The sequence below is a fragment of the Mycobacterium sp. genome, from assembly GCF_032159775.1.
Classification (GTDB): Bacteria; Actinomycetota; Actinomycetes; order Mycobacteriales; family Mycobacteriaceae; genus Mycobacterium.
Genome location: NZ_JAVHWK010000201.1, coordinates 1 through 84,001, shown reverse-complemented (window position 1 = coordinate 84,001; position 84,001 = coordinate 1). Strand labels below are relative to the sequence as shown.

The following is an 84,001-nucleotide window of genomic DNA, read 5'->3' as shown; positions in this document are numbered from 1 at the left end:
ACCATCAACGAGGGCCCGCTATCAGGTGGTGCTCGACACCGTGGTCGCCGACCGTGCGGGTATTGCTCTCGGAGACATCAGCCGTCAGCTGGTCCGCGAGTGGGTTGCCGATCTCAGTGTTGATTTGGCGCCCGCGTCGGTGCATAAGGCAATCGGGGTGCTGCGCCAGGTGCTCGCGATGGCCGTCCGGGAGAACCGGCTGGTCGTGAACCCGGTCGACGGAGTCGAGTTGCCCGCAGTTACCGCGGCGGAGCAGAGGTTCCTGACGCTGGAGCAGCTGCGGACGCTCGCCGACGCCGCCGGGAGTCATCGCCCGTTGGTGTACCTGCTCGGTACGTGCGGCCTTCGATTCGGTGAAGCCGCGGAGCTGCGGTGGCGCGACGTCGACACCGACGGGCTGAAGATCCGGGTCGTCCGGTCGGTGACCCTCGTCGAGGGCCGCTTCGAGATCGGGTCTCCCAAGAGTGCGAAGGGGCGCACGGTCAGTCTCCCCCAGTTCGTCGCCGACCTCCTGACACCTGGTGACCCGGAGTGCCTGGTGTTCCCCGACTCGGAGGGCGGGTACATGCGAGGCACGAATGTGCGGCGGCGCTGGTGGTCGCAGGCCGTCGCGGCCGCCCAGGTCTGCCCCCGCACCGTCGGCGATTCGGTGGTGTACGACTTCAAGCTGCACGAGTTGCGGCACACCGCCGCGAGCCTGGCGATTCAGGCAGGCGCCAACATCAAGGCGCTGCAGAACATGCTCGGACACGAGTCCGCCGGGCTGACGCTGGACCGCTACGGACACCTCTACGGGTCCGACGTCGAGGCCGTTGGGGTCGCGATCAACGCCCTGCTAACTAGCGATTAACTCGCGATTGTGGGCAAAGTGTGGGCACACACGCCGCCCGCATGCAGAACAGGCCAGACGAGATACCGTCCGACCTGCTTGTTTGTATGTGGAGCCTAGGGGATTCGAACCCCTGACTTCTGCCTTGCAAAGGCAGCGCTCTACCAACTGAGCTAAGGCCCCGTTCAGGACGGTTGATCGGCGGCTGCGTGCCACACCTCGACGCCACGTCGCGACCGCACCACGAATACCGCCAACGCCACCGCGACGACCAGTAGAACCAGTCTCATGGTGACCCTTTCCGTGGGCCTAGGAGGACTCGAACCTCCGACCTCTTCGTTATCAGCGAAGCGCTCTAACCGCCTGAGCTATAGGCCCGTATCGCACATGGCCGAGCGACGAGATTACCGCAGTTGCGACGCTCGACCCAAACCGGATTAATCGCGGTCGGCCAGCGTCACCTCGATACCGCCGACAAGGTCGGTGGTCAGGTTGTAGATGAACACGCCGACGGTGGCCATCGCCGTCAACAGCACGATGTTGACCAGCCCGATCAGCGCCGCGCCGCCGAAGATCGTCCCGCTGGAAACCAGTTCGCCGCCGGCCTGACCACTCGCGCTGGTCAGCAGGTCGCCGACATTGCTGTTGAGCTTGGCCCACACGCCCATACCGCCGAGCACGAGGTACAGGAACGCTACGGCGATCATCCAGACGAAGAACAGCGTCACCGACAGCACCAGCGAGACCTTCAGGGCGCTCCACGGGTCGATCCGGCGGATCTGCATGGCCGCCCGCACGGGACCGGTGTGCGTGCGACCAGCGACCTGGACCCGATTGGGCGTCGCGGTGCGCGCCTGTGGTTCGGTGCGCTCGGGTACCGGCTTGCGCTGCGGCGGCCGTGCCGGTCCGCCAGACAGGTCGGGCAGTTCGCTCGCGTATGCCTCGGTGGCGACCGGCTCGTTGCGTGCCGGTGCCGGTTCAGCTTCGGCTGCCGGGGCCGACGACCCGCCGGAGATGAACCGGTTCAGGCGCGCGTCCGCCCCCGGGGCATGGCCGGATGCGCCCCGGTGGGGTTCTGGGCGGGTGGGCTCCCGCGGCGTGCGGGGCGGCTGGTTCGGTGTCGCGCGCGCACCGGGACCGCGCTGCCATGGCGGCACGTCGCGGCCCATCGCATTGCCCAGCGAGCCTGTTTCGGGGTCCTCGGGCACGGAACCGTTGCCACTACCTTCTCCCGAGTGCGGATAGCCCGCCTCGTTCGGTGAAGTCACTCCGGCTCCTTACCGTCTGTCGCTCCGCCGGCCTTACTCAGCCGCCTCGGCCTCCGCGTCGCTTTCCTCTGCGTTGCGAGCGATCGCAATCAGTGTCGCGCCCTCGCCCAGGTTCATCAACCGAACGCCCTTAGTCTGCCGTCCAGCCTTGCGAACCTGGCGAGCAGTGGTGCGGATAACGCCCCCTCCCGACGTGATCGCGTAGAGCTCCGTCGCGTCATCGACCACCAGCGCTCCAACCAGACTGCCACGTCGCTTGTCGAACTGGATCGTCAACACCCCTTTGCCACCGCGGCCCTGCACGGGGTATTCGTCGATCGCCGTCCGCTTCGCGTAGCCGCCGGCGGTCGCAACCAGCAGGAACGTATCCGGTTGCACGACGTTCAGCGAGAGCAACTGGTCGTCGGTGTTGAACCGCATGCCCTGAACACCGGAGGTCGCCCGGCCCATCGGCCGCAGCGCCTCTTCGGTTGCCGAGAAGCGGATGGACTGTCCCTTGGCCGACACCAGCAGCAGGTCGTCCTCGGCCGAGCAGAGCACCGCCCCGACCAACTCATCGCCGTCGCGCAGGTTCACAGCGACGATCCCGCCAGAGCGGTTGGAGTCGAAGTCGGTGAGCTTGCTCTTCTTCACCAGCCCCTTGCGGGTAGCCAGCACCAGGTACGGCGCGTCCTCATAGGTCTTGATTTGGATGACCTGGGCGATCCGCTCCTCGGGCTGGAAAGCCAGCAGGTTCGCGACGTGCTGGCCCCGCGCCGTGCGCGATGCCTCAGGCAAGTCGTACGCCTTGGCGCGGTAGACCCTGCCCTGGGTGGTGAAGAACAGGATCCAGTCGTGGGTCGAGCAGACGAAGAAGTGGTTGACGATGTCGTCCTGCTTCAGCCCCGCGCCCTGCACGCCCTTGCCGCCGCGCTTCTGACTGCGGTACAGGTCGGACTTGGTGCGCTTGGCATACCCGGTCTCGGTGATCGTCACGACCACTTCTTCTCGGGCGATCAGATCTTCGTCGGCGACGTCCCCGTCGGCAGGGATGATGCGGGTGCGACGGTCGTCGCCGTACTTCTCGACGAGTTCGGCGAGCTCATCGTGCACGATGGCGCGCTGGCGTTCCGGCTTGGCCAGAATGTCCTCGAGGTCGGCGATCTCGGCCTCGATTTTGGCGAGATCGTCGACGATCCGCTGCCGTTCCAGGGCTGCCAGGCGACGCAGCTGCATGTCGAGGATGGCCTGGGCCTGGATCTCGTCGATGTCGAGTAGCTCGATCAGGCCCTGGCGGGCGACGTCGACGGTCTCCGACGCGCGAATGAGCGCGATCACCTCGTCGAGCGCGTCGAGTGCCTTGACCAGACCGCGCAGGATGTGGGCCCGCTCGTTGGCCTTGCGCAGCCGATAGGTGGTGCGCCGCACGATGACATCGAGCTGATGGACCACATACAGGCGGATGAGCTGGTCGATCCGCAGGGTTCGGGGGACGCCGTCGACGATCGACAGCATGTTCGCGCCGAAGCTGGTCTGCAGCTGGGTGTGCTTGTAGAGGTTGTTCAGCACCACCTTGGCGACGGCGTCGCGCTTGATCTCGACCACGATGCGCATGCCGACCCGGTCGCTGCCCTGGTCCTCGATGTTCGCGATGCCGGCCAGCTTGCCGTCGCGGACCTGGTCGGCGATCGACGTGATGAAGTTGTCGTGGTTGACCTGATAGGGGAGTTCGGTGATGACCAGCAACGTGCGGCCCCTGGAGTCCTCTTCGATGACCACCACACCACGCATGCGAATGGATCCGCGGCCGGTCGTGTACGCGTCGTGAATGCCCTGCGACCCGACGATCAGCCCATAGGTGGGGAAGTCAGGCCCCTTCACGCGTTCGGTGACGGCCGCCAGCGTCGCCTCTTCGTCTGCCTCGTAGTTGTCGAGGCACCAGAAGACGGCCTCCGAGAGCTCCCGGAGGTTGTGTGGCGGCATGTTGGTGGCCATGCCGACCGCGATGCCACCGGAACCATTGGCGAGCAGGTTTGGGAACCGGCTGGGCAGGACAGTCGGCTCCTGCACCCGGCCGTCGTAGTTCGGGATGAAATCGACTGTCTCCTCGTCGATTTCACGCAGCATCTCCATCGCCAGCGGCGTGAGGCGCGCCTCCGTGTTGTGGCTGACGAACCCGTTTGTGATGAAGGCGTGGTCGTCCGTGTCGACCCGCAGGCTGTACACGGGCTGCACGCCAGCATCGGTTACCGCAGCGACGCGCGCGTAGTAGAAGCGCCCATCTGTGAGCTCTTCGGCGATTGCACGCACATCAGGATCGGCGATGTGGCTGCGGATCTCCGCGCCATCACGCCGCCAACGCTCGACGCCGTCGATATTGTGCTTGCGCAGCCATTCCTTATCGACCCATCGGCCGCCGCTATGCGCACGAATGAATGCGGCCAGTCCTGGGACAACGTCGTGGTCTCGTCCTGCACCACGTTCGGGCAGGGCGCTCAGAAGCGTCTGCAATTTGATCTGTTTCGCACCGCCGAAGCCGATCTGTTGAGCAAACAGCTCGGCTTGGCCTCGATTTGTGAGAACCACCTTGTGCTCGCCGGTCGCGTGTCGATATCGGCTTGACACGACACCGAATTCCAGCAACATCTGCTGGACATCAGCCGCCAGACGATCACTCCGAGTGGAATACGAGACTTGAATCGTGTTGCGCGGCAGCGCAGAGCAGGAGCCATCGCCTTCGAACAGCGCCTGCAGAAAGATGCGCTTCACAGCGGCAGGAGCATGCCAAAGCCATTCGGGTACAGACTTATCGGCGGATCGCTGGCCCACCAGATCCCGCAGCCGCGTCTTCCTCAGCGCCGTCAAGTTGTGGACATCGAGCTCGTGAAGCGAGGAGCCCGAGGCGATGGTGCGGGCGGACGTATAGCGCGCGCCACCAACGATCGCGTCGTACGCCGACACAACCATATTGAAGAAGTCGCGGTCGAGGTTGTTGAAGCCGGCTCTCTTCTCAGAGACAAACCCTTCGCTGACTAGCGCGCCCAGAAGCAGCGCCTCCAGGGCGTCGTGCCAGTCCGCCGCACCCAGTTCGGTCGGTAGCGTCCGTTGGACTACAACATGGTCATCCGGCCGAATCTCCTCGATCAGCTTCCATAGCAGTGTCGGGACACCCCCGACCTCGACCAGGCACAGCAGCGGATGGTTCGCGGTCCCCGTGATCGCATACCCCTGCGCCGTGGTGACGGTGAAGGTCTGGTGGCTACCGGAATGGAAGAGCCGATCAGCGGTGACGGGGTCGCCGTGCCGATCGAGAACCTTGAGGTCGATCTCGTTGTCGGTGTTCGGGCTTGCGCCCTTGACGACATCGGCGATTCGCACTGACTGTCCGAGTGGCAACCGAATGAGCGCGTCGCCGGTGATGCAGTACCTCATGGCGGCCGGTGGGTCGTTGCCGGGTGAGCCGAAGTTGCCCTGGCCGTCGACCAATGGATAACGCAGCGACCACGGCTGGGCCATCCGCACCAGGGTGTCGTAGATAGACGAGTCGCCGTGCGGGTGGTAGTTGCCCATCGTCTCGGCGACCGAACGGGCGGACTTGGCGTGCCCGCGGTCGGGCCGGAAGCCGGAGTCGAACATCGCGTAGAGCACGCGGCGGTGCACCGGCTTGAGACCGTCCCGGACCTCCGGCAGCGCGCGGCCGACGATCACGCTCATCGCGTAATCGATGTAGCTCCGCTGCATCTCCTGCTGGATGTCAACAGGCTCGATGCGATCTCCTGCTTCGTCGCCGGGCGGCAACGTGGTGTCAGTCATGTGGTTTCAGTCCTATTTAGTGGCGTGAGTTCGCTAGACATCAAGGAAGCGGACGTCTTTGGCATTACGGGTGATGAAGCTGCGGCGCGCCTCGACGTCCTCGCCCATCAGGATCGAGAACAGTTCGTCGGCGGCCGCGGCGTCATCGAGGGTGATCTGGCGCAGCACCCGCACCGACGGGTCCATCGTGGTCTCCCACAGTTCCTTGGCGTCCATCTCACCGAGGCCCTTGTAGCGCTGGATGCCGTCTTCGGTGTTGATCCTGCGACCTGCTGCCCGACCGGCCTCCAGCAGCCCGTCGCGTTCGCGATCGGAGTAGGCGAACTCCGGTTCACTGCGTTGCCACTTGAGCTTGTACAACGGCGGCTGCGCCAGGAAGATGTGCCCGTGCTCGACCAGCGGCTTCATGAACCGGAAGAGCAGGGTCAGCAGCAGCGTCGAGATGTGCTGGCCGTCGACGTCGGCATCGGCCATCAGCACGATCTTGTGATACCGCAGTTTGGCGAGGTCGAATTCGTCGTGGATGCCGGTGCCGAGCGCGGTGATGATCGCCTGGACTTCGGTGTTCTTCAGCACGCGGTCGATGCGCGCCTTCTCCACGTTGATGATCTTGCCGCGCAGCGGAAGGATCGCCTGGAACATCGAGTCGCGGCCGCTCTTGGCCGAGCCGCCCGCGGAGTCACCCTCCACCACATACAGCTCGGATTTGCGCGGGTCGGTGGACCGGCAGTCGGCCAGCTTGCCGGGCAGCCCGCCGATGTCGGTGGCGCTCTTGCGCCGCACCAGCTCACGGGCCTTGCGCGCCGCCAGCCGCGCCTGTGCCGACGAGACCGCCTTGTTCACAACGGTTTTCGCTTCAGCCGGATTGGCCTCGAACCAATGGCTCAACTGCTCGTTGCAGATCTTCTGCACGAACGACTTCACCTCGGTGTTGCCGAGCTTGGTCTTGGTCTGGCCCTCGAACTGTGGTTCGGACACCTTCACCGAGAGGACCGCGGCCAGGCCCTCACGAATATCGTCGCCGGTCAGGTTGGGGTCTTTTTCCTTGAGCAGCTTCTTGTCCTTGGCGTACTTGTTGACGACGCTCGTCAACGCTGCCCGGAACCCTTCTTCGTGGGTGCCGCCCTCATGGGTGTTGATGGTGTTGGCGAAGGTATGCACCGACTCCGAATAGCCAGCGTTCCACTGCATCGCGACCTCGACCTCGTGGCCTACGCCCTTACCGTCGAAGTCGATGATGCTCTGCTGAATCGGCGTCTTGGTGCGGTTGATGTGCTTGACGTAGTCGACAAGCCCGCCCGGGTAATGAAAGGTGCGGTACTTCACCTTGTGCGGCGCCTTGGCCTCGGCCTCCTTCTCCTCCGCGGACTTCGGCGCTTCCGCGGTATCGCTGACGACGTCGTCGACCACTTCCTCGGGTGTGACTCTCTCGTCGGCGAGGGTGATGGTCAGACCCTTGTTGAGGAAGGCCATCTCCTGCAGTCGCCGGGCCACGGTCTCGAAGTCGTAGTTGGTGGTTTCGAAGACATCCGGATCCGCCCAATACCGGACCGTCGTGCCGGTCTTCTTGGTGGCATCGCCCTGTTTGACGGTGCCGGGCATCGCACGGTCGTAGGACTGGAACCACTCGTAACCGTCGCGGCAGATGTCCACCTCGAGCCTGGTGGACAGGGCGTTCACCACGGATACGCCGACGCCGTGGAGGCCGCCACTGACGTTGTAGCCGCTGTTCTCGCCGCCGAACTTGCCGCCCGCGTGCAGCTGCGTCATCACGACGTCGACGGTGGGGGCGCCGCTGGAGTGCATTTCGACCGGGATACCGCGGCCGTCGTCCGCGACCTCGACACCACCGTCCTCGAGGATCCGGACGTCGACCTTGGATGCGTATCCGGCCATCGCCTCGTCGACAGCGTTGTCGACGACCTCCCAAACCAGGTGGTGCAGACCACGCTCGCCGGTGGACCCGATGTACATGCCGGGGCGTTTGCGGACAGCCTCCAAACCTTCCAGCACCGTGATGGCGCTGGCGCCGTATTCCTTCTTTTTTGAGCTCTTTGCAGCAGGCGCAGTCTTCTTAGCGGCAGGCACGATCGCCAGCATCTCCTCGGGGGTCGCTGCGGCGGTGGTGGTACCGCCGGCAAGTCATTCGACCAGTCTACCGGGAACTGGCCACGGGACCGATTCTGAGGGCGCGTTTCTGCACACCTATTTGCGCCGCCTGTGGAATTTCTCGATCCGAGGTGCGTCAAGACGCTTGGGAAGTATGCTTGCGGCGTTCTGGCGGCTCTCAGCCAACTGGATTCGAAGGCGATCAGCCGTATGTGTCGCGTGGTCCGCGCCCGGCGATGTGGTATCGGCCCTTGCGCCACGACGGCGCCACCGGACCGACGATTTTCAGCGAGGTCACCACGCCGTCGCCGACTGCTGCCGCGATTTTAGCCAGAAGTTGCGCTTGAACCATCCGTAATTGGGTGGCCCACGCCGTGGATTCGGCGGAAACACTCAACACTCCTTCGCGCAGCGCTGTCGGAGTCGCGTGTGCCGCGATCTGCTCGCCGACGACCGTCTGCCACTGCCCCAACACGGTGCCCTCGGCGACCCGCCCGGACCAGCCGCGCGTGCGCGCCAGATCCTGTGTCGCCGCCGCGAACGTCTGCGGATCCCTCACATCGGGCCCCGGCCCCGACCACGCGCGCCGGCGACCGGCGACGCGTCGGGCGGTGGGCGAGGTGCGGCCGCGGCCGACGTTCTTGCCCTGGCTACGCGCCGCGCCCCGCGCCTCCTCCAGCGTGCGGCGCACCAGGTCCATGCCCGTCAGCCCGGCGAGATGCTCCGGAGGTGCCACACCGTCGTCTTCGTTATCCGTCATTTGCCTCGACTCACGCTCCTACCACCGAAACTCGGCCGCTGTCGTCATCGCGCATGGTGATCTCGATCCTGCGCGCATCCCAATCGCGTGGGATGTCGTCGCCAACGGCCGCGGTCACCAACACCTGTTCTGCAGACGCCGCCACACCGGCCAGCGCCCGCCGGCGGGCGGAATCCAGTTCGGCGAAGACATCGTCGAGCAGCAGCACCGGATCGCCGCCTTCTGCCCGCATCAGTTCATAGGCGGCCAGTCGCAGCGCCAGCGCCATCGACCACGATTCACCATGGCTCGCATAGCCTTTCGCTATGTGATCGCCGAGCCGAAGCTCGAGGTCGTCGCGATGTGGCCCGACCAGGCAGACGCCCCGCTCGATCTCGGCGTCGCGGCGACGGGCCAGCGCATCGAGCAGTGCCGCCTCGAAGAATTCGACGGTCTCGTTCTGCCCGTCGATCTCCTCGACCTTGCTGCGGTACTGGATCGCCGCGGGCCGCGACGCGGGAGCAAGCAACTGATAGGCCTTCTCAACCTCCGGGTTGAGTTCGTTGACGAGCTCTATCCGGGCCGCCACCAGCTGCGCCCCGTGTTCAGCGAGGTGGCCGTCCCACACGTCGAGGGTGTCAGCCACGCTGCGGTCGCCCCGGTGACGCGCCCCCGCAGCCGTTTTGAGCAACGCCGTCCGCTGCCGCAACACCTTGTCGTAGTCGGCGCGTACCGCCGCGATCCGCGGGCGGCGCGTTGTCGCGAGCTCGTCGAGGTAACGCCTGCGCTCGGCGGGATCCCCGCGTACCAGCGCCAGGTCTTCCGGCGCGAACATCACCGCGCGCAGCACGCCGAGCACCTCGCGTGCCGACCGGACGGGGGACCGGTTCAGCCGCGCCTTGTTGGCACGCCCCGCCAACACCTCCAGGTCGATGGCGAGCTCTCGGCCGTCATTCACCACGATCGTCGAGATGATCGCCCGGTCAGCCCCGGCTCGAAGCAACGGCGCGTCCGACGCGACCCGGTGAGACCCGAGTGTCGCCGAATACCACAGTGCCTCAACAAGATTAGTCTTGCCGTAGCCGTTCGGTGCGACGAATACGGTGCGGCCCGGCTCGAGGTCCAGGTCGACCTGTGCCCATGACCGGAAGTCCTGCAGCCCCAGGTGGCGGACGTACAACCGACTATCCGGACTCGCTGATCCGCTTGACCGCGTGGCCGCCGAACTGATTGCGCAGCGCCGCCACCGCCTTCATCGTGGGGGAGTCGTCCTGGCGCGAGAGGAACCGGGCGAACAGCGCTGCCGCGATGCTCGGGACGGGCACCCGCAGCCGGATCGCCTCCTCCACCGTCCACCTGCCTTCGCCGGAGTCTTCGGTGTACCCGGAGATCTCCTTGAGGTCGGGATCCTCCTTGAGCGCCTTGGCCAGCAGCTGCTGCAGCCACGACCGCACCACGGTGCCGTTGGTCCACGCCTGGTAGACGGCCTGCGGATCCTTGATCAGGTCTTCGGCGGCCAGCACCTCGTACCCCTCGGCGTATGCCGTCATCAGGGCGTACTCGATCCCGTTGTGCACCATCTTGGCGAAATGGCCTGCCCCCACGGGGCCGGCGTGCACGAACCCGTCTTCTCTCGGTCCTGGCGGGCGCAGCGTGTCGAAGATCGGCATCGCCCGTTCGACGTCGGCTTCGCTGCCGCCGACCATCAGGCCATACCCTTCCTTGCCACCCCAGATACCACCCGATACCCCTGCGTCGATGAAGGCGATTCCCTTCTCGGCCAATAGTTTTGCGTGCTCTTCGTCGCCGGTGTACCGCGAGTTACCCCCGTCGATCACCAGGTCGCCCTCCGACAGCTCCTTGGCGAGGTCGGTGATCGTACCGTCGGTGATCGGGCCGGACGGCACCATGACCCACACCACGCGGGGAGCTTCCAACGCTTCGGCGAGGGCCGCGAGCGTCGGGACGTCCGACACTTCAGGGCGCGGGTCGTAGCCGACCACCTCGTGCCCACCTTCGCGCAGCCGTTCACGCATGTTGAAGCCCATCTTGCCCAGGCCGATCAAACCCAATTGCATGTAGCGCCTCTCTCTTCGCGGGTTGAACCCCTAGCCCGGGAGCCGCACCGGCATCAACAGGTAGACATAGTCGGTCTGCGCCGCTGGAAACGGGCCGGCCCCCCCGACATTGTCGTCCCCATCGTCACCCGCCGGACGCAGCACCGCAGGACGGCTCGGTGTCGTGAAACCAAACGTCACACGTTCTGAATGCAACGAACCCAACCCGTCCGTCAGATACGTCGGGTTGAAAGCGATGGTCAACGGATCGCCCGCGAATTCGACGGGCAGGTCTTCCTCTGCACGACCGACGTCGTCGGCCCCCGCCGACAACTTGAGCACCCCGTCGGCGAACTCCATCCGAACCTGTGCACCACGGTCCGCGACCAGCGCGACGCGCTTGATCGCCTCGGTCAGCTGCGCGACGGCGATCGTGGCGACGGCCGTGTGTTCAGCCGGAAGCAACTGACGAAATTTCGGAAACTCGGCATCGAGCAGTCTCGTCGTGCTGCGCTTGCCATCGCTGCGGATTCCGAGCAATCCTTCCTTGCCGACGGCCGCGCCTGCGCCCAACGACAGGTGCACATCGCCGGCGCCCGTACCGGCCTTCGCGGCTTCGGCCAGCGTCTTGGCAGGCACCAGTACGGCCGCTTCGACATCCGCCGCGTTCGTCGACCAGGTCAGCTCCCGGACTGCAAGCCTGAACCTGTCGGTCGCGGCCAAAACCACGCTCTCGCCGGAGATTTCGACGCGGATGCCAGTCAGCATCGGCAGAGTGTCATCGCGGCCGGCAGCCACCGCCACCTGGCCGATCGCTTCGGAGAACAGGTCAGCGGAAACGACACCCGTCTCGTCGGGGAGGGATGGCAACGTCGGGTAGTCCTCGACAGCCATCGTCGGCAGGGAGAATTTCGCACTACCGCAGTTGAGCAGGACCCTTGTGCCCTCGACGCTGACGTCCACAGGTTTGGCCGGCAGCGCCCTGGTGATATCCGACAACAGTCGACCAGAAACCAAAACGCTTCCAGGAGAAGCTATCTCGGCGGCAACGTGCACTTCTGCCGACACCTCGTAGTCGAAACCTGAGACTGTCAGTCCGTCGTCGGTACCTGTCAGCAGGACACCGGCCAACACCGGAACCGTCGGCCTGGTCGGCAGGTTGCGGGCCACCCAGGCCACCGCGTCGGCGAAGTCTTCTCGCACCAGCCGGAACTTCAAATCGGAGAGACCTGCCGTCGTTGTCGCCACGCCCATGGTGTCCCTTCGATCAACTCACAACTTATGCCCTAACCAGCGGTTTCGGGATGCTTTCGCGTCGGTACCCCAATGTCGCTGCGACGACCGTAACGGCTGTCGAAGAACCACCGTAGAGCTTTCGGCCCCATCTTGAAAGCTAATCGATCGCGGTGACAACGGCGCTCGGCGACGCGTCGCGAACGGGTCAAGATCAGGTGTCCCCAGGCCCTCTTTTCTGAGAGGAAACTACAGAGATAGAGAAGTAACAGTATTAGGGCCTGTGGAAGTTGTGGATGAAGCACAGTTGGTGCTGGACGAAGCTGATATCGGGTTGTGAGTTACTTGTGCACGGCCGCAGCTCCTGCGTTGGGAGGCTGGGGAGACAATCGTCACTGTGGAGAAATCGGCGCGGGCACGGACGAGTACTCGGCGATTCTCCACATGGGTGTGCACAGCCATGTGATGTGACGGCTGGTGCGCCGGTGGCAGAAGTTTTTCGAAAGATTTTTTGGTTCGACGGCTCAGCGCTTGGCGCGTTGACGGATCCGAGTCGTCAATTCCTTGACCTGATCGAAGATTTCCCGGCGTTCGGCCATCTCGCCGCGGATCTTCTTCTCGGCATACATGACCGTGGTGTGGTCACGGCCGAAGGCCTGCCCGATCTTTGGTAGCGAGAGATCAGTGAGTTCGCGGCACAGGTACATCGCAATCTGCCGTGACTGGGCCAGCGCCCTGGTCTTGCCGGGTCCGCGAAGTTCTTCGACGGTGGTTTCGAAGTATTCGGCGGTGGCGGCCATGATGCCGGCCGCGCCGATCTGGATGCTGTTCACGTCGGCGATCAGGTCGCGCAGGACGATCTCGGCGAGCGGTTTGTCGATCGGGGTCTTGTTCAGCGATGCGAAGGCCGTGACGCGGATCAGTGCGCCCTCGAGCTCGCGGATGTTGCGCTCGATGCTGCTGGCGATCAGCTCGAGGACGTCAGCCGGGACGTCGAGCCGGTCCATCTGAGCCTTCTTGCGGAGGATCGCGATGCGCGTTTCCAATTCCGGCGGCTGGACGTCGGTGATCAGTCCCCACTCGAACCGGGTTCGCAACCGGTCCTCGAGTGTGGCCAGCTGCTTGGGCGGACGGTCCGACGAGATGACGATCTGCTTGTTCGCGTTGTGCAGCGTGTTGAACGTGTGGAAGAACTCTTCCTGAATGCCTTCTTTGCCCTCGATGAACTGGATGTCATCGACCAGCAGCACGTCGATGTCGCGGTAGCTGCGTTTGAACGAGGCTTTGCGGTCATCGCGCAAGGAGTTGATGAAGTCGTTGGTGAATTCCTCGGTCGAGACGTACTTGACCCGCATGCCGGGAAACAGTCGCTGGGCGTAGTTGCCCGCCGCGTGCAAAAGGTGCGTCTTGCCGAGGCCGGATTCGCCCCAGATGAAGAGCGGGTTGTAGGCACGCGCGGGCGCCTCAGCAATCGCGAGGCTCGCGGCGTGAGCGAACCGATTGGATGCGCCGATGACGAAGGTGTCGAAGGTGTAGCGCCGGTTGAGGCTGATCGAGTTGTCGTCGCTTGTGTCCGAGTTGCGCGGCCCGCGGGAGAAGTAGGTGGGCCAACTCTCCTCGGCGCTGGCGAGTGCCTCGCTGACTTCGTCGATCTCGTCGGAGTCGGATTCTCCGTAAACGTCGGTGACGACGGCGTGTCCCTCGTCGGGATCCTCGGGGCCTGGGCTGGCGATTCGCACACCGAGTTCGACGCGCTGTCCCAGCTGTCGGCTCAATGCCGAGATGATCGGCTCGCGAAGGTGCCGCTCGATCTCGTTCTGCACAAAACTGGTCGGAACTGAAAGCAGAGCAAAGCCTTCGGTAATGACGAGCGGCTTGACCAGCTTCAACCAGGCCCTTTGCTGCGGAGTCAGGTTGGGCGGTGGTGGTTCGCCGTTGACCGAGTTGCCTGCGGTGGTGTCGCCGTTCAGCTCGGCGAGCACGGTGTTCCACACGGCGACGAAGGGAGGGTCGGGGTCAGCGGTCAATGACAGGTACCCCCTCAAGCTGGTCCAAGGGACCACCAAGAGAACGCAGACGAACTGTCCACATAGTTATCCACAGCCTGTGGAGAGACACTCGTCGTCGCTCTGTTGTCTACCGGCGGGGACGCCGCGGGGTCTGGGCTCGTCACAGCGGTTCCGTCCACTGTGGGCTCGCGACCTGTTCGGGCGTCCTCGCTTCGTTGTCTGGTCGCCGTCCCGGTGTGGGAACGGCATTGGCAGAAGCTAACAGTTTTCCGCCTGAGTGCCAACCGTTCTGCAACATTGCCCGGGGCAGAGTTTTCGGCAACGTAAGTGCGGTGACTGGTGTGACTGATGTCAACATGTCGAGGGCCGCCGGCGGAGGTTTGACCTAGGTAAATCTCGTCAGTACCCTCGAACAGTCGCCCGAACGCGGCGGCACGGCTGCGATCTGAGATCCCTCGGAGACCGCGCCGGCTAGCGAGCGACACGACGAGCTTACCAACGGCGAGCGCATCCAGACCTGTGCGTCTGATGTGGTTGCCAAACGCAATGAGGAGTGACAGCCGTGGCCAAGGGCAAGCGGACCTTTCAGCCCAACAACCGGCGCCGTGCGCGGGTGCATGGGTTTCGGCTACGGATGAGGACCCGCGCGGGTCGGGCGATCGTGTCCGGCCGGCGTCGCAAGGGCCGCCGCTCGCTGACTGCGTAATCAGACGCAGGATCTAGCGCGGTGCTTCCGGCGCAGAACCGGATGACGCGGTCTACGGAATTCGGTGCGACAGTCAACCAAGGGGTGCGCGCAGTGCAGCCCGACATCGTTGTGCACGCACGGCGATGCGGCGGGGCGGGTGAGGCCGGCCCGAAGGTGGGACTGGTAGTCGCCAAGAAGGTCGGCAATTCTGTGCAACGACACCGGGTGGCCCGACGTCTGCGGCACGTCGCGCGGGCGGTCATAACGGAGCTGCACCCGGCCGACCGAGTCGTGATACGGGCGCTTCCGAGTAGCAGGTACGCCATTTCGGCCCGGCTCGAACAGCAGCTGAGGGTGGCGCTCAAGCGCGCACAGTTGCTCGACGGGACTCGGCGATGATGTCGCGTGCCCTGATCTTTCTCATCCAGCTGTATCGCAACACCGTCTCCCCGCTGCGCTTGCCCACGTGCCGGTTCAGCCCCACCTGCAGTCAGTATGCGGTCGAGGCGCTGAGCGAGTACGGGCTGATCCGCGGCGGCTGGCTGGCGACAGTCAGGCTGGCGAAGTGTGGTCCGTGGCATCGGGGAGGATGGGACCCAATACCCGAGCGCCGCGGGCCAAACCCGGAGAGTGCCGCCGTCGACGACGCTAGGAGCAAGTCGGTTGTTTAACTGGTTCAGCCTGGACATCATCTATTACCCGGTGTCGGCGATCATGTGGGCCTGGTACAAGCTTTTCGGCTTGCTGCTGGGGCCATCGAACTTCTTCGCGTGGGGACTGTCGGTGATGTTCCTGGTCTTCACCCTCCGCGCGATTCTGTACAAGCCGTTTGTCCGCCAGATCCGCACGACGCGGCAGATGCAGGAGTTGCAGCCGCAGATCAAGGCGCTGCAGAAGAAGTACGGCAAGGACCGCCAGCGGATGGCGCTGGAAATGCAGAAGCTGCAACGCGAGCACGGGTTCAACCCGATCCTGGGCTGCCTGCCGATGCTGGCTCAGATCCCGGTGTTTCTCGGGCTCTACCACGTGTTGCGGTCGTTCAACCGAACCCAAGGCGGCTTCGGTCAGCCGAAGCTGTCTCCGGAGCTGAACCGGTCGCTGGGCAACTACGTCTTCAGCGCCACCGACGTCGCGCACTTCCTCGATGCCAATCTGTTCGGCGCGCCGTTGGGCGCCAACATGATTCAGAAGACGGGCCTGGACGCGTTCACCGAGTTCAACCGCGTGTCGGTGATCGCCGTGGGAGTGCCCCTGATGATCGCGGCGGGCGTCGCGACGTACTTCAACAGCCGGGCATCGGTGGCGCGCCAGAGTCCGGAGGCGGCGGCCAATCCGCAGACAGCGATGATGAACAAGCTGGCGCTGTACGTGTTCCCGCTCGGTGTTGTGGTCGGCGGCCCGTTCCTACCGCTCGCCATCATCCTGTACTGGTTCGCCAACAACATCTGGACCTTCGGTCAACAGCACTACGTGTTCGGGCGCATCGAGAAGGAAGAAGAGGCGAAGAAGCTCGAGGCGATCGAACGACGTGCGGCCAATGCACCGCCGCCGGGCGCCAAGCCGAAACGCGCGCGGAAGGGCGAGACGCCACCGACCGACGGCGTCGCGCCTGACGCCTTCGAGGTGACCGAGAGTTCGGCAAGCGAGCTCACCGACGGAGAGTCCGACAGCGGCAATTCGGCGAAGCCGAGCACGAACAATGGAGGCAACCGCACACCGAAGCCGGGGGCGACACCACGGCCAGGCGCGCGTCCCAAGAAGCGAAAGCGTTGACCGGACCCCAACCCGGCGAATGAGGAGATGACAACAGATGACTGACTTCGACGACCCCATCACCAGCGAGCGCGATGAGCAGACCGAAACCGACGCCGCGGAATCGGAAGCATCACAGAACGGCGGCGAATCGGTGACGGCGTCCGGGGAGGACCTGGAGGACCGCCTCGTCGCAGAGGGCGAGATCGCCGGTGACTATCTCGAGGAGCTGCTCGACCTGCTCGACTTCGACGGCGACATCGACCTGGACGTGGAGGGCGACCGCGCGGTCGTGAGCATCGATGGCGGCGAGGATCTGGCCAAGCTCGTCGGCCGCAAGGGCGAGGTGCTCGACGCGCTTCAAGAACTGACTCGGCTTGCGGTTCATCAGAAGACCGGCGAGCGCAGCAGGCTGATGCTGGACATTGCTCGCTGGCGACGTAAGCGTCGCGAGGAACTGGCCGCGCTCGGCGACAAGGTAGCGCGACGGGTATTGGACTCGGGCGAGCGGGAGCAGCTGTCGCCGATGACGCCGTTCGAGCGCAAGATCGTGCACGACGCGGTGGCGGCTGTGGACGGCGTGCGCAGCGAGAGCGAAGGCGTGGAGCCTGCGCGCCGGGTCGTCGTCCTCGTGGACTGACGGAGTTACATCGGTGTAGTTCGAGGCGCCGCCTAATCGGCGCGGGGATCCGGAGGATGTTTCACGTGAAACATGTGGACGTCTCCGAACCCCCGGAAGGTGCCGGCGCGGTGTTCGGTGACCGCGTAGCGCTCGCCCGGCGATACGCGGAGATCCTGGCCGGGGACGGCGTGGAACGCGGGATCATCGGCCCCCGCGAGGCGGGTCGACTGTGGGATCGTCACGTGCTCAACAGTGCGGCACTCAGCGAATTATTCGACACCGGAGAGCAGATTGCCGACATCGGTAGTGGAGCCGGCCTTCCGGGGATACCGTTAGCGTTGGCCCGGCCGGACTTGCGGGTGACACTGATCGAGCCGCTTCTGCGGCGCTCTGATTTCCTCCGAGAGGTCATCGACGACCTCGGCGTGGATGTCGCCGTTGTCCGTGGCCGAGCCGAAGAACAAGCCGTACGGCAACAAGTGGGGGAGATGGACGCGGTCGTGTCCAGAGCGGTGGCCTCGTTGGACAAGCTGACAAGGTGGAGCGCGCCGCTGCTCCGATCAGGGGGGCGGATGTTGGCTATCAAGGGCGAACGGGCGGCGGGCGAGCTGGACGAGCATCGGCGTGTGATGGAGTCGCTCGGTGTGGTGGATGCCAGGGTGGTGATATGCGGAGAGGCCTTCTTGGATCCGCCCGCCACCGTGGTCATCGCGAGGCGCGGGGAATCGGTGCCGGCACATCGCCGGTCGACACGACGAGCGGGCAGGAGAAGGGGATGAATCCAGTGTCGGAGGGTAGCGCTGTGCCGCCGATGGGCACCACCGGAGGTGCCAATGTTTCACGTGAAACATGGGTGTCGGACGATGTCATCGACACTCCGATCGGCGCGGAAGCCGAGCGCGCTGTGCGCCTCCTGCACGCCGAGACGCGCCTGCCCCGGCCGGTGAACCAACGGGTATTCACCATCGCCAACCAGAAGGGCGGCGTCGGCAAGACGACCACGGCCGTCAACGTCGCAGCCGCGCTCGCGTTGCAGGGCCTGAAGGTTCTGGTTATCGACCTCGACCCACAGGGCAACGCCAGCACCGCTCTCGGCGTCGACCATCACCCCGGCACGCCGTCGTCCTACGAGGTGTTGATCGGCGAAACTCCGTTGCAAGAAACTCTGCAACGGAGTCCGCACAGCGAGCGATTGTTCTGCGTCCCTGCCACCATCGAGCTAGCCGGCGCTGAGATCGAGTTGGTCAGCATGGTCGCGCGTGAGGGTCGGCTACGCACCGCCCTCGCGGAACTCCAAAACCACGACTTCGACTACGTGTTCATTGACTGCCCGCCGTCGTTGGGCCTGCTGACGATCAACGCACTCGTCGCGGCGCCCGAGGTGTTGATCCCGATTCAGTGCGAGTACTACGCCCTCGAGGGAGTGGGCCAGTTGCTGCGCACCATTGAAATGGTCAAGGCGCACCTCAACCCGAGACTCGATGTCTCGACCGTCATCCTGACCATGTACGACGGCCGGACGAGACTGGCCGACCAGGTCGCGGCCGACGTCCGCGCGCACTTCGGAGAGAAGGTGCTCGGTACGGTCATCCCGCGAAGCGTGAAGGTGTCCGAGGCGCCGGGATACGGAATGACGATCCTGAATTACGACCCGGGCTCGCGCGGTGCGTTGAGCTACATGGATGCCAGTCGCGAGCTTGCTGAACGGGGCGCCGCGCAGAGAGGACAAAACCGATGACGCAGCCATCGCGGAAGAGGAGCGGGCTCGGACGCGGCCTCGCGTCGTTGATCCCGACGGGCCCCGAAGATTCCAACTCGGCCTCGATGGGGCATCGGATGGGTGACGCCGCCGCGGACGTCGTCTTGGGCGGGGCGCCGCAGCCGAGCTCGGTCGGCGCTGTCTACCGGGAAATAGATCCGTCCGCGATCGAGCGGAACCCGAGGCAGCCGCGTCAGGTGTTCGACGAAGAAGCACTCGCCGAACTGGTGCACTCCATCAAAGAATTCGGACTGATGCAACCCATCGTGGTGCGTGGTATGTCCGGACAGCCGGGGCGCTATCAGCTGGTGATGGGGGAGCGACGCTGGCGCGCCGCCCAAGAGGCGGGGCTGGCGACGATTCCGGCGATCGTGCGGGAGACCGCCGACGACAGCATGCTGAGAGACGCCTTGTTGGAGAACATCCACCGGGCACAGCTGAACCCCCTCGAAGAGGCTGCGGCGTACCAGCAGCTGCTCGACGAATTCGAGGTAACCCACGACGAGCTTGCGGCGCGCATCGGGCGGTCTCGGCCGTTGATCACGAACATGATCCGCCTGCTGCGTCTACCTATCGCCGTGCAGCGCCGCGTCGCCGCGGGCGTGCTGTCGGCGGGCCACGCGCGGGCACTGCTCTCGCTCGACGCCGGACCGGAGGCGCAGGAGGAGCTCGCCGCGCGCATCGTCGCCGAGGGCCTGTCGGTGCGCGCGACGGAAGAAGCCGTCATGCTGGCGAATCGGGAAGACACCTCCACCCCGTCCGCACCGCGCCGCAAGCCCATCCACATGCCGGGCCTGCAAGATGTTGCTGAACGGCTGTCGACCGCCTTCGACACTCGCGTCACGGTCAGCTTGGGCAAACGCAAGGGCAAGATCGTCGTCGAGTTCGGGTCGGTCGACGACCTACAGCGCATAGTCGACCTAATGAACTCTGCGAACGCCTGACCTAGGACACGGGGAAATTACGTCACTGTGACACATCGATCACGGCCCGGGCCCGAGCCCGTGCCCACCGCGGGAATCGTGATGTGGGGCAACGCCTTTGGTGAAGCGGGTTGCGGCGGGTGAGCCAGCGCGCCAAAAGGGGGCCGTCCGGGCTGCATCCTCCTATTCTGGAGGAGCGGTCACAGATAGCGGCGCCGCCTGGAACCCGGGAAGTCTAGTGTCAGCGCGAATCACGCCCCTGCGCCTCGAAGCCTTCGAGCAGCTGCCCAAGCACGCGCGCCGATGTGTGTTCTGGGAGGTGGATCCCTCAACGCTCGGTGCCGAGGATCATCTGTCCGACCCGGAATTCGAGAAGGAAGCCTGGCTGTCGATGGTGATGCTGGAGTGGGGGTCGTGCGGCCAGATCGCTTCGAGCGCGCCGGCGGGCAGCCGCACCGATGCGACCGACGACGACGCGGCAAGCGATGACCAGCCCTGCCTCGGCTACGCGTTCTACGCTCCGCCGAGTGTCGTGCCACGGGCGCGGCTTTTTCCGAGCGGACCGGTGAGCGCCGACGCGGTCTTGCTCACCTCCCTCGGGGTGGAGGGCGCGCAGGCGCGAAGCGGCGACGATCTGAGTGCCGGCGGCCTGTCCCACGGGCTGATCGTGTCGGTTGTCGCGGATTTGGTGCGCCGCGGCGTGCGGGCACTTGAAGCGTTCGGCCGTACCGAGGCGACGGTGGAATTCGTCGATCCCCGACGGGTGCCCGCAGAACTCCGGCCGGTGGTGGAGGTGCTCGGTGACTGCTCGGTGGACCAATGCGTCCTCGACGTGGATTTTCTCGAGCAGGTCGGGTTCGTGGAAGTGTCGAAACACCGCTACTTCCCGCGGCTCCGACTTGAGCTGGAGAGCGGCCTGGGCTGGAAGGCCGAGGTCGAGGCCGCACTGGAGCGACTGCTGGAATCCGACACGTTGAAGCAGCCCGTTGGTGCGGGCGCGGGTATCTGCTGACCGACTAGCTGCGGCCTGCCTCCACCGACAGCTCGTGTGCGAGCAGTTCGGCGAAGGTGAATGTGCCGGTGGGGCGGTCGTTCTTGCCCAGCAGGTAGAGCCGTTTGACCGCCGCGAGGATGCCTTCGGCGATCGAGTCGCGGGCCTGGTTGGAAACCAGCATGTCGCGGTCCCGGGGATTGGTGATGTAGCCGACGTCCACCTGCACAGTGGGCATCCGGGTCAGCCGCAGCAGGTCCCACGTCCGTCCATGCGTCCGGCAGTCTCGTAAACCCGTGCGCGCCACCACTTCTCGCTGTATGAAGTCGGCGAGGTTGCGGCCGATGGTCGACACCGAACCGTGTGAGTTGCCGAAGTGGAAGGAGGCGACGCCGTTCGCCGACGTGCTTGGGTGGGTGGCGCACCGCAGGCTGATCATCAGGTCTGCGCCGACCGTGTTGGCGGTCGTGGCCCGGTCGGCATCTGACGGGCTATGGGTGGGCGGTCGGGACAGGAAGGTCTCCATGCCGATGGCCGTCATCCGGCCCTCGAGCCGACTGGCCAGGTCCCAGAGGATGTCGGCCTCGCTGATCGGACCCGCCGAGCTCTGCATGATCAACCCGTTGTCGCTGCCGCCGCGGCCCGGGTCGATGATGATGCGCTTGCCGGACAGCCGCGGACCGGACCGTCGGACCAGCTCCTCCTCGCGGATCGCGTGAATGGAGCCGCCGGTGACCCGGGATCCAAGGAAGTACAGCGAGCGCAACGTCTCCGGACCGCAGATACCGTCGGGCGCCATGCCGTACTCGCGCTGGTAGGACATCAGCGCGTTATGAGTCATCAGCCCGAAATGTCCGTCCACCAGCCCGGTGTAGAAGCCGAGGTCCTGGAGCCGCGCCTGCAGAGTGGCCACGTCGTCGCCGTACATCGGCGCCCCGAACTGGTGGCTGAGGATGCGCGCTCCGAGACGGTAGGACGCCTCTTTCAGCGCCCGATACGTCGCTTCGCCCACGATGCCGTCGACGAGCAGGCCCCGGTGCTGCTGGAACGCGCGGACGGCCTCGTCGAGCTCGAGGTCGAAATAGTCGGCGGCGACGTGCCTGCCCGTGCTCAGGTCCTCGTCCGGGTTGTCCACCAGCCTCAGCGCCGCGAGCGCGGTCCGGATCTCGGCAACCGCACCTCCGCGGTCACCTCGACGCAGACTCGACATAACGGGGGCCCTTTCGATAGCGCATATCAGCGGGGGTCCCGCGATGACGATTGCAGGACAGACTATGCGGAATTATCTCAGAAGCACGGCCGATTCAGGAAAACGCCAGGCGGGTCACCGCCGGTAACGACCAGGGCTTTAAGCGATATCCGTCAGTTCGCGCAGCAGCGCAGCCTTGCCTTTCGCACCGACGATGCGCTTCACCGGCTTGCCGTCCTTGAACAGGATCATCGTCGGAATCGACACCACCTGGAAGTCCCTCGCCGTGGCGGGGTTGGCGTCGACGTCAAGCTTGGCGACCGTCAGCGAACCGGCTTTCTCGCCGGCGATCTCCTCGAGCACCGGGGCGACCATCTTGCACGGTCCGCACCAGGTGGCCCAGAAATCGACCAACACCGGGGTGCTGCTCGACAGGACGTCGTCGGAGAACGAGTCGTCTGTGACGTTGACCGTCTTGCTGGTCTTCTCTGTGCCGGTCATTGTTGTGCTCCAATCAGGTCGGTGTCCGTGGTTTGTGTTGTGCCAGTGGCAGTTTCGGCGAGCCAGCGCTCGGCGTCGATAGCGGCCGAACATCCTGTGCCCGCAGCGGTGATCGCCTGGCGGTAGGTGTGGTCGACCAGATCGCCCGCGGCGAAGACACCTTCGATCGACGTGCTGGTGGTGTGATCACGCACCACGACATATCCATCGGCGTCGACGTCGACCTGGCCGCGGACGAGTTCGGAGCGCGGGTCGTGACCGATCGCGACGAACACACCGGTGACGGACAACGTGGACTCCTCGCCGGTGGCGCTGTTGCGCACTCGCACGCCGGTCACCCGGTTGTCGCCTTCGACCTCGAGGACCTGCGTATTCAGCAGGAACGTGATCTTGTCGTTGGCCTTGGCGCGCTCCAGCATGATCCGCGATGCGCGGAACTCCTCGCGGCGGTGGATCAGGGTGACGCTGCGGGCGAACCGGGTCAGGAAGGTGGCCTCCTCCATCGCGGAGTCGCCACCGCCGACGACGGCGATGTCCTGGTCACGGAAGAAGAAGCCGTCGCAGGTGGCACAGGTGCTGACACCCATGCCGAGAAGCTTGTCCTCGCCGGGAACCCCGAGGTGACGTGCTGCGGCGCCCATCGCGAGGATGACCGCGCGCGCCTGGTAGGTCTCGCCGCCGACGGTGACCGATTTCACCGGCCCGTCCAGCGATACCTCGTCGACGTCCTCCATGCGCAGGTCTGCGCCGAATCGCAGCGCCTGTTCGCGCATCTGGTCCATCAGCTCGGGCCCGGTGATGCCGTCGCGGAAGCCGGGGTAGTTCTCCACCTCGGTCGTCGTCATCAGGGCGCCACCGAACTGCGTTCCCTCGAACACCAGCGGCGTGAGCTGGGCACGCGCGGCGTAGACGGCCGCGGTGTAGCCGGCCGGCCCGGAGCCGATGACGATCACGTCGTGAACGTTAGGGTGAGAAGTCATGCGAGCCTTTCTGCCTGCAAAAATTCAAACACCAGGGTAAGCCGGGGTGTTCCCGAATCGGCGGCTGCATGCACTACCGCGGTGTGTTCACGGCTTTGGGCGTGTCGGGAGTCACGCTGGACACCGATATCGTCATGCGCTCGGCGGTTGGTCCGGTGGGAAGCGGCGGGGTTGGTGGACTGCTGTGCATGAGCAGCGCGCAGACGATCAACACGGCCGCCGCGCCGGTGCCGATGACCATGCCGATTATTCGGAGCCGACCGATGCGAGGTGTGGACCGCGCCGCATGTGCCGGTGGCGCGGCGCGCAGGGCCTCGGCGATCCGGGCGGTGACACCAGGCGGTACGGGTGGCGCCGAATCGGCGTCGGCTCCGAGCCGACCGAGGGCGCGGCGGACCCGGTCCTGCGGAAGCCCGGCATCACCGCTGTGCACCGCTCAATAGTGACTCACTGCATCGCGCCGCGGCGGTCGGGCACGGGCGCCCTGCTGTCGAAGTACCCGAGCGCTTCGGCCAGCTTGGCGCGGGCACGCGAGCAGCGACTTTTCACCGTGCCCTCTGCCACCCCGAGCATCCGCGCGGTTTCGGCCACCGAGTAGCCCTGCATGTCGACGGCGACGACCGCGGCCCGCTGTTCGACAGGCAGCCGCATCAGCGCGCGTTCCACCATGATCGCGGTATCCACCCGCGGACCGTGGTCACCCACAGCGCAGTTGTCGTCCTTGAGTTCCGTTGTGGGATGGGACTTGTTGCGGCGCAGTCGGTCCAGGCATGCATTGACGACGATGCGGTACAGCCAGCTGCTCACCGCGGCGTCGCGGCGAAACGACCCCGCTCTGCGGTGTGCGGACAACAGCGCATCCTGCAGCGCGTCGGCGGCGTCGTCCGGGTTGCGGCTGGTCATCATCGCCAACCGGTACAACTGCCGGTGGTGGCGGTAGAACAGTTCCTCGAAGGCGTACCGATCACCCGCGACGTGCGCGGCGAGCAACTCGGCATCGCTGCGCTGGTTCTCGGCAATTCCCCAGGGGCTCCCCACAGCCGAACCCTAAGCACGCCGGGACACCCGATTTTGCACCAGTTTTCACAAACCCGGCTGACATGGCGTTCTGGGCGGGGTTCCCTTGGGATGACGGGCTAGGACGCCGCCTTGACGGTGATCTCGGCGATGTCGGACCGGCTCTCGCCATTGACCTGACCCAGCGTGGATACCCACACCAACAGGTTGGACGTGGGGGAGGCGTTGTCCACCTTGATGGTGTTGGAGCCGGGCCGCAGCGGTGTAGCCGGCGTCAGCACGGTGGTGTCCGACAGCGATGACGGCGTCGGCGTCTGAGCCGAGCGGATCTCGACCGACGTGCCGGTGCTGTTCAGGTCGACGGTGACCTCGCCGACCGTGGTCGGCTGTGGCAGCTGGAGCATCAGCCCGACGCCGTTCTTGAAATTGGGGAACGGTACCGGATCGCTGTACGTGTCGATCGGCCACACCGTGGACGTGTTGCCGTCGATCGCCAGCGGAGCCGCATCGGGCGCGTCGGCTTCACCCTCGGGCGAAAACACCGTCACCTTAACGGGTTTGACGACAGTGCCGCCGCCACCGCCGCCGCCATCCGCCGAAGTCGTCGGCGCACTGAGGCCCAGTTCGTCGGAGGAGAATCCGCCGACGTCGCCGAAGATGCCCTTGAGCACGGAGGCCAGCACGATCAACGCGACGACGAGGATGGCGCCGCCGACACTGAAACCGACGATCAGTCCTTTGCGTCTGCGTGCGGCGGCCTCGGGGTCAACCGGCTTGTCCGGGGCCGTCGCGGGTTTCACGGGGGCCTGCGGCTCGTCGAGGGGATTGATCAGCTCGGTGCGGTCGGCGACGGCGGTGGCCTGCTGCAACAGATTAAGCAGCGTGGGTGCCGTGCGGATGCCGCCGCCCTCCTGCACCGATCGCGCGGCCGCGGCCGAGATCTGGAACGGGATTTCGCGGTCGATGGAGCGGGGCTCGACCGGCTCGCCCGCCGCGTCGACCTCGGCAGGCGCCAACCCGCTGCGGACGCCGGTCTCCGCCAGCGGCCACCGGTTCACGAGAAGCGCATACAGCGCCGCCCCGATGCCGCGGATGTCGTCCTCGGGCGTGGCCTCCGGCATGGTCGCGGGGAACGCCAGCGCCACATCGCCCTCGATGCTGACCCGGACCCGGCTGGGATGATCGATCGACAACGCGACCCCCGACCGGTGCGCCTGTTCGGCGGCCGCGGCGAGCGTCTGCATCGCTCGGGCGCCGCCGATCGGCGACGGCGAGGTCTCCGCCACCTCCTCCAGTGACCCGCCTCGAATCCACTCGCTTACGACAAGGCCGCCCGACCCCGTGTTCACGACATCGAGGATGCGGGCGATGCCGGGGCTCTCGACCCGGCTCAGCCGCAGCGTACGGTCGAGAATCTGCTGCAGGTCCTCGTCGGACAGCGCGGCTTCCGGATCGACGAAGGTGAGCGCGACCTGGCGATCCAGTGCGGTATCCAACGCCTGCCAGAACTGCAGATTGGGTGGTCCGCCATGGAAGACAAGCAGCCGGTATCGACCGCCGGCGATGGTGGCGCCGGGGATGAGGTGCACGTCCTCGTCGGACGTGGCGGCCTCGATCGCCGGTTCGCGGGGGATATCGAACGGCAGCCCTTCACGGCTGGGGTCGCCGCCGTAGTCGGCGGGCGGCCTGCCCGATGTCGGCGGGGACACCGTGCTGACCGGCATCGTTCCCGGATCCGGCTGCTCGCCACCCGCCGCTTCGCCAGGCCCGGTAGGCGCGTCGACAGCGACGTCGGGCTCGAAGTCGTCGGCGGTTGGGCGCGGCAGCTTCGTGGTCGCGCCGTTGTCAGGCAGGGGTGCGGAGTCGCCTGCGGAGTCGTCGGTCACCGCTGGTCCTTTCCGCATCCCGGCTCCGGCAACCGAAGCCGGAGGCCCGCGCCAGGCGGCCGACGGGCTGTGGCGACCCCGCGGCGCGAGCGAATTCCTCTGATCAGGGTACGGGAGTGGGGCCCCTGAGCGTGGTCGGACGGGCGGTGCAACCGGCGGCCCGGCTACTTGCGGGGTCCTGCCGAGCCGCCGCCGGGCCGCGGAGAGGGCAGCCTGCGCGTCGGGCACCCGGGCGGCCAGCATGACGCCGCCGATGATCGGCGCCATCATCAACCCCAGCACCAGCAGCCGCAGCATGGATCCGCCGCCGCCGTGACTGGTCAGCGACTCGAGGCCGAGCAGCTGATCGGCAACATGGGCGATCAACCCGGCGAGCAGGGATGCGGCGGTCGCGACCAGGGCAGTGCGGACCACCTCCAGCTTGATGAGCCGTCCGCCCGGCGGGTTCAGGTTGGCGCGCAACAGGATATAGCCGACGATGGCACCGGCCAGAAAGCCGACCCCGTTGGCAAGGCCGAGATATCCCGCAATCAACTCCCGATCGTCGGTCAGGTGAGGTGCGGCCAGCGACGCGGCGATCTTCACCGTAGTGATGACGATGATCACCACGATCGGCGTCCATGGTTGTTCGCGGGCGTAGAAGACCCGCAGTTGCAGCAGCACAAGCGCGTATGGGATCAGCGTGAACGCCGAGAGGGTGATCGCCATGCCCAGATAGCCGGCGTCGGTGTCGCCGAAATTGCCGTAGGCGAACAGCGCGCTGCCGATCGCCGGGCCCGCGACGGTCATGAGCGCCACGATCGGAATCAGCGTCACCATGGTCAGTCGCGTCGCCAACGAGAGGTCGGCGAGTACCGCAGACGTGTCGTTGGCCGCGGCGTTGCGGCTCAGCCGCGGCATCACCACCGTCAGCACGGTCACGCCGATGATGCCGAATGGCAGCATCAGCACCAGCCAGGTGTAGTTGTAGATGGCGGGTCCCGAAGCCGCTGCCGCGCTGGCGATCTGGTTCCCGACGATCAGCCCGACCTGGCTGATCAACACGTAGAGCACCATCGCCGCGGCCATCCCACCGAACCGACGCAGGCGGTCGTCCAGACCCCAGAGCGGTCGCAGGCTGATCCCTTCCTTGCGGATCGCGATGAACAACACGGCCGTCTGTGCGAACACGCCCAGCGTGGTGCCGATCCCCAGGACCAGCAGCTTGGCATTGCCCATTTCGACCGGATCAATCGAAAGCTCACCCGGCACAACGAGGTAAAGGATGAGCGTCGCGATCGCGACGACGTTGTTGATCACCGGCGCCCAGGCCGGCGGCCCGAATACGTTGCGGGTGTTCAGGATTGCCATGAAAACCGATGACAGGCCGTAGAAGATCACCTGCGGCAGCAGTAGGTAGGCGAAGGCGGTCGTCAGTGATCGGTTGACCTGCGGATCGCTGCCCAGCATCAGCCGGACCAACAACGGCGCCGCCGCCACCGACACCACCGTCGCGACCAGTAGCAGCGCGGTGGCCAGCGTGACGAGCCTGCGGACGAATGCGGTTCCGCCGTCGGCGTCGTCGCGCTCGGCGCGGGCCAGTACCGGCACGAAGATCGCCGTGAACGTCGCTTCCAGCACCAGCGCGGCCACGAGGTTGGGCAGCTGGTTGGCCACCGAGAAGGCGCTGGACAGGGCGGCACCGAGGATGGCCGCAAGAAGGACGATGCGGGTGAATCCGGTGATGCGGCTGACCAGTGTCGCGACTGCCATCCCCCAGGAGCGCGACACCACGGCGGCGTCGCTCAGCTCGGGCCTGCCTGCGCGTCGCCGCGGCGCCGGACCCCGCGGGATGCGCTGCCGTGGTGGCGACGGTGGCGTCCGCTGCGGCGCCGGCGGTGGTGGTGGGGGCGGTCGATAGCCGCGCATACCCGGTGGCGGCGGAGGTGGCGGCGGAGTGTGACGCGGGGGCATGGGCGGTCGACCCATCGGGACGCCGCTCCGGTCGAACGGCGGCTGAGCCGGCCCGAAAGGCCGGCCGGTCGTGTTCATTTCTCCAGCTCTTCGCCCGAATGGATCGCGTGTTCGGGTTCGTCGTCATGGGCCAGCGCCGTGTCAAGCGGGTCGGAGCGGTCCAGGTCGGCGCGATCGGGCTGCCCGCGGAACCGGTGCCACAGCCTGCGGCCCGCGAGTGCGACGAGGACCGCGCCCACCGACAGCGTGATGAAGAACAGCACCTGGCCGTACGCGTTGGAGTGCACCGAGAGCCGTACGGGTTCGCCAAGCGGCAGGCCATCGGCGGTACGCAGGGCGACGTCGACGGCCACCCGCTGGGTGAAGTGCACTTCGATCGGCACCTGCAGCGGCAGGTATCCGGGCGGTAGCTCGATCTCGCCCATATCGGTCACCGACATTCCCGGCGGCGCATCGACCTGTAGCCGGACCCTGATCGGCACGGGCAGGTCGTTGCGCAGCGCAAGAGGCAGCGGGCTGCGCTCGGTGGCCAAGGTGTAGGAGCCGCCGGGGTTGACGATCGTCACCGCGTGGAACAGGTCGTTGACGGTGGCGCTCGTTCTGGCCAACCGGGCCTGAGCCATCCCGTTGCGGGCGTCGGGCGGCACTGATTGGCTCAGCGCGCGCAACATGTCCTCGCGCAGAGGCGCCGTGTACTGCGTGCCGGTCAGACCAGTGCGCTCGTCGGCCGTCAGCGCCGAGGTGAGTCCCCACAGCCTGCCGGTAGTCGCGGCGATACCCGAGGTCACCGCGTCGTCGAAGCGGGCCCGCGAGTTCGCGGCCACGTTGTCGGGCACCCGACGGGCGTCTTGCTGCGGCACCGCCTGGCTTTCCGCGATCACCGCGGTCAGCGGGCGCGGCGCGGCCAGACCCGCCCGGATGGAGGTAGCCACTGCCGACAGAATGGCCGCGGCGTCGTCGGCCTGCACGCCCCATTCCATCGGGGGCATCAGGATCTGACTGCGCGGCTGGGCCTCGGTCGCAAGGGTGCGCCACAGCAGCGAGCCGAGCGCATCCTGGCGCCGGGCAACCGTCGAGTCATGTTGAATCGGAACATCAAGCGCCGCATCGAGATACGACGGGGACGACGGATCGGTCCCGACGCCCGCCAACGCGGCCGACACGGTGGGGTCGAACGGCGCGGCGACCACTTCGGGGGTGTAGCGCACGGCGCTGACATCTGCGGTGGCCTGTTGGCCGTTCTGCGAGTCGTCAGCGGTCAGGTTGGCCGCGGCGACGGCGACCGTCGAGCCCTGGGTGGAGAGGAGCGCAACCGCCGGGCCGGTCAGCGGGCCGTCCCCGACGAGCGTGGCGCCCCGCGTCGAGGTGACACCGAGGATCTGGTCGACGATGTCGCCTGCGCCGTTGGTGGCGGTCGAACTCAGGCCGGGGTCACCGACCCGCTGCAGGGCGTCGAGGTCGGCCTGGGCGTAGTTCGCAGGCGCGACGCACGTCCGCTGCGCCAGCGTTCTGAGCCGATTGAGCCAGTTCACCGCGGCGCCCTGGCCCGTTCCTGGGCGTGTCGGCGTTGCGGGACCGGTGTCGGGTCCGTCGTCGACGATATACCCGGTCGTCATCGCGTTCACGGTGACCAGCAGATCGGGGTCGACGGCCAGACACACGGCACTGCGTACCTGGCCGCCGGGGTCGACGGTCGGGCTGGTCGCGAAATCGACCGCGGACAGCAGGCCGTCGAGACGCCCGCCGCTGGCCAGCGAGGTGGCGAGTTCGTCGTCGATCAGTCGCACCGGAGCCGTCCCGCCCGGCACGCCGGGCGCGAGCCGGGGTCGGTCGCCGAGCGGCCAGATCAGGGTTAGGCGAACGGGTTTCGACGTGTCGGGCGCGACGACGTCGGCCAGCGCGTCAGGCGACGAGTTCGCAGCCTGTTCCGGCGGAACCCCGATCACCGGTAACAGGAAGCGCGCGTCGTCGAGGCGGGCGGGAGCACCGTAGTCGGGTGTTCCGTTGGCGTTGACCAGAAGCGGATACACCCCAGGCTCGTCGATGCCGAGCGAGTGGCCTCGCGGTGAGCGCAACGGAACCGTCAGCGTGAACGGAACATTCTGGCCGCGTTGCAATTCCGCGGATACGGTGATGAAGTCCGCGACCGCTTCGAATTGATCGTTCGCGCCGCCCAGGTTGGTGCGCAGGCCCGCAGAGGATGTGACGGCCGCAGCATGCTCGAGGCGGACCATCACGTCGCGGACAGGCCGATCACCGACGTTGAGCACGGTTCCCGAGACAGTGACCACGGGCTCGCTCGTGGTCGTTACCACCTCCGGCGTCACGCGTTCGATGCGCACCTGCAAAAACGGCGTCGCACCCGGTTCGCCCGCGGCCGCGTGCGGTGACACCGCGGGTACGGCACCCAGGACAAGTATCGCCAGCACGGCGAGCAGTCGAGGCAGCACCGTGCCGGAACCCCGCCGGGCGGTCACGGCCCTGGTCCGCAGCCGTTCGTCCGTCGGCCCGGATTAGGTGGGCCCGCTTCGTCGGGACGTCGGTTGCGGGTGTGCGAGTGCGTCTGGGCGCGCCGCCGCGGCGAGCTGCGCGGCAGCGGCGGTAGCGCGGAGGGCCCATCGGTGTGCAGTTTGGCGATCAGCTCGTCGGCGACCTCGGCGAGCTTGCGCTCGTCGGCGTAGGCCAATCGCGATGTCAGCTCCTTGAGCGGCACCCAGGCCACCTCGCTGACCTCGACGTCCTCGTCGGAGAGCTCGCCGCCGAGGAACCGCATCAGGTAATGGTGCACCGTCTTGTGCACCCGCCTGCCCTCGGTAACGAACCAGTAGTCGATGCTGCCCAGCGCGGCCAGCACGCTGCCCTGAATCCCGGTCTCCTCGGCGACCTCGCGAACCGCGGTCTGTTCGGCTGTCTCACCGAGCTCGATGTGGCCTTTGGGCAGCGACCACAGCATCCTGCCCCGTCGGTCGATGCGCCCGATCAGCGCCGCGACCTGACCGTCCTTGGGGCCGTCGATACCGTCGATGACCAGGCCGCCCGCCGATGTCTCGTGCACGGTGCGCAGCCGGTCCGGGCCGCGACGTGAGCCCCGCGGCTTGTGCGGCTTGGGCCTGCCGTCTGGGACGGGCGCATTGTTGTTGGCCGTGTTGTTGGCTTTGTTGTTGGCCGGCACGACCGCGTTGTTGTTGTGCGCGGTAGCGGCGGTGTCGGGTGGACCTGCCGCGCGGCGACCACGCCGCCGCCCCCGGCGCCGTCGTGGTTTGGCCTGTTCGCCGTCCGACACCCAAGCGATAGTAGCTGCCACGATAATTGCCTCCCGCCACACTCGCCGCTCGGTGCAGGACCGTTACCTCTACGCTCATTGAACGTGTCCGACAATGCTGAACTGCTCGTCGCTGCCCAGGTGGCGCTGAACCAGTACGCCGACATACTGCGCGATCTGGGCGGGCTGTTCGCTGACGCGGGCCACGAGCTGTATCTCGTCGGCGGAAGTGTGCGCGACGCGTTGCTCGGTCGCCTCGGCACCGACCTCGACTTCACCACCGACGCCAGGCCCGAACAGATGCAGCGCATCCTGCGGCCGTGGGCGGACGCGCTGTGGGACACCGGTATCGAATACGGCACCATCGGCGTCGGCAAGCGCGACCAGCGCTTGGAGATCACCACCTTCCGGGCAGACAGCTATGACCAGGTGTCGCGCAATCCCGAGGTGCGCTTCGGTGACCGGCTGGACGACGACCTAATCCGCCGCGACTTCACCGCCAACGCGATGGCGGTGCGCATCACGGCGGATGGTCCCGGCCAATTCCTCGATCCCCTACACGGTTTGGACGCGCTGCGAGCCCGCGTGCTGGATACACCCGCCGCGCCCCAGGTGTCGTTCGGCGATGATCCGTTGCGGATGCTGCGGGCCGCGCGGTTCGTGTCGCAGCTCGGCTTCGCCGTCACGCCGCGGGTGCGCGAAGCGATGGCCGCCATGTCCGGTCAGCTCGGCCGCATCACCGCCGAGCGGGTCGCCGCCGAGTTGGACAAGTTGGTGCTCGGCTCGGATCCCGCGGCGGGTATCGACCTGATGGTGGAAACCGGACTCGGCGATGTGGTGCTGCCCGAGGTCGGCGCGATGCGGATGGCGATCGACGAACACCATCAGCACAAGGACGTCTACCACCATTCGCTGACGGTGCTGCGGCAGGCGATCGGGCTCGAAGACGCGGGCCCCGATCTCGTGCTGCGCTGGGCGGCGCTGCTGCACGACATCGGTAAACCCGCGACGCGCAGGCACGAGTCGGACGGCGGCGTGAGCTTCCATCACCACGAGGTGGTCGGCGCCAAGATGGCCCGCAAGCGGATGAGGGCGCTGAAGTATTCCAAGCAGATGGTCGACGATGTGTCGCAGCTGGTGTACCTGCACCTACGGTTCCACGGCTACGCGGACGCCAGCGGGCCTGGGAAATGGACGGACTCGGCGGTGCGGCGCTACGTCACCGACGCGGGCCCGCTGCTGCCGCGGCTGCACAAGCTGGTGCGCGCGGACTGCACGACGCGCAACAAGCGGCGCGCGGCGCGGCTGCAGGCCAACTATGACGATCTCGAGGCGCGCATCGCGGAGCTGGCCGCCAAGGAGGACCTGCAGCGGGTGCGACCGGACCTCGACGGCAACGAGATCATGCGGATCCTCGACATCCCGGCGGGTCCGCAGGTCGGTGAGGCGTGGCGCTATCTCAAGGAGCTGCGGCTGGACCGCGGGCCGCTGGACCACGACGAGGCAGTGGCCGAACTCGTGAAGTGGTGGAACGCCAATGGCTGACCCGCCGTCGAAACGGTGTGGATTACTGCCTCTCCGATGATGACGGGTCGGCCACGATGTGGACCGCACCTCTGGACACCGATGTGGACGGTAACGGCACGCTCGATGCGGTCGGCCTCGATGTCGACGGCGACGGCGGTGTCGACGACGCGCTGGCCGACCTGGACGGCGACGGAATCGCCGATCACGCCGTGCTCGAAGGCCAGAGTTACTTCACCGACGACGGGTCGGGCACGTGGGCGGTGAGCGTGGACCGTGGTGGGCAATTGCGATGGTTCGGCCTCGACGGCGTCGAACAGATGGGTGGGCCGTCTGTCGACCTCGACGGTGACGGTCAGGCCGACGACCGGCTGATCGACATCGACGGAAACGGTTTGGCCGACCGCGCGTTGGGTGTTGGCGTGGCCTACGTCGACACCGACGGCGACGGACGCTGGGACATCAGGCTCATCGACAGCAACGCCGACGGCAAGGCCGACACCGCCAACGACCTGTAGGTCAGGCACTGATTCACTGCTTCAGCCACGGACGTTGTCGCACAAAAGCTTTCGGCGGCAAACGTCACTCGGAGTGTGACGCGGCCCACCCTGCGAAATCAGGTAGTCGAGTACTCGGGATTTGTGGCCGCCGGATCGGCACCGTTCGACGTGCTCAACACTCACGAAAGGAGCATTCCGAAATGGCCGATCCAATCATCAAAATCGGTTCCACCGGTGAGGCAGTCCGCAAGGCGCAACACGCGCTGTACTGCCGCCGCTATCTGGTCGATCTCAGCGAGGTCGACGGGGTCTTCGGCCCGATTACCCGCAATCGGGTCATCCGCTACCAACTGGACCGCAGCGTCGGCGAGTTCTTCGCGTTCTCGTTCCCGTTGGCCGTCGACGGCATCGTCGGGCCGATGACGTGGTCCCGTCTCACTCCGCCGGTGATCAAGAAGGGGTCGAAGGGCAACCCGGTGTTCCTGGTTCAGGAAATCCTGAAGAGCTGGGCGTATCCCGACTACGACCCCGGACCCGTCGACGGCGACTTCGGCAAGCTGACCGAAACGGCCGTGAAAAACGTCCAGTCGATCCTTACCGACTGCGACAGCGTCCCGCTGAAGGTCGACGGCATCGTCGGCCCGAAGACATGGGAAGCGCTCTACGCCTGAGCGCGCGGCGCCCCGGCGCCGGGGCTCGGTGTCAACGCCCGGGCCCCGGCGGACCGGCGAAAGCCTGCGCAATCGTCAACCAGCGCGCAGCGTCGTCACCCTCTGCGGAGACGTCGAGGGCCGCAGGCGGCCGGCGCTGGGTCACCAGCAGGCAGAAGTCCTCCGCCGACCCCGTCACCCGCTGACTCGCGTCCTCGGGACCCCACGTCCAGGCGGAGCCGTCGGGGGCGGCCAGCTCGACCCGAAACGGATCGGCCGGTGGCGCAAGACCGTTGATCGCGAACGCGAAGTCGCGGGTGCGGACACCGATGTGGGCGATCGACTGCAGCCGCGCAGTCGCCGGCTGTCGCACACCCAGGGCGTCGGCGACGTCGAGGCCGTGCGCCCAGGTCTCCATCAGCCGCGCGGTGGCCATCGACGCGGCGCTCATCGGCGGCCCGAACCACGGCAGCTTGCGCCCGTCGGGCACGGTCAGCAGCGCGTCGTGCAGCCGATTCCTTGTGGTCCGCCAGTCGGCGAGCAGATCGGCAGGCGCCGCCGCGGCGACGATCTCTTCCGCGCCGCGGTCGACGAACCCGCCTGGATCCTCGGCGGCGGCACCCAGCATCTGCGTGAAGCCGGCATCGTCGTCGACCGACAACAGCGCGACCCGGTCGGTCCACAGCAGGTGGGCGATCTGATGGGCGATCGTCCAGCCTGGTGCCGGGGTGACCTCGGCCCATCGGGCGCGGGGCAGGTCGGCGACCAAGTCGTCGAGGGCATCGCTCTCGGCGCGGAGGTCGTCCACGATGGGAGCCGCTGTCGCCATGCGGCACACCCTAACTCGGGGGTTGGGCGCGGCGGACGACGAACGCATGCGCCGCCAGCCCGACGAGGTAGACCGCCGACCCCGCGACGACGAGCCCGGGAGACCGGCCGTCGGGTGGGATGACCGCCGCCGCCACCGCCAGCGCGAGGATGAACGACATCCAGAACAGCGCGTCCTGCACGGCGAAGACGTGACCTCGCAGCGCGTCGTCGACGTCGATCTGGATGGCCGTGTCGGCGCACAGCTTGACGACTTGACCGGCCGCACCGAGCAGGAACCCGCACACCACCATCATCGGTAGCTGCAGTCCTGCGGCGCCGAGCTGGATGATCGCCGCCAGCAGCAGCGCCCCGTTCGCTGTGCGGAAGCGGCCCCAGCGGCCGACGGCCGCCGGGGTCAGCACCGTGGCCACGAACAATCCGACGCCTGCGGCGCTGGCGAACAGCGCCGCGGTGCCCAAACCCGCGACATTACGGGAGTCGCTGTGTCGCACCATGACCAGCACCAGCAGGCTGTTGATACCGAACACCATTCGGTGCGCGGCGAGCCCGGCAAGCGTTCCTGCGACGGTGGGGACCGCCAGCACGGTACGCGCGCCGTGCAGCCATCCGGTGGCCACCGCGTACACGACGGACCCGTGGACGGCGCGCTGACTGGCGTGCGGTCCCAGAACGTGCGGCGGGAACCGCACCGACAGCAGCAGCGCGACCGACACCGGGATGACGACCAGAAGGATGATCGCCGCGGCACCGGTGTCGCGCGCGCCGAAAAGCCACCGTGGCACAAGCATGAAGCCGGCGCCGAAGGACGCCGCCGCAATGCCGGTGGCCGTCGCAACCGAGTTCATCGTGACGACGTGCTTGCGTGGCACCACGTCGGGCAGCGCCGCCGACAGGCCTGAGGAGACGAAGCGGGTGAAGCCGTTGGCGACCAGCGCACCGAACAGGATCGGCAGGTCGTTGGCGCCGGCCGCCAGCAGTGCCGCGATACCGAGCATCAGGATCAGCCGCCCGAAGTTCGCCCCGACGAACACCAACCGCCTGTCCCAGCGGTCAAGCAGCGCGCCCGCGAACGGCCCCAGCACCGAGTAGGGCAGGAACAACACGGCGAACGCGGCGACGATCTCCCATGGGCCCGCGGCCCGGTCGGGATTGAACAGAAGGGCACCTGCAAGGCCGGCCTGGAACAGGCCATCACCGAACTGGCTCGCCGCTCGAAGCTCGAGCAGCCGCCTGAATTCGGGGAGGCTGCGCACCGACCGCCACAGGGCCACCGGTGCGTGTGCGTCAACCACAAGAATTCACAGTACAAATATCCCGGCGGGCCGCTGTTGTTCGCTACCTTCAACGTTCGCTGGTGACATTATGGAGTGGTGGCGCACTCAGAGGAACCGGAGGATTTCGTCGCCCCGACGGCGAACCGGGTACGCGCGGGAACCCTGCTGTTGGCCAACACCGACCTGCTCGAGCCGACGTTCCGTCGTAGCGTCATCTACATAGTCGAGCACAACGACGGCGGCACGCTCGGAGTGGTGCTGAACCGGGCCAGTGAGACCGCGGTGTACAACGTCCTGCCCCAGTGGGCCAAGCTGGCCACCAAGCCGAAGACCATGTTCATCGGCGGTCCGGTGAAGCGTGACGCGGCACTGTGTCTGGCTACCCTGCGCGCCGGGACGGACCCGACGGGGGTGCCGGGTATCCGGCACGTGCAGGGTCGGATGGTGATGGTGGATCTCGACGCGGAACCCGAGGCGATCGCTCCGATTGTCGAAGGCGTGCGGATCTTCGCCGGATATTCGGGCTGGACGATCGGCCAACTCGAAGGTGAGATCGAGCGCGACGACTGGATCGTGTTGTCCGCGTTGCCGTCCGACGTTCTGGCCGAGGCTCGGGTTGATCTGTGGGGACGGGTGCTGCGCCGCCAACCGCTGCCGTTGTCGCTGTTGGCGACGCACCCGATCGATATCAGCAGGAACTAGCCGCGCAAAAGCGTGCAGGTGCCGCAGGCGGTGCCGCCGCACACCGACGCCCCGCCACAAGCAGGCGCCGCTCCGGCGCTGGCCGCGACGAACTTGGCGCTCTGCCAGCAGCCTGCGGCGACGGTCGCGATTGCGCCGCCGACGCAGACGATCACCACCACGACAGCGGTTTCAGGTTGGGATGACAGCGCGACCACACCGGCGACCGTCAACATGGCCGCGGCGGCGAGCTGAGTTGGAGCGACCGCGCGGAGAACCTGGCGGACCAAGTCGGCGGACCGCGGGCGGGACAACGTCCATCCGCCGAGGGCGGCGGTGGCGACGGCGGCACACAGACATCCCACCGCCGCGAAGAGCATGCGGTCACCCTAAAGGGCGCCACCCGTCGCGCGCTACCCAGGCGGCCGCTGCGGCAGCCCGGCCGCAGCTGGAGCTGCGGCGCCGGGGATTCCGATCTTGAACCCGTTGGTGATGGCGTCGGTCGCGTTCGCGGCGGGGACGGCCTCGGCCGCGGTGGTGGTGACCGAAAGAGTCACCAGATACTTGTCACTGCCCGCGGCCGAGATGGTGTGCCTGCGCGACGTGTTGAGCGTCATGTTGTTGTCCCGGTAGGTGCCCTCGATCGTCGCTGACGGCATGCCACCGAAGTCGGCCAGCGACGCCTTGGTGGTGCGCCAGGCAGGCAGCTGCTGGGAGTCGATGTAGCCGTGGGTGATGGCCTCCTTGGGGTCGAAGTCGCCGCCGACGAGCTTGTAGACGACGAGGGCCGCGTTGGAGGTGTAGATGCCGTCACCACCGACCCGGTCGGCGAGCACCGCGAACGCATCGGGCACGTTCGGGTCCGGCACCTGAGACCAGCCGCGGGGGACGGGCAGCACGAGGTTGAGCGCCTTGAAGCCGTGAGCCACCTGCGGCTCGAGCTTGACGCCCTTCTCCTTGAAGAAATCGGTCAACGTCACCGAGGGGGCCGGCACCAGCGTTTCCGGCGCCGCGGCGGCGGCAGGCACGAGTCCGGGTGCGGCCATGGACTGCGCGCCCAGAGAGGGCGCGACGGCGAGCTGACCCGCCGCCTGGGAGGTCTGGGAAGCGCCTGGCGCGACGTTGACGATCGCGGGAGCCGGTTGCGGCGGCAGTGGATAGAGGGGGTCGGCCGCTGCGGTGTTGCCCGCCAGGCCGAGCACGCCCGCCATGCCCGCCGCGACACCACCTGCGAGAAACCGCCATCGGCGGGCATTTACGCTCATCGCCCGATACCTTTCCGAGTCCTTCCGGCCGCCGGGGCAGGCATGCCCCTGGTCAGGGGGCGACCGTACCCCCGGCGCCGAGTTAGCCACCAGGCCTGGAACCGAGCTGGAATGAACCCCTGACCGCTCCGCAATGCAACCGATACCTGCCCGTGGCCGATGGGCCGTCCCCGGCGGCCCTTTACCCTGTTCACGTGAGTATTGAGTCGGCCACCGACGCTTCCGATGCGAAAGGCGACACCCCGCAGTACCGGTACACCGCGAAGCTGGCGGGGGAGATCGAACGCGCCTGGCAGCAGACGTGGTCGCAGCAGGGCACCTTCAACGTGCCCAATCCGGTGGGCTCGTTGGCGCCGACCGACGGAACGCCGGTGCCCGCCGACAAGATGTTCGTCCAGGACATGTTCCCCTACCCATCGGGTGAAGGCCTGCACGTCGGGCACCCGCTGGGATACATCGCGACCGACGTCTACGCCCGCTATTTCCGGATGACGGGCCGCAATGTGTTGCACGCGTTGGGTTTCGACTCATTCGGTTTGCCCGCCGAGCAATACGCCATGCAGACCGGCACCCATCCGCGCACCAGGACCGAGGCGAACATCGTCAACTTCCGACGCCAGCTGGGCCGGCTCGGTCTGGGGCATGACGCGCGGCGAAGCTTCTCCACCACCGACGTCGACTTCTACAAGTGGACGCAGTGGATCTTCCTGCAGATCTACAACGCCTGGTTCGATGAGGATCTGAACAGAGCCCGCCGCATCGACGAGCTGATAAGCGAATTCGAGTCCGGCAAGCGCAGCCTCAACGACGGCAGGGCTTGGACGGCGTTGTCGGCGGCCGAACGCGCCGATGTCATCGACGCTCACCGGCTGGTGTATCGGGCCGACTCGATGGTCAACTGGTGTCCAGGGTTGGGCACGGTGCTGGCCAACGAGGAGGTCACGTCCGACGGCCGCAGCGACCGCGGAAACTTCCCGGTGTTCCGGAAGCGGTTGCGGCAGTGGATGATGCGGATCACCGTCTACTCCGACCGACTGCTCGACGATCTCGAGGTGCTGGACTGGCCGGAGAAGGTCAAGGCCATGCAGCGCAACTGGATCGGCCGATCCACCGGCGCAACGGTGCATTTCGCGACGGACGCAGGCGATATCGAGGTCTTCACCACCCGGCAGGACACGCTGTTCGGCGCGACCTACATGGTGCTGGCGCCCGAGCATCCGTTGGTCGAACAGCTCACCGCTGCGGAATGGCCCGATGCGGTGGACGCGCGGTGGACCTTCAACGCCGCGACTCCAGCCGAAGCGGTCGCCGAGTATCGCCGGTCGATCGCGGCTAAGTCCGACCTGGAGCGGCAGGAGAACAAGTCCAAGACGGGCGTGTTCCTCGGCAGCTTCGCCACCAACCCGGTCAACGGCGACGCCATCCCGGTCTTCATCGCCGATTATGTGTTGGTCGGGTACGGCACGGGGGCCATCATGGCGGTGCCCGGTGGTGACCAGCGTGACTGGGACTTCGCCAAGGAATTCGGCCTGCCGATCATCGAAGTCGTTGCGGGAGGCGATATCTCGCAGGCCGCGTACAACGGCGACGGCGAGATGGTGAACTCCGGCTACCTCGACGGGCTGAGCGTGGCGTCGGCGAAGGAGGCGGTGACCGCCAGGCTGGAGGCCGACGGCCGCGGCAGCACCCGCGTCGAGTACAAGCTTCGAGATTGGCTGTTCGCGCGGCAGCGCTACTGGGGTGAACCGTTCCCGATCGTGTACGACGAGAACGGCCGTGCGCACCCGCTGCCCGAATCCGAACTGCCCGTCGAGCTGCCCGACATCGCTGACTATGCGCCGGTGCTGTTCGATCCCGACGACGCCGACAGCGTGCCATCGCCGCCGCTGAACAAGGCGACCGACTGGGTGCACATGGAGCTGGACCTCGGCGACGGCCTCAAGACCTACACCCGCGACACCAACGTCATGCCGCAGTGGGCGGGCAGCTCGTGGTACGAGCTGCGCTACACCGATCCGCACAATTCGGAAGCGTTGTCTGACAAGGAGAACGAGGCCTACTGGATGGGTCCGCGGCCTGCCGAGCACGGCCCCGACGACCCCGGCGGCGTCGACATGTACGTCGGCGGCGTCGAACATGCGGTGCTGCACCTGCTGTATTGCAGGTTCTGGCACAAGGTGCTCTACGACCTCGGCCACGTGTCGTCGCGGGAGCCCTACCGCCGGCTGGTCAACCAGGGCTACATCCAGGCGCACGCCTATACCGACGCCCGGGGCACGTACGTGCCCGCCGCGGAAGTCGTTGAGCGGCAGGGCAAGTTCTACTGGCCGGGGCCCGACGGCGAAATCGAGGTGAACCAGGAGTTCGGCAAGATCGGCAAGAGCCTGAAGAACTCGGTGTCTCCGGATGAGATCTGTGAGAAGTACGGCGCGGACACGTTGCGCATGTACGAGATGTCGATGGGCCCGCTGGAGGCGTCGCGGCCGTGGGCGACCAAGGATGTCGTCGGCGCCTACCGGTTCCTGCAGCGGGTGTGGCGGCTGGTCGTCGAGGAAGAATCCGGTGAGCTTCGGGTATCCGACGACGACCCGGACGACGAGACCCTGCGGGCGCTGCATCGCACGGTTGCCGGGGTGTCCGAAGACTATGCCTCGCTTCGCAATAACACCGCAGGCGCCAAGCTGATCGAGTACACCAACCACCTCACCAAGCAGCACAGTGGGCAGGTTCCGCGGGCCGCGGTGGAACCGCTGGTGCTTATGGTCGCGCCACTGGCGCCGCACCTCGCCGAGGAACTCTGGCGCCGGCTGGGCCACCAGACATTGCTGGCGCACGGCCCGTTCCCGGTCGCCGACGAGGCGTACCTGGCCGTCGACGCCGTCGAGCTCCCTGTTCAGGTGAACGGGAAGGTGCGGGGCCACGTCACGGTGCCCGCCGACGCCGACGCGGATGCGATCGAGTCGGCGGCGCTCGCCGACGAGAAGGTGCAGGCGTTCCTGAGCGGAGCGACGCCGAAGAAGGTCATCGTCGTCGCCGGGCGCCTGGTCAACCTGGTCGTTTAAGCCCAGCCGAGTTGGCGCATGGTGTAGCCGTCGTTCCAGATCTTGGTCATATGGCTGATCTTGTCCCTGTCGAAGTCGATCACGTAAACGTAGTCGGCGGCCGCACTCTTTCCGGTCGGTGCGACGGGGCCGCCCTCACCGGTATGCGTTCCGCGGAACACGCCGTACACCGCTACGTTGTTGCGCGCGTCGTCGACGGCGAAGGACTTCACTTCTGCCACGCCGTCGGGTAGCGGTGTGAGCAGGTCCTTCATCCACTCGGTGTAGGCCTCGAGGGTCTCAATTCCGGCGAGTGCATCGGTCTGACTGGTGAATGTCGCACCGGCGTGGCAATAGGGCGCGCAGCCGGCCCAGCCCTTACCGGTCTCGCATGCGTCGAAGAACCGCTCTGCGGCGTCTCGAATAGTGCTCATGAAGAATTCTGTGCACTTTGATGCCGCAGCGTCGTCGAACCGCCGAAATCACCGGGGGCGGACGACGACTTCGTGGATGTGTGCGTCGGGCGGGGCGTTGACGGTGTCGGCGACGACCTGCGCGACGGTCGCGGGGCTCAGAAATCGCTCGGGTTTGTATTCGCCGCCCTCGTAGGCGACGAGCCCTTCCTGCATGACCGTCGCGATGCGGCCCGGATGGATCGACGTCACCCGAAGCGAGGGCTCGTCGTTGCGAAGCGAGTCGGCGAAGCCCCGCAACGCGAACTTGCTCGCGGTGTAGGACGCCAACCCGGGCGAAGCGTTGATCCCCGAGCCGGAGTTGATGAACACGACGTGGCCGCGCGCGCTGTGCAAGGCGGGCAGCAGCGCAAGCGTAAGCGCAACTGCGCCAATGACATTCACCTCCATGGTGACGCGCCACTCGTCGACCGTCGACTCCGCAACGCGCCCGGGGAAGGCGGCGCCCGCGTTGTGGATCAGCACATCGAGTTCGTCGATCGGTTCGACCGCGGCGGGGATGGCGTCGGCGTCCTGGAGGTCCAGCGGCCAGGTGGTGGCTCCGAGCCGCTGCGCCAGGGCGTCAAGCCGGTCCGAGGGCCGACCGCCGAGAAACAACGTGTGAGTGGGCTCCAGTGCCTCGGCGAGTGCCGTACCAAGGCCGCCCGCCGGTCCGGTGATGAAGGCGCTCGGCATGCCGGTCACCCTACCGACTGCGATCATTGGGGAGATGGCACCAGATCCCAGCTTCGCTCCCACGCAGCTCGCGGCGCGCGCTGCGTACCTGCTGCGTGGCAACGACCTGGGCGTGATGACCACGGCGGCGCCGCTGCTGTACCCGCACATGTGGAGCTGGGACGCGGCGTTCGTGTCCATCGGCCTCGCCCCGCTGTCCGTGGAGCGGGCCGTCGTCGAACTCGACACGCTGCTCTCGGCACAGTGGTCCAACGGGATGATTCCGCACATCGTGTTCGCCAACGGGGTCGACGGCTACTTCCCCGGCCCTGCGCGATGGGCGACCTCGGCGCTCGCCGTCCACGCGCCACGCAACCGGCACACGTCGGGCATCACCCAGCCGCCGGTGCATGCGATCGCCGTGCAGCGCATCCTCGACCACGCCCGCTCGCGCGGCCGGTCGACCCGCGGGGTGGCCGAGGCGTTCCTGGACCGCCGCTGGGACGGTCTGGTGCGCTGGCACCGCTGGCTCGCCGAAGCGCGCGACCAGAACGGGCATGGCCGAGTCACGCTCTACCACGGGTGGGAGTCCGGTATGGACAACTCGCCACGGTGGGATGCCGCGTACGCCAATGTGATTCCTGGCGCGGTGCCCGAATATCAGCGCGAAGACAACGCCATCGTCACCGACGCCAGCCAGCGGCCGTCCGACGTCGAGTACGACCGTTACCTGTGGCTGCTCGAAGAGATGAAGTCGGCACACTACGACGACGATCTGCTTCCCAAGGTGATGAGCTTCGCCGTCGAGGACGTGTTCGTGTCGGCGATCTTGTCGGTGGCCTGCACGGTGCTCGCCGAGATCGGCGAGGACTACAAGCGCCCGAACGCCGACGTCCGAGATCTGTACGCGTGGGCGGAGCGGTTCCGGTCGGGCGTCATCGAGACCGCTGACGAAAGGACCGGTGCAGCCAGGGATTTCGATGTCCGGGCGGGAAGGTTGATAGCCACCGAGACGGTCGCGCAGTTTGCGCCGCTGCTGTGCGGCGGCCTGCCCCATGACAAGGAGCGGACGCTGCTTCGGCTGCTGGAGGGGCCGCGGTTCTGCGGGCATCCGGACCTGAAGTACGCGTTGATCCCCTCGACATCGCCGGTGTCGCGGGACTTCCGGTCAAGGGAGTACTGGCGCGGACCGGTCTGGCCGGTGATGACCTGGCTGTTCTCCTGGGCCTTCGCGCGCCGCGGCTGGGCCGAGCGGTCCCTGATCCTTCGCCGCGAAGGTCTGCGGCAGGCCAGCGACGGCACATTCGCCGAGTACTACGAACCGTTCACCGGGGAACCGCTCGGCAGCATGCAGCAGTCATGGACCGCCGCCGCCGTTCTCGACTGGCTGGGCTAGCCGTCTTCGTGGCCGGGTTCCTGGCCGGCCAACCGCTCCATCGGACCCAACGCCTTGGTCAGGGTCTCGACGTCGTCCTCGGTGAGCTTGCCGAGCATTGCGGCCAGCGCAGCCCGGCGCGCGGCGAGGGCTTCGCGGTGCTGGACCAGTCCGCGGGGTGTGACCTCGACGAGTACGGCCCGCAGGTCGGATGGGTCGCGCGACCGCTTCACCAGCCCGAGCTTCTCGAGCCGGCGGATCGCCACCGTCGTCGTCGGGGTGCGGACACGTTCGTGAGCCGCGAGATCGGTCATCCGGATGGGACCTTTTTCCAACAGGGTCAGCAGGATCGACAACTGGGCCAGCGTCAGGTCGCCTGCGGTGCCGCGATTGGCGTCACCGCGACGAAGGACGGAGAACAGCTTGGACAGAACGCGCTGCAGCTCGGCTGCGAGCTCGTCGACCTGCGCTTCTGTCTCCACCATAGTTCGCTAGTCTAACCTGTCAGGCTCTGACGGTATGGAATCGCGCAATGTTCGCGGTTAAAGAACTTGGGACAGAAATCGCTGTAATCTTTCCGTTTCAGCGGCCTCGAAGACCTGCTCCGGCGGCCCCGATTCGACGACCTTGCCGTGATCCATGAAGACGACAGCATCCGACGTCGAGCGGGCGAAACCCATCTCGTGCGTCACGACGACCATCGTCATGCCGTCCGAGCCGAGATCGGCGATGAGCTCCAAGATCCCCTTCACCAGCTCGGGATCCAGCGCTGAGGTGGCCTCGTCGAAGAACATCACCTGCGGGGTCATCGCGAGCGCGCGGGCGATCGCGACGCGCTGCTGCTGGCCGCCGGACAGAGTCCCGGGACGGGCATCGGCCTTGTGTCGCAGTCCAACCCGGTCCAGCTGAGCCATCCCGACCTCGCGGGCCGTGTCGGCGCTGAGGTTTTTGAGCTTGCGCGGCGCCAACGTCACGTTGTCCAGCACCGAGCGGTGCGGGAACAGGTTGAACTGCTGGAACACCATGCCCATCCGTTGCCGCAGTCGGTCCGGGTTGTCGGCCAGCACCGACTTGCCGTCCAGGAGGATGTCGCCCTTGTCCGGCTCGTAGAGCCTGTTGAGCGTCCGCAGCAGCGTCGACTTACCCGAGCCGGACGGCCCGATCACCGCGACGGTTGTGCCTGCGGGCACATCGATATCGACGCCCCGCAGCACGGCATTGGGTCCGAAGGACAGATGAATGTCGCTGCCTGTCAACGAGACTGGTGCAGGTGCTGTCGCCATCAGATCATCTCCTGTGACGAGGCCGGGTTCAGCGGTGACAGCGGATCCTCCGGCTCGGCGGGTTTGCCCTTCCGCAACCGGGCGTCGATGTAGTTGACCAGGTGGGTCAATGGGATCGTCAGGATGAGATAGAACAGGCCGGCGGCCACCAACGGTGACAGGTTGCCGGTCTGCGCGTTGAGGTCGCGGCCGACCTGGAAAAGCTCGCGCTGGTTGGCGACCAGCCCGAGAAAGTACACCAGCGAGCTGGCCTTGAGCAGCGAGATGAACTGGTTCATCAACGCGGGCAGCACCCGCCGAATCCCTTGGGGCACCACCACCAGCCGCATCGACGCCGGATAGCTGAAGCCCAGCGCGCGCGACGCTTCAAGCTGGCCGGCCTCCACGCTCTGGATCCCCGAGCGGAAGATCTCCCCGACATAGGCGGCGGCCATCAACCCCAGCGCCGCGATGCCCAGCGGGTAGGGATTGTTTCCGGTCAGCCCGCCGACGATCGGCCCGACACCGAGGCCGATCAGCAGAATGATCACCACCTCCGGCAGGCCGCGGAAGATGTCGGTGTAGATGCGGGCAGGCCACCGCAACCAACGGGCCGTTGAGATGCCCGCCATGGCGAGCCCGATTCCGAGCACCAGTGCGATCACGCTGGCGCAGACGGTCAGAATCAACGTATTCGGCAGGCCGGTCTTGAGCAGCACCGGGACGGACTGCTTGTACAGATCCCAGTCGAGGAACGAGTCGGCCAGCTGCGACAGCGTCGACTTCGGCTGTGCCGCAGACGAAGCCGCAGGCTCACCCTGGTGGCTGGCCGCGACCGCCGCGAAGTCCGGCAGCTTCGGCGGCTGCGCGGCCTTGGACCCCGGCTTCCAGCCGGGCGGCAATTCCCGCGGCACCCAGTCGGAATACAGGCGCGACCAGGTCCCGTCGGCGATCACGGCATCCAGCCCGGAGTTCAGCGCGTCGATCAACGGCTTGTTCTCCTTGGCCACCGCGTAGGCCACGAAATTGTCCAAACTGAAGGTGTTTTCGATGATCTCGGCCGAATCGCCGGGCTGCACGGTGCCCTGCGCCTGCTGCGACGGCGCAACCCAGGCATCGATCTGACGCGTCTTCAGGCTGGCGTAGACGGTGTTGTAGTCGGGAAACTTCACCGGATCCAGATGCAGTGAGTCGACGACGTAGGCCTCCTGAACGGTGCCCTGGACGACGCCGATCCGCTGGCCCGCGGCGAGCTTGTCGAAACCGGTGATCGCCGACCCGCTCGGCACCACCAGAGAGAAGTAGCCGAAGTCGTAGCCGTTGGTGAAGCCGACGGCGCGTCTGCGGGCATCGGTGGTGGTGATCGACGACGAGCCGACGTCGAAGCGACGCGACGCCACCTGGGCGAGCAGGCCGGAGAATTCGGTGCCGACGAAATTGACTCGCAGACCGATCTTCTCGGCCATCGCGCGCAGCAGCTCGTTGTCGAATCCGGTGAACTGGCCGGCCGAGTCGATGCAGATGCTCGGCGGCGCGTCGGACAGCGTGCCGACGGTCAGCACACCGGGTGTGCCCAGGCCGAGCGCGTCGACCTTGACGGTGTCGAGCGGCGCGACCGTCGGTGTCGTGTACTTGTCTTCGCCGGGCCCCGCGGCCGCGGAGGCCAGGTTGGTCGGGACGGTGCTGGCGCTGTCGAGGCCTGGCGGCGCGCATTGGTCGACGTCGGCGACTGCAGGGGCCGCCATCGGCAGGCTGAACACCAGCAGCCCGACCAGTGACAGAACGAGTGCCCTACCTATCCGGCCCGTGAATCCGGTCATGGGAGCAACGTAGCCGCCGCGGTGGCGCAGGCGTCGGCTTGCGCTCAATCAGAACGCAACCGAGGGCTGCCTGGCCAGACTCGACGGGCTGAACACGCCACGGCGCACCAGCTCGGCGATCATGATCCGCCCCATCGCTTCGGACCGGCCCGCGCATGCGGCGCGTGCGCCTTCGGGGTCACCCATATGGACGGCCCTCGTCTCGGCCTCGTAAAACGGCAGCATCTCGTCGTGGTTGTTCATATATGTAACCCAGAACGACCGCGGGATGAAGCTTTGCGATGCCCGGATCTCGGCAAGAAGCCGCGGGCCGGCGTACTCCTCGTTGATGGTCTGCCTGTACTGCCAGGCAGCTTCCTGGAATGCGCGCGACTCGCGGTTGGCGCGCATGAAGTCGGTCAGCGTGTCGAGCTGGGAAAGCACCTGTGGGCGCGGATCGCTGGCGGCGCGCGCGGACGCTATGCCCAGCAGGATGCCGTGCAGCTCATGGTGCTCGAGTACGACGGACTCGTCGAAGCGCTCGACGAACGCGCCGCGGTGGTAGCGGGTGGACAGAATTCCGTCGTGCTCGAGTTGAACGACGGCTTCCTGTATCGGGACCCGGCTCAGGCCGAGCTCGTGGGCGATTTCGTTGCGGTCGACCCGATCCCCCGAGCGCAACTTGCCAGTCAGCACCAGGTTGATGATGTGCGTGACAACCTGGTCCTTTTCTTTGATTCCATACCTTTTGGGCATAGCGGCGACAGTTAATCACGCCACCAAGTCAGCAGGCTGAAATTGACCGAATGAATCGCTTTGTTTTCGCGAGTTTTGCTCAGCCTAAGCTCAGTTGGTTAATCGGCGCGCCGCTGATCGCGCCAGCGGCACAACGTCTCTGCATCGCTGAGGTCGTAGTCGGGACCGTTGACGCCGACGGTGAGGAGGGTGACCCCGAGTCCGGCGAGCGCATCGGCCTCGGCGAGCAGCGCGTCCGTGCCCTTACCGGAGACGCCGGCTGACCGCTCGATCGCCTCGGGATCGCGACCGACGTCGGCGCAGTGCCGCGCCAGCACTTCCGACTTCTGCGGGTATTCACTGCTGTCGCTGAAGGAGTGCCAGATATCGCCATACTCGGCGACCAGCCGCAACGTCTTCTTTTCGCCACCGCCGCCGATCAGCACCGGGATATCGCGGGTCGGCGCCGGGTTGAGCTTGCCCAGCCGCGACTTGATGCGGGGGATCGCGGCGGCCAGATCGCCGAGGCGGCTGCCCGCAGTGCCGAAGTCATAGCCGTACTCGTCGTAGTCCTTCTGCTTCCAGCCCGACCCGATGCCGAGAATCAGCCGACCGTCGGAGATGTGGTCCACGGTGCGTGCCATGTCCGCCAGCAATTCGGGATTGCGGTACGAATTGCAGGTGACCAGGGCGCCGATTTCAATTCGCGACGTCTGCTCGGCCCACGCGCCGAGCATTGTCCAGCATTCGTAATGTGGACCGTCGGGGTCGCCGTATAGCGGGAAGAAGTGGTCCCAGTTGAAGGCGACGTCGACGCCGATGTCCTCGCAGCGACGAACCGCGTCACGGATATGGCCGTAGGAAGACGAATGTTGCGGCTGCAGCTGCACGCCGATGCGAATGGGGGAGGTCACCCGTCCATCATTCCCGCTTCGGCTAGACGCCAATCCGTCCGTCGGTCTTCCACACCGCGACAACCGACGGACGCGCCGTTCCGTTGCCGCCTTCCGGCCACCGAGACAAGGGGTTGTCGACGCTGTTGTCGTCGTTCTCGCCTGGGTGCTGCACGCACACGGTCACCAGGTCGTCGGTGATGATCGGTCCGCAGGTCTCGGCTCCCAGCGGCACCGTGAGGAACTGCTTGGTCTCACCCCGGTTCGGCCCGTCGAGCGCGACGGCGAAGAGCCCGTCATTCGAGTCGAGGGCGTTGCCGTCGGTGGAGATCCACAGGTTGCCGTGGTCGTCGAACGCCAGGTTGTCCGGGCATGAGATCGGGCTGACCTTCAACTTGTCGAACCCGGCGAAGTAGGTGTCGGCGGCGGCGGGATCGCCGCACACCAACAGCAGTTCCCAGGTGAAGTCGGTGCCCGCGTGGTTGTCGGTGATCTCGAGGATCTGTCCGCTCTTGTTGTCGGTGCGCGGATTGGGGGCGTCAGGAGGCGCCTCACCGGGGGCGCCACGCTCGTCGTTGTTGGTCAGCGCGACGTACACCTTGCCCGTCTTGGGGTGTGCCTCGATGTCTTCGGGCCTGTCCATTTTGGTGGCGCCTGCCTTGTCGGCGGCCAGGCGGGTGAAGACCGCGGCCTCCTGCGCGGTCACGCCGGGCACAAGCGATTCGGCCTGACCGTTCGGGCCCGACCGCAGAAGCGGGAGCCACTGTCCGACACCCCGAAAGGAGCCCGTGGCCGGCGGCGTGCCGGAGCCGTCGATCTCGTCGGCCGGGATGTCGCTGGACAGTTTCGCGACATACAGCGTGCCCTCGTCGAGCAGGGTCATGTTGTGCGCCAGCGCCGCGGGATCCGTGCCGGGCTGCAGCTTCTTGCTCGAGACGAACTTGTACATGTAGTCGAAGCGTTCGTCGTCTCCGCTGTAGGCCACGACGGTGTCGTCGTCGGTGATGTGGATGTTGGCGCCCTCGTGTTTGAACCGGCCCACCGCACTGTGTTTGACCGGCGCCGAGTTCGGATCCCACGGGTTCAGCTCGACGATGTAGCCGAAACGGTTGGGCTCATTCGGCGTCTGGGCCACATCGAAGCGGGGGTCGAACGTCTCCCACAACAGATCGGAGGGCTCCAGTGCGACGCCGTAGCGGTCCATCCGACCGGCGTCCATCCCGCTCGGCTGCAGGGCTCCCTTCGCCGCACCGAAATAGCTTTGAAAGTTCTCCTCGCCGGAAAGAACGGTGCCCCAGGGGGTTACGCCGCCCGCGCAATTGGCGAAGGTGCCCGCGACAGTGCGACCCGCGGGGTCAGCCGCCGTCTTGACGAAATCGGTGCCCGCCGCAGGCCCGGTCAACGTCATCGGGGTGTCGGCGGTGATGCGCCGGTTGTAGCGGCCCATCACCGGCCGCAGACCACCGCCAGGGGTGCGTTCGACCTCCAGCACGCCCATGCCGACCGCGGCGATCTCGACATCGAACTGCTCTCGGCTTGGGGCGTCGGCCTTGTAGCCGGGGAACATGAACACCGGGTCGACGTATTCGAAGTTGGTCACCAGCAGGAACCGGTTGGGTTGCGCACCGGAACCGGCCGGGATCGGCAGCAGCCCTGCGAAGTCGTTGTTGAAGCCGAACTGCCCGCGCTGCGCGGCCCCGGTCTGATGTGCGATGTCGAATTTCGGCGCGCCGTCCAATACCGGTTCGCCCCAGCGGATCACCACGCTCTGCTGGTAACCGTCCGGGATGACGACTGCGTCCTCGCTGTTCGGCGCGACGGCCGTGAATTTCATGCCGCTCGGCGTCTGCGGGGGCTCCGTCGACGACGGCGGGGTCGCCGCCGGTTGTTGGTCGTTCCCGCACGCCGCCAGAACCGAACCCGCGCCGACGGCAAGCACAGCGATCCCGCCGGCCTGCAGCACCGAGCGCCGGGACACCGCCTTGGCGATGTCGCTGAAGTACTCGTTGTCGCTGGTGTTGCGGACGGGCTTGGAGCAGGCGTCCCCGCACTTGTATCGGCATGTCACGTGCTGGCGCTTGGACTTTCCGTCATGGGTGATGAAGAGGTTCAACGGCACAAGCGCCATGGACGGGTTCCTTCCGAGCATGTTCGCCGGCCGGGCTGTTGGCCGAACCTGCCGAAACCTACGTCAATATGGCAATCAGTCGGGGATGAATCAGCAAACACGTGGCGCGTCAGCCGCCGAGCAGCCCGCCCAGGATGTCGACCAGAGCGCGCGGCTGGTCACCCTGCACCGAATGGCCCGAGTCGGCGACGACGTGGGTGCGTTGGAAGCCCGGGGCGCCGTTCGCGAAGGCCTCGGCGTCCTCGTCGTTGACGAAGAACGAGTTGGCGCCGCGCACCAACGTGGTCGGCATCGTGATGCTCGGCACGTCGTCCCATAGGCCGTCGAACCCGTCGGCATTGCGGAAGGAGTCGTAACGCCACGTCCAGGTTCCGTCGTCGAGCCGCTTCGAATTGTGAAACACCCCGCGCCGCAACGATTTTCGATCCCGATGTGGCGCTGCCTCGATCGTCACGTCAAGCATCGCCGAGAAGCTCGGGAATTCGCGGTCGCCCTTGACCAGCGCAACGGCGCCGAGCTCTGACTTGGTCATCTGCTCGTGGCGCTCCGGTGCCGACGGGGTGACGTCGACGAGCAGCAGTTCGGGAACGAGGTCGGGCTCGGTGGCCGCGATGCGCAGCGCGGTCAACCCGCCCAGCGACATGCCGACGACGAGGCGCGGATGCGGAGCCCACTCGCGCAGCACCGGCCGCAGCGTCTCGGCGCTGCGCCGGGGGCCGTAGTCACCGTCCTCGCGCCACGCCGACCGGCCATGTCCCGGCAGGTCGATCGCCAGCGCGGGCAGGCCAAGGCCAAGGACCACGGTGTCCCAGGTGTGCGCGTTCTGCCCACCGCCGTGCAGAAAAACCACCTGCGGCGCGTCGTCGCCCCACTTCAAGGCACTGATACCGGCGGAATCGACGCGGACGACCGCGGGTAGTGGGCCGGTGTGTCCGATCTGCTCGGCGTTCTCAGGCAGAAGTGCGAACTCGTCGAGATCGCGCAGTTCGCCATCGGAGATTTCCGCCACGGCTCGACATTACGCACCGCCGAAATTCAGGTGCTATCCGCGCGGCATTGTGTAAGCGTCAAGCATGGCTCCGAGATTGACCATTCGTACCGCCGACGACGCGGACTGGCCGGCCATATCAGTGGTCGCCGCAACATGCTTCGGGCACTGGCGGCCGGAGGAAGCGAACGACGCGTGGCGGACGATGATGCCCGACGGCAGCGTCGTCGTCGCGTGCGACGGCGAGGACGTCGTCGGCGCGGCGTTCTACCTCGACCTGAAACTCACTGTTCCCGGCGGCGCCGTGCTGCCGATGGCCGGCTTGTCCGGCGTGGCGGTCTCTCCCACGCATCGGCGACGCGGCGCGCTGACGGCAATGTTCACCGAACTGCACGGCCGGATGGGCGACTATCCGATCGCCGGACTGGAGGCCAGTGAGGCAGGCATCTACGGCCGCTTCGGTTACGGGCCGTCGACGCTGTGGCGTGAACTCACCATCGACCGGCGCGAGGCCAGGTTCCACGACGACGTCCCCGACCCCGGCGGCGTCAGGACCGTGCGGCCCACGGAGCGCCGCGACCAACTCGAGGAGATCTACGAGCGGTGGCGCCTGCAGACGCCGGCCGGTCTGCACAGCCCGCGCCGGCTGTGGGACGAGGTGCTCACCGACCGCGATGAGTTCAGGGACGGCGGGACGGCGCTGTTCTGTCTGCTGCATGCCGACGGCTTCGCGATGTACCGCGTCCATGGCGACGAGAAGAAGACGGTCAAGATCGCCAAGCTGACCGCGGTGACGCCGGAAGCGCACATCGCACTGTGGCGGGTCCTGCTCGGTATGGACCTCATCGAGAAGGTGATGACGTGGACGCGTCCAGACGATGTGCTGCCGTATCTGCTTACCGATCCGCGCCTGGTTCGTACCACCCTGGTGGAGGACGCGTTATGGCTGCGGATCCTCGACGTACCCGCGGCGATGGAAGCGCGTACCTACTCGTCGGATCTGTCTGTGGTGGTTGATATTACGGACGGGGTGCTCGGCGGCGGCGGCCGTTTCGCGCTCGATGTGTGCAACGGGAAGGCGCGGTGCGTCCGCACGGACGCAGCGGCTGATGTGCACACCGAACTGTCAGTGCTCGGCAGCCTGTACATGGGTGTCCACCGCGCGTCGGCCTTCGCGACCGCGAATCGCCTGCGCTGCAGCGACGACGAAACGGTGGCGCGACTGGACGCGGCGTTCGCCACCGCCATTCCAGCTGAGCTTGGCTTCGGCTTCTAGCCTTCGATGAAGGTTTCGAGCTGCGTGCGGGCCACGTCGTCGGGCAGCTGCTTGGGCGGGCTCTTCATCAGGTAGGCGGACGCGGCCTCGACCGGGCCGCCGATGCCGCGGTCCTTGGCGATCTTCGCCGCACGCACCGCGTCGATGATGACGCCCGCCGAGTTCGGCGAGTCCCACACCTCGAGCTTGTACTCCAGGTTTAGCGGCACGTCGCCGAATGCGCGGCCTTCCAGCCGCACGTAGGCCCACTTGCGGTCGTCGAGCCAGCCGACGTGATCGGACGGGCCGATGTGCACATCCTTGGTGTTGAACTCGCGCTGCAGGTTCGACGTGACCGCCTGGGTCTTGGAGATCTTCTTCGATTCCAGACGCGAGCGCTCGAGCATGTTGAGGAAGTCCATGTTGCCGCCGACGTTGAGCTGCATCGTGCGGTCGAGCTGCACGCCGCGGTCTTCGAACAGCTTGGCCATCACGCGGTGGGTGATGGTGGCGCCCACCTGGCTCTTGATGTCATCGCCGACGATCGGCACGCCGGCGTCTTCGAACTTCTTGGCCCACACCGGGTCTGACGCAATGAACACGGGCAGCGCGTTTACGAAGGCCACGCCCGCGTCGATGGCGCACTGCGCGTAGAACTTGTCGGCCTCTTCGGAACCGACAGGGAGGTAGGAGACCATCACGTCAACGTTGTTGTCTTTGAGTGCCTTGACCACGTCGACCGGATCGGAGTCGGAGACCTCGATGGTCTCTGCGTAGTACTTGCCGATGCCGTCGAGGGTCGGCCCGCGCTGCACGGTGACGTTGGTGGGCGGGACATCGGCGATCTTGATGGTGTTGTTCTCCGACGCGAAGATGGCCTCGGAGAGATCGAAGCCGACCTTCTTGGCGTCCACGTCGAAGGCGGCGACGAACTTGACGTCGCGCACGTGGTACTGGCCCAGCTTCACGTGCATCAGGCCGGGCACCGTGGCGTTCTCATCGGCGTCCTGGTAGTACTGCACACCCTGAACGAGCGATGATGCGCAGTTGCCGACACCGACAATCGCGACCCGCACCTCGGTGTTCTCAGTCATGGCGACGTTCTCCCTCTCGATCCAAATGCCAATTGCAAAATCTTGTTTGTTCTACGACTGCTCGGCACGACCCTGAGCTACCCGCTCGGCCGCGATCAAATCGTTGAGCCACTTCACTTCGCGCTCGCTGGACTCCAGCCCCAACTGGTGCAGCTGGCGGGTGTAGCGGTCAAGCGAACTGCTGGCCCGCGCGACGGCTTCACGCAGACCCTCCCGGCGTTCCTCCACCTGGCGGCGCCGGCCCTCCAGGATCCGCATCCTGGCCTCTGCCGGGGTGCGGTTGAAGAAGGCGAGATGAACCCCGAAGCCGTCGTCGGTGTAATTCTGCGGACCGGTGTCAGCCACCAACTCCGCGAAGCGCTGCTTGCCTGCGTCGGTCAGCTGGTACACCCGGCGCGCACGGCGCACCTTGGACGCGCCGTCTGGTGCGGCGTCCTCGACGATCAACCCGTCGGCTTGCATCCGGCGCAGTGCGGGGTACAGCGAGCCGTAGGAGAACGCCCGGAAGGCGCCGAGCAGACCGGTCAGCCGCTTGCGCAGCTCGTAGCCATGCATGGGTGACTCGAGCAGAAGACCCAGCACTGCGAGCTCCAGCATCGAACCACCTCCTTTGCCTGCCGTTAGGACGACTCGACACCTCGCAAAAGTGTATCGCGCCGATATATGCGGCGCTACATCGGGACGACAAACGCCTGTTCAGGCGACTAGCTGGGCTTGCTGACCTGCTTGATCGCGCCGTCGGGTGCCAGATCGATGAAGCCGCTACCGAACTCGCTGCTGACGTAGAGGCGGATGTTGACGGCGTCGGGTGTGACCGGATCCTTCGACGGTTCGATGTCGATCCAGGTGTCGGAAATGTCCTTGCGCCGAATGCCGAGCGACTCGGGCGCCCGCGCAGGATCGCGATGGTCTGCTCGACGTTGAACTTCGACAGGTCGACGACGCGATCATCACTGTCGACGGTGGTGGTGGAGTAGGGGTCTCCCCAGCCGCCGCGGTAGTCGTACATCACCTTGCGCCGGGGGTCATCGGGATCGGGACGGTAGAGCGTCGCCCGGTCCGGGCGGATGTTCATCGTAAAGCCGGTGGTGTCCGCGAACTTCTGCCGCATCTGCTCGAAAAGTCCGTCGAGCCCGCCGAGTGATTGCAGCTCCCCAGCGTGGTGGCGTGGGTGGCCGCTGCCGGTGCTCCTGCATCGACAGCTGTCCGTCGGCGAGCGCGGTGTCGAGCACCTGGCAGGTTGCGGTGCGGTCGCTGTCCTTTGCGCGCTTGCCCAGTGATCGCGGTGTCGCCACGTCGAAGATCGTAGGAGTTCGGTTGCCGTCACGCAGTCAGATGCACACTCGACGCGGGCACATGACCCGTCACGCCCCTACCCGCGCGGGGCCGACGTACTCTGGTCAGCGTGCGATTGCAGCGACAGGTGGTGGATTACGCGCTCCGGCGGCGGTCCCTGCTGGCGGAGGTCTATTCGGGCCGCACCGGCGTCTCGGAGGTCTGCGACGCCAATCCGTACCTGCTGCGAGCTGCGAAGTTTCACGGAAAACCCAGCTCGGTGATGTGCCCGATCTGCCGGAAGGAACAGCTCACCCTGGTGTCATGGGTCTTCGGCGATCATCTGGGCGCGGTGTCCGGGTCGGCCAGGACAGCTGAGGAGCTCGTCATGCTGGCGACCCGCTTCGACGAATTCTCGGTCCATGTGGTGGAGGTATGTCGCACCTGCAGTTGGAATCACCTGGTGAAGTCGTACGTGCTGGGCGCGGTTCGGCCGCCGAAGGGCTCACGTCCGACGCGGACCGCGCGCAACGGCGCGCGGACGGCCAGTGAATAGCGAAGGGCGCCATAACCGGTCGGCCAGCGATGTCCCGCAGGGACAGGCTGCTGACGGTGTGGACGACCGCAAGACAGTGGAAGTGCAGCGGCCGCCGCTTCCTCGCAGACCCGTCAGCCATTTCGACGATCGGCACACCGCGATCATCCCGGCCGTAAGGGATAACCCCCGGCCGTTGCGCGACCCGATCGAAGCCGTCAAGGCCGCGCTGGACGGCACCCCGCCGCCGAAGCCACCACCGCCGATACCGCCGCGGCGTCCGCCGCCGGGTGGTGGCGGACCAGGGGGCCGGCCTCCTCGCCGGTTGTCCGCCATGGACCACATCAACTGGAAATGGGTCCGGCGAGCGCTCTACATATCGGTCGCCGCGCTCATCCTGCTGCCGATCGTGACATTCGGCATGGCCTACATGATCGTCGAAGTCCCCAAACCGGGTGACATCCGCACGAACCAGGTCTCGACGATCCTGGCCAGCGACGGCAGTGAGCTCGCCAAAATCGTTCCGCCCGAGGGCAATCGCGTCGACGTCAGCATCGACCAGATTCCGGTGCACGTGCGTGATGCGGTGATGGCCGCAGAGGACCGTGACTTCTACTCCAATCCCGGATTCTCGTTCAGCGGCTTCGCGCGCGCCGCCAAGAACAACATGTTCGGCGGCGATGTCCAGGGTGGATCGACGATCACTCAGCAGTACGTCAAGAACGCGTTGGTGGGGTCGCAGCGCTCGGGCCTCGGTGGCATCGTCCGCAAGGCCAAGGAGCTGGTCATCTCGACGAAGATGTCCAGCGAATGGTCCAAAGACCAAGTGCTGCAGTCGTATCTCAACATCATTTACTTCGGCCGCGGTGCATACGGCATCGGCGCCGCGTCCAAGGCCTATTTCGACAAACCGGTCGAGCAGCTGACTGTCGCCGACGGCGCGCTGCTGGCGGCGCTCATCCAACAACCCTCAGGACTCGATCCGGCGACCAACCCGGACGGGGCGCTCGAGCGCTGGAACTGGGTGCTCGACGGCATGGTCGAGATCGGCGCCCTTTCGCAGACCGACCGTGCGGCGCAGGTGTTTCCTCCGACCGTGCCGCCTGACCTGGCACGTGTTCAGAACCAGACAACCGGCCCGAACGGGCTGATCGAGCGTCAGGTGCAGAAGGAGTTGCTCGACCTGTTCGACATCAGCGAGCAGACATTGAACACCGAAGGTCTGCAGGTGACGACCACGATCGACCCGAAGGCTCAGTCGGCCGCGGAATCGGCGGTGACCGAGACGATGGAGGGGCAGAACCCGGATATGCGTTCGGCCGTGGTGTCGATCGATCCGAAGACCGGCGGCGTCAAGGCCTACTACGGCGGATCCGACGCTCAGGGCTTCGACTTCGCCCAGGCCGGATTACCGACGGGGTCGTCGTTCAAGGTGTTCGCGCTGGTGGCCGCGCTGGAGCAGGGTATCGGCCTGGGCTACCAGGTGGACAGCTCGCCTGTCGAGGTCAACGGCATCAAAATCACCAACGTGGAGGGCGGTGGCTGCGGCACCTGCAACATCGCCGAAGCGCTGAAGCGTTCGCTGAACACGGCGTACTACCGGCTGATGCTCAAGCTCAAGAACGGGCCTGCCGACGTCGCCGCCGCCGCGCACCAGGCGGGCATCGCCGACAGCTTCCCCGGTGTCGAGCACACCCTGTCCGAAGACGGCAAGGGTGGACCACCGAACAACGGAATCGTGCTGGGCCAATACCAGAGTCGGGTGCTCGACATGGCTTCGGCGTACGCCACGATCGCGGCCTCCGGCGTCTATCACCGCCCGCATTTCGTGCAGAAGGTGGTGAACGCCGAGGGCCAGGTGCTGTTCGACGCGGCCAACGAGGACAACTCCGGAGAACAGCGAATCGACAAGGCCGTCGCCGACAACGTCATCGCCGCGATGCAGCCGATCGCCGCCTACTCCAACGGTCACGCCTTGGCAGGCGGACGGCCGTCGGCGGCGAAGACCGGCACCAATCAGCTCGGCGACACAGGCGCCAACCGGGACGCCTGGATGGTCGGCTTCACACCGTCGTTGTCGACGGCGGTATGGGTCGGCACGACAGACGGCACCCAACCGCTGGAGAACAAGTGGGGGTCGCCGGTGTACGGGTCCGGCCTGCCGTCCGACATCTGGAAGGACACGATGGACGGTGCGCTCGAGGACACCGACAACGAGTCGTTCCCGAAGCCGACCGAGATCGGTGGCTACGCCGGTGTGCCCGCGGCCCCGCCGCCGCCACCGAGCACACCTCCACCCTCGGACACCGTGATTCAGCCGTCGATTGAAGTGGCGCCGGGCATCACGATTCCGTTCGGTCCGCCGACAACGGTGCCGGCCGGTCCGGCGGGTCAGCCCCCACCCGACCCGAATGCGGTCGGTGTACCGGGAGCGCCGGTTGCGCCGGGTGTGCCAGGGCCGGGTCCGCAACCGCTGCCTCCGCCCCCGTGACCGAGAGCGGGGATACCGAAATCGAACACGGAGCGGCGCGCACGCCGCTCCGTTCTTCGGTGTCATCGCAGCAGCCCTCCGGCGTTTCGTCGCCGCGGCCCTCCGCCGTATCCCCGCGGCCACTTGCCCTCGACCGGCGCAGCGCAGACGACCGCGACATGCCAAGCCGCAACGATGTTTTGGTCGGTTCGCTCTCGCAAGTGATCGGGGGCCCTGTCGGTCGGCACGCGTTGATCGGCCGAACGCGATTCTTCACCCCGCTTCGGGTGATGTTGGTGATCGCCGTGGTGTTCCTCGCACTGGGCTACTCGTCGAAGGCCGCATGCCTGGTGTCCACCGGCACGGGAACGGCCGATCAGAAGGTGGCCAACTGGCAGAACCAGCGGGCGTACTACGAGATGTGCTATTCCGACACCGTCCCGCTTTACACGGCGGAACTACTGAACCTTGGCAAGTTCCCGTACAAGTCGAGCTGGATCGAAAAGGACAGCGAGGGCAGACCGCAGAAGCAGTTCGACGGCAACGTCGCCGTGCGGTATATGGAGTACCCGGTCATCGTGGGGACCTACCAGTACCTGTCGATGTCGTTGGCCAAGAGCTACTCCGCGCTGAGCAAGCTGGTGCCGATCCCGTCGATCGCGGAAGTCGTGATGTTCTTCAACATCTCCGCGCTCGGCCTGGCTCTGGCCTGGTTCGCGACCGTATGGGCCACGTCGCGGCTGGCGGGCAGACGCATCTGGGACGCAGCGCTGGTCGCGGGTTCGCCGATCGTCATCTTCCAGATATTCACCAACTTCGACGCTCTGGCAACAGCTTTCGCCACCGGTGCCGTGCTGGCATGGGCACGGCGAAGACCCGTGCTCGCGGGTGCACTGATCGGCCTCGGCGTCGCGGCCAAGCTGTATCCGATCTTGCTGCTGATTCCGTTGGCGCTCCTGGGCCTGCGCACCGGCCGGCTGCGGGAAGTCGGCAAGACGGTGGCCGCCGCGATCGTGGCCTGGCTTGTGGTCAACCTGCCGGTGATGGTGATGTTCCCGCGGGGGTGGTCGGAGTTCTTCCGGCTCAACACCCGACGCGGGGACGATATGGACTCGTTTTACAACGTGGTGAAATCCTTCACCGACTGGCAGGGCTTCGACACCGGCCTTGGTCTGTGGGAACCGCCGACGATACTCAACACCGTCGTGTTCGTGTTGTTCCTTTTGTGTTGTGCCGGTGTCGGTTACATCGTACTGACTGCGCCCCAACGACCGCGACTGGCGCAGGTGGCGTTTCTGATCGTCGCGCTGTTCCTATTGACGAACAAGGTGTGGAGCCCACAATTCTCGCTATGGCTGGTGCCGCTGGCAGTGTTGGCGTTGCCGCACCGGCGCGTCCTGCTCGCGTGGATGACCATCGACGCGCTGGTGTGGGTGCCGAGAATGCTCTTCCTGTACGGCGAGCAGAACCGCGGCCTGCCGGAGCAGTGGTTCACGATCACCGTCCTGCTGCGCGATATCGCGGTTATTGCGCTGTGCGCGTTGGTGATTAGGCAGATCTATCGCCCCGATCTGGACTTGGTGCGTAATCACGGGCAGTTCGACGACCCGTCCGGCGGAGTGTTCGACGAAGCAGAGGACCGGCCGCCGCACTGGCTGCCGAAGCGGTTGCGGCCTGCACCGAAAGATATCGTGATCACCGTTCCCGAAGAGGAGCCTGCGGCTATTCTCAACGCGTGAGCCGGGCTATGCGAGGCGTGTTCGTGATGGCCTGCGCCGTGACCGCTTTGGCGGTGGGCTGCAGCACAGACGGAAGCCCGCAGGCTGCTGAGCCGGCGCAGAAGACGGGTGCGACGGCCGAACCGAGCAGTCCGGCAAAGGATTCCGGCGGAGAAGTCCGATATCTGGCGCTCGGCGACTCGGTGACACAGGGTGTCGGCGCACCCGACGAGGCCACGGGCTCGTTCCCCGCGCTCGTTGCCGAGCGCTGGCGCGCCGACGGCTGCGAGGTCGAACTTCAGAACGCCGGAATCAGCGGGTACACGGCCGGCCAGATCCTCGCCGAGCAGGTACCGCAGATCGAATCCTTCGCGCCGACGCTCATCACGTTTCAGGCCGGCGGAAACGACATCGTCAACGGGGTCTCGATCGACGAGTACCGAAACAACGTCAGGTCGGTACTGGACTCGGCGACCGGCAGCGGTGCCCGCGTGATCGTGCTGGCGCAAAACGAATGGTTCCGATCACCCACGGGGGTGAGCTATGTCGGCGACGACGGCGCTGCCCAGCGATCCACGTTCGACGATGTGCTGATCATGGAGGCGTCGGCGCACGGCGCCGAGTTCGTCGATATGCGACCGCTGTACGCCGAGCAGGCCGAACAGGGGCAGTGGGTCGAAGACGGGATTCACCCGACCCCCGAGGCGTACGAGGCCTGGGCCGAGAAGCTCAGCGAGGCGGTTCCCGCACCCTGCAAGTCCTAGCCAGCGGCGACGGCGAACAGGTGCCAGGCACCAGGCACGCCCTTGAGTTGGTGGGTACCGCGGTCATCGAACAGCAGGCCCGATCCGATCACGAGGTCGCGCAGCGTGCTCGAGACCAGGACGTCGTTGGGTGCTGCGAGTGCGCTGACGCGTGCGCCGATGTGCACGGCGATGCCGCCGATGTCGTCGCCGCGAATCTCGCATTCGCCGGTGTGGAGTCCGGCGCGTATTTCGATGCCGAGCGGTTGCACGGCATCGCGGATCGCCATGGCGCAGCGGATGGCTCGCTGCGGTCCGTCGAACGTCGCGAGGAAGCTGTCGCCCGAGGTGTTCACCTCGCGACCTCGGAATCGGGCGAGTTGTGACCGGACGACAGCGTCGTGCGCGTCGAGCAACGCATGCCAATTACGGTCGCCGATCTCGGCGGCCATCCGGGTCGAGTCGACGATGTCGGTGAACAACACGGTGGCCAGCACGCGGTCGTCGGCCACCTCCGCCTGATGCCCGGTGAGGAACTCGGCGATCTGCTTGAACGAGGGCCGCCAGTGCGGTTCCACGAACTGATACATGTTGCGGCCGGGCAGCTCGACGTATTTGGCGCCAGGAATGTGGTCGGCGATGAGCTTTCCCATCGCGGCCGTGATGAACGCGTCGTCGCGGTGGTGCAAGACGAGAGTCGGCACCCTGACACTCGGAAGCACCGCCCGTACGTTCAGCTCGGCCGTAAGCGCGAGCATGACTTCGACGGTCGCAGGACTCACGGCCAAGCGTTCCATCCGCGCCCAAGACGCCGGATGTCGTCGTTCCACGGCATGTCCGGATTGACGACATGTTGGAAGTTGCCTGTTCCCCACATGGTGAGCATCGCCTCGCTTGCCTGCTCGGACTCGGGCCCCTGGCCGTAATCGGCAAGCGGATCGGTATAGCCCTCCGCGGCGATCAGCGCCGCCGTGCGGGACGGGTGGGTCGCGGCGAACAAGGCCGCAGACGCGAACGCGCCGTCGACCGCATAGAGAACAGCTTCCGAACTGCCGAGGTCATCCATCACAGCGGTGATGCCGTCGGCCCACTGCTCCAAGGTGGGCAACGCTTGTGGGCTGATCGGATCGGAGGCACCCGTTCCGGGGTGATCGAAGAAGATCACCCGACCGATCGACGTCATCGCCTCGAGCCATCCCTGGATGGACGGCAACTCGGGTATGACCTCGCAGCAGGTGAACCAGTTGGGCACGAAGACAATGTCGCGGACGCCAGGTGGAGACGCCCGATATGCGATGCGAAGGTCTCCACTGCGCGCATACCGCGTCTCGGAGAACACTGGCGAAGTCTAAGTCGGGTGAGCAGTGCGATTTCGCAGATCAGCGGGCTTTCCTGTAACCTGGCCCGGTTGCCGACGCAGGCGACCCTCCTGCCACGGATTGGCCGTGGCCGACTAGCCCATAGGAGGTGATGGTCCTCATGCGTCCATACGAAATCATGGTCATCCTCGACCCCACCCTTGACGAGCGCACCGTCAGCCCGTCGTTGGAGACGTTCCTGAACGTCATCCGCAAGGACGGCGGCTCGGTCGACAAGGTCGACATCTGGGGTAAGCGCCGGCTGGCCTACGAGATCCTCAAGCATTCCGAGGGCATCTACGCGGTGATCGACGTGAAGGCCACCCCGGCCACCGTGTCCGAGCTCGACCGCCAGCTCGGCCTGAACGAGGCCGTGCTGCGCACCAAGGTTCTGCGGACCGACAAGCACTAGTCGTCGAACGGCTGTCGGGTGTCATGAGCCTTGCGTAGGCTCGCGCCCAATATGCCGCCCATCTGAGGAGGATCTCGTGGCTGGTGACACGATCATCACTGTCGTCGGAAACTTGACCGCCGACCCGGAACTGCGTTTCACCCCGTCCGGGGCGGCTGTCGCCAACTTCACCGTCGCATCCACTCCGCGGATCTTCGACCGCCAGAGCAATGAGTGGAAGGACGGCGACGCGCTGTTCATGCGGTGCAGCATCTGGCGGGAGGCCGCCGAGAACGTGGCCGAAAGCCTGACCCGCGGTTCGCGGGTGATCGTGCAGGGGCGGCTCAAGCAGCGGTCCTACGAAACCCGTGAGGGCGAGAAGCGCACCGTCGTCGAACTCGAAGTCGATGAGATCGGCCCGTCGCTCAAGTACGCCACCGCGAAGGTGAACAAGGCCAGCCGCAGTGGCGGCGGAGGTGGCGGCTTCGGCGGCGGCGGCGGCGACCGCGGCGGCTCCCGTCCAGAGCAGCAGCCCAAGGACGACCCATGGGGCAGCGCCCCGGCGTCCGGATCGTTTTCCGGCGCCGACGACGAACCGCCCTTCTAACCAAACTCCGATAGCAAGTAAGAAAGAGATAGCGAAATGGCGAAGGCCACCAAAAGACGCCCGGCCCCCGAAAAGCCGATCAAGACTCGGAAGTGCGTGTTCTGTTCCAAGAAGGGGCAGACCATCGATTACAAGGACACGGCGCTGCTGCGCACGTACATCAGCGAGCGCGGCAAGATCCGCGCGCGTCGGGTTACCGGTAATTGCGTCCAGCACCAGCGGGACATCGCAATCGCCGTCAAGAATGCCCGCGAGGTTGCGCTGCTGCCGTTCAGCGCGTCAACCCGCTGAGCCGGCAGTACCACCAACGAAAGACACCAGAGATGAAACTGATTCTTACTGCTGAGGTCGACCACCTCGGCGTCGCCGGCGATACCGTCGAGGTCAAGGACGGCTACGGACGCAACTTTCTGCTTCCGCGTGGCCTGGCGATTGCCGCCAGCCAGGGAGCCGAGCGCCAGGCCGACGCTATCCGCCGGGCCCGCGAGATCAAGACCGTTCGGGGCATCGAGCACGCCAACGAGCTGAAGACCGCTCTGGAAGGCCTCGGCACCGTTGAGCTGCCGGCGAGGACCGCGTCCGACAGCGGAAAGCTGTTCGGCTCGATCACCGCCGCCGACGTCGTCGGCGCGATCAAGAAGGCAGGCGGACCCAATCTCGACAAGCGGACTGTGCAACTGCCCAAGGGCCACATCAAGAACCTGGGCACCCACCCCGTCACCGTGCGACTGCATCCCGACGTGGACGCCGCGGTGACAGTCGACGTCGTCGCCCAGTCGTAAACGCATACGTTAATTAAGCGGCGTGGAGGCCTGATCGGCCTTCACGCCGCTGTTGCTGTAATTCTGGCGAACTGTAAATCGGGTTATCCCCCCAGCGAAGCTAACCTGCTGTTAACCTGCGCGGCGCTAAGGGGAAACACAACACGCCCGAGTACGCAACCCGGGCCGACACGCCGATGAATTTGTCATCCACAACTAACTCACACCCGTGTGGTCCGCTTATCTGCGGGGATGTGACCGACGTCGTCGTCCGTCCACAGGTTCTCCCCAAGGGTTCAACACCGCCGAGCGGAGATATCCACACCCCATCCACAAGTTCATGAACAGGCCCCCTTGCGGTCGCTCCAGCAACGTCTAGCGTTGGCCGTCGCAAGGTCGTTCCGGCGCCGGGGAGGTTGTGCCTGTCGGGGGCCCGGCTTACAGTTGCAACGGCGCCATCGAACGTACGTTCGACCTGGAGGGGAGGTGAGGACGCCGTGGCTGTCGTGGACGATCGCGGTCGCGCGGGTTTCAACGACGTCCCACCACCCACTGAAGATTTCGGCCGCCAGCCGCCGCAGGACGAGGCCGCAGAGCAGGCCGTGCTCGGCGGAATGCTGTTGAGCAAGGACGCCATCGCCGACGTCCTCGAGCGGCTGCGGCCCGGCGACTTCTACCGTCCGAACCACCAGAGCGTCTACGACGCCGTCCTCGACCTCTACGGACGTGGCGAGCCTGCCGACGCCGTGACGGTGGCCGCGGAGCTCGACCGGCGGGGTCTGCTGCGCCGGATCGGCGGCGCGCCTTATCTGCACACGCTGATCTCCACCGTTCCCACTGCTGCCAACGCCGGGTACTACGCGACCATCGTCGCGGAGAAGGCGCTGCTGCGTCGCCTTGTGGAGGCGGGCACCCGGGTCGTTCAGTACGGCTATGCCGGCGCGGAAGGCGCCGACGTGGCCGAGGTTGTCGACCGCGCGCAGGCCGAGATCTACGACGTCACAGACGGCAGAACATCGGAAGACTTCGTCGCGCTCGAGGACCTCCTGCAGCCGACGATGGACGAGATCGACGCCATCGCGTCCCAAGGCGGCATCTCACGCGGTGTACCGACGGGCTTCCTGGAACTCGACGAGGTGACCAACGGGCTGCACCCCGGCCAGATGATCGTGATTGCGGCCAGGCCTGGTGTTGGGAAATCGACGCTGGGATTGGATTTTTTGCGGTCCTGCTCGATCAAGAACCGGATGTCCAGCGTCATCTTCTCGCTCGAGATGAGTAAGTCGGAGATCGTCATGCGCCTGTTGTCGGCCGAGGCGAAGATCAAGCTGGCCGACATGCGGTCGGGCCGGATGAGTGATGACGACTGGACGCGGCTGGCCCGGCGGATGAGTGAGATCAGCGAAGCGCCGTTGTTCATCGACGATTCGCCCAACATGATGATGATGGAGATCCGCGCGAAGGCGCGCCGGCTGAAGCAGAAGCACGATCTGAGCCTGATCGTGATCGACTATCTGCAGCTGATGACATCGGGCAAGAAGGTCGAGTCACGACAGCAGGAAGTCTCCGAATTCTCCCGCCAGCTCAAACTTTTGGCGAAGGAGCTTGAGGTTCCGGTGGTCGCGATGAGCCAGCTGAACCGCGGCCCGGAACAGCGGACCGACAAGAAGCCCATGCTGTCGGACCTTCGCGAGTCAGGCGCAATAGAGCAGGATGCGGACATGGTGATCTTGATGCACCGCCCCGACGCGTTTGAACGCGACGATCCTCGGGGCGGCGAGGCCGACCTCATTCTGGCCAAGCATCGCAACGGCCCTACCAAGACGGTTACGGTCGCACATCAACTGCACCTGTCGCGTTTCACGAACATGGCGAAATAGCCGTCTCGACGCTGTCGGTTCCAAACTTGGAGCACCTCGTGAGGTGAATTGGCGGTGCTTCTGTCGTGAGACAGCCGGTCGCTGGGCATTTCTGAATGTGGCACTTGGCGTAGGTCCGCGATGTAGAGCGGCTATCGAATGTCTACTACGTCTCGTAGCATTCGCGTATGCGGGTGGGTGTGATCGGCGGTGGGTTTGGCGGCTTGGCTGCGGCAATCGCCTTCCGCAGCAATGGCCATGAAATTACAGTGTTCGAGAGAGATGCTGGTCCGTCTTCGGCTGGCGGAGCGATTTCGCTTGCACCCAATGCATTGACATGTCTGAAGATCCTGGGTGTCGATGACCAGTTGTCGACGCAGGCATGGTCGGATATGCCTGCCACGATCCGAAGCAGTAGTGGCCGTGTGCTGGTTCGCAGCACGATGGGCCGGTTGACTGGGGGCGCAGAATTCGCGTGCGTACCGCGTGCCCAATTGATTTCGTGGATGACTGCCGCATTGCCCCGAGAATGTATTCGGTACCGGTGCCCGGTCAGCGGGCTAACCGCTGACGGTGTCATCGAAGCTAACGGCGTCCGGCAGCAGTTCGATCTCGTCGTCGCCGCTGATGGGGCCCGTAGCCTCACCCGCACATTGTTGTGGCCACGGGGGCCGCGGCTTCGACAGACCGGGATCTCGGGGTGGGCGTGGATTGTCGATGCCACACTCTCTGAGGGGTTCGGCACCATCTGGGGTGCTGACACCGATTTCGGGATCCTCCCGCTGCACGACGGCCGCACCTATGTGTATGGCGGAACTGCTCGTCGCGGCGCCGAGCTCGGGTCCTTCCGGAACTGGCCGGAGCCCCTTCCGAGCCTCATCGCGGAGGCGTCGCCCGCCACGGTAACGACCCCGGAGATTTTCGAGGCGCGCCCACCGCGACAACTCGTCAACGGCAAAGTGGTGCTTATCGGGGATGCGGCTCACGCTATGCGTCCCACCTTTGGGCAAGGCGCGGCGCTGGCCATGGAGGACGCGCTCACTTTGGCCTACCGAGGCGCCGCTGGGTTGGCGCGGCGGTGGCCGCGCATGCTGGCACTGTATGGCGGGGCGAAAGCAGGTTCCTTCGTAGCCACGCCACGTAGCGCCGCGTTGGAAGCTGTCCGTAACTGGACGCTGCAGGTAACGCCCAACTCTGCGTTCGGGGTGCTGGCGGGATCGGTCAGTCACTGGCGGATGCCTGGGATGGCCGCTGTCACCGCGACCGAAGCGTGACCGTGCGCGCAGCGTCCTATGGTGCCGCGGTTGCCATGGTGTGCGAGGAGCGCACGAGTCTCGCAAACTTTGTTGCTGGCCTTAGTGACCAGCAATGGGAATCGCCAAGTTTGTGCGCGCTGTGGCGGGTTCGCGATGTTGTTGCGCATGTGCTGAGCTATGACGACCTCAGTAAGCCGGGATGGGCCAGCCGGTACTTCATCGATGCCAGGTGCTCCATCGACCGGTTCAACCAGATCGGTGTCGACTTTTACGCCGATGCCTCACATGTCGAGTTGACTGCGCTAATTCGCGAAAGAACGCAACCGCGTGGTTACATGGCTGCGTTTCCTCGAATTGGACTGTTGGATGCCATGATTCACCAGCAAGATATTCGCCGAGCAATTGAGGTGGCGCGCACCATCCCCTATCACCGACTGCGGACCGCACTGTATGCCAGCTTGCGGATGCCACTAACGCGGGGAGCATGGCGCGCTCGGGGATTGCGACTCGTCGCTGAAGACGTCCATTGGTCTTTCGGTGCCGGCGAGGCCGTCGCGGCTCCGGGAGAGGCCCTGCTCATGGCTCTGGCTGGCAGGCCAACCGCCCTTGCGGATCTCCAAGGCCCTGGTGCTGAGATCTTTCGTAGTCGCTTCCATAAGCGCCGGGCGGGCAGGTGAAACGATGCAACGGTGAGATACAGACCGAAAGACTGTAAGGGTAAGGCTGAACGCCAAGAGACTGAGTCTTGCTGAGGGTTAGGAGCGCTCGGCATAGGCCTGAGCCGCGCCCTTGACGTGTGGACACGAAGGTGAGAATTCCGGGTGCGGATTCTGCGGAGGAACGCAATCCTCACCTCAGTTCAGAGGAGCGCGTGCGGACATGAAGTGTGAGAAACACATTATTTGTTGATGTCACAACCGATTTCATATGCTCGCGAACCGATTGCATCTCAGGCGTGAGGAGCGTAGGCGGGCCACGTCGTCGCGGCCCGTCAGTGGCGCGACAGCAAGTGCGCAGGTCGGGGTGCTCGGTAAAATGTTGTCCTGCAGAGTTATTGAGATCCAAACAACGATGGTTCGAACCGCCGACAACGTCATTGTCACAGTGAAGCGGTGCGGTCATACTGCCTCCCGCACATCGTCTTCTAGTAGCTGTGTTACCTACTTTGCGTCTGCAAAAGGTGACAGGGATTTGAGACAACCGCGGATGACACGACGTAAAACACCATGCATCGATGCGCGTCAACGCGTCGCGAGATGACACCCAGATTGAGAACCCGACAGGCGCGGTGACCACTTGCCCACCTCGGGACGGGGCTTCGCCGTTACTCCACAACGGTGTGAAGTTCCCAGGGTGCCATGCCGAGGAGACCAGCAAGGTGCCGTTGCATCTGGACGCCGGACGGCAGCGGGCGCCACCAGATGGTCACCTCAGCGATCTTGCCGTCCGCGTCGAGCAGGATGTAGTCCATCCCGTTGACCACGGTGTCTTCGATCTGTAGCCGGAAGTGCGCAGCGTGGTGCGTCTCGCCGCTGAGGACTTCTGTGTAGGTGAGGTCGGCCGCCACCGTGCCGACCGACCGCATAGCTTCCAGGACCGCCTCGCGGCCGGTGATGGGCTCATCGCCGAGCGGGCCGTACAGCACCACGTCCTCGGCGAGGATTTCGGAAAGTGCGTCTTTGTCTGCGCCGCCGTGCATGCAGTCGACAAAGAATTCCACTGTGTCGCGGTGCGGGGCGAAAGTGGTCATGGTTACGCCTTCTGACTTGTCGTCGCTCACTCAGATCACCGTGGTGCCGCCGTCGACCACCAGCTCCATGCCGTTGACATAGCTCGAGTCGTCTGAGGCGAGGAACAACGCGGCCGAAGCGATCTCCTCAGGGCGGCCCATCTCTCGCCGCGGGATCACGGACTCGAATTGCGCCTTCATCTCCTCGTCCATCACCTCCGCCAACATCGGCGAGGCGACCTGGCCGGGGGTCAGCACGTTCACCCGGATCCTCCTGTCCCTCAACTCGGAGACCCACACCCGTGCGTAGGCGGGCAGTACCGCCTTGCTGGCTGCATACACACTCCAATTGGGGTATCCCCGCAGCGATGCGTTCGAGCCGGTCATGAAGATCGAGCCGCCATCGTTGAACAGCGGCAGCGCCTTCTGAACCGTGAAAAGCGTTCCGCGCGCGTTCAGCGAAAAGGCCGCATCGAACTGCTCCTCGGTGATCTCGCCGAGCCTGCTCTGCTCGCCCGTCCCAGCGCTAGCCCACAGCACGTCGATCGCGCCGTTTTCCCGTTTGACCGTGTCGAACAAGCGGTCCAGATCGCCGAGGTTGGCCGAGTCACCCTGCACAGCGGTCACGTTCCGGCCGATCAGTTCGACGGCCTGATCGAGCGCGTCCTTCCGTCGGCCCGAGATGACGACGTGAGCTCCTTCGTCGACGAACAATTTGGCGCCCGCAAGCGCCATACCGCTTGTCGCGCCGGTGATCACCGCGACCTTGCCATTGAGCTTTCCCACGATTACTCCATTCATTTTGAAGGTGTCAGTATTATGTACACCGATCGGCGTGCTTAAGGTATCGGGCCGCTCGCGGGAATGCAACTATGTACACCGATCGGTACCCAATTGGGCTAGGCTGGTTGTATGACGGAGGTGGAGAAGGGGCCGCGAGGCCTGCGCCGCGGCCGGGGCGCACGGGAGCGCATCCTCGGCGCCTCACGACAACTGTTCCGCGATCAAGGCATCAACAGCACAGGGTTGGAACAGCTCTGCACGGTGGCGCAGGTGTCCAAGCGCACGTTCTACCAGCACTTCTCTGGCAAGGATGAGCTGATCGCCGAACACCTACGCCGATTCGATCCCGACGTATTGCCCGAGGTGTTCGACCGCACCGACCTCACACCCCGCGAACGGCTGCTCGCAGCTTTCGACATTCATGCGCCTCTGTGCCCGTTCATCGCCGCGGCTGTCGAAATCAACGACCCGGGCCACCCGGCACGCGTGCACGCGGGCGACTACAAGAAGGCTTTTGCCGCGCGGCTCACCGAAACCGCGCGCGAGGCCGGCGCCACCAACCCCGAACAGCTCGGCGAACAACTGGCGCTGCTCTTGGATGGCGCTTCGGCCCGCAACCGAGTCCTCGACACTGACACCGTCGCGACCGCTGCCGCCATCGCCGCCGTCCTCGTCGACAACGCCATCCCCGCGGCAGCGGTGCCTTCTGCCGCAGGCGGGAACTAGGGCGCGATTAGATCGACGGGCGAGTGGACATCGTCGATGCCAGTTCGTAGCCTGTCCGAATCATGTTTAGCCGCAAAAAGATGTGTCCCTCCTGCGGAGAATCGTGACATTCCGAATGAGTCGGGTCCGCCACTCTCTTCGGCGAACGGTGGGCGGTTCGGCGGCCGCGGTCCTGGTGCTAGCTGTCTCGATAGCGGGCGACGTCAACGCGGACCCGGCGGCTGACGCGCTTTCGCGGCTCAGCGATTTGTCCCGTCAGGCGCTGCAGACCCGCCAAGCCGTCACCCTCGCACAACGCGACGCCGACGACAGACTGGCCGCCCAGACCGCAGCCGAGAACCGCCATCGTGCCGACTCGTTGACCCTCGACGCCGCGAATTTCCAGCTCGCTCCCCATCAAGCCGCAGCCGACCGGGTGGCGGCGATGATGTACACAAGTGGACACACCGGTGAGTGGGCGGCGTTGCTGAGCGCAGGCTCCCCGCAACAACTGATCGACCGGCTTTCCCTACAGCGAGCGGTCGCCGCTGAGACGGCCGATCAGATGAAGGACTTTCGAGCAGCGCATGATCGCGCCGCCGCCGCAGCCGAGGCGTCACAGAAATCGGCCGCTGAAGCCCGCGATGCGGCCGACCAGTCGGCCGCGGTGCGCGCAGAGTTGCAGGCCAAGTACTCGGAACTGCAGCGTCAGATCGCCGCGGCGGAAGCGCAGTATGCGGCGCTGTCACCGCAGCAGCAGGCAGTGATCGACAGCGCTGTTCCGCCGCCGCCGCCATCGGATGCGCCCGCTCCGGCTGACCCAGCGATCGTCGCGATGCCCGGCCTACCTCCCGAAGGCGCCGATCCCGCTCTCGCGATCGCTCGAGTGGACATCCCGGAGGCGTTGCCCGTTGGCGTCGCGAACGAGGCCGGGTTGCAGGCCAACACCATCCTCGTCGCACGCGCAATCAGCGCGAGATTCCCCCAGATCGGAACGATCGACGGGGTTCGGCCCGACTCAAAGCCATGGCACCCGAACGGCCTGGCGATCGACATCATGATTCCGAATCCCAGCAGTCCGGAGGGCATCGCGCTGGGAGATGAAATTCTCGCCTTCGTGACGAGCAATGCGGGCCGCTTCGGTATGCAGGACGTGATCTGGCGCGGTACCTATTACACGCCCGGCGGTCCGTCCGGATCGGGTTACGGCCACTATGACCATGTGCACGTCACCACGACACCACGCCGCTGACCTGCGAGCTGACCCGAGACAGCGGCAGATGTCAGGGCGCGATCCTCGGCATGGAAAAGCGACGTGCACCTCGAACTGTCGGGCAACGCGTTCCATGGCGGGCATCGTGCTCGTGAGTTGATACGAGGCCGGGTCAATGGGAGCCCTGGTTACGCGCGCGGCCTCATGAAACTGTTCGTAGCCGCGGCCGCACACAGTCGATTTGACGCGTGCGATGAAAAGGCGAGCCTACAAGCAACTTGTCGAATAGGCCCCGACGGACGGTTGAACCAGCCCTATGCTTCGGGGATCTTGGAGCGGCAAACACAAAGCGGCTTGTTCAGTTCCGTCGGGAGGAGCGACAGATGACTTGGCTGACGGAGTCGGATGTGCGCGGCACGCTGACCAGAACGGCACTTGCGGCTGCGATTGCCGGCGCGGCGATGATCGGCGCGACCGTTCCGGCGAATGCACAGGATGATCCGGCCTGCGAGATGTTGGGTTGGCGGCATCCTCTCTGCGCCGGCGGCGCGTTCGACCAACCGCCGGACGATGGCATACCGGGAGACAACGCGGCGATAGGAGGCATACCAGCCCCTGCGATGGTGCCGAACATCGACGGCACCCTGAGCCTCCCCGGCACGCCTGGGGCAACCTAGTCGCAACGTCGCCTACGAGCAGCTGTACGACAGAGGCCCGCTTCGCATCGAGCAGATGGACGCTGCGGGAATCGATTCCAGATCCTGTCTACCTCGACGACCCGGCGTACGAGGATTTGTTCGCATGCGCCGAGTCCATGGGCGTGAATTACGCCGCCGTGCCGACTCGAGACGTGTGCTTAGCCGCGACTGTCAGCACGGCAACCAGCCCGGCCGCCGCCGCGACGTAGAACCAGCCAAGGGGTGCTTGTGACCGCTCGGGCAGCCAAGCCATCAATGCCGTTGCCAGCGTTATCGACACGTAGCAGAACGTACTGATCAGCCCGGTTATCAGTCCGACGTTGCGGGAGAACACACCCATCGCCAGACCCTTGGTCAACGGGTCGAGGACACCGATGCTGATCAACGCAAGCGCAGCCCCACCGGTGATCGCCAACGCGGACAGTCCGACGAACTGCGCGGAAACCAGCATGATCGCGCCGGCCAGCGCCAGCACCGCCGATCCGCCGATGGCCAGCTTCCGCGTGGTGGTCCGCTGAGCCAAAGTGCTGCACGCCGCCGCCCCGAGAAAGTTAGCAGCGCCCACGCCGAGTGCAATGAAACCGTATGTCGCAGAAGGTAATCCAAGCCCGACCTCGTACAGGAAGGGACCCACGACACCGAACACCGTCTGGGCCGCCGCGACCAGGCCGAACATCACCGCGAACGCGACGAATGCCCGGTGACGCAACGCCTCGCCCAGCACCCGTCCCGCAGCGCGCAGGTCGATCGGTGATCGGTTGTACTGCCCCAGGGTTTCCGGCAACACCACGGCAACCAGGACGGCGACGACGGCGGTCAGGACCGCCAGAACCACGAACACGAGCCGCCAGGATCCGAACTGCGATATGAATCCGCCGACTGCCGGCGCGATCACGGGCGCCGACCCCCACGCCGCGCCGAGCAGGCCCAAGACGGAAACGAGTTTGGCGCCGCGGAAGCAGTCCGCCGCAACGGTAGCGGCCAACAACAGGCACGTTCCCGCGCCGAGTCCTTGGAGGAAGCGCAGGCCGATCATCATCGTCAGGTTGTCTGCCAGCGCGCAGCCGATGCTCGTCAGCGTCATGAGGCTCAGCCCGGTCAGCAGCACGCGCTTGCGTCCGATGGCGTCCGCGATCAGTCCGGCAGGCAGCACAACCAGCGCCATGCCAAGGACGTAGGCGGTGACGGTGTTCTGCACCAGGGTGTTGGACGCGGCGAAGTGCTCGGCGATCTTGGGCAGCGCAGGGGTGTAGATGTCGAAGGCGACCTGTTCGAGGGGGGCCACCAGCAACAGGACGCCGATGATCCGCCGCGCGGCGGACGTGCTCCATTCGCGCAGGGCTTGATCTGTCACTTCGCACCGCCGCGAAACGTGCCGCCTTGAAAAGGGCCGCACAGCAATGAGATTGGCATGGGATTCTCCGTAATTCTGGTGTGACTTCAGAAATTACGGAGATCCGGCGCCGGCGTCGCGCTTGTGCGCACTACCCGCGGTAAGTTCGGTAAACGACCTTTTGCGCATTGTGCTCATGCCTTCAGCTCAGCGGAAGCGGACCTCCACGGTCGCCAAGCCGAAGATCTTCCGCCCCGCGGACTTCGCCGCGACAAGCACGACACCGGTGCGCGTTGCCGGGTCCAGCGACTTGACCCGACCGCTGAACTCGATGTCCGCGCCCTCGGCCGCCGACACGATCGCCGGCGCAGACAGCCGCACCGCGTAGCGGGTGACCGCCCCGGGGTCGCCAAGCCATGCGGAGGCGAATCCGGCGCCCAGGCCCATGGTGAGCATTCCGTGGGCGATCACATCGGGTAGGCCGGCCAGCTTGGCGATGCTCTCGTCCCAGTGAATGGGGTTGGCGTCGCCTGCCACGCCGGAATAGTTCACCAGGTCGCCGCGTGACACGCGGGTGTGGCGCACCGGTAGCTCGTCGCCGACGCTCACGTCGTCGAAGGACGGCGTTCCCGGGGTGCGGGTCGAGCCGCCCTCGGCGATCCGAACCTCGCCATCGGGGCGCACCGTCTTGTGATACTCGGATTCACCGATTCCGAAGATGTCCACGTCGTGCATCATCATTTTCTGCACCGCGGTCTTGATCGCCGGGTCGACGTCCTCGGTGGTGAGGCCGACGACGGTGGTGTGCAGGGTGTGCACCCGCTCGCCGGCCGCGTCGGTGAAGGTGTTGGTCACCGTGATCAGGTCTCTGCCGGCGATCCGGCGCACCGACGTCAGCTCGACGTCGATGTGCAATTCATCGCCCGCCACGATCGGTCGGTGTTGTTCGAAGACCTCTTCGGTCTGCATGTAGGTGTCATATCCGACGACCACCTGCTCGAACATTCGGCGGTTGCAGGTCATACCCGGGGTCGACGTGAAGGTCAGCGGCGCCACCAGATCCGAATAGCCCAGCTCGGCGGCCGCGGCGACATCCCAGTGTGCCGGGTGGTAGTCCTGTACTGCGCGGGCGTACTCGCGCAGTTTCTCCCGGCCGACCAGGTAAGTGCCGTCCATCTGGTAGTAGTGGCCGACCCGCGCTGCGAGCGCCGACGTTTCTGCTTCTGCGGTCATGAGTGCTCAACTTTTCTGTCGGCTTGTTCGCCGAGGCCGACCACAGAACACTAGCCAACAGGCGTTGCCGGGCCTTGGAGCGGTTACTCCAGAACGAACACTGGAATCAGGCGGTCGGTCCTGGCCTGGTATTCGGCATAGGGCGGGTAGGCCTGCACGGCCAACTCCCACCAATGCTCACGCTCGGCGCCGTCCACTTCGCGCGCGGTCAGCTCGGCCACCTTGTCGCCATCCTGCACCGTCACCCGCGGATGGGCCACCACGTTGTGATACCAGGATGGGTGCGCAGGGTCGCCGCCCTTCGAGGCCACCATGGCGTAGCGGCCGTTCTCCTCAACGCGCATCAGCGGCACATAGCGCTTCTTGCCGGATTTTGCGCCCGTCGTGGTGAACAGGACGATGGGTCGGTCGAGTACCTCGACGCCGTCGGTGGTGCCCTGCTTCAGGATTCGTTCGGTCTGCGCGCGGACCCAGTCGGTCGGGCTCAGTTCGGCATGCTCGGTCATGTTTGGCCGCAACGCCGACCGGCCGGGCTGTATTCCGTTCTGGGGCTCTCGGCGCCGCGATCGACACTCTCGACGCTCAGAAGGCGTAGCGGACGCGACAGGTCGGTAGCTTCTCGCCGATCAGATCGGTCAGCTCCTGCACCCAGCGGCCCTTCCACGGACTCTTGTACCGGACATTCCACTGCCCGCTCTGGCTGCGCTTTGTCTGCTGCAGGTCAGGCCGCCACAGTAGGTCCTCGCCCTTGGGGTGCCAGCCGAGGTTCACCTCGTGCAGCCCTTCGTTGTGGGTCAGGAAGATGATCTCGGCCGCCAGCTGCGCCTTGGTGCGTGCATTGGTGCTGTCGGCGAGCAGCTCCAGCAGCTCGCCCCAGTCGGCCAGCCAGTTCTCATGGACGATGACCGGGCTGAAGTTGAGGTGGACTTCGTAGCCGGCGTCGACGAAATCGTCTAGTGCGGCGATGCGGTCACTGACCTTCGATGTCCGGACGTCGACGAGCTTCGACGTCTCCACAGGCATCAAGCTGAAACGCACACGGGTCCCGCCACGCGGGTCGTAGTCGAGCAGATCGCGGTTGACGAGCTTTGTAGCGAAGCTGGCCTTGGCATTGGGCGTTCGCGCGAACAGCTCGACGAGGTCGCGAACGTTGTCCGACACCATCGCGTCGACCGAGCAGTCGCTGTTCTCGCCGATGTCGTACACCCAGTCGACGGGATCGCACTGATCGGGCACGGGCTTGATGCCCTGTCTGGCGGCGTGCCGCTCGAGATAGCCGACGATCTTCTCGATGTTGGCGAAGACGGTGATCGGGTTGGCGTAACCCTTGCGCCGCGGGACATAGCAATACGAACAGGCCATGGCGCAGCCGTTGGCGGTCGAGGGCGCGATCCAGTCGCTCGACCGCTCGTTGCGACGCGCGGACAAGCTCTTCTTCTCGCCGAGAACGAGTACCTCGCTCTTGTTGCGAACCCAATCCGCGACGTTGCCCGCATTACCGTAGAGACCCGGAATCGCCTGATGCGAGAAGACCTCGATGCGCTCGGCGGAAGGAAATCTTTCGAGTACCTGACGTGCACGCGGGAAACGGTCGATGTCGGGTTCGTGATAGATGCGCTTGACGTCGAGGAGCCGGTCAGTCAGGTCGGCGGGCGTCCGGCGGACTGAACTCGGGTGGTTAGCTGACACGCCAATTCCAACGAAGGGAGAGGAGGACGGGTTCCATCCGCGATCGCTTCCCTCTTACTCGACCACCGGGAACAACGAGTCGCCGTCTTCAGGCACACGGTCGATCTGCGCTCGGTGCACGCCGGAGACCGGCGGCGCCACATCAGAACCCGGGTAGGCGCCGTCGTCGACGTCTTCTGCATCGCGGGGATTCACATCGGTCGCGGTGACGTCGGGCTCCTCTTCGGCCAGCCGCTGGTCGAGCGACTCACCCTCGGCTTGCTCGTCAGCCGTCATGCCGAACTTGGTCACTCCCGACCAGCCTTCGGGCGGATCCACCACCTCATCGCCATCGTGGTTCTTGAGGTCGTCGGAGTCGGTGCTCTCCATCGGGCTCAGCAGGTCGTCGCCGCCGCCCATGTCGTTGGCGGAAGTATCTACGTCGTCGGTACTCATCCAGGAGCACTAGCCGTCCTGCACGGTCTCAAACAAGCCGAAAGTGTGGACCGCGAGAGTGCGGCGTTTGTCCCCTCCCAGAGCGGGCACCCGTCAGCACGACCGGATGTGTTGTCGCAAATCAGGGGCGGAGGATCATGCAGGCTGAACGTTTCCGATCATTGCTCGATGCGAAGGGGCCGTACGCCTCGGTGTACTTCGACGACTCGCACGACACCGAGGATGCGGCTGCTCAGCGAGAACTGAAGTGGCGGGCGGCGCGCGGTGAACTGGAACGGCTGGATGCCGCATCGGACGTCGTCGACATCCTGGAGCGCAGCATCATGGGCGCCGCACCCCCCGTCGGGCGCAGCGGACGGGGCCTCATCGCGGGGGTGGATGGGGTTCTGCTCGAGGAGCATCTGATCCGGCCGCTGGAAGCCCCGGTAGTCCGCTACTCATCGCTGCCGTACGTGGTCCCGATCGTCGAGCACGGCGTCTGGCATCCGACGTACGTCGTCGTTACCGTCGACCACGCCGGTGGCGATGTCGAACTGCACCGCGGAGGCAAGGTGTTGTCGGACACCGTCGACGGTGGCGGCAATCCGGTTCACACGGCCAGCAGCGCCGAGACGCCCGGTTATGGCGACCCCCAGCGGCGAAGCATGGAAGCCGGCCGTAAGAACCTTCGAGCGGTGGCCGAGCGGCTCGTCCACATGGTCGACAGCGTGGCACCGGAAATCGTGTTCGTGGTGGGAGAGGTGCACTCACGTGCGGACTTTCGGTCGACACTGGACGAGCGAGTGGCTCAACGGGTGGTCGAGCTGGATGTCGGTGCACGGGGTAGTGGGTTTGCCGAAGCGGATCTTCAGAATGCGATCGAACAGGAACTCTTGAAGCGCCGGCTGACGGCCATGGAGCATGTCGCGCAACAGTTCTCGCAGGCGATCGGGCAGGGGTCTGGTCTCGCCACCGAGGGCGCCGACGGTGTGTGCGCGGCGCTGAGGGCGGGCGCGGTCGAAACGCTCATCATCGGCGACGTCGGTGAGCTGACCGTGGTCGCCGGCGACGACCTGCTCACCGTCGCGCCGAATGCGAACGTCCTGTCAGAACTGGGCAGCGCGGCCAATCAAACTCTGCGGGCCGATGAGGCGTTGCCGACCGTCGCCATCATGACCGACGCAGCACTCATCCGCATAGACGAACGGCTCGCGCCGAAGGACGGCATCGCCGCTGTGCTGCGCTTCGCGCTGCCCTGACCTGGCCTACCGGCCGGCGTTGCGGGCCAGTTCGATGGCGAACGAGTTCACGAAGCGCCCGGCGCCCGGTTCGCCGCTGCCGCACGAGCCGTCGGACTCGCCGGGACGTTTGACCCACAGGAAGGCATCGACGTTCCCGTTGCCGGTATCCGTCGTCGGCACGGCACCAAGCGCCCGCCCGCTCGGGTTGCACCAGTACATGTCGCCGTCCGCCGGACCTGCGCCGTTGCGCGACGTGTCGACGACATAATGGGCACCGTTGGTCAGACCGGAAATCGCGTCGCCGTAACCGATTTCCTCTTCGGTTGTGAAAAAGTTCGCGGTATTGAGGCTGAAGCCGCGCGCCTTGCCGACGCCGACGTCGTTCAGCCTGCCCGCCATGTCCTCGGCGCTTACCCAGCGCGAGTGCCCGGCGTCGACGTACAACGCCGTAGCTGGGTTGGCTGTCAGCGTGTCGACGGCGTAACGCATCAAGTCGAAGCGTTCCTGGCGCTGGTCACCCGACAGGCAGTCGGCCATGGCCAGGGCGTCGGGTTCGAGGATGACCGTCGCCGGCCCGCCGCCGATGGCCGCTGCGACGCCGTTGATCCAGCCCTTGTAGGCGTCGGCCGAGCCGAATCCGCCTGCGGCGAAGCTCCCGCAGTCACGATGGGGGATGCCGTAAAGCGCGAGCACCGGCATGGTGCCCGCGGCCTGTGCGTCGGCGATGTACTTCGCGTCCACGGACGGAGTCGAGAGATTGTCCATCCAGTATGCGGTCGGCGTGCCTGCGATGGTGTCCAACTCGGGACTCCCGGCTCCCGCGGCTGCCGCTCGCGCCTTCGACGACGGGTCGACATAGAAGGGCATTCCCGCCAGCGGGTTCCCGTCGCTGGCCAGACGCACGGCCGAGGCGGGCGCGTCGTCGACCGCGACGACAGAAGAGCCGATGCCTGCGACGGCCGCCACCGCCAGGAAGGGGGAGATCCAACGCGCGACTGCGCCGACAACTGAGGACGTCACGCCAGAAACATAGATGCCGCGACGCAATGAGCGCCAATCGTCGGCGACGGACGGTGGCCCCGACGATCAGTCGTTGTCCGCGTCGGGCAGTCCCTCCGGCGGCGGCGTCGCGTAGGCGGGATTCGCCGGGGGCACTTGGTGTGACTGCGAATCGTCTTCGTTGCCTTCATCATTCGATTCGGGTGACGTCATCGGTGGTCCTCCTGAGTGAGAGCATGCGGCGCGACCCTGCGGTTTATGTGTGGGCTGGAGTGTTGGCGAACTGATCGGTGATGGCTTGGCAGAACGCGGGCAGGTCGGCGGGCGAGCGGCTGGTGATGAGGTTGCCGTCTACGCAGACCTGCTGGTCGACAACGGTGGCACCCGCGTTGCGCAGGTCGGTGCGCACGCTCGGATATGACGTCAGAGTGCGGTCCCTGACCACGTCGGCTTCCACCAATGTCCACGGTCCGTGACAGATCGCGGCAACCGGTTTGCCTGATCTGACGAAGTCGCGCACGAACGACACTGCGGACTCGTCGAGCCGCAACTTGTCGGGGTTGATAGTGCCGCCGGGCAGCACGAGCCCGTCGTAATCGTCGACGTTCGCTTCACCGACCGCCCGGTCCACCGGGATAGTTCCCGCGGGTTCAAGATCGTGGGAGCGCGCGTCGATCTCACCCGACTTCAGCGAAAGCACCTCGACGCGTCCACCTGCGCCTTCCACGGCTGCGCGCGGTTCTTCGAGTTCTACCTTCTCCACTCCGTCCGCGGCAAGAATGGCGATCGTGCGGTTCTGCAGTTCGTTGGGCATCGCGGATCCTTTCGTTGACTGCAGCCGGACTACCCCGAACGGCGGCTGCAAATCATCCGGATGGCGCAGAGCCAGTGGGCCGCAGGCGCCTGATGCAAGACAGGGTCTCAGGGGTGCCGGCTCCGATACCTCTCCATCTTGTGCCGCGCGCCGCACACGTTCATCAAGCACCAAGTGCCGCTGCGGCTGCGACTCGTGTCGTAGAACACCCAGCCGCAGCCAGGATTGATACAAGCCTTCAGGCGCTGCAGCTGATCGGACGGTGCCGCCGCGAGCGCAGTCATCACATCGTCGATCACTCGGCGAGTACCGCGAGAATCGCTTGGCGACAGCAGCCTTGGTCGGCCAGCGCTGTCGACGTCGACGCTCAACCGGGTACCGGCACCTGCTGAACGCAAGACACGCAAGGCCACGCGTTTCGGCGCCTCTCCAGTTGCATGAGAGGACAACAGGTCGCGCATTGCCTCCCTGAGGTCGCGGAGCTGAGCCACGGCTGCGCGATCGCAGTCCTCGCCGACTTCCGTGTTGATGGCTGCAAGCCACATGCGCGCCGTCGACTCGTCACTGAGCAAGTCGTAGCCCCCGAGGAGGTTCCGGGAGTTGAGGAACTGCTGAATGTCGCGCAGCGGCGTGGGCGCCGGTTTGAGCTCCAAAGACTTGCGGACGAGCCGATCGATGTCCAAACGATCGTCATCCCTATCGGCGGGCTTCATCAGCCTTCAGTATCAACCGCGATGATGTTACCGTCAAATAGATGATGACGGTAACAGCGACGAAGACGACGAAAAGTCTGCCGATCGGGGCGGCGGGGTGCGCGGCCGTCGCCATAGGTTTCGGCTTCGCCAGGTACGGATTCGGTCTCTTCGCCTCGGTTTTCCGCGCCGAGTTCGGGATGACGACATCAGCCATCGGCGCCGTCGGCAGCGCCGCGTCCGTGATCTACCTGATCTCGTTGCTCAGCTGTGGAGCGCTCACGGCGCGTTGGGGTCCGCGGCTGCCGGTGCTGATCGCCAACATGTCCGCGGTGACCGGGCTCGCCGTGATCGCCTGCGCCACGACGGCGCCGATGCTGACCGCCGGCGTGCTGATCGCGGCGGCCAGTTCGGGGTTGGTGTGGGGGCCGTTCGCCGATGCGGTCGGCGCGTGTGTCGCGCCAGAACGCCAGGACCGAACGCTCGCGATCATCAGTAGCGGCACGACCTTCGGTCTCGTCGTTGCCGGTGCGCTTGCCTTCGTTGTCGCCGACCGGCCCGGTCAACTCTGGCGAGTGGTCTGGTGCGTCTTTACGACGCTCGCCGTCGTCGTCACGGTGCTCGCCTATGTCGCAATGCCTGACGCGGGCACGACGACCAACGTCCGGCCACGGCGAGGACGGTTCCGTCCGACACCCGCTTCGATACCGATATGCCTGCTCAGCGCGCTGTATGGAGGTGCGGGAGCCGTTTTCTTCACCTTCGCCGTGGATCTTGTTCACAGCGAAGGCCTCAGCCCATCGTGGAGCGCACTGCTGTGGTTGATGGTCGGTCTCGGCGGCGTCAGCGGCGTCATTACCGGGTCACTGGTGAATCGGTTCGGAATGAGACGATCCTTGACTGCAGCCACGGCGCTGATGGCTGCCTCCATCGTCGTGCTGGCTGCCTGGCCGTCCATTGCGGGCCTGACGGCGCTCGCCGCATTGGGTTTCGGGTGCGCGTACATGCCGTTTGCGGCGATGCTGGCGATCTGGAACCAGCGGCTTCACCCGCTGCACCCCACCAGCGGGCTCGTTCTGACGTTGTGCAGTCTCGGCGCAGGCTCGGTCATCGGGCCCGCTTCTCTTGCAGTGCTTGCCGACGCGATCGGCTTGCGTGGCGCCTACCTTCTTGCTGCCGTGTTACTGGTGGTCTGTGGACTGCCCCTGTGTCGGCAGGCGAAGTGAGGCATTCTCCATCGGTAACGTCGTCGATGGAACCAGGCCGTAGATAGATCGAGGTCCGATGACAGAAACCCCGGCAGAGGTAGTCGAAGCCGCCGGCCCACCGCGGCGACGGCGGCACTGGCGGCGACTGGCCGTCGTGCTGGTCGTCATGCTGCTGCTGTTCGGTGTGCCGTGGTGGACGCTGCTCGCGACGGGTGCCGCCTGGCCGACCCCGGTCTTCGTCACCGGCACGCTGTTGTTCGCGGTGGCCTTCGTCGCAATGCCCGCCCTGATGGTGCTGGGTCATGGCCGTCGGCATCTCGACTGGGCCGCGGCTGGCGGAGACACGTTGCTCGGCGCGGCCTGGGTGCTGTTCGTGTGGTCGGTGCTCGGCCAGCTGGCGGGGTTCGGCCTGCTGATCGCGGGCGTCGACGATCCGGTGCGTTCACGGGTGGTCGCAGCGTCGGTGACGGCCGTGGCGGCGGTGCTCCTGGTGTGGGGGTACGCCGAAGCGAGGCGGGTTCCGCGGGTCAGGAACGTCGACGTCGCCATCGATCGACTCGGGAGCGGACTGGACGGTTTGCGTGTCGCGGTAATCACCGACACGCACTACGGGCCCATCGATCGGGCCGGGTGGTCGGCAGCGGTGGTCGCCCGGGTGAACGAGCTCGGCGCCGATGTCGTCTGCCACGTCGGCGACATCGCGGACGGAACGGTCGACGTACGGGAGGCGCAGGCGCGGCCCCTGGCTTCGGTGAACGCGACGTCGGCCTGCGTATATGTCACCGGTAACCACGAGTACTTCAGCGAAGCTCAGGGCTGGTTGGACTACATGGAGAGCATCGGCTGGTCGGCGCTGCACAACCGGCACCTGATCGTCGAGAGGCGCGGTGACCGGCTCGTCGTCGCCGGAGTGGACGACGCGACGGCGAAGGGTTCGGGTCTGGCCGGCCACGGGGCGAACCTCGAGGCCGCCCTCGCAGAAGCCGACCGCGACCTGCCGGTCCTTCTGCTTGCGCATCAACCCAAGCAGGTCGCGAACGCGGTGCGGGAGGGGGTCGACCTGCAAATCTCGGGTCACACCCACGGCGGCCAGATCTGGCCGTTCAACTTCCTGGTTCGGCTGGACCAACCAGTGGTGCACGGCCTCAGTCGACACGGCGATCGGACGCAGCTGTACACGAGCCGCGGAACCGGGTTCTGGGGGCCGCCCTTCCGGGTGTTCGCGCCCAGCGAGATCACGCTGCTCACCCTCCGTTCCGGCTGAGCCGGTGAAGTTACCCGCCGGTAGAGTGTTGACCGGGGAACGGAGGGCATCGTGATCGAACACAAGTCGATCGACATCCACGGCGAACGGCTGGCCTACTACGACGAAGGACACGGCGAGGCCATCCTGCTGGTCCACGGCATGGCGGGCAGTTCTGCGACGTGGCGGGAGATCATGCCTCGGCTCGCCAAGGACTACCGGGTGATCGCACCCGACCTACTGGGGCATGGACAGTCCGCGAAGCCGAGAACCGATTATTCGCTCGGGGCATTCGCGGTCGGGTTGCGTGACCTGCTCGACGAACTCGGCGTGGACTCGGCGACCGTCGTCGGTCATTCGCTCGGCGGTGGCATCGCGATGCAGTTCCTCTACCAGCATCCCGACTACTGTCGGCGACTCATTCTGATCAGCAGCGGCGGGTTGGGGCAGGACGTCGGCTGGATACTGCGTTTACTCTCCGCGCCGGGCGCCGAGCTACTGATGCCGCTGATCGCGCCGAAATTCGTTCTGCGCGTCGGTGATTCGGTCAAGTCGTGGCTGTCCTCGATGGGCCTGCGCTCGCCGCGCGGTGCGGAGATATGGAGCTCGTACTCGTCGTTCTCCGATGCCTCGACCCGAGACTCCTTCCTGCGCACCCTCCGCTCGGTCGTCGACTACCGCGGCCAGTCGGTCAGCGCCCTGAACCGGTTGCAGCTCAAGGCTGATCTGCCCACGCTGGCCATCTGGGGCGAAGACGACACCATCATTCCGGTCGATCACGCGTATGCCGCGCTGCAGGCGCGGCCAGACTGTCGCCTCGAGGTGCTGCCGGACGTGGGCCACTTCGCCCAGGTCGAAGCCCCCACCCAGGTGGTCGACCTCATCGACGACTTCATCAAGACGACCAGCGCGCGGATTTCGCAGGACACTTGACTCCCCACGCCGTCATCTCCGGCGCAGGCATCGGCGGGCCCGCACTCGCTCATCAGCTCGCATCGCGCGGCTGGAAAACGACCGTCATCGAACGTTTCCCCCAACGCCGCAACGAGGGCC

The 84,001-nt window shown here is 65.9% G+C and carries 77 protein-coding genes, 2 tRNA genes and 2 pseudogenes; 35 read left to right on the top strand and 46 right to left on the bottom strand.

The genetic code is table 11. The annotated features are described in order from the left end of the window. Positions 1 to 850: site-specific integrase (locus QOJ24_RS25760; RefSeq protein ID WP_526266284.1), on the top strand; the 850-nt coding region annotated here is incomplete at its 5' end. An 89-nt stretch (positions 851 to 939) separates the two neighbouring features. On the opposite strand, the gene QOJ24_RS25755 is transcribed toward QOJ24_RS25760, so the two are convergent. The 10 genes from QOJ24_RS25755 to dnaA all read right to left on the bottom strand — a co-directional run bounded on the left by QOJ24_RS25755 (position 940) and on the right by dnaA (position 14,054). Then, a tRNA-Ala gene (locus QOJ24_RS25755) sits at positions 940 to 1,012 on the bottom strand. Between the two features lie 121 nt (positions 1,013 to 1,133). After that, a tRNA-Ile gene (locus QOJ24_RS25750) sits at positions 1,134 to 1,207 on the bottom strand. A gap of 59 nt (positions 1,208 to 1,266) precedes the next feature. Continuing rightward, positions 1,267 to 2,097: a DUF3566 domain-containing protein gene (locus tag QOJ24_RS25745; protein ID WP_526266282.1), complete on the bottom strand. Its 831-nt coding sequence runs from the start codon at positions 2,095 to 2,097 to the stop codon at positions 1,267 to 1,269. Positions 2,098 to 2,130: 33 nt separating this feature from the next. Beyond that, positions 2,131 to 5,889 (bottom strand): intein-containing DNA gyrase subunit A, encoded by a 3,759-nt coding sequence (gene gyrA, locus QOJ24_RS25740; RefSeq protein WP_526266280.1) that lies wholly within the window; start codon positions 5,887 to 5,889, stop codon positions 2,131 to 2,133. A gap of 33 nt (positions 5,890 to 5,922) precedes the next feature. After that, positions 5,923 to 7,989 carry a DNA topoisomerase (ATP-hydrolyzing) subunit B gene (gyrB, locus tag QOJ24_RS25735; protein ID WP_526266279.1) on the bottom strand — a complete coding sequence of 689 codons (2,067 nt, stop codon included), beginning with the start codon at positions 7,987 to 7,989 and terminating at the stop codon, positions 5,923 to 5,925. 211 nt (positions 7,990 to 8,200) lie between these two features. Beyond that, on the bottom strand, positions 8,201 to 8,758 hold the full coding sequence (locus QOJ24_RS25730) for a DUF721 family protein (protein WP_526266277.1): 558 nt from the start codon (positions 8,756 to 8,758) through the stop codon (positions 8,201 to 8,203). Positions 8,759 to 8,768: 10 nt separating this feature from the next. Continuing rightward, positions 8,769 to 9,917, bottom strand: coding sequence for a DNA replication/repair protein RecF (recF, locus tag QOJ24_RS25725; RefSeq protein ID WP_526266276.1), 1,149 nt, complete (start codon positions 9,915 to 9,917; stop codon positions 8,769 to 8,771). A gap of 4 nt (positions 9,918 to 9,921) precedes the next feature. Continuing rightward, positions 9,922 to 10,815: a phosphogluconate dehydrogenase (NAD(+)-dependent, decarboxylating) gene (gnd, locus tag QOJ24_RS25720; RefSeq protein ID WP_526266275.1), complete on the bottom strand. Its 894-nt coding sequence runs from the start codon at positions 10,813 to 10,815 to the stop codon at positions 9,922 to 9,924. A 30-nt stretch (positions 10,816 to 10,845) separates the two neighbouring features. Continuing rightward, the gene (gene dnaN / locus QOJ24_RS25715; protein WP_526266273.1) at positions 10,846 to 12,048 is read right to left on the bottom strand and encodes a DNA polymerase III subunit beta; all 1,203 of its coding nucleotides are present in this window, start codon (positions 12,046 to 12,048) and stop codon (positions 10,846 to 10,848) included. A 503-nt stretch (positions 12,049 to 12,551) separates the two neighbouring features. Then, complete coding sequence (gene dnaA, locus QOJ24_RS25710) at positions 12,552 to 14,054, bottom strand: chromosomal replication initiator protein DnaA (RefSeq protein WP_526266271.1); 1,503 nt, start codon at positions 14,052 to 14,054, stop codon at positions 12,552 to 12,554. Between the two features lie 544 nt (positions 14,055 to 14,598). Here dnaA and rpmH point away from each other — a divergent pair. The 9 genes from rpmH (at position 14,599) to QOJ24_RS25665 (ending at position 20,792) form a co-directional block, all read left to right on the top strand. After that, positions 14,599 to 14,742 carry a 50S ribosomal protein L34 gene (gene rpmH, locus QOJ24_RS25705; protein ID WP_019735309.1) on the top strand — a complete coding sequence of 48 codons (144 nt, stop codon included), beginning with the start codon at positions 14,599 to 14,601 and terminating at the stop codon, positions 14,740 to 14,742. Between the two features lie 21 nt (positions 14,743 to 14,763). Then, on the top strand, positions 14,764 to 15,123 hold the full coding sequence (gene rnpA, locus QOJ24_RS25700; RefSeq protein ID WP_526266270.1) for a ribonuclease P protein component: 360 nt from the start codon (positions 14,764 to 14,766) through the stop codon (positions 15,121 to 15,123). After that, positions 15,120 to 15,395, top strand: a complete 276-nt coding sequence (yidD, locus tag QOJ24_RS25695) for a membrane protein insertion efficiency factor YidD (protein WP_526266268.1) — start codon at positions 15,120 to 15,122, stop codon at positions 15,393 to 15,395. Before rnpA ends, yidD begins: the two co-directional genes overlap by 4 nt. 43 nt (positions 15,396 to 15,438) lie before the next feature. Beyond that, positions 15,439 to 16,497: a membrane protein insertase YidC gene (gene yidC, locus QOJ24_RS25690; RefSeq protein ID WP_526266293.1), complete on the top strand. Its 1,059-nt coding sequence runs from the start codon at positions 15,439 to 15,441 to the stop codon at positions 16,495 to 16,497. Between the two features lie 37 nt (positions 16,498 to 16,534). After that, positions 16,535 to 17,116, top strand: coding sequence for a Jag family protein (locus QOJ24_RS25685; protein ID WP_526266267.1), 582 nt, complete (start codon positions 16,535 to 16,537; stop codon positions 17,114 to 17,116). 56 nt (positions 17,117 to 17,172) lie between these two features. Further along, positions 17,173 to 17,877, top strand: coding sequence for a 16S rRNA (guanine(527)-N(7))-methyltransferase RsmG (gene rsmG / locus QOJ24_RS25680; protein ID WP_526266265.1), 705 nt, complete (start codon positions 17,173 to 17,175; stop codon positions 17,875 to 17,877). Then, positions 17,874 to 18,836 carry a ParA family protein gene (locus tag QOJ24_RS25675; protein WP_526266263.1) on the top strand — a complete coding sequence of 321 codons (963 nt, stop codon included), beginning with the start codon at positions 17,874 to 17,876 and terminating at the stop codon, positions 18,834 to 18,836. Before rsmG ends, QOJ24_RS25675 begins: the two co-directional genes overlap by 4 nt. Further along, a complete protein-coding gene (locus tag QOJ24_RS25670) occupies positions 18,833 to 19,801 on the top strand; it encodes a ParB/RepB/Spo0J family partition protein (protein ID WP_526266261.1) in 969 nt (322 codons plus the stop codon). Before QOJ24_RS25675 ends, QOJ24_RS25670 begins: the two co-directional genes overlap by 4 nt. Positions 19,802 to 20,018: 217 nt before the next feature. After that, positions 20,019 to 20,792: an acetyltransferase gene (locus QOJ24_RS25665; RefSeq protein ID WP_526266259.1), complete on the top strand. Its 774-nt coding sequence runs from the start codon at positions 20,019 to 20,021 to the stop codon at positions 20,790 to 20,792. 4 nt (positions 20,793 to 20,796) lie between these two features. On the opposite strand, the gene QOJ24_RS25660 is transcribed toward QOJ24_RS25665, so the two are convergent. The 8 genes from QOJ24_RS25660 to QOJ24_RS25625 form a co-directional block, all read right to left on the bottom strand. Then, positions 20,797 to 21,981 (bottom strand): N-acetylmuramoyl-L-alanine amidase, encoded by a 1,185-nt coding sequence (locus tag QOJ24_RS25660; RefSeq protein ID WP_526266258.1) that lies wholly within the window; start codon positions 21,979 to 21,981, stop codon positions 20,797 to 20,799. Between the two features lie 138 nt (positions 21,982 to 22,119). Continuing rightward, complete coding sequence (trxA, locus tag QOJ24_RS25655) at positions 22,120 to 22,461, bottom strand: thioredoxin (RefSeq protein WP_526266256.1); 342 nt, start codon at positions 22,459 to 22,461, stop codon at positions 22,120 to 22,122. Further along, complete coding sequence (trxB, locus tag QOJ24_RS25650; protein WP_526266254.1) at positions 22,458 to 23,441, bottom strand: thioredoxin-disulfide reductase; 984 nt, start codon at positions 23,439 to 23,441, stop codon at positions 22,458 to 22,460. The genes trxA and trxB overlap by 4 nt, the downstream gene beginning before the upstream one ends. 73 nt (positions 23,442 to 23,514) lie before the next feature. Next, the gene (locus QOJ24_RS25645; protein WP_526266253.1) at positions 23,515 to 23,874 is read right to left on the bottom strand and encodes a hypothetical protein; all 360 of its coding nucleotides are present in this window, start codon (positions 23,872 to 23,874) and stop codon (positions 23,515 to 23,517) included. A gap of 14 nt (positions 23,875 to 23,888) precedes the next feature. Beyond that, complete coding sequence (gene sigM / locus QOJ24_RS25640; RefSeq protein WP_526266251.1) at positions 23,889 to 24,479, bottom strand: RNA polymerase sigma factor SigM; 591 nt, start codon at positions 24,477 to 24,479, stop codon at positions 23,889 to 23,891. Positions 24,480 to 24,577: 98 nt separating this feature from the next. Beyond that, positions 24,578 to 28,252, bottom strand: coding sequence for a murein biosynthesis integral membrane protein MurJ (gene murJ / locus QOJ24_RS25635; RefSeq protein ID WP_526266292.1), 3,675 nt, complete (start codon positions 28,250 to 28,252; stop codon positions 24,578 to 24,580). Positions 28,253 to 28,371: 119 nt separating this feature from the next. Next, the gene (locus QOJ24_RS25630) at positions 28,372 to 30,774 is read right to left on the bottom strand and encodes a hypothetical protein (RefSeq protein ID WP_526266249.1); all 2,403 of its coding nucleotides are present in this window, start codon (positions 30,772 to 30,774) and stop codon (positions 28,372 to 28,374) included. After that, positions 30,771 to 31,580: an NUDIX hydrolase gene (locus QOJ24_RS25625; RefSeq protein WP_526266247.1), complete on the bottom strand. Its 810-nt coding sequence runs from the start codon at positions 31,578 to 31,580 to the stop codon at positions 30,771 to 30,773. The genes QOJ24_RS25630 and QOJ24_RS25625 overlap by 4 nt, the downstream gene beginning before the upstream one ends. Positions 31,581 to 31,658: 78 nt before the next feature. Here QOJ24_RS25625 and QOJ24_RS25620 point away from each other — a divergent pair, with 78 nt between their 5' ends. The 3 genes from QOJ24_RS25620 (at position 31,659) to QOJ24_RS25610 (ending at position 34,254) form a co-directional block, all read left to right on the top strand. Next, on the top strand, positions 31,659 to 33,104 hold the full coding sequence (locus tag QOJ24_RS25620) for a CCA tRNA nucleotidyltransferase (protein ID WP_526266246.1): 1,446 nt from the start codon (positions 31,659 to 31,661) through the stop codon (positions 33,102 to 33,104). A gap of 17 nt (positions 33,105 to 33,121) precedes the next feature. Next, entirely contained in the window at positions 33,122 to 33,601 is a 480-nt protein-coding gene (locus QOJ24_RS25615) for a pullulanase (protein ID WP_526266290.1), read from the top strand. 182 nt (positions 33,602 to 33,783) lie between these two features. After that, positions 33,784 to 34,254 (top strand): peptidoglycan-binding domain-containing protein, encoded by a 471-nt coding sequence (locus tag QOJ24_RS25610; RefSeq protein WP_526266244.1) that lies wholly within the window; start codon positions 33,784 to 33,786, stop codon positions 34,252 to 34,254. Between the two features lie 31 nt (positions 34,255 to 34,285). Here QOJ24_RS25610 and QOJ24_RS25605 read toward each other — a convergent pair whose 3' ends face one another. Together QOJ24_RS25605 and QOJ24_RS25600 are read right to left on the bottom strand one after the other, a co-directional pair. Beyond that, positions 34,286 to 35,062, bottom strand: a complete 777-nt coding sequence (locus QOJ24_RS25605) for a TIGR03084 family metal-binding protein (RefSeq protein WP_526266242.1) — start codon at positions 35,060 to 35,062, stop codon at positions 34,286 to 34,288. Positions 35,063 to 35,072: 10 nt separating this feature from the next. Then, complete coding sequence (locus QOJ24_RS25600; RefSeq protein ID WP_526266241.1) at positions 35,073 to 36,356, bottom strand: MFS transporter; 1,284 nt, start codon at positions 36,354 to 36,356, stop codon at positions 35,073 to 35,075. Between the two features lie 75 nt (positions 36,357 to 36,431). Between QOJ24_RS25600 and QOJ24_RS25595 the strand changes: the two genes are divergently transcribed. Then, positions 36,432 to 37,040, top strand: a complete 609-nt coding sequence (locus QOJ24_RS25595) for a YqgE/AlgH family protein (RefSeq protein ID WP_526266240.1) — start codon at positions 36,432 to 36,434, stop codon at positions 37,038 to 37,040. Here the strand turns inward: QOJ24_RS25595 and QOJ24_RS25590 are convergent. Together QOJ24_RS25590 and QOJ24_RS25585 are read right to left on the bottom strand one after the other, a co-directional pair. Then, on the bottom strand, positions 37,037 to 37,399 hold the full coding sequence (locus tag QOJ24_RS25590) for a hypothetical protein (protein WP_526266238.1): 363 nt from the start codon (positions 37,397 to 37,399) through the stop codon (positions 37,037 to 37,039). The genes QOJ24_RS25595 and QOJ24_RS25590 overlap by 4 nt on opposite strands. A gap of 33 nt (positions 37,400 to 37,432) precedes the next feature. Continuing rightward, the gene (locus tag QOJ24_RS25585; protein ID WP_526266237.1) at positions 37,433 to 38,284 is read right to left on the bottom strand and encodes an LpqN/LpqT family lipoprotein; all 852 of its coding nucleotides are present in this window, start codon (positions 38,282 to 38,284) and stop codon (positions 37,433 to 37,435) included. Between the two features lie 200 nt (positions 38,285 to 38,484). Here QOJ24_RS25585 and leuS point away from each other — a divergent pair, with 200 nt between their 5' ends. Beyond that, on the top strand, positions 38,485 to 41,346 hold the full coding sequence (leuS, locus tag QOJ24_RS25580) for a leucine--tRNA ligase (protein ID WP_526266288.1): 2,862 nt from the start codon (positions 38,485 to 38,487) through the stop codon (positions 41,344 to 41,346). Here the strand turns inward: leuS and QOJ24_RS25575 are convergent. After that, the gene (locus tag QOJ24_RS25575; RefSeq protein WP_526266235.1) at positions 41,343 to 41,759 is read right to left on the bottom strand and encodes an ester cyclase; all 417 of its coding nucleotides are present in this window, start codon (positions 41,757 to 41,759) and stop codon (positions 41,343 to 41,345) included. The genes leuS and QOJ24_RS25575 overlap by 4 nt on opposite strands. A 48-nt stretch (positions 41,760 to 41,807) precedes the next feature. After that, positions 41,808 to 42,473 carry an SDR family oxidoreductase gene (locus QOJ24_RS25570; RefSeq protein ID WP_526266287.1) on the bottom strand — a complete coding sequence of 222 codons (666 nt, stop codon included), beginning with the start codon at positions 42,471 to 42,473 and terminating at the stop codon, positions 41,808 to 41,810. Between the two features lie 34 nt (positions 42,474 to 42,507). On the opposite strand from QOJ24_RS25570, the gene ggh reads away from it, so the two are divergent. Continuing rightward, on the top strand, positions 42,508 to 43,848 hold the full coding sequence (gene ggh, locus QOJ24_RS25565; RefSeq protein ID WP_526266233.1) for a glucosylglycerate hydrolase: 1,341 nt from the start codon (positions 42,508 to 42,510) through the stop codon (positions 43,846 to 43,848). Here the strand turns inward: ggh and QOJ24_RS25560 are convergent. From QOJ24_RS25560 to QOJ24_RS25530, 7 genes are all read right to left on the bottom strand, one after another. Next, positions 43,845 to 44,312 (bottom strand): MarR family winged helix-turn-helix transcriptional regulator, encoded by a 468-nt coding sequence (locus QOJ24_RS25560; RefSeq protein ID WP_526266232.1) that lies wholly within the window; start codon positions 44,310 to 44,312, stop codon positions 43,845 to 43,847. The genes ggh and QOJ24_RS25560 overlap by 4 nt on opposite strands. A 57-nt stretch (positions 44,313 to 44,369) precedes the next feature. Further along, complete coding sequence (locus QOJ24_RS25555; protein WP_526266230.1) at positions 44,370 to 45,110, bottom strand: amino acid ABC transporter ATP-binding protein; 741 nt, start codon at positions 45,108 to 45,110, stop codon at positions 44,370 to 44,372. Then, positions 45,110 to 46,834 (bottom strand): ABC transporter substrate-binding protein/permease, encoded by a 1,725-nt coding sequence (locus QOJ24_RS25550; RefSeq protein WP_526266285.1) that lies wholly within the window; start codon positions 46,832 to 46,834, stop codon positions 45,110 to 45,112. The genes QOJ24_RS25555 and QOJ24_RS25550 overlap by 1 nt, the downstream gene beginning before the upstream one ends. Positions 46,835 to 46,957: 123 nt before the next feature. After that, positions 46,958 to 47,644 (bottom strand): GntR family transcriptional regulator, encoded by a 687-nt coding sequence (locus QOJ24_RS25545; protein WP_526266228.1) that lies wholly within the window; start codon positions 47,642 to 47,644, stop codon positions 46,958 to 46,960. Positions 47,645 to 47,742: 98 nt separating this feature from the next. Then, positions 47,743 to 48,537, bottom strand: a complete 795-nt coding sequence (locus QOJ24_RS25540) for an LLM class F420-dependent oxidoreductase (RefSeq protein ID WP_526266226.1) — start codon at positions 48,535 to 48,537, stop codon at positions 47,743 to 47,745. 22 nt (positions 48,538 to 48,559) lie between these two features. Continuing rightward, positions 48,560 to 50,644: a PhoX family protein gene (locus tag QOJ24_RS25535; protein WP_526266224.1), complete on the bottom strand. Its 2,085-nt coding sequence runs from the start codon at positions 50,642 to 50,644 to the stop codon at positions 48,560 to 48,562. Positions 50,645 to 50,753: 109 nt separating this feature from the next. Beyond that, positions 50,754 to 51,653 (bottom strand): Rv0045c family esterase, encoded by a 900-nt coding sequence (locus QOJ24_RS25530; RefSeq protein ID WP_526266222.1) that lies wholly within the window; start codon positions 51,651 to 51,653, stop codon positions 50,754 to 50,756. 64 nt (positions 51,654 to 51,717) lie between these two features. On the opposite strand from QOJ24_RS25530, the gene QOJ24_RS25525 reads away from it, so the two are divergent. Beyond that, positions 51,718 to 52,908 (top strand): enhanced intracellular survival protein Eis, encoded by a 1,191-nt coding sequence (locus QOJ24_RS25525; protein WP_526266221.1) that lies wholly within the window; start codon positions 51,718 to 51,720, stop codon positions 52,906 to 52,908. Here the strand turns inward: QOJ24_RS25525 and QOJ24_RS25520 are convergent. The 3 genes and pseudogenes from QOJ24_RS25520 to QOJ24_RS25510 form a co-directional block, all read right to left on the bottom strand. After that, complete coding sequence (locus QOJ24_RS25520; RefSeq protein WP_526266220.1) at positions 52,905 to 53,981, bottom strand: inositol-3-phosphate synthase; 1,077 nt, start codon at positions 53,979 to 53,981, stop codon at positions 52,905 to 52,907. The two genes, QOJ24_RS25525 and QOJ24_RS25520, sit on opposite strands and share 4 nt — an antisense overlap. A 51-nt stretch (positions 53,982 to 54,032) precedes the next feature. Then, positions 54,033 to 54,578 carry a PadR family transcriptional regulator gene (locus QOJ24_RS25515; protein ID WP_526266218.1) on the bottom strand — a complete coding sequence of 182 codons (546 nt, stop codon included), beginning with the start codon at positions 54,576 to 54,578 and terminating at the stop codon, positions 54,033 to 54,035. 107 nt (positions 54,579 to 54,685) lie between these two features. Beyond that, positions 54,686 to 55,276: pseudogene (locus tag QOJ24_RS25510) on the bottom strand (DUF1707 domain-containing protein). Between the two features lie 110 nt (positions 55,277 to 55,386). Between QOJ24_RS25510 and QOJ24_RS25505 the strand changes: the two are divergent. The 4 genes from QOJ24_RS25505 (at position 55,387) to QOJ24_RS25490 (ending at position 60,743) form a co-directional block, all read left to right on the top strand. Beyond that, complete coding sequence (locus QOJ24_RS25505; RefSeq protein ID WP_526266217.1) at positions 55,387 to 55,812, top strand: DUF5318 family protein; 426 nt, start codon at positions 55,387 to 55,389, stop codon at positions 55,810 to 55,812. Beyond that, positions 55,805 to 58,282, top strand: coding sequence for a transglycosylase domain-containing protein (locus QOJ24_RS25500; RefSeq protein WP_526266215.1), 2,478 nt, complete (start codon positions 55,805 to 55,807; stop codon positions 58,280 to 58,282). Before QOJ24_RS25505 ends, QOJ24_RS25500 begins: the two co-directional genes overlap by 8 nt. Before the next feature lie 158 nt (positions 58,283 to 58,440). Next, positions 58,441 to 60,000: a glycosyltransferase family 87 protein gene (locus tag QOJ24_RS25495; protein WP_526266213.1), complete on the top strand. Its 1,560-nt coding sequence runs from the start codon at positions 58,441 to 58,443 to the stop codon at positions 59,998 to 60,000. Then, positions 59,997 to 60,743: an SGNH/GDSL hydrolase family protein gene (locus tag QOJ24_RS25490; RefSeq protein ID WP_526266211.1), complete on the top strand. Its 747-nt coding sequence runs from the start codon at positions 59,997 to 59,999 to the stop codon at positions 60,741 to 60,743. Before QOJ24_RS25495 ends, QOJ24_RS25490 begins: the two co-directional genes overlap by 4 nt. On the opposite strand, the pseudogene QOJ24_RS25485 reads toward QOJ24_RS25490, so the two are convergent. Next, positions 60,740 to 62,061: pseudogene (locus QOJ24_RS25485) on the bottom strand (adenylate/guanylate cyclase domain-containing protein). The gene QOJ24_RS25490 and the pseudogene QOJ24_RS25485 sit on opposite strands and share 4 nt — an antisense overlap. Positions 62,062 to 62,201: 140 nt before the next feature. On the opposite strand from QOJ24_RS25485, the gene rpsF reads away from it, so the two are divergent. The 7 genes from rpsF to QOJ24_RS25450 all read left to right on the top strand — a co-directional run bounded on the left by rpsF (position 62,202) and on the right by QOJ24_RS25450 (position 67,631). Continuing rightward, on the top strand, positions 62,202 to 62,492 hold the full coding sequence (gene rpsF / locus QOJ24_RS25480) for a 30S ribosomal protein S6 (RefSeq protein ID WP_526266210.1): 291 nt from the start codon (positions 62,202 to 62,204) through the stop codon (positions 62,490 to 62,492). A 76-nt stretch (positions 62,493 to 62,568) separates the two neighbouring features. Further along, entirely contained in the window at positions 62,569 to 63,078 is a 510-nt protein-coding gene (locus QOJ24_RS25475; protein WP_526266209.1) for a single-stranded DNA-binding protein, read from the top strand. A gap of 36 nt (positions 63,079 to 63,114) precedes the next feature. Then, the gene (gene rpsR / locus QOJ24_RS25470) at positions 63,115 to 63,369 is read left to right on the top strand and encodes a 30S ribosomal protein S18 (RefSeq protein WP_526266208.1); all 255 of its coding nucleotides are present in this window, start codon (positions 63,115 to 63,117) and stop codon (positions 63,367 to 63,369) included. A 32-nt stretch (positions 63,370 to 63,401) separates the two neighbouring features. After that, on the top strand, positions 63,402 to 63,860 hold the full coding sequence (gene rplI, locus QOJ24_RS25465; protein WP_526266206.1) for a 50S ribosomal protein L9: 459 nt from the start codon (positions 63,402 to 63,404) through the stop codon (positions 63,858 to 63,860). 476 nt (positions 63,861 to 64,336) lie between these two features. Beyond that, entirely contained in the window at positions 64,337 to 65,719 is a 1,383-nt protein-coding gene (gene dnaB, locus QOJ24_RS25460) for a replicative DNA helicase (RefSeq protein WP_526266204.1), read from the top strand. A gap of 167 nt (positions 65,720 to 65,886) precedes the next feature. Further along, positions 65,887 to 66,972: an FAD-dependent oxidoreductase gene (locus QOJ24_RS25455; protein ID WP_526266203.1), complete on the top strand. Its 1,086-nt coding sequence runs from the start codon at positions 65,887 to 65,889 to the stop codon at positions 66,970 to 66,972. Beyond that, positions 66,969 to 67,631 carry a maleylpyruvate isomerase family mycothiol-dependent enzyme gene (locus QOJ24_RS25450; RefSeq protein WP_526266202.1) on the top strand — a complete coding sequence of 221 codons (663 nt, stop codon included), beginning with the start codon at positions 66,969 to 66,971 and terminating at the stop codon, positions 67,629 to 67,631. The genes QOJ24_RS25455 and QOJ24_RS25450 overlap by 4 nt, the downstream gene beginning before the upstream one ends. A 647-nt stretch (positions 67,632 to 68,278) precedes the next feature. Here QOJ24_RS25450 and QOJ24_RS25445 read toward each other — a convergent pair. Then, entirely contained in the window at positions 68,279 to 68,704 is a 426-nt protein-coding gene (locus QOJ24_RS25445) for a nuclear transport factor 2 family protein (protein ID WP_526266200.1), read from the bottom strand. A gap of 30 nt (positions 68,705 to 68,734) precedes the next feature. Then, positions 68,735 to 69,469: an SDR family NAD(P)-dependent oxidoreductase gene (locus tag QOJ24_RS25440; protein ID WP_526266198.1), complete on the bottom strand. Its 735-nt coding sequence runs from the start codon at positions 69,467 to 69,469 to the stop codon at positions 68,735 to 68,737. A 126-nt stretch (positions 69,470 to 69,595) separates the two neighbouring features. On the opposite strand from QOJ24_RS25440, the gene QOJ24_RS25435 reads away from it, so the two are divergent. From QOJ24_RS25435 to QOJ24_RS25425, 3 genes are all read left to right on the top strand, one after another. After that, positions 69,596 to 70,192 carry a TetR/AcrR family transcriptional regulator gene (locus QOJ24_RS25435; protein WP_526266197.1) on the top strand — a complete coding sequence of 199 codons (597 nt, stop codon included), beginning with the start codon at positions 69,596 to 69,598 and terminating at the stop codon, positions 70,190 to 70,192. 115 nt (positions 70,193 to 70,307) lie between these two features. Next, on the top strand, positions 70,308 to 71,423 hold the full coding sequence (locus QOJ24_RS25430; protein WP_526266196.1) for a coiled-coil domain-containing protein: 1,116 nt from the start codon (positions 70,308 to 70,310) through the stop codon (positions 71,421 to 71,423). A gap of 344 nt (positions 71,424 to 71,767) precedes the next feature. Beyond that, entirely contained in the window at positions 71,768 to 72,061 is a 294-nt protein-coding gene (locus QOJ24_RS25425; protein WP_526266194.1) for a hypothetical protein, read from the top strand. A 148-nt stretch (positions 72,062 to 72,209) separates the two neighbouring features. Here QOJ24_RS25425 and QOJ24_RS25420 read toward each other — a convergent pair whose 3' ends face one another. From QOJ24_RS25420 to QOJ24_RS25400, 5 genes are all read right to left on the bottom strand, one after another. Beyond that, positions 72,210 to 73,436, bottom strand: a complete 1,227-nt coding sequence (locus QOJ24_RS25420) for an MFS transporter (protein WP_526266192.1) — start codon at positions 73,434 to 73,436, stop codon at positions 72,210 to 72,212. A gap of 186 nt (positions 73,437 to 73,622) precedes the next feature. Further along, positions 73,623 to 74,648 (bottom strand): fused (3R)-hydroxyacyl-ACP dehydratase subunits HadA/HadB, encoded by a 1,026-nt coding sequence (locus QOJ24_RS25415; RefSeq protein ID WP_526266190.1) that lies wholly within the window; start codon positions 74,646 to 74,648, stop codon positions 73,623 to 73,625. A gap of 83 nt (positions 74,649 to 74,731) precedes the next feature. Further along, on the bottom strand, positions 74,732 to 75,154 hold the full coding sequence (locus QOJ24_RS25410) for a nitroreductase family deazaflavin-dependent oxidoreductase (protein WP_526266189.1): 423 nt from the start codon (positions 75,152 to 75,154) through the stop codon (positions 74,732 to 74,734). A gap of 76 nt (positions 75,155 to 75,230) precedes the next feature. After that, the gene (locus QOJ24_RS25405; RefSeq protein ID WP_526266187.1) at positions 75,231 to 76,337 is read right to left on the bottom strand and encodes a spore photoproduct lyase family protein; all 1,107 of its coding nucleotides are present in this window, start codon (positions 76,335 to 76,337) and stop codon (positions 75,231 to 75,233) included. 54 nt (positions 76,338 to 76,391) lie between these two features. Next, positions 76,392 to 76,772, bottom strand: coding sequence for a hypothetical protein (locus tag QOJ24_RS25400; protein ID WP_526266185.1), 381 nt, complete (start codon positions 76,770 to 76,772; stop codon positions 76,392 to 76,394). A 137-nt stretch (positions 76,773 to 76,909) separates the two neighbouring features. Here QOJ24_RS25400 and QOJ24_RS25395 point away from each other — a divergent pair, with 137 nt between their 5' ends. Continuing rightward, positions 76,910 to 78,010, top strand: coding sequence for an Rv2629 family ribosome hibernation factor (locus tag QOJ24_RS25395; RefSeq protein ID WP_526266184.1), 1,101 nt, complete (start codon positions 76,910 to 76,912; stop codon positions 78,008 to 78,010). Positions 78,011 to 78,016: 6 nt separating this feature from the next. Here the strand turns inward: QOJ24_RS25395 and QOJ24_RS25390 are convergent, their stop codons facing one another. From QOJ24_RS25390 to QOJ24_RS25375, 4 genes are all read right to left on the bottom strand, one after another. Continuing rightward, the gene (locus QOJ24_RS25390; protein WP_526266182.1) at positions 78,017 to 79,012 is read right to left on the bottom strand and encodes a glycoside hydrolase family 6 protein; all 996 of its coding nucleotides are present in this window, start codon (positions 79,010 to 79,012) and stop codon (positions 78,017 to 78,019) included. 66 nt (positions 79,013 to 79,078) lie between these two features. After that, a complete protein-coding gene (locus tag QOJ24_RS25385; protein ID WP_526266181.1) occupies positions 79,079 to 79,204 on the bottom strand; it encodes a hypothetical protein in 126 nt (41 codons plus the stop codon). Between the two features lie 43 nt (positions 79,205 to 79,247). Further along, a complete protein-coding gene (locus QOJ24_RS25380; RefSeq protein ID WP_526266179.1) occupies positions 79,248 to 79,805 on the bottom strand; it encodes a type 1 glutamine amidotransferase domain-containing protein in 558 nt (185 codons plus the stop codon). 107 nt (positions 79,806 to 79,912) lie between these two features. Then, positions 79,913 to 80,518: a CGNR zinc finger domain-containing protein gene (locus tag QOJ24_RS25375; RefSeq protein ID WP_526266177.1), complete on the bottom strand. Its 606-nt coding sequence runs from the start codon at positions 80,516 to 80,518 to the stop codon at positions 79,913 to 79,915. Between the two features lie 41 nt (positions 80,519 to 80,559). Between QOJ24_RS25375 and QOJ24_RS25370 the strand changes: the two genes are divergently transcribed. Genes QOJ24_RS25370 through QOJ24_RS25360 form a run of 3 tightly spaced genes read left to right on the top strand, consistent with a single transcriptional unit; the run spans position 80,560 to position 83,881 of the window. After that, positions 80,560 to 81,723 (top strand): MFS transporter, encoded by a 1,164-nt coding sequence (locus tag QOJ24_RS25370; protein WP_526266175.1) that lies wholly within the window; start codon positions 80,560 to 80,562, stop codon positions 81,721 to 81,723. Between the two features lie 58 nt (positions 81,724 to 81,781). Continuing rightward, a complete protein-coding gene (locus QOJ24_RS25365; RefSeq protein ID WP_526266174.1) occupies positions 81,782 to 82,969 on the top strand; it encodes a metallophosphoesterase in 1,188 nt (395 codons plus the stop codon). 51 nt (positions 82,970 to 83,020) lie between these two features. Further along, positions 83,021 to 83,881 carry an alpha/beta fold hydrolase gene (locus QOJ24_RS25360; protein WP_526266172.1) on the top strand — a complete coding sequence of 287 codons (861 nt, stop codon included), beginning with the start codon at positions 83,021 to 83,023 and terminating at the stop codon, positions 83,879 to 83,881. Positions 83,882 to 84,001 lie beyond the last annotated feature (120 nt).

What these genes read in the sequence shown, in the direction of transcription:
- QOJ24_RS25545 (WP_526266228.1), bottom strand. Translation starts at nt 47,644, where the DNA reads ATGCCCAAAAGGTATGGAATCAAAGAAAAGGACCAGGTTGTCACGCAC.
- QOJ24_RS25610 (WP_526266244.1), top strand. Translation starts at nt 33,784, where the DNA reads ATGGCCGATCCAATCATCAAAATCGGTTCCACCGGTGAGGCAGTCCGC.
- dnaN (WP_526266273.1), bottom strand. Translation starts at nt 12,048, where the DNA reads ATGGGCGTGGCGACAACGACGGCAGGTCTCTCCGATTTGAAGTTCCGG.
- gyrB (WP_526266279.1), bottom strand. Translation starts at nt 7,989, where the DNA reads ATGCTGGCGATCGTGCCTGCCGCTAAGAAGACTGCGCCTGCTGCAAAG.
- QOJ24_RS25535 (WP_526266224.1), bottom strand. Translation starts at nt 50,644, where the DNA reads ATGGCGCTTGTGCCGTTGAACCTCTTCATCACCCATGACGGAAAGTCC.
- QOJ24_RS25495 (WP_526266213.1), top strand. Translation starts at nt 58,441, where the DNA reads ATGCCAAGCCGCAACGATGTTTTGGTCGGTTCGCTCTCGCAAGTGATC.
- QOJ24_RS25525 (WP_526266221.1), top strand. Translation starts at nt 51,718, where the DNA reads ATGGCTCCGAGATTGACCATTCGTACCGCCGACGACGCGGACTGGCCG.
- QOJ24_RS25660 (WP_526266258.1), bottom strand. Translation starts at nt 21,981, where the DNA reads ATGTCGAGTCTGCGTCGAGGTGACCGCGGAGGTGCGGTTGCCGAGATC.
- QOJ24_RS25395 (WP_526266184.1), top strand. Translation starts at nt 76,910, where the DNA reads ATGCAGGCTGAACGTTTCCGATCATTGCTCGATGCGAAGGGGCCGTAC.
- QOJ24_RS25670 (WP_526266261.1), top strand. Translation starts at nt 18,833, where the DNA reads ATGACGCAGCCATCGCGGAAGAGGAGCGGGCTCGGACGCGGCCTCGCG.
- gnd (WP_526266275.1), bottom strand. Translation starts at nt 10,815, where the DNA reads ATGCAATTGGGTTTGATCGGCCTGGGCAAGATGGGCTTCAACATGCGT.
- QOJ24_RS25550 (WP_526266285.1), bottom strand. Translation starts at nt 46,834, where the DNA reads ATGGCGGCCCCTGCAGTCGCCGACGTCGACCAATGCGCGCCGCCAGGC.
- trxA (WP_526266256.1), bottom strand. Translation starts at nt 22,461, where the DNA reads ATGACCGGCACAGAGAAGACCAGCAAGACGGTCAACGTCACAGACGAC.
- QOJ24_RS25375 (WP_526266177.1), bottom strand. Translation starts at nt 80,518, where the DNA reads ATGAAGCCCGCCGATAGGGATGACGATCGTTTGGACATCGATCGGCTC.
- QOJ24_RS25400 (WP_526266185.1), bottom strand. Translation starts at nt 76,772, where the DNA reads ATGAGTACCGACGACGTAGATACTTCCGCCAACGACATGGGCGGCGGC.
- ggh (WP_526266233.1), top strand. Translation starts at nt 42,508, where the DNA reads ATGGCACCAGATCCCAGCTTCGCTCCCACGCAGCTCGCGGCGCGCGCT.
- QOJ24_RS25570 (WP_526266287.1), bottom strand. Translation starts at nt 42,473, where the DNA reads ATGCCGAGCGCCTTCATCACCGGACCGGCGGGCGGCCTTGGTACGGCA.
- QOJ24_RS25555 (WP_526266230.1), bottom strand. Translation starts at nt 45,110, where the DNA reads ATGGCGACAGCACCTGCACCAGTCTCGTTGACAGGCAGCGACATTCAT.
- trxB (WP_526266254.1), bottom strand. Translation starts at nt 23,441, where the DNA reads ATGACTTCTCACCCTAACGTTCACGACGTGATCGTCATCGGCTCCGGG.
- rpsF (WP_526266210.1), top strand. Translation starts at nt 62,202, where the DNA reads ATGCGTCCATACGAAATCATGGTCATCCTCGACCCCACCCTTGACGAG.
- QOJ24_RS25455 (WP_526266203.1), top strand. Translation starts at nt 65,887, where the DNA reads ATGCGGGTGGGTGTGATCGGCGGTGGGTTTGGCGGCTTGGCTGCGGCA.
- yidC (WP_526266293.1), top strand. Translation starts at nt 15,439, where the DNA reads ATGTGGGCCTGGTACAAGCTTTTCGGCTTGCTGCTGGGGCCATCGAAC.
- QOJ24_RS25605 (WP_526266242.1), bottom strand. Translation starts at nt 35,062, where the DNA reads ATGGCGACAGCGGCTCCCATCGTGGACGACCTCCGCGCCGAGAGCGAT.
- gyrA (WP_526266280.1), bottom strand. Translation starts at nt 5,889, where the DNA reads ATGACTGACACCACGTTGCCGCCCGGCGACGAAGCAGGAGATCGCATC.
- QOJ24_RS25575 (WP_526266235.1), bottom strand. Translation starts at nt 41,759, where the DNA reads ATGAGCACTATTCGAGACGCCGCAGAGCGGTTCTTCGACGCATGCGAG.
- QOJ24_RS25385 (WP_526266181.1), bottom strand. Translation starts at nt 79,204, where the DNA reads ATGACGTCACCCGAATCGAATGATGAAGGCAACGAAGACGATTCGCAG.
- QOJ24_RS25415 (WP_526266190.1), bottom strand. Translation starts at nt 74,648, where the DNA reads ATGACCGCAGAAGCAGAAACGTCGGCGCTCGCAGCGCGGGTCGGCCAC.
- QOJ24_RS25410 (WP_526266189.1), bottom strand. Translation starts at nt 75,154, where the DNA reads ATGACCGAGCATGCCGAACTGAGCCCGACCGACTGGGTCCGCGCGCAG.
- QOJ24_RS25365 (WP_526266174.1), top strand. Translation starts at nt 81,782, where the DNA reads ATGACAGAAACCCCGGCAGAGGTAGTCGAAGCCGCCGGCCCACCGCGG.
- QOJ24_RS25685 (WP_526266267.1), top strand. Translation starts at nt 16,535, where the DNA reads ATGACTGACTTCGACGACCCCATCACCAGCGAGCGCGATGAGCAGACC.
- QOJ24_RS25590 (WP_526266238.1), bottom strand. Translation starts at nt 37,399, where the DNA reads ATGCTCTTCGCGGCGGTGGGATGTCTGTGTGCCGCCGTCGCCACCGCC.
- rpsR (WP_526266208.1), top strand. Translation starts at nt 63,115, where the DNA reads ATGGCGAAGGCCACCAAAAGACGCCCGGCCCCCGAAAAGCCGATCAAG.
- QOJ24_RS25560 (WP_526266232.1), bottom strand. Translation starts at nt 44,312, where the DNA reads ATGGTGGAGACAGAAGCGCAGGTCGACGAGCTCGCAGCCGAGCTGCAG.
- QOJ24_RS25585 (WP_526266237.1), bottom strand. Translation starts at nt 38,284, where the DNA reads ATGAGCGTAAATGCCCGCCGATGGCGGTTTCTCGCAGGTGGTGTCGCG.
- QOJ24_RS25515 (WP_526266218.1), bottom strand. Translation starts at nt 54,578, where the DNA reads ATGCTGGAGCTCGCAGTGCTGGGTCTTCTGCTCGAGTCACCCATGCAT.
- QOJ24_RS25430 (WP_526266196.1), top strand. Translation starts at nt 70,308, where the DNA reads ATGAGTCGGGTCCGCCACTCTCTTCGGCGAACGGTGGGCGGTTCGGCG.
- QOJ24_RS25380 (WP_526266179.1), bottom strand. Translation starts at nt 79,805, where the DNA reads ATGCCCAACGAACTGCAGAACCGCACGATCGCCATTCTTGCCGCGGAC.
- rplI (WP_526266206.1), top strand. Translation starts at nt 63,402, where the DNA reads ATGAAACTGATTCTTACTGCTGAGGTCGACCACCTCGGCGTCGCCGGC.
- QOJ24_RS25445 (WP_526266200.1), bottom strand. Translation starts at nt 68,704, where the DNA reads ATGACCACTTTCGCCCCGCACCGCGACACAGTGGAATTCTTTGTCGAC.
- QOJ24_RS25370 (WP_526266175.1), top strand. Translation starts at nt 80,560, where the DNA reads ATGATGACGGTAACAGCGACGAAGACGACGAAAAGTCTGCCGATCGGG.
- yidD (WP_526266268.1), top strand. Translation starts at nt 15,120, where the DNA reads ATGATGTCGCGTGCCCTGATCTTTCTCATCCAGCTGTATCGCAACACC.
- QOJ24_RS25520 (WP_526266220.1), bottom strand. Translation starts at nt 53,981, where the DNA reads ATGACTGAGAACACCGAGGTGCGGGTCGCGATTGTCGGTGTCGGCAAC.
- QOJ24_RS25730 (WP_526266277.1), bottom strand. Translation starts at nt 8,758, where the DNA reads ATGACGGATAACGAAGACGACGGTGTGGCACCTCCGGAGCATCTCGCC.
- rsmG (WP_526266265.1), top strand. Translation starts at nt 17,173, where the DNA reads ATGTTTCACGTGAAACATGTGGACGTCTCCGAACCCCCGGAAGGTGCC.
- QOJ24_RS25435 (WP_526266197.1), top strand. Translation starts at nt 69,596, where the DNA reads ATGACGGAGGTGGAGAAGGGGCCGCGAGGCCTGCGCCGCGGCCGGGGC.
- murJ (WP_526266292.1), bottom strand. Translation starts at nt 28,252, where the DNA reads ATGCGCGGCTATCGACCGCCCCCACCACCACCGCCGGCGCCGCAGCGG.
- QOJ24_RS25675 (WP_526266263.1), top strand. Translation starts at nt 17,874, where the DNA reads ATGAATCCAGTGTCGGAGGGTAGCGCTGTGCCGCCGATGGGCACCACC.
- QOJ24_RS25425 (WP_526266194.1), top strand. Translation starts at nt 71,768, where the DNA reads ATGACTTGGCTGACGGAGTCGGATGTGCGCGGCACGCTGACCAGAACG.